Source organism: Weissella sp. LMG 11983, from assembly GCF_025908495.1.
Classification (GTDB): domain Bacteria; phylum Bacillota; class Bacilli; order Lactobacillales; family Lactobacillaceae; genus Weissella; species Weissella fermenti.
In genome coordinates, this window is record NZ_JAOZFD010000002.1 from 57672 (window position 1) to 173014 (window position 115343).

General features: G+C 44.2%; 107 protein-coding genes, 3 pseudogenes and 1 riboswitch (2 of these 111 cut by a window edge). Of the genes and pseudogenes, 101 read left to right on the plus strand and 9 right to left on the minus strand.

Translation table 11 applies throughout. From position 1 onward, the window contains the following. Position 1 carries a 1-nt sliver of an SIR2 family protein gene (locus OIT45_RS09820; RefSeq protein WP_199405056.1) on the plus strand. It extends 1088 nt beyond the left edge of the window, so only 1 of the gene's 1089 nt is visible here; its start codon lies beyond the left edge, outside the window; only part of the stop codon is in view: it crosses the left edge, with 1 base visible at position 1. A gap of 206 nt (positions 2-207) precedes the next feature. Here OIT45_RS09820 and OIT45_RS09825 read toward each other — a convergent pair whose 3' ends face one another. Both OIT45_RS09825 and OIT45_RS09830 read right to left on the minus strand, forming a co-directional pair. Continuing rightward, positions 208-1035, minus strand: a complete 828-nt coding sequence (locus tag OIT45_RS09825) for an IS3 family transposase (protein ID WP_264340046.1) — start codon at positions 1033-1035, stop codon at positions 208-210. A 2-nt stretch (positions 1036-1037) separates the two neighbouring features. Beyond that, entirely contained in the window at positions 1038-1298 is a 261-nt protein-coding gene (locus tag OIT45_RS09830; RefSeq protein ID WP_264329950.1) for a transposase, read from the minus strand. Positions 1299-1581: 283 nt separating this feature from the next. On the opposite strand from OIT45_RS09830, the gene tagD (OIT45_RS09835) reads away from it, so the two are divergent. The 46 genes from tagD (OIT45_RS09835) (at position 1582) to OIT45_RS10060 (ending at position 55214) form a co-directional block, all read left to right on the plus strand. Further along, positions 1582-2004, plus strand: a complete 423-nt coding sequence (tagD, locus tag OIT45_RS09835) for a glycerol-3-phosphate cytidylyltransferase (protein WP_199404277.1) — start codon at positions 1582-1584, stop codon at positions 2002-2004. After that, positions 2004-2402, plus strand: coding sequence for a LicD family protein (locus OIT45_RS09840; protein WP_199404276.1), 399 nt, complete (start codon positions 2004-2006; stop codon positions 2400-2402). The genes tagD (OIT45_RS09835) and OIT45_RS09840 overlap by 1 nt, the downstream gene beginning before the upstream one ends. Continuing rightward, positions 2402-2812 (plus strand): hypothetical protein, encoded by a 411-nt coding sequence (locus tag OIT45_RS09845; RefSeq protein WP_199404275.1) that lies wholly within the window; start codon positions 2402-2404, stop codon positions 2810-2812. The genes OIT45_RS09840 and OIT45_RS09845 overlap by 1 nt, the downstream gene beginning before the upstream one ends. After that, positions 2805-3902, plus strand: coding sequence for an ABC transporter ATP-binding protein (locus tag OIT45_RS09850; RefSeq protein WP_199404274.1), 1098 nt, complete (start codon positions 2805-2807; stop codon positions 3900-3902). The genes OIT45_RS09845 and OIT45_RS09850 overlap by 8 nt, the downstream gene beginning before the upstream one ends. A 1-nt stretch (position 3903) precedes the next feature. Then, the gene (locus tag OIT45_RS09855; protein ID WP_199404273.1) at positions 3904-4710 is read left to right on the plus strand and encodes an ABC transporter permease; all 807 of its coding nucleotides are present in this window, start codon (positions 3904-3906) and stop codon (positions 4708-4710) included. Positions 4711-4736: 26 nt separating this feature from the next. After that, entirely contained in the window at positions 4737-5444 is a 708-nt protein-coding gene (locus OIT45_RS09860) for a 2-C-methyl-D-erythritol 4-phosphate cytidylyltransferase (RefSeq protein ID WP_264330154.1), read from the plus strand. Further along, a complete protein-coding gene (locus OIT45_RS09865; protein ID WP_199404271.1) occupies positions 5437-6459 on the plus strand; it encodes a zinc-binding dehydrogenase in 1023 nt (340 codons plus the stop codon). Before OIT45_RS09860 ends, OIT45_RS09865 begins: the two co-directional genes overlap by 8 nt. Positions 6460-6490: 31 nt before the next feature. Beyond that, positions 6491-7624, plus strand: coding sequence for a CDP-glycerol glycerophosphotransferase family protein (locus tag OIT45_RS09870; RefSeq protein ID WP_264340047.1), 1134 nt, complete (start codon positions 6491-6493; stop codon positions 7622-7624). A gap of 19 nt (positions 7625-7643) precedes the next feature. Continuing rightward, complete coding sequence (locus OIT45_RS09875; RefSeq protein WP_199404269.1) at positions 7644-8285, plus strand: hypothetical protein; 642 nt, start codon at positions 7644-7646, stop codon at positions 8283-8285. Positions 8286-8295: 10 nt separating this feature from the next. Next, positions 8296-9660, plus strand: coding sequence for a hypothetical protein (locus OIT45_RS09880; RefSeq protein WP_199404268.1), 1365 nt, complete (start codon positions 8296-8298; stop codon positions 9658-9660). A gap of 250 nt (positions 9661-9910) precedes the next feature. Beyond that, positions 9911-10756, plus strand: coding sequence for a hypothetical protein (locus tag OIT45_RS09885; protein WP_199404267.1), 846 nt, complete (start codon positions 9911-9913; stop codon positions 10754-10756). 159 nt (positions 10757-10915) lie between these two features. Further along, on the plus strand, positions 10916-11581 hold the full coding sequence (locus tag OIT45_RS09890) for a hypothetical protein (protein WP_264340048.1): 666 nt from the start codon (positions 10916-10918) through the stop codon (positions 11579-11581). Continuing rightward, a complete protein-coding gene (locus OIT45_RS09895) occupies positions 11508-12446 on the plus strand; it encodes a hypothetical protein (protein ID WP_264340049.1) in 939 nt (312 codons plus the stop codon). Before OIT45_RS09890 ends, OIT45_RS09895 begins: the two co-directional genes overlap by 74 nt. 162 nt (positions 12447-12608) lie before the next feature. Beyond that, a complete protein-coding gene (gene map / locus OIT45_RS09900) occupies positions 12609-13391 on the plus strand; it encodes a type I methionyl aminopeptidase (RefSeq protein WP_135412120.1) in 783 nt (260 codons plus the stop codon). A 13-nt stretch (positions 13392-13404) separates the two neighbouring features. Next, the gene (locus tag OIT45_RS09905; protein WP_135412118.1) at positions 13405-14034 is read left to right on the plus strand and encodes a sugar transferase; all 630 of its coding nucleotides are present in this window, start codon (positions 13405-13407) and stop codon (positions 14032-14034) included. A gap of 218 nt (positions 14035-14252) precedes the next feature. After that, positions 14253-15902, plus strand: a complete 1650-nt coding sequence (locus tag OIT45_RS09910; RefSeq protein WP_199404265.1) for a GH25 family lysozyme — start codon at positions 14253-14255, stop codon at positions 15900-15902. Between the two features lie 40 nt (positions 15903-15942). Beyond that, entirely contained in the window at positions 15943-16419 is a 477-nt protein-coding gene (locus OIT45_RS09915) for a hypothetical protein (RefSeq protein ID WP_199404264.1), read from the plus strand. Between the two features lie 158 nt (positions 16420-16577). Next, a complete protein-coding gene (locus OIT45_RS09920) occupies positions 16578-17204 on the plus strand; it encodes a YveK family protein (protein WP_199404263.1) in 627 nt (208 codons plus the stop codon). Between the two features lie 24 nt (positions 17205-17228). Next, positions 17229-18611, plus strand: a complete 1383-nt coding sequence (locus tag OIT45_RS09925) for a hypothetical protein (protein WP_199404262.1) — start codon at positions 17229-17231, stop codon at positions 18609-18611. Then, positions 18611-19384: a DUF4422 domain-containing protein gene (locus OIT45_RS09930; protein WP_199404261.1), complete on the plus strand. Its 774-nt coding sequence runs from the start codon at positions 18611-18613 to the stop codon at positions 19382-19384. Before OIT45_RS09925 ends, OIT45_RS09930 begins: the two co-directional genes overlap by 1 nt. A gap of 132 nt (positions 19385-19516) precedes the next feature. Then, on the plus strand, positions 19517-20695 hold the full coding sequence (glf, locus tag OIT45_RS09935; protein ID WP_003610750.1) for a UDP-galactopyranose mutase: 1179 nt from the start codon (positions 19517-19519) through the stop codon (positions 20693-20695). 128 nt (positions 20696-20823) lie between these two features. Next, complete coding sequence (locus tag OIT45_RS09940; RefSeq protein WP_199404260.1) at positions 20824-21759, plus strand: glycosyltransferase family 2 protein; 936 nt, start codon at positions 20824-20826, stop codon at positions 21757-21759. A 1-nt stretch (position 21760) separates the two neighbouring features. Next, positions 21761-23551, plus strand: a complete 1791-nt coding sequence (locus OIT45_RS09945) for a hypothetical protein (protein ID WP_199404259.1) — start codon at positions 21761-21763, stop codon at positions 23549-23551. 156 nt (positions 23552-23707) lie between these two features. Further along, the gene (locus OIT45_RS09950; protein ID WP_199404258.1) at positions 23708-24607 is read left to right on the plus strand and encodes a glycosyltransferase family 2 protein; all 900 of its coding nucleotides are present in this window, start codon (positions 23708-23710) and stop codon (positions 24605-24607) included. Between the two features lie 7 nt (positions 24608-24614). Further along, on the plus strand, positions 24615-25646 hold the full coding sequence (locus OIT45_RS09955) for an acyltransferase (protein ID WP_199404257.1): 1032 nt from the start codon (positions 24615-24617) through the stop codon (positions 25644-25646). An 88-nt stretch (positions 25647-25734) separates the two neighbouring features. Then, entirely contained in the window at positions 25735-27639 is a 1905-nt protein-coding gene (locus tag OIT45_RS09960; protein WP_199404256.1) for an NlpC/P60 family protein, read from the plus strand. Positions 27640-27725: 86 nt separating this feature from the next. Beyond that, a complete protein-coding gene (locus tag OIT45_RS09965) occupies positions 27726-29186 on the plus strand; it encodes a flippase (protein WP_199404255.1) in 1461 nt (486 codons plus the stop codon). Positions 29187-29362: 176 nt separating this feature from the next. Beyond that, positions 29363-31300: an SGNH/GDSL hydrolase family protein gene (locus OIT45_RS09970; RefSeq protein ID WP_199404254.1), complete on the plus strand. Its 1938-nt coding sequence runs from the start codon at positions 29363-29365 to the stop codon at positions 31298-31300. Positions 31301-31429: 129 nt separating this feature from the next. Continuing rightward, on the plus strand, positions 31430-33163 hold the full coding sequence (locus OIT45_RS09975) for a hypothetical protein (RefSeq protein ID WP_199404253.1): 1734 nt from the start codon (positions 31430-31432) through the stop codon (positions 33161-33163). A gap of 151 nt (positions 33164-33314) precedes the next feature. Further along, positions 33315-35576 (plus strand): SGNH/GDSL hydrolase family protein, encoded by a 2262-nt coding sequence (locus OIT45_RS09980; protein WP_199404252.1) that lies wholly within the window; start codon positions 33315-33317, stop codon positions 35574-35576. Between the two features lie 186 nt (positions 35577-35762). Further along, positions 35763-36740 (plus strand): 1,4-beta-N-acetylmuramidase, encoded by a 978-nt coding sequence (locus tag OIT45_RS09985; RefSeq protein WP_199404251.1) that lies wholly within the window; start codon positions 35763-35765, stop codon positions 36738-36740. Positions 36741-36819: 79 nt separating this feature from the next. Then, positions 36820-38850: an LTA synthase family protein gene (locus tag OIT45_RS09990; RefSeq protein ID WP_264340050.1), complete on the plus strand. Its 2031-nt coding sequence runs from the start codon at positions 36820-36822 to the stop codon at positions 38848-38850. A 145-nt stretch (positions 38851-38995) separates the two neighbouring features. Further along, a complete protein-coding gene (locus tag OIT45_RS09995; RefSeq protein WP_199404249.1) occupies positions 38996-40921 on the plus strand; it encodes a DUF6020 family protein in 1926 nt (641 codons plus the stop codon). Then, positions 40908-42866 (plus strand): DUF6020 family protein, encoded by a 1959-nt coding sequence (locus OIT45_RS10000; protein ID WP_199404248.1) that lies wholly within the window; start codon positions 40908-40910, stop codon positions 42864-42866. The genes OIT45_RS09995 and OIT45_RS10000 overlap by 14 nt, the downstream gene beginning before the upstream one ends. A gap of 76 nt (positions 42867-42942) precedes the next feature. Next, complete coding sequence (locus OIT45_RS10005) at positions 42943-43890, plus strand: glycosyltransferase family 2 protein (protein WP_199404247.1); 948 nt, start codon at positions 42943-42945, stop codon at positions 43888-43890. Between the two features lie 104 nt (positions 43891-43994). Beyond that, a complete protein-coding gene (locus tag OIT45_RS10010) occupies positions 43995-45479 on the plus strand; it encodes a polysaccharide biosynthesis C-terminal domain-containing protein (RefSeq protein WP_199404246.1) in 1485 nt (494 codons plus the stop codon). Between the two features lie 143 nt (positions 45480-45622). Then, on the plus strand, positions 45623-46648 hold the full coding sequence (gene hrcA / locus OIT45_RS10015) for a heat-inducible transcriptional repressor HrcA (RefSeq protein ID WP_199404245.1): 1026 nt from the start codon (positions 45623-45625) through the stop codon (positions 46646-46648). A gap of 15 nt (positions 46649-46663) precedes the next feature. Beyond that, positions 46664-47224 (plus strand): nucleotide exchange factor GrpE, encoded by a 561-nt coding sequence (gene grpE, locus OIT45_RS10020; protein WP_003607737.1) that lies wholly within the window; start codon positions 46664-46666, stop codon positions 47222-47224. Positions 47225-47281: 57 nt separating this feature from the next. After that, a complete protein-coding gene (gene dnaK / locus OIT45_RS10025) occupies positions 47282-49111 on the plus strand; it encodes a molecular chaperone DnaK (protein WP_199404244.1) in 1830 nt (609 codons plus the stop codon). 114 nt (positions 49112-49225) lie between these two features. Next, the gene (locus OIT45_RS10030; protein ID WP_135412095.1) at positions 49226-50137 is read left to right on the plus strand and encodes a DnaJ C-terminal domain-containing protein; all 912 of its coding nucleotides are present in this window, start codon (positions 49226-49228) and stop codon (positions 50135-50137) included. A 90-nt stretch (positions 50138-50227) separates the two neighbouring features. Then, entirely contained in the window at positions 50228-50350 is a 123-nt protein-coding gene (locus OIT45_RS10035; RefSeq protein ID WP_264340051.1) for a hypothetical protein, read from the plus strand. Beyond that, entirely contained in the window at positions 50347-50502 is a 156-nt protein-coding gene (locus OIT45_RS10040) for a hypothetical protein (protein ID WP_264340052.1), read from the plus strand. The genes OIT45_RS10035 and OIT45_RS10040 overlap by 4 nt, the downstream gene beginning before the upstream one ends. A gap of 12 nt (positions 50503-50514) precedes the next feature. Beyond that, a complete protein-coding gene (locus OIT45_RS10045) occupies positions 50515-51261 on the plus strand; it encodes a hypothetical protein (protein WP_199404242.1) in 747 nt (248 codons plus the stop codon). Between the two features lie 125 nt (positions 51262-51386). Then, entirely contained in the window at positions 51387-52376 is a 990-nt protein-coding gene (gene rnz / locus OIT45_RS10050) for a ribonuclease Z (protein ID WP_199404241.1), read from the plus strand. 11 nt (positions 52377-52387) lie between these two features. Further along, positions 52388-54694: a single-stranded-DNA-specific exonuclease RecJ gene (gene recJ, locus OIT45_RS10055; protein ID WP_199404240.1), complete on the plus strand. Its 2307-nt coding sequence runs from the start codon at positions 52388-52390 to the stop codon at positions 54692-54694. Between the two features lie 4 nt (positions 54695-54698). Further along, entirely contained in the window at positions 54699-55214 is a 516-nt protein-coding gene (locus OIT45_RS10060; protein ID WP_199404239.1) for an adenine phosphoribosyltransferase, read from the plus strand. 46 nt (positions 55215-55260) lie between these two features. On the opposite strand, the gene lexA is transcribed toward OIT45_RS10060, so the two are convergent. Continuing rightward, the gene (gene lexA / locus OIT45_RS10065; protein WP_161690487.1) at positions 55261-55893 is read right to left on the minus strand and encodes a transcriptional repressor LexA; all 633 of its coding nucleotides are present in this window, start codon (positions 55891-55893) and stop codon (positions 55261-55263) included. A 134-nt stretch (positions 55894-56027) separates the two neighbouring features. On the opposite strand from lexA, the gene OIT45_RS10070 reads away from it, so the two are divergent. The 3 genes from OIT45_RS10070 to OIT45_RS12590 all read left to right on the plus strand — a co-directional run bounded on the left by OIT45_RS10070 (position 56028) and on the right by OIT45_RS12590 (position 57825). Further along, a complete protein-coding gene (locus OIT45_RS10070) occupies positions 56028-56282 on the plus strand; it encodes a DUF896 domain-containing protein (protein ID WP_135798007.1) in 255 nt (84 codons plus the stop codon). Between the two features lie 90 nt (positions 56283-56372). After that, a complete protein-coding gene (locus tag OIT45_RS10075; protein ID WP_135412082.1) occupies positions 56373-56600 on the plus strand; it encodes a YneF family protein in 228 nt (75 codons plus the stop codon). Positions 56601-56817: 217 nt separating this feature from the next. Beyond that, positions 56818-57825: an NlpC/P60 family protein gene (locus OIT45_RS12590; protein ID WP_135798006.1), complete on the plus strand. Its 1008-nt coding sequence runs from the start codon at positions 56818-56820 to the stop codon at positions 57823-57825. A gap of 103 nt (positions 57826-57928) precedes the next feature. Here OIT45_RS12590 and OIT45_RS10085 read toward each other — a convergent pair whose 3' ends face one another. After that, positions 57929-58573: a lysophospholipid acyltransferase family protein gene (locus tag OIT45_RS10085; RefSeq protein ID WP_135519710.1), complete on the minus strand. Its 645-nt coding sequence runs from the start codon at positions 58571-58573 to the stop codon at positions 57929-57931. A gap of 78 nt (positions 58574-58651) precedes the next feature. Here OIT45_RS10085 and OIT45_RS10090 point away from each other — a divergent pair, with 78 nt between their 5' ends. The 3 genes from OIT45_RS10090 to rpsB all read left to right on the plus strand — a co-directional run bounded on the left by OIT45_RS10090 (position 58652) and on the right by rpsB (position 60628). Continuing rightward, positions 58652-59413 carry a tRNA1(Val) (adenine(37)-N6)-methyltransferase gene (locus OIT45_RS10090; RefSeq protein ID WP_118703884.1) on the plus strand — a complete coding sequence of 254 codons (762 nt, stop codon included), beginning with the start codon at positions 58652-58654 and terminating at the stop codon, positions 59411-59413. Next, positions 59406-59696: a GIY-YIG nuclease family protein gene (locus OIT45_RS10095; RefSeq protein ID WP_135798003.1), complete on the plus strand. Its 291-nt coding sequence runs from the start codon at positions 59406-59408 to the stop codon at positions 59694-59696. Before OIT45_RS10090 ends, OIT45_RS10095 begins: the two co-directional genes overlap by 8 nt. A gap of 155 nt (positions 59697-59851) precedes the next feature. Beyond that, positions 59852-60628, plus strand: coding sequence for a 30S ribosomal protein S2 (gene rpsB / locus OIT45_RS10100; protein ID WP_003607713.1), 777 nt, complete (start codon positions 59852-59854; stop codon positions 60626-60628). Positions 60629-60709: 81 nt separating this feature from the next. On the opposite strand, the gene OIT45_RS10105 is transcribed toward rpsB, so the two are convergent. Together OIT45_RS10105 and OIT45_RS10110 are read right to left on the minus strand one after the other, a co-directional pair. Further along, on the minus strand, positions 60710-61612 hold the full coding sequence (locus OIT45_RS10105; RefSeq protein ID WP_264330023.1) for an IS3 family transposase: 903 nt from the start codon (positions 61610-61612) through the stop codon (positions 60710-60712). A 20-nt stretch (positions 61613-61632) separates the two neighbouring features. After that, positions 61633-62313 carry a transposase gene (locus tag OIT45_RS10110; protein ID WP_264340053.1) on the minus strand — a complete coding sequence of 227 codons (681 nt, stop codon included), beginning with the start codon at positions 62311-62313 and terminating at the stop codon, positions 61633-61635. 217 nt (positions 62314-62530) lie between these two features. On the opposite strand from OIT45_RS10110, the gene OIT45_RS10115 reads away from it, so the two are divergent. The 18 genes from OIT45_RS10115 (at position 62531) to OIT45_RS10200 (ending at position 81257) form a co-directional block, all read left to right on the plus strand. After that, a complete protein-coding gene (locus OIT45_RS10115) occupies positions 62531-63097 on the plus strand; it encodes a hypothetical protein (protein ID WP_199404843.1) in 567 nt (188 codons plus the stop codon). A 327-nt stretch (positions 63098-63424) separates the two neighbouring features. Then, positions 63425-64270, plus strand: coding sequence for a CHAP domain-containing protein (locus OIT45_RS10120; protein ID WP_199404842.1), 846 nt, complete (start codon positions 63425-63427; stop codon positions 64268-64270). A 181-nt stretch (positions 64271-64451) separates the two neighbouring features. Then, the gene (gene tsf, locus OIT45_RS10125; RefSeq protein ID WP_199404841.1) at positions 64452-65330 is read left to right on the plus strand and encodes a translation elongation factor Ts; all 879 of its coding nucleotides are present in this window, start codon (positions 64452-64454) and stop codon (positions 65328-65330) included. A gap of 23 nt (positions 65331-65353) precedes the next feature. Further along, positions 65354-66076, plus strand: a complete 723-nt coding sequence (gene pyrH / locus OIT45_RS10130) for a UMP kinase (protein WP_003607706.1) — start codon at positions 65354-65356, stop codon at positions 66074-66076. A gap of 1 nt (position 66077) precedes the next feature. Then, a complete protein-coding gene (gene frr / locus OIT45_RS10135; RefSeq protein ID WP_199404840.1) occupies positions 66078-66635 on the plus strand; it encodes a ribosome recycling factor in 558 nt (185 codons plus the stop codon). Between the two features lie 261 nt (positions 66636-66896). Beyond that, a complete protein-coding gene (locus OIT45_RS10140) occupies positions 66897-67661 on the plus strand; it encodes a hypothetical protein (RefSeq protein WP_264340054.1) in 765 nt (254 codons plus the stop codon). A gap of 20 nt (positions 67662-67681) precedes the next feature. Then, entirely contained in the window at positions 67682-69019 is a 1338-nt protein-coding gene (locus OIT45_RS10145) for an ATP-binding cassette domain-containing protein (RefSeq protein ID WP_199404838.1), read from the plus strand. Next, the gene (locus OIT45_RS10150; RefSeq protein WP_199404837.1) at positions 69019-69828 is read left to right on the plus strand and encodes an ABC transporter permease; all 810 of its coding nucleotides are present in this window, start codon (positions 69019-69021) and stop codon (positions 69826-69828) included. Before OIT45_RS10145 ends, OIT45_RS10150 begins: the two co-directional genes overlap by 1 nt. A 17-nt stretch (positions 69829-69845) precedes the next feature. Further along, complete coding sequence (locus OIT45_RS10155; RefSeq protein ID WP_199404836.1) at positions 69846-70973, plus strand: CDP-glycerol glycerophosphotransferase family protein; 1128 nt, start codon at positions 69846-69848, stop codon at positions 70971-70973. Positions 70974-70976: 3 nt separating this feature from the next. Continuing rightward, positions 70977-71801: a LicD family protein gene (locus tag OIT45_RS10160; RefSeq protein ID WP_199404835.1), complete on the plus strand. Its 825-nt coding sequence runs from the start codon at positions 70977-70979 to the stop codon at positions 71799-71801. A 10-nt stretch (positions 71802-71811) separates the two neighbouring features. Then, the gene (locus OIT45_RS10165; protein ID WP_264340055.1) at positions 71812-74331 is read left to right on the plus strand and encodes a CDP-glycerol glycerophosphotransferase family protein; all 2520 of its coding nucleotides are present in this window, start codon (positions 71812-71814) and stop codon (positions 74329-74331) included. A gap of 12 nt (positions 74332-74343) precedes the next feature. Next, positions 74344-74778, plus strand: coding sequence for a glycerol-3-phosphate cytidylyltransferase (gene tagD / locus OIT45_RS10170; protein ID WP_199404833.1), 435 nt, complete (start codon positions 74344-74346; stop codon positions 74776-74778). A gap of 10 nt (positions 74779-74788) precedes the next feature. Beyond that, positions 74789-77338: a CDP-glycerol glycerophosphotransferase family protein gene (locus OIT45_RS10175; RefSeq protein WP_264340056.1), complete on the plus strand. Its 2550-nt coding sequence runs from the start codon at positions 74789-74791 to the stop codon at positions 77336-77338. Then, positions 77322-77582, plus strand: coding sequence for a transposase (locus OIT45_RS10180; RefSeq protein WP_199404344.1), 261 nt, complete (start codon positions 77322-77324; stop codon positions 77580-77582). The genes OIT45_RS10175 and OIT45_RS10180 overlap by 17 nt, the downstream gene beginning before the upstream one ends. A 2-nt stretch (positions 77583-77584) precedes the next feature. Continuing rightward, a complete protein-coding gene (locus OIT45_RS10185; RefSeq protein ID WP_264329899.1) occupies positions 77585-78412 on the plus strand; it encodes an IS3 family transposase in 828 nt (275 codons plus the stop codon). Positions 78413-78717: 305 nt separating this feature from the next. Further along, positions 78718-79317: a CDP-glycerol glycerophosphotransferase family protein gene (locus OIT45_RS10190; RefSeq protein ID WP_264340109.1), complete on the plus strand. Its 600-nt coding sequence runs from the start codon at positions 78718-78720 to the stop codon at positions 79315-79317. Between the two features lie 39 nt (positions 79318-79356). Next, positions 79357-80829, plus strand: coding sequence for a glycosyltransferase family 2 protein (locus OIT45_RS10195; protein WP_264330390.1), 1473 nt, complete (start codon positions 79357-79359; stop codon positions 80827-80829). A gap of 2 nt (positions 80830-80831) precedes the next feature. Further along, complete coding sequence (locus tag OIT45_RS10200; RefSeq protein WP_199405042.1) at positions 80832-81257, plus strand: hypothetical protein; 426 nt, start codon at positions 80832-80834, stop codon at positions 81255-81257. Between the two features lie 13 nt (positions 81258-81270). Here the strand turns inward: OIT45_RS10200 and OIT45_RS10205 are convergent, their stop codons facing one another. Then, a complete protein-coding gene (locus OIT45_RS10205; RefSeq protein ID WP_264329956.1) occupies positions 81271-82263 on the minus strand; it encodes an IS30 family transposase in 993 nt (330 codons plus the stop codon). 118 nt (positions 82264-82381) lie between these two features. Continuing rightward, entirely contained in the window at positions 82382-83374 is a 993-nt protein-coding gene (locus OIT45_RS10210; RefSeq protein ID WP_264329956.1) for an IS30 family transposase, read from the minus strand. 110 nt (positions 83375-83484) lie between these two features. Here OIT45_RS10210 and OIT45_RS10215 point away from each other — a divergent pair, with 110 nt between their 5' ends. The 20 genes and pseudogenes from OIT45_RS10215 to OIT45_RS10310 all read left to right on the plus strand — a co-directional run bounded on the left by OIT45_RS10215 (position 83485) and on the right by OIT45_RS10310 (position 107592). Further along, entirely contained in the window at positions 83485-84684 is a 1200-nt protein-coding gene (locus OIT45_RS10215; protein ID WP_199404475.1) for an MFS transporter, read from the plus strand. A 14-nt stretch (positions 84685-84698) separates the two neighbouring features. Continuing rightward, positions 84699-85601: an ROK family protein gene (locus tag OIT45_RS10220; RefSeq protein WP_199404476.1), complete on the plus strand. Its 903-nt coding sequence runs from the start codon at positions 84699-84701 to the stop codon at positions 85599-85601. Between the two features lie 158 nt (positions 85602-85759). Further along, positions 85760-86977: an ammonium transporter gene (locus tag OIT45_RS10225; RefSeq protein WP_199404477.1), complete on the plus strand. Its 1218-nt coding sequence runs from the start codon at positions 85760-85762 to the stop codon at positions 86975-86977. A 536-nt stretch (positions 86978-87513) separates the two neighbouring features. Next, the gene (locus OIT45_RS10230) at positions 87514-89352 is read left to right on the plus strand and encodes a PTS mannitol transporter subunit IICB (RefSeq protein WP_199404478.1); all 1839 of its coding nucleotides are present in this window, start codon (positions 87514-87516) and stop codon (positions 89350-89352) included. After that, positions 89352-89768 (plus strand): annotated as a pseudogene (locus OIT45_RS10235) (PTS sugar transporter subunit IIA); the annotation flags it as partial. The gene OIT45_RS10230 and the pseudogene OIT45_RS10235, both read left to right, overlap by 1 nt. A gap of 6 nt (positions 89769-89774) precedes the next feature. Continuing rightward, positions 89775-90959 (plus strand): mannitol-1-phosphate 5-dehydrogenase, encoded by a 1185-nt coding sequence (locus tag OIT45_RS10240; RefSeq protein ID WP_242458281.1) that lies wholly within the window; start codon positions 89775-89777, stop codon positions 90957-90959. A 197-nt stretch (positions 90960-91156) separates the two neighbouring features. Further along, a complete protein-coding gene (glmS, locus tag OIT45_RS10245; protein ID WP_264330389.1) occupies positions 91157-92974 on the plus strand; it encodes a glutamine--fructose-6-phosphate transaminase (isomerizing) in 1818 nt (605 codons plus the stop codon). 174 nt (positions 92975-93148) lie between these two features. Beyond that, complete coding sequence (locus OIT45_RS10250; protein WP_199404481.1) at positions 93149-93445, plus strand: type II toxin-antitoxin system RelB/DinJ family antitoxin; 297 nt, start codon at positions 93149-93151, stop codon at positions 93443-93445. Positions 93446-93451: 6 nt separating this feature from the next. Further along, positions 93452-93784: a type II toxin-antitoxin system mRNA interferase toxin, RelE/StbE family gene (locus OIT45_RS10255; RefSeq protein ID WP_199404482.1), complete on the plus strand. Its 333-nt coding sequence runs from the start codon at positions 93452-93454 to the stop codon at positions 93782-93784. Between the two features lie 133 nt (positions 93785-93917). Beyond that, positions 93918-95057, plus strand: coding sequence for an acyltransferase (locus OIT45_RS10260; protein WP_199404483.1), 1140 nt, complete (start codon positions 93918-93920; stop codon positions 95055-95057). 107 nt (positions 95058-95164) lie between these two features. Beyond that, complete coding sequence (locus tag OIT45_RS10265; protein WP_199404484.1) at positions 95165-96385, plus strand: CCA tRNA nucleotidyltransferase; 1221 nt, start codon at positions 95165-95167, stop codon at positions 96383-96385. After that, entirely contained in the window at positions 96385-98274 is a 1890-nt protein-coding gene (locus OIT45_RS10270; RefSeq protein ID WP_264340057.1) for an ABC-F family ATP-binding cassette domain-containing protein, read from the plus strand. The genes OIT45_RS10265 and OIT45_RS10270 overlap by 1 nt, the downstream gene beginning before the upstream one ends. Before the next feature lie 6 nt (positions 98275-98280). After that, positions 98281-98778 carry a dihydrofolate reductase gene (locus OIT45_RS10275; protein ID WP_199404486.1) on the plus strand — a complete coding sequence of 166 codons (498 nt, stop codon included), beginning with the start codon at positions 98281-98283 and terminating at the stop codon, positions 98776-98778. Positions 98779-98877: 99 nt separating this feature from the next. Beyond that, entirely contained in the window at positions 98878-99078 is a 201-nt protein-coding gene (locus tag OIT45_RS10280) for a YjzD family protein (protein ID WP_003607687.1), read from the plus strand. 120 nt (positions 99079-99198) lie between these two features. Then, complete coding sequence (locus OIT45_RS10285) at positions 99199-102576, plus strand: DNA polymerase III subunit alpha (RefSeq protein WP_264340058.1); 3378 nt, start codon at positions 99199-99201, stop codon at positions 102574-102576. Positions 102577-102804: 228 nt separating this feature from the next. Then, on the plus strand, positions 102805-105039 hold the full coding sequence (locus OIT45_RS10290; RefSeq protein WP_199404488.1) for a RelA/SpoT family protein: 2235 nt from the start codon (positions 102805-102807) through the stop codon (positions 105037-105039). Beyond that, entirely contained in the window at positions 105039-105485 is a 447-nt protein-coding gene (gene dtd, locus OIT45_RS10295; RefSeq protein ID WP_199404489.1) for a D-aminoacyl-tRNA deacylase, read from the plus strand. Before OIT45_RS10290 ends, dtd begins: the two co-directional genes overlap by 1 nt. A gap of 146 nt (positions 105486-105631) precedes the next feature. After that, positions 105632-105802, plus strand: coding sequence for a type II toxin-antitoxin system RelB/DinJ family antitoxin (locus tag OIT45_RS10300; protein ID WP_003607683.1), 171 nt, complete (start codon positions 105632-105634; stop codon positions 105800-105802). 146 nt (positions 105803-105948) lie between these two features. Further along, positions 105949-106898, plus strand: a pseudogene (locus OIT45_RS10305) (cation:proton antiporter). Positions 106899-107196: 298 nt separating this feature from the next. Then, positions 107197-107592 (plus strand): type II toxin-antitoxin system HicB family antitoxin, encoded by a 396-nt coding sequence (locus OIT45_RS10310; protein ID WP_199404491.1) that lies wholly within the window; start codon positions 107197-107199, stop codon positions 107590-107592. 54 nt (positions 107593-107646) lie between these two features. Here OIT45_RS10310 and OIT45_RS10315 read toward each other — a convergent pair whose 3' ends face one another. Continuing rightward, positions 107647-108198 carry a hypothetical protein gene (locus tag OIT45_RS10315; RefSeq protein WP_056973298.1) on the minus strand — a complete coding sequence of 184 codons (552 nt, stop codon included), beginning with the start codon at positions 108196-108198 and terminating at the stop codon, positions 107647-107649. A gap of 239 nt (positions 108199-108437) precedes the next feature. Between OIT45_RS10315 and OIT45_RS10320 the strand changes: the two are divergent. From OIT45_RS10320 to OIT45_RS10365, 10 genes and pseudogenes are all read left to right on the plus strand, one after another. Continuing rightward, positions 108438-109312 (plus strand): annotated as a pseudogene (locus OIT45_RS10320) (S1 RNA-binding domain-containing protein). A 1-nt stretch (position 109313) separates the two neighbouring features. Next, positions 109314-110225 carry a site-specific tyrosine recombinase XerD gene (gene xerD, locus OIT45_RS10325; RefSeq protein WP_135797983.1) on the plus strand — a complete coding sequence of 304 codons (912 nt, stop codon included), beginning with the start codon at positions 109314-109316 and terminating at the stop codon, positions 110223-110225. A 19-nt stretch (positions 110226-110244) separates the two neighbouring features. After that, entirely contained in the window at positions 110245-110616 is a 372-nt protein-coding gene (locus OIT45_RS10330) for a reductase (protein WP_135797982.1), read from the plus strand. Further along, positions 110609-111403, plus strand: coding sequence for a segregation and condensation protein A (locus OIT45_RS10335; RefSeq protein WP_199404493.1), 795 nt, complete (start codon positions 110609-110611; stop codon positions 111401-111403). The genes OIT45_RS10330 and OIT45_RS10335 overlap by 8 nt, the downstream gene beginning before the upstream one ends. Beyond that, the gene (gene scpB / locus OIT45_RS10340) at positions 111393-112028 is read left to right on the plus strand and encodes an SMC-Scp complex subunit ScpB (RefSeq protein WP_135519665.1); all 636 of its coding nucleotides are present in this window, start codon (positions 111393-111395) and stop codon (positions 112026-112028) included. Before OIT45_RS10335 ends, scpB begins: the two co-directional genes overlap by 11 nt. A gap of 1 nt (position 112029) precedes the next feature. Then, positions 112030-112797 (plus strand): pseudouridine synthase, encoded by a 768-nt coding sequence (locus tag OIT45_RS10345; protein WP_135797979.1) that lies wholly within the window; start codon positions 112030-112032, stop codon positions 112795-112797. A 62-nt stretch (positions 112798-112859) separates the two neighbouring features. Next, a complete protein-coding gene (locus tag OIT45_RS10350) occupies positions 112860-113447 on the plus strand; it encodes a TMEM175 family protein (RefSeq protein ID WP_199404494.1) in 588 nt (195 codons plus the stop codon). Positions 113448-113560: 113 nt separating this feature from the next. Next, on the plus strand, positions 113561-114079 hold the full coding sequence (locus tag OIT45_RS10355; RefSeq protein ID WP_056973292.1) for a hypothetical protein: 519 nt from the start codon (positions 113561-113563) through the stop codon (positions 114077-114079). A 38-nt stretch (positions 114080-114117) separates the two neighbouring features. Then, a riboswitch (FMN riboswitch) is annotated at positions 114118-114257 on the plus strand. An 87-nt stretch (positions 114258-114344) separates the two neighbouring features. Next, positions 114345-114923, plus strand: coding sequence for an ECF transporter S component (locus tag OIT45_RS10360; RefSeq protein WP_199404495.1), 579 nt, complete (start codon positions 114345-114347; stop codon positions 114921-114923). A 148-nt stretch (positions 114924-115071) separates the two neighbouring features. Next, on the plus strand, positions 115072-115343 hold the 5' portion of the coding sequence (locus OIT45_RS10365) for a hypothetical protein (protein WP_264340060.1). The gene runs 157 nt beyond the window's last position; the window shows 272 of its 429 coding nt (coding positions 1-272); its start codon is at positions 115072-115074; the stop codon falls past the right edge of the window.

Below are 115343 nucleotides of genomic sequence, written 5' to 3' on the forward strand. Positions count from 1 at the left end.
ATGGGGTCCAGGGGTTTTGCCCCTGTGCCTGCCGGAGGCTATGGAGTTACGGTGGTCTAGTTTGGATTTTGTTGAATTTCACAAGTCTGAGGGTATAGCAAATAAGCACTTGTCAGAGTGATTTTTGGACTTCACAAAGTCAGTGCTTGTAAACGCCGGTGTATAGGCAAATTTGTATAATCGCGTTTATGTCATCTAGAAATTGGTCTAGGCGGCATCACGGAGTGATATACGATTGTTGTTATACCAGTTGACGTACCATCCAACAGCGGCTTGCACATCAGCGATACTCTCGAAATCCTGTTGGTAGATCAGCTCCCTCTTGAGTAACGAGTGAAAACTTTCGATGCGGGCATTATCGTAAGGGTGCCCTTTACGGGAGTAAGAGTGCCTAATACCTATGGACTCCAGTGTATTTTCAAACAATTCGCTGGTATACTGGCTTCCCATATCGCTATGCACATACAGTGGTTTTTCACCTCGTCTTAGCGCCTTAACGATTACTGAGGTTGCTAGTTGAGCTGTCATCGTATCTGCGATTCGATACGACAGCACCTTACGGTCTTCCGGATCATATGCACTAGCCATGTAAACCCATGTCTTATCGGTCAACTGGATATACGTAATGTCAGTTGTAATTACGCCACTTAGGTCATCCAGATTGATAATGAGATTTGGCATCTGATCTTTGTCATTGACTGTTGTAGGCTTGTTATATCGCTTTTGCATACGCGATTTCAAGCCAGCTTCACTCATCAATTGCCATACAAAGCGGTCGCTGATTGCTAGTTTGAATAAGTCGCGCATGGTTTTAGCAATTCGTCGATAACCATAAATGCCTTTATTGGCTGTGTAAATTGATTCGACGGCAATTCTCAATTTGTTGTGTTGTGTTTCTTGTGCGCTCGGCTCCCAATGGATCCAGTCAGAGTAAGTGGACATTGGAATTTTCAAAGCACTCAGAACGCGTGTGATGCGGTGCCCCTGTACCAAATTTTTGTGGATAATTGGTAAAACAACACTTCTACCGCGCAAAACTAATGTTTTGCCAGCAACACCGCCGCACGTTTTAAAATTTCGAGCTCTTCTTTCAAAATTGCGTTTTCCTTACGCAACTTCTTCAATTCATCAGCTGATATTGATTCGCCATTCACTTCTACAGGCGCATATTTTTTGACCCAATTCCGAATTAAATCGGCTGAAGGACCGTATTCCTTGGATAATTCATCGGGCCGACGGCCCGCTTTAACCATCTCCACGATGGACTTTTTAAAGTCCTCTTCATAACGTGTAACCATAAATAAAAATACTCCTATGATGATATTTTACCAAACTAGAAAAACTAGTCCGGAATCTCATCATAAGAGCATATCGAACCAAACAAAGATATACATTACTGCGTGAAGAAGTGTACCCAGCAGGGTGCACTTCTTTTTCGTTAATCACAAAATATTCACAAATAGCACCAAAACAGGCTGTCATCTTTAGTTAGAATAATCAAGTATAGAAACAGTACTGAGTAGGGTTTTGTATTCATTTGCTATTAGTAATAGCAGAAAAAGAGAAAGAGGTCGGTGTGACATGAAAAAAGTCATTACATATGGCACGTTTGATCTCCTGCATTATGGGCACATTAATTTGCTGCGCCGTGCACGTGAAATGGGTGATTACTTAATTGTGGGGCTATCTACAGATGAGTTTAATCGCGAAAAAGAGAAAACGAGTTATTTTCCATATTCCGAACGGAAAGCTTTGTTACAAGCAATTCGTTACGTGGATGAGGTTATCCCAGAAGTAAATTGGGCACAAAAGATTAACGATATCAAAGACAACGATGTGGTTACCTTTGTTATAGGTAACGACTGGGAAGGTAAGTTTGATTACCTGACTGAAAAAACAGGGGTTGAAGTTGTTTATCTAGAAAGGACCCCCGCCATATCAACAACGCAAATTAAGAAAGATTTACAAGAAGTTGATATGAAGAAGGTTAAAGTGAACGGGTAATGAACAAGCGAGCACTAACAATTGAATCAGTTCAACGAATTCAACACACAATGCTTGGTCAGCTAATGGCACAGTTAGCGGTTAAAAATGTGCCTGTGTATTTGTTGGGTGGCACATTGCTGGGTGCTGTACGGGAAGGTCAACAGCTTGGTTGGGATGACGATATGGACCTGGGTTTGATGCGGCAAGACTACGATCGATTTATAGATGAATTTGTGTCTTCAGATAATCAAGTTAGGCTAATGACTGAGTTTGATTACGACAGCTGGGTTCCGTACGCAAGGTTAGTGTACGTGCCTTCCGAGGCTGAATCTGCATACTACACCATTAATCATGGTGTATTCATCGATATATTCGGATTGATGCCATTGATACAGCAAAATTTTCAAGCCGATTGATGTTCGCAACTCAAAAAGGTTTGAACATCGTGCGCAACATAGCACGTTCAACAGGCGTTCTGCCGGATGATGCAAAGTTAAAAACTGTAAAACGGATTCTTTGGCCGGTACTCAAGCATACTGATGCGCATAAATGGGCGTTAGCACAAGCGAATTTGGCTAAGCGGGTGAGTGACGTTAACGGGACGCAGTTAGGCGTTATAAACGGTATGCATGGGAGAAAAGAGTTTTTCGCCCGTGAAAATTGGGAGATGTGGCAAATCGCTCAATTTGAAAACGCTGAGGTGGCAATCGTCGGCAATGTTGATCAGTACCTGACGCAAATTTTTGGAGATTGGCGTACCCCAGTGAAACAACTTGGGCAACACGCAACTTTCTTCGAATGGGATGGAGAAAAAGAGAATGGTTGAAACACGAAAGACAAAGGTCAGTGTTTCATATGTGACAAAGCAATATGAAACAGCACCTACAAAAATTGACAAAGCGAAGAGTGTATTCTTCAAAACAAATTTTCCGATGTTTTGGGCCGTTCGCGGTGTGAGCTTCGAAGCCTACGAGGGTGAAACAATTGCCGTTGTCGGAACTAACGGTTCTGGTAAGTCAACGTTAATGAAGATGGTGGCTGGGATTGTGCCACCGACTTCAGGAACTATCGATATCAATGGTGAAACGTCATTGATTGCAATTAATGCTGGACTGCGAGGAAATATTTCGGGCCGTCAAAATATCAGACTTAAAGGTTTGATGATGGGGATGACCGATGCTGAGATTAACGAAAAGATGGACGACATCATCGCGTTTTCAGAGCTTGGTAAGTTTATTGATCAGCCGGTTAAAACGTATTCATCAGGAATGAAATCGAAACTCGGATTTTCAATTTCAGTGCATACGAATCCAGATATTTTGATTGTTGATGAGGCCTTGTCAGTTGGGGACGCGACATTTAATCGGAAGTCATTGAATAAGATTAAGGATTTCCAAAAGCAAGGGAAAACGATTTTCTTCGTTTCTCACTCACTTGGTCAGGTTCGCGAAATGGCTGACCGAGTTTTGTGGATGCATTACGGTGAGCTTCGAATGTTTGGGGAGACGAAAGCTGTCATGGATGAATACGATAAGTTCGTCAATGAATTTAAAGGTATGAACGCCAAAGAACAAGCGGACTATCGTCGTGAAAAGCGTGCCGAGCAAGAAGAATTTTCACTTGACGACATTTACACGGGTGAACTTCGTGAGGCACGTAAGAGTGGCCGTGAACCAAGCGATGAGGAAGCGACAGCTATCTACAAATCTGTGCACACTAAGCAAAATGTCGCAGTGTGGTCAAAGTTTGACAAGTTCCTAATTGTATTTGTGATTTTAGCAATGCTGTTTGTTGCGGATAAAATCGCATTGAACCTTGGTATGCGTAATATCATGCAAAATCCAACATCCATGATTACGAATTGGGCGCCAGATAAGTTGCATGAATTAGACGAAAAGCATAAGGGGGCGAAGTAATATGAAAAGCCTGATTCAAGTCTTAAAAGAAATTTGGACAAACTTGCCTATTATTCGTCGCATAGCTGCGTTTAATGTTCAATCAAGATTTGCTGATAATTATCTCGGATCAGTATGGGATTATTTGGAGCCACTTTTGTATATTACGACATACTTCATTGTTTTTGGCCTTGGTATGTATAACGGTTCGGTTGAAGGCACGCCTTATATCTTATGGTTGCTTGTCGGAATTGTACCTTGGTATTTTATTCAAGGCTCATTCAATAAAGGTCTAACCAGTATCTCGTCACAACTGGGTTTGTTAACCAAGACAAAGTTTCCAGTGAGCGTGGCGCCTGTTATGCCTATGCTACAGGAACTACGTCGTTTCCTAGTAATGGCAACATTGACGATTCTGGTGTTGTTGGCTTTCGGAAGGGTACCTGCAGTCACATGGCTTGGCGTTATTTACAGCTTTGTCGCAATGTTCGCCACTGTATTGGCGCACAACTTGATTAACTCGACGTTGGCCGTCATGGTGCCGGATTATAAACAAGCGATGAATGCGTTGTTCCGCCTATTGTTTTTCACTTCGGGAGTCATCATTAACTTGGATGCGAAGGGATTGCCATTCGTCCTAGTAAAGATTATTAAGATGTTCCCGTTCTATTATGTGATTGAATCATTCCGCGACGCATTGCTCTATAACGTTTGGTTTTTTGAAAACTCATCGAATGTTGTTTTCTTCTGGTTGTTGACGTTCTTTATGTTGCTGGTTGGATCGATTGTACATTTGCGTTTCCGTGAACGCTTCGTCGATATGTTATAAGATAAGAGAATTTTTGGAGAGAAAATATGATTTTTGCGCAAGTTATGGCCGGTGGTACCGGTAAGCGTATGGGTAACACTGAACGCCCAAAACAATTTTTGAACTTGGCTGGTAAGCCAATTATTATTCACACGCTAGAGAAGTTCACGTTAACGTCTGACTTCGAAAAAATTATCGTGTCATCACATCCTAAGTGGGTGCAATACACAAAAGATTTGGTTGCCAAGTACATTTCGGACGAACGCGTCGTTGTGATTGAAGGCGGTGCTGAACGTAATGACACTGTAATGGCTGCAATCAACTACATTGAAGAAAATTACGGTGCAATAGACGAGCACACTTTGGTGATGCACGATGCAGTGCGTCCATTTATCACCGCTCGCATCATTGCAGACAATATTGCAGCGTCAGCGGACTTTAAGGCCGTTGATACGGTAGTTGGCGCAACCGATACGATTGTACGTGCCAACGACGGCGTTATTACTGACATTCCAGTCCGTGATGAGATGTACCAAGGGCAAACACCACAAACTGTAAATGTTGCAGCCTTCCGTGACTTCTACAACCAAATGTCAGAAGAGCAACGCATGTCATTGAGCGATTTAGCTAAGGTTATGTTGTTGGCTGGTTACGAAGTCGGCATTGTACAAGGTGAGGAAAGTAACATCAAGGTAACGCGTCCGTTCGATTTACGTGTTGCAGATATTCTCGCACGGGAGAGTATGGATGTTTAATAATGTGTATCGTTTGACGGGCATCAAGCAAATTGAACGTGTGACTTCACAAATCGACTTGTCTAAGGGTGCAGTCATTGTTCGACCACTAAATTTAGCGATTTGCCGTGCCGACGAACGATACTATCTTGGTCTTCGGGATGCTAAAGTTTTGGCTGAGCGTTTACCACTTGCTCTGATTCACGAAGCAGTTGGTGTGGTTGTTTGTGATCAAACTGGTACGTTTAAGACTGGCGCTTTGGTAGCTATGGTACCAACTCACGCTAAAGAAAAGCACGAGAAGGTAACAGAAAATTATCTGCGTTCTTCAACGTTTGCGTCTTCGACTGAAGACGGCTTTATGCGAGAATACGTCGATATCGAACCCGAACGTTTGGTAGAGATTCCAGCTCATATCAATCCTGAAATGGCTGCTTATTTTGAAGTTGTCTCAGTTGCCGTTCAAGCTGTGCGTCGTTTGCAAGGTAGCATGATGTCACAAGAAGGTACGATTGGCATCTGGGGTGACGGAAACGTTGCTTATATGACAGCTGTGGTAGCGCACGTGATGTTTCCAGACTGTAAGATTACGGTTTTTGGAAAGCACGCTGAAAAGTTGGATTACATCACGTTTGCTGATACTTATTTGATTAATGATGTGCCGGAAGATGTTGTTGTTAACCATGCAATTGAGGCGGTTGGTGGACGTGGCTCTGAAGATGCCATTAATCAAATTATCGACTTGATTCAACCATGCGGATCAGTTGTTTTGTCTGGCGTATCAGAGCACCCAGTAGCCATTAATACTCGTATGGTTTTGGAAAAGGGAATTGCGTTGGTTGGTACAACGCGTTCAACTGTTCAAGATTTTAAAGATGCCATTGAGTTGGTAGCTAATAATCCAGAGGCGCAAGAGCGTTTGGAACTGTTGGTCCAAAACGTACGCGATGTGCGTGAAGTATGCGACATTATCGAAGCATTTGATTCTGATTTGAACATGTCTTGGGGCAAGACAATTATGCGTTGGCATATCTAGAGAAAATAGTAGAGAAGAGTGAGGTTGTTTCATGCTAGTACAGAAAATTAAAAACAGGATCAAAAAATCGACTGCTTTTGGGTTGATGTACTACGTGATTGTTTTGTCGTGGATTAAGTTCTTACAAATTTTTGTACGACCTAATAAAAAACAAATTTTGTTCATTTCATATAGCGGTCGTCAGTACTCTGATTCGCCAAAGGAAGCATACTTGCAGCTTCGTAAGGATCCAGCGTTTGCGGATTACAAATTTGTCTGGTCGTTTAATAATCCGGATGACTTTGTTAATGCTGATGTTGATCATATCGTACGGGCGAACACGCCGTTGTACTTCTATCACCTATTGAAGTCAAAGTACTGGATTGCTAACTCAACGATTGACCGATTGATTCCGTTTTCACATCCGCGAAATGTATACATCCAATTTTGGCATGGCGTGCCCATGAAGAAACTGGGACTGGATGAAGCGGGGTTGTCACCGTTGGTTCGTAACTGGTATAAGAAAGTGCAATTTGATTACTTGTTCACTTATGGCAGCTATGACACTGAAAAGATGAAGCGCATTTTCCCACGGACGAAGAATTATTGTCAAGTGGGACAACTTCGTAAGCAAACGCTTGAACGTGAAGTAAAGCGAAAGAAAGAAAAGTTAAAACGCCAACTTGGCATCAAGGGCCATAAGCCAATCATGCTTTATGTACCGACTTTCCGTGGTTACGAAACAGTGCAACAAACAGGTTGTTCAGAAGAGTTTTTAGCGCAGCTGTCAGATAAGTTTACGGTGTTATATCGCGAACATTACTTCAATCATATGCGTCCGTCAGATGATTTCATTGTTGCAGATAAGTTGTCTCTTAATAAGCTGATGGCAGTGGCGGACTTTATGATTACTGATTATTCAAGTATGCTATTTGATTATGCGCCACTGCACCGTCCAATTTATCTTTTTCAACCGGACGTGAAGGAGTACAAGACTAAACGTGGCTTGTATATAAACTTTGAAGATCTTGATTTACCAGTTGCCCACTCAGAGGCGTCATTAGCCGATATGCTGGATGATTACGAAAATTATGATACTGAACGTGTAGTTCGTTTGGCAGACCGTTATAACCCACATGATTTAACGGTTTCACTAGCTAAGCTACACGAGATTTTAGCAAATTAAAAATGGGGAGCATTTAGTTATGGGGAAGCAGGAAAATACTTTGGGCGGCTTGGTCCGTCATCTATTGAAGAATGCCTGGTGGATTATCATCGTGGCACTAATTGGCGCCGGTGTGATGTTTATGGCTAATCGCCAGTCAGGGTCTTCGACAGAATGGTCCGCATCTCGTTTGATGTACATCGGACATGCAAATTACAATAAGTCACAAGATCCAGAATCATCATTGAAGTCAGATTTGAACGCAATTAAGACGTATATTGCGGTTCAACAAGATATGACGATTGCTGCAGATGCTGTACAGCGTCTGCACAAAGCAGGATTTAAAAAAGTGACGGTTGCTGAGGTACGTGAGAGCATTGTGTTGGAGCAAAAGAAGGGTACTTTGATTGTCCGTGTTCACGTTTTGAATGATGACGAAAAGGAAGCCATCGCAATTGCTAACAACTATGCAGATGCCTTTGCCGCTAATGGACCAAAGGTTGTCCCTGGTATGCCTACACCACGCTTGATGCGAGCAATTCAAGGAGCTGCGAATACTGATGGCGAGAAATTGTCTAACAAGAAAGCTGCCATTTACGGTGGTGCTGCTGGTTTGGGACTTGGTGTCATTCTAGCGATGTTTACAGGGATCGCTGGTAACATGCGCCGTCAACAAGCATAAAAGGTGGCGTATGGTTAACTGGTTATTACCTGTTGCAATGTTTCCAAAGACGTTTACGAATTTCTTCTTTGAAAACATGGCACAGATTGCTTTTCCGATATTCTTAATCTTTGTGTTGGTAAAGCTTTACTTACAACCAGCCTTAGTTAACGAATTAGTACCGGAACGACGTACGTTGCAAATCTGGGGTGCCATGGCTGGCATCCAATTTATTCTGTTTGGTTGGCAAGTTATTCGACACAATGAAAGCATCCACACATATGGATTGCTTCACGGGTGGATGGCCTTTGTTCAACTGTTGATTATTATCTGGGCTGCCTACGCAGTTCAAAAAGTGTTTATCCGTGATGGAATCGACGTTGAAAAGTTCATTCGATCATTGGTTGTGACACTAGCAGTTTACTTGGTGTTTGTGGTCGTACCACAGTTGTTGGTAACGCTACACTTGCCGTTTACAGGGTGGACAAACGCCTTGGCTGGTCTGTTTGAACGTCATTGGGCGGATCGTAGCTGGTACGACGATGGTAGTTACGTCGCTACGATTAACCGCGTGAATGGTTTTGAACCAGAAGCGCCGTTCTTGGTTATGTTGCTGGGGCTGGTCTTTTCACCTGTCTTGATTGGTATCGTTCACGAACCAATCTTGCGCCGCTTGCGAATTGGTCGCCAATTGCAGTACATGACGTGGTTTTTGATGGTGTTGCTCACATTTGTCTTTTTGAGTGTTCGGGCTTCAAGTGGGTATATGATGTTGGCGTTACTTGGATTCTTTACGGTGATTTCAGCACCACGTAAGCACCGCAAGATTTGGTTATCAATTATGGCAGCCGGTGTGGTTGCTGTAATTGCTGCTTATATGGTGGTGCCATTTGTTCACGACTTGTTGGATCGTTGGATTTTTAATAAATCGGGTACTGACAACCGTTTGGGTGGCACGATCGGCTTGGCAAAGACATTCTTGTCACATCCATTCTTAGGTGTTGGTTTCGGTAATGAAGGGTACTTCATTGAACAATACTTGCCAGAGTGGAGTAAGCACAACAGCGAGTACATCAATGTCTACAGCAAGATGGCCTATCCAGTTTTGAATGATATGTTGGGGTGGCTGGCGCGTTATGGTGCTGTGGTTGTTTTGTCAGGATTGTGGTTGCTAGGTGGTTTGGTAGTTCGTGCAGTGCGCGCTTACCAAAACATCTTGCAAGATGAGCGCCCTGTCGCGAGTTACTATCGTATTGCATTGCGATCATTCACGATTATGGTGCCGCTAACGTTGATTGTTTCATGCATTACGCAAATCAATGCATTTTCATGGCCAATGTTATTGATGTATTTCTTCTACTGGCGTGTGATTCACTTGGCGGAAGAGTCAAACTAAATATATTTATTGTTGAACGGGTAACATGAAGACAGTGTTATCCGTTTTTTCTTGTGATAACCAAATTGTAATCACAGATGTCATCTTAACTTAGCATTTGAATTGTCTAGGTAGCGAAGAAGGGGGAATTATTTTTTGAGACTGGAATTGAGTTGGTTTCAGTTTTTTTGTTTTTTTATTGCAAATTTGGATTATGACCTAAAATAATCAGATGATATGATAATTGTATTAAGTCGATAGGAGTATTTATATGTCTAAGAAATTTGCATCGCTAGCTGGGTTGGCAATGGCCTTCGGATTGCTTTTTGGACTGGGCAATCCAATAGCAGTTAATGCCGATCAAGGTACGACGCCGTACCAAACTTTGAGCACACACGATCGCTTGGTCAACGAAATCAGTTTAAGACACCAGAGCGGGTACTTGTATGATGGGTCATCTGAAAATGGTGGGTATCGTTGGTTTGAAAACGGAAACCCGTATACTGGATTCCGTTTTTACATGGGCACGTACTATTGGTTCGTTAACGGCGTTCGTCAAAATGCAGGCTGGCGTTATGCTTGGGGTTACACGTACTGGACTGATAATAGTGGTCGCGCCGTGCAAGGTGACTACTTGGTAAACGGCCGAGCATATTACTTTGGTAGCAACGGCACGTACTACATGCGTGGTGGTTCGAATGGTTATTTGAACCTCGGCCAAGGCTGGCGCTGGTATAACAATGGTTACACTTATACAGGCTTCCGTAACTACATGGGTGCCTACTATTACTTTACTGATGGTTGGCGTAAGGAAAATGCTTGGGTTTCTGAATGGGGTAATCGCTATTATGTTGGTAGCGATGGTCGATCGGTTCAAGGGTGGCAAAACATTGGTGGTGCAAACTATTACTTCGGTGACAATGGTACGTTCTATCAACGAGAGGCACCGGCTGCACCTACGAACAACCGTGGTCAAGGACTTATTAAGGGCTCACGCAACGGTATCTACCACGTACCTGGTGGCCGTTGGTATGATAAGACGACAGATGTTGTGCAATGGTTCGAAACGGAACAAGATGCACGTAACGCGGGTTACCGTCCATCGCGTAATGGTTAATTAACTTTCAGAAGCTGGAATCGATTTGATTCCAGCTTTTTTGTTTTTTATGGGGCAGAATTCCCCTTATTCCGTTGCACAGATTACTTACTTTTGCTACATTTAATAAATGTGTAATAAAGTTGACATGTTTCGTTACATGTCGGGGAAGGGTTATAAATGAGGTTTGTTGAGAAGGTAAAAGCCAACATCTTATGGATAGGGATAATTGTGTCGGTGGCGCTATTTGCGTTGTATGCCAGTCCGTTGAGTAAAGGAAATGTTTGGGTGGATACAAACGCCATGCTTGAAGTGGGACGTGCATGGACGCATGGCTATATGCCATACCGCGATGTTTTTGAGCAACGTGGACCGTTGATGTTTTTCTACTTCTTTGTGGCTAATTTGATTAGTGAACATGGTTATATCGGATTGTTCTTCGTCGAAGTTTTGAATTTAATTGGGATTTGGGTAGTGGTGACTAAGTTACTAAACAAAGTTGCAAATCCGATTATGAATAAAGCGTTGGCAACGTTCCTTGTTGCGACCTTTGTGCTAAGCCGAGCTTTTGAATACGGGGGATCACCTGAAGAGTTTGCAACGTTCTGGACGCTGCTGGGAATTTTGATGGCTTATCGGTTCCTAGATGAGGCACGAACACCGCAAATCATACGCTTGGGCGTTGGCTTCGGATTGGCCATCGCGGCAGTGTTCTTGATTAAGTACACATTGCTCGGTGCATTGATTGGTGTAACACTGGTCGTCGGATTGGTTGGGATTGCTCGCCGATTTCAAGAAACTGTTGCTGTTTGGTGGGACGGCGCTTGGTGTGTTCGCCATTATTAATGGGGCCGTGCTGACGATTTTGCACTTCTTAGGAGATGCAAGGGCGTTTATCAACGTCTATTTTGTTACTAACATGAAGGCTTACAGTGAAACTGTGACGCTCAGTCAGCGACTAGACTATTTCAAAGCAGCAGGTTCAGGACTTTGGGAGTCCTACGCAGTGTTACTTATTATCGCAGTTGTAGCGGTTCTTGCATTGATAGATCGTAAGAAGTTCGACCGATTGTCAACGATGGTTCTTGTAGCTTCTGCCGTGGCATTCATAATCACTTACGGTGTTGGTCGTTTTGATGATTATTCATTTTTGGTGATTGTTGCCTTGTTAATGTTATTGATTTTGCAAGGTGCAGGACTAGCGCTTGAGAAACGGTCAATTTCAATGCCTGCCGTTGCCTTGGTGACACTTTCTGTTGCTGTAGTGAATCCGTTTGTTGGCAAGGAACCATATATCTGGACCAAGCAGGTCAACGCTTCTAAGGTGCTTGGGGATTACATTAGTCATCAACCAGGTCACAAATCATTAATTTACGCAAATTTTATTGATGACGGTGTTGAACGCTATGCAAACGTTGACGTTGCTGGCAAGTTTAAATTCTTTGAGCAAACAAATATTCCCGGTAACAAGTTCCCTGATCAAGCCAACGGTTTGGCAGATGCCATTAATAATGCCAAGCCTGATTTTATTGCGTACAGTTTGAATTGGGGTGGGGCAAAGCCCGCAGATTTGAGTAGTCGCCGTGATATTTTGAGTCATATTTCACCTCAAGTTTTGCAGAACTATCGTTTAGTCAAGGTTGCTGCCTCATATGCACCGACTGAACAAAGTGGCGACCACATCCAAATGGCATTGCTTGAACGAAAATAATGAATGATGGTCACATTTAAAATGTGGCCTTTTTTTGATGAGTCATGGCGCATTTTTGAAAACACTGCAATAAAGCAAAAATTGCGCTATACTATCATTATGTGTAATTCTGAAGACATTCAGGATAAATTTGATATTTACGAATTAAAGAAGGAAATCAAGATGATTACTATTAAGTCAGATCGTGAAATTGAGGGTATGAAGGCGTCAGGTGCCATCATTGCCGGCATGCACAAGGGTTTGCGCGACATTATCAAGCCAGGTATTTCTACTTGGGAAATTGAAGAATTTGGTCGTAAGTACATTGAAGACCACGGCGCACGCGCTGCTCAAATCGGTTTTGAAGGCTTCGAATTTGCGACGACTGTTTCAGTTAACAATGAAGTTGCCCACGGGTTCCCTCGTAAGGGATTGATTTTGAAGGATGGCGACTTGGTTAAGGTTGATACGGTTGTTGATCTTGATGGTTACTATTCAGACTCAGCTTGGACATACGCCGTTGGTGAGGTGTCACCTGAAATCAAGCGTTTGATGGATGTGACGTTGAAGGCGTTGTACTTGGGAATCGACCAAGCGGTGGTTGGTAACCGTATTGGTGATATCGGTGCAGCTATCGATGCGTACGTTACTGACGAAAATGGTTTCGGAAACGTACGCGAGTACATCGGTCACGGTATCCAACCAACGATGCACGAGGAGCCAGCGGTACCAGCATACGGTGTTGCCGGTCACGGTTTGCGTTTGAAGCCTGGTATGACGATTACAATCGAGCCAATGGTTAACGTTGGTGGTTGGAAGGTTGACACGTCAGAAGAAGATGGTTGGACTGTAACGACTGAAGACGGTTCATGGTCAGCGCAATATGAGCACACGATTGCCATTACTAATGACGGACCAAAGATTTTGACGAGTCAAGACCCAGAATTCGATGCCAAGTACTTGTAATAAAGGAGCGCTTATGACGAAGCAAAGTAAGAGTTATTTATTCGCCAAGCGTTTTTTGGATATTTCAACTGCGTTGTTTGCATTGGTGATTTTCTCACCAATCTTTTTGGTTATTTCTTTGTTCTACTTGTTTGGCGATAACAAAGGACCAGTTTTCTATCAGCAACGTCGTATCGGGCAAAACCACGAGGAGTTTGGTATTTACAAGTTCCGTTCAATGGTGGTGAACGCTGAAGAGAAGCTATACGCTGATAAGGACTTATATGCTAAGTTCGTTGAGAATGGCTATAAGCTACCAACCGAAGAAGATCCACGTATCACCAAGTTTGGTGCGTTTATTCGTAAGACATCTTTGGACGAGTTACCACAGTTCATTAACATCTTGATTGGGAACATGAGTATTATCGGACCACGTCCAGTTGTTGAACGCGAGTTGGTGGAATACGGCGATCGCGTTGATGAATTTTTGTCAGTAAAGCCTGGCGCGATGGGCTTGTGGCAAGCAAGTGGTCGTAGTGATATTCAATACCCAGAGCGTGCCGACCTTGAAATTTCGTACGTCGAGCATGCTAACCTGTGGTTTGATTTTAAAATTTTGTTTATGACAGTACTCGCCATCTTCAAGGGTGACGGTGCAATGTAGTAAAATGACGACTTCGAGATTCGAGTCGTCATTTTGTGTTTAGTAGCGCGTTTCTATACGTTTTTTTGCAGATATAAAAAATTCAAACAATAAACCAATCTTGTTTAAAGTTTCGTAAGACGGTTAAGAGCTGTCTGTAACAAGAATGAAACTGATGTCGGTTAGTATTGACTTTGGACTTATAAAACGGGAGAGTCAGAACGATTAGGGAGGAAATTATGAACTTTAAGAAGGTTCTATTTGGGGCTGCAGCTGCGACAGTTGCCGTGAGTGGTGTATCTTTGGTGCCATTCTCATCTGCCTTTGCGGCGGATGGTATCCCAACGATTACAGCTGGTGATTCAACTGTCCCAGCGATGGACGTTGTCGACGTGGCATCATATCAAGGAAACTTGTCAGTCAGTGCCTACAACACAATGAAGAAGTATGGCGTTAAGGCTGTCATCGTCAAGGTGTCAGAAGGTACGAATTACGTAAACCCATACGCTTCAACGCAAATTAAGAATGCACAAGCTGCTGGTTTGGCCGTGGGTGTTTATCACTATTCACGTTTCTCAAACGCAAGCGGTGCGAAGTCAGAAGCTAACTACTTTGCCAAGCAAGTAGCGGCTTTGGGCTTGTCAAAGTCAACGTTGATGGTTGATGATTTGGAAGACTCGTCAACGAGTGGTAGTGGATCAACGACCAACGCCAATGCATTTAAGGATCAATTGTCAGCTAATGGCTACAACAATCAAATGTTGTACACGTATCCTTCATATATGAGCGCAACTGGTTTGAACGTTTCAAGTTACGGTAACGACCGTGTTTGGATGGCGTCATACCCATTTGCACCAAATAAGAACAACTTGTGGTACACAAATTATGGCGCATGGCAATGGAATTCAGCTACTAAGTTCCCAGGCGTGAACGGATTCTTTGACGTTTCAAAGGATTACTCAGGTAAGTTGTCAAGCAGTGCCATGACTGGTTACTTGCAAGACAAGGATGGTAACTGGTACTGGTTTGAAAACGGTGTGAAGTACACTGGTTTCCGTTTCTACATGGGAACGTACTACTACTTCAAGCAAGGTGTTCGCCAAGAAAACCAATGGGTTTCACAATGGGGTAACACGTACTACGTAGGTTCAGATGGACGTGCGTACGATGGTGTTCGCACGATCGATGGCAAGAAGTACTTCTTCGGAAACGACGGCACATTCAACTTACGTACGAACCAAATCGTGAAGGTTGATAACGTTGATTACCGTGCAGCCGCTGATGGTTCATTAACGCCTAACTCTGGTTACCACTATGACGGTTCTCAATACAACGGTGGTTACCGTTGGTACGAGAATGGTCAATTGTACACTGGCTTCCGCTACTATATGGGAACGTACTACTGGTTCATTGATGGTGTCCGTCAAAACGAAGGTTGGCGTCAAGCTTGGGGTCTAACTTACTGGACGGATAACCAAGGACGTGCCGTGCAAGGATTGCGTACGCTTGAAGGTAAGCAATACTACTTCGGAAACGACGGGACTTACAATATGCGTAAGAACCAAGTCGTGACGACTGGTAGTGAAGGTGGTGTTGACGTGAAGTACCGTGCCGGTGTTGACGGTACGTTGTCACCATACTCTGGTTACCAAAATGACGGTACCGGTTGGTACTGGTTCGAAAACGGTGCGAAGTTTACTGGTTTCCGTATGTACTACGGTGCTTACTACTTCTTCCAAAACGGTGTTCGTCAAGAGAACCAATGGGTTGAGCAATGGGGACACAAGTACTACGTTGGTGCTGACGGCCGTACGGTTCAAGGCTCAAACGTTAACATCAATGGCCAAACATATAACTTTGGTACTGACGGAACGTTCTACCTACGCTAAAATAAAGGCATAGGGGTTTGATACCATAGGAGGTTTCGACATGAAAAAGATTATTATCAGCATTATCGCTGTGTTAGTCGTAGTAGGTGGTGGGGTGACTGCCGCTGTTATGACGCACAAGAGCGCACCTGAGAAGGAGTCATCTTCATCAGTTGCAAAGAAGGAAACGTCGAGTGAATCTTCAAGTTCGTCTTCGTCATCATCTTCTTCATCAAGCTCAAGTGAGGTTGCACCTGAATCTTCTTCAGCACCAGCCGTTTCTGAAACGGCACCGGCTGAATCAAGTTCATCAGCGCAAGCACAAGCAGATGCTAACAGCGATTGGGCTAACCCAAACCGCACTGATGCTGGTGAAACTATCACTGCCAAGACAGTCACGCAAGCACGTGCTGAATTGAAAGAAAACGGTGTGGACGACACAACGTTGGGTGATGGGGACGTGCAACAATTGATTAAGATTGGTCAAGCACAAAATATGTCAGTTTACGAAGTGTATAAGCAAAGCTTTAATCAATAATGATTAAGAAAGGATTGCAGATTATTGCAATCCTTTTTCTATGGGATTTTAAGTTTGGGTTAATCTCGTAAAAACACGATATAGGCTGTAAATCCGGCCTTTATTACGGTATACTTGAAAACGGATTTAATTTTTAAATATGTATTGAGGTAGATATCATGGAAAATCAATTTACCGTAGGCGCATTGTTCAAGCACATGTTGCGCAATGCCTGGTGGATTATTGTCTTAGGAATTGTTGGTGGTGCAGCGATGTTCGTTTTGACGAACAAGGTTGCGACGACAACGTACGAGGCGACCCGTCAAATGTACATTGGCAAGAACAACACTGACGCAAAGGATCCTAACTCTCGTGTGATGGCGGATTCATGGTTGTTGCATTCATACGCGCAATTGGCAAAGGATGATGCAGTTGTTAATGCAGCCGTTGCAGACCTAAAGGCCGATGGCATCAAGATTAAGCCAGCAGCTTTGACTGATGCAGTTCGTGTTTCTCCTAAGAAGGACACGTTGTTGATGACTGTTCGCGCCGATGCTAACACAAGCAAGAAGGCTGTTAAGTACGTTAACGCTTATGCAAACGCCTTTAAGACGGTTGCACCTGAAAAGTTGTCAGCTATGCCAGAACCAGTGTTGTTCTCAGCGCCTAAGAAGGCTGTTGCTGTGACGACACCAGGTGGTTCATCAAAGAAGGCGTTGGTCTTCGGCGCTGCTGCTGGTTTGCTAATCGGTATTGTATTGGCATTCTTTACGGGAATCTATAAGAATATGAAGGCAACTGCCTAAGCGAGTATAGAAAGGGGTATGGTGATGGTTTCTTGGTTATTACCAATCGCACTATTACCAAAGACTTACACATACTATCTCTTTGATAGCTCTGCCCAATTGGCCTTGCCACTTTTCGGCTTGTTCATTTTGGTGAAGCTATATCTGCAACCAACTCAGTTGGAGACAGTTTTGCCAAAGAAAAGCACTCTACGTATTTGGGGTGCTTTTATTGTAGTTCAGCTCGCATTGATGGGCTGGGAGTATTTAAAGATAGGTGAGTCTGTACAGGTTTACGGCCTGATTCACGGTTTAGTCGCCTTTATGACGATGTTGCTGGTAATCTGGGTGGCGTACACGATTCAAAAGATGTCATTGCAAAACTTTGATGATGCCGTTAAGTTCGCTAAGTCAGGTTTGATTGCCTTAGTTGTTTACTTGGTTTTGATTGTTTTGCCACAGATGTTGGTCATGGGTGGGTTCCATCAGTTGGACTTCTACGTCAATGGCTTAGCAAAGCTGTTCGAACGTCACTGGCAAGATCGTGACTTTTATGACGATGGGTCATATGTGACGACTTTGCACCGTTTGAACGGCTTTGAGCCAGAAGCATCATTCTTGGCTTTGCTGTTGGGGATGGGCTTCTCACCAGCATTAATTATGCTGGTGCAAGAGCCAATCAAGAACTTCCGCAACAAGCGGTGGCTTTACTGGCTTGGATGGGGCTTAATCGCCTTCATCTTAGTCGTGATGATGTTGGCCAAGACAACAACTGGTTTCTTGTTGATTGGGTTGCTTGGATTAATCTTTTTAGTTTCAGCACCAAAGACCCAAAAGATTTGGTTTGGTTCAGCAGCCGTTGCCTTTTTGGTACTGGTCGCTTTGGCTTATCAATTTGTACCGCCGGTAACCCACCAATTGAACACGTGGTTGTTCGAAAAGAGTGGGACGGACAATCGTCTCGGCGGAACAATCGGTTTGCTGCAAGCTTGGTTGCACCACCCAATTTTGGGTGTTGGTTTTGGTTTTGAAAGCCACTACATTAATGAGTTCTTGCCAAAGTGGTCTAAGGATAATTTGGAATATATTTACGTTTATAAGAAGACGGCGTACCCAATTTTGAATGATATGCTGGGTTGGTTGACCCGTTTTGGGTTGGTGTTTGTCTTGATGGCATTCTGGCTATTAGCTGGTTTGCTAAAGCGTGCGGCATTCGTATTGAAGCGCTTGGGATCAGGTGCTGATTTTAAGACGATGTTTTATCGTGTCACGGTGAAGTCATTCTTCGTTGCTGTGTTCTTGGTAATCGTTGTGGCTTCTATTACACCAGCCAATGCAACAGGATGGCCAATGATGCTAATGGGATTCTTCTATTGGCGTGTTATCCACATGGCAGAAGATGATTTGAATAATGGAGTACTACAGTAATGAAGATTTTGATTGCGGCCCACAAGCCATATCAAATGCCAACATCAGAGATTTATTTACCAGTAATGGTGGGTGCCGCCTTGCATGACAAGGTAATTGATGGATACACGCCTGACAACACTGGTCAAAATATGTCTGATAAGAATGGTTTTTACAATGAGTTGACAGCCTTGTATTGGGCTAAGTACAACTTGCAAGATGAGGATATCCTTGGGTTGGCTCACTACCGTCGTTATTTAGGACGTAAGGCGAGTCACGATTTGGCTGATATCTTGTCTGAAGATGATATTCGTAAGGGGTTGGCAGAGGTTGATATTTTGTTGCCAAAGCCACGTAACTACTTTATCGAAACGCAAGAAAAGCACTACTTGAATGCTCACATTAACGAGCCTTATTATGCAATGCGTGAAGTGTTGGAAGAGTTCTATCCAGACTATGTACCAGCATTCGATGCGTTGGGTAAGTCAACGAAGGCGCACTTGTTTAACATGAGTGTGATGCGTCAAGATAAGTTCCAGGCATACACGGATTTCTTGTTTGATGTATTGGGTAAGGTTGATGAACGCATCGACGTTGCCAAGTACGAAGGGCAAGATCGCCGTTCACTAGGTTTCTTGGCTGAACGTTTGATGGACACTTGGGTTAACACACAAAGCTTGCGTGTTAAGGAGTACCCAGTGGTGACAACTGAAAAGACAAACTGGTTGGATAAGGGAACTCAATTCTTGAAGCGTAAGTTTATCAAGAATGGCGAACGTAAGGTTCACTTCTAAACCGAATGAAACACCGCAGATTTTTTCGAATCTGCGGTGTTTTGTGCGCTACAGCCAACTTTTTAACCCATTGACGGGCAGTTTATGGTAAAGTAATTAGGAAGATTTATATTCTGAAAGGAATCATCAAAAATGACTTTGAATGATAAGAACTACGACTACCTAATCGTCGGTGCTGGACCTTTTGGTTCAATTTTTGCCTACGAGGCGGCCAAGCGTGGTAAGCGCTCATTGATTATTGAAAAGCGTCCACACATTGCTGGAAACATGTACACACACACGGAGCACGGAATTACGGTTCACGACTTCGGTGCACACATCTTCCACACTGATAACAAGGAAGTTTGGGACTACATCCGTCAATTCGCTGAGTTTAACGGATACCAAAACCAAGTTGTGGCAAACTACAAGGGTACGTTGTACAACTTGCCATTCAACATGAACACGTTCTACGAGATGTGGGGAACTAAGACTCCTGCAGAAGCTAAGGCTAAGATCGAAGAGCAAAAGAACGCTGCTTTGGCTGACTTGGGTGACCGTGAGCCACGTAACTTGGAAGAGCAAGCTATCTCATTGATCGGTACTGATATCTACGAGAAGTTGATCAAGGGTTACACTGAAAAGCAATGGGGACGTAAGGCAACTGAATTGCCAGCGTTCATCATCAAGCGTTTGCCAGTTCGTTTCATCTACGACAACAACTACTTTAACCACCGTTACCAAGGTATTCCAATTGGTGGATACACGCAAATCTTTGAGAAGATGTTGGACAACGATTTGATTGACGTTCGTTTGAACTCAGACTTCTTCGAGCACAAGGATGAGTACATTGCCGAATTCCCACGCATCTTGTACACGGGAATGATCGACCAATTCTTCGACTACAAGTTCGGTGAGTTGGAGTACCGTTCATTGCGCTTCGAGCACGAAGTTATCGAATCAGACAACTACCAAGGTAACTCAGTTATCAACTACACGGATGCTGAGACACCATACACGCGTGTTATGGAGTGGAAGCACTTCGATGGTTTGTCAGACGATGGTGTGACAATCATTACGAAGGAATACCCACAAACTTGGGATCGTTCAAAGGAAGCTTACTACCCAGTTAACGACGAGAAGAACACAAACTTGTACAAGGAATACGCTAAGGAAGCGCGCCAACACAAGGATCAATTCATCTTTGGTGGTCGTTTGGGACAATACCGTTACTTTGACATGGACCAAGTCTTCAACGCAGCATTGAACGAAGTGCGTAAGGAATTCAAGATTCCATCAAGCTTCAACTTTGCTCACGACGAAGAACACTAATTTAAATTAATAATTACTGACTGTTTCATTCCGTCTGGGATGAAACAGTTTTTTGTTATCAGCTTGAAACCAACATAGCAAACTGTGTATACTAGAAATAACGTGAAAAGATTTAGTTGGGGATAAAAATGTCAGAAACATTATCAATTATTGTGCCAGTGTTCAATGAACAAGAAACAGTACCGCTATTTTATAAAGCGGTCAATGAAGTTCGTGAAACGCAACTGGCTGATTACACATTCGAATACTGGTTTATTGATGATGGATCAAACGATAACACAGTAGCTGAAATTCAAAAGTTGGCAGACAACGATGACAATGTCCATTTCGTGGCGTTCTCACGTAATTTCGGTAAAGAAGCTGGTTTGTATGCTGGGCTTGAACATGCTACAGGTGACTACGTGGCTGTAATGGACGTGGATTTGCAAGATCCGCCAGCATTATTGCCTGAAATGCTACAGGGTGTTGCTTCGGGAGAGTGGGACGTGGTTGGTACGCGTCGCAAGACTCGTGATGGTGAGCCACCAATTCGAACGTTCTTTAGTGAATTATTCTATAAATTGATTAATCACATTTCTGATAACCACATTGTTGAAGGTGCGCGTGATTATCGTGTCATGTCCCGACAAGTGGTGGATGCGATTATGTCGATGTCTGAGTACAACCGTTTTTCAAAGGGTATCTTTACGTGGGTTGGTTTCCGCCAAAAGTACATTGCCTTTGAAAACACTGAACGTGTTGCGGGTAACACATCATGGTCATTCTGGAAGTTGGTTAAGTACTCAATCGAAGGAATTGTGGCGTTCTCACAATTCCCATTGATGTTGGTATCTGTACTTGGCTTGATTGCATTCATCATCGCTGTGATTGGTGCGATTTTTGTAGTTGTCCGCACACTCATGGTGCCAGGGTCATCTGCTTTTGGTTGGCCATCAATGATTGTCATCATGCTTGGTATGGGCGGGGTACAACTTCTTAGCCTCGGTATTGTTGGTCGTTACATCTCAAGTATTTACTTGGAAGTTAAGAAGCGTCCAATTTATGTTGCAAAGCAGGTGAAGTAGCGTGAAGACACGATTTAGTATCTTGCGTAATGAGCGAAACGCTAATTTGTTTATAATTGGCGTTTTTTTATTTGTTGCAATCTTTTTAACCTGGCCACTGTATATAAATGATCGTATGATTCTTGGCGTTGATGCTTTTTTCCATATTCACCGTGTGTATGAAACGGCGATGCAAATTAAGCATGGCGATTTGTCGTACTTCATGTCAATATTTGGGTTCGGTCAGACAGGACGAATCGTTAATATGGCTTACGGCCCCGTATTTGCCTACTTAGCGGGAGCGATGCTACTGATTGTTGGTAATTGGTTTAAGTGGCAATTTGTAACGAATGTCGTGATTGCATTTGCCTCATTAACGGTTAGTTATTTTTCGTTGAAAGCAACGTCAGTAAGTAAACTTTGGTCCGTTGTTGGCGCTATCTTAATCTATACATTGATGCCAGCACTTAGTTGGTGGCATGATCAAGCGTTTATGGGTGTGGGAGTAATTCTTCTCCCGATTGCGATGTCACTTGGCATTCGTATGCTGCAGTCTGAAACGCCCGGTATTAAGCCAATTGCAACAGGAGTTTTGGTCGCACTTGGCATTCAAATCCATATGTTGTCAACCTTGTTCATGGTGTTGATTTTGGCATTTTATGCTGTGCCAGCTTTTATAAAGACAGCGAAGAAGTGGCTATTTCTAAGAAAAGGTGTGCTATCAATTATTATCGCCCTAATTGGGTCGGCTAATGTTTGGTGGCCGTTGCTCAGCGTGTCTGCACACAATCAGTTGTTGCGTCCATTTATTGAAGGAAACGCCGGTAGCGACATCACATCATTGGCCGTGACTGTTGATGGTAGTCGTAATATGTCAGTAGTGCTGGCAATCATTTTTGTGTCTAGTTTGGCGCTGCTACTTCGAAAGTTGATGTACAAAACTGGACCGGATTTTGTAACGACATGGACGCTGGTTGCGGGAGTTGGCTTGATGTTAATGTCTTTCCAAATCTTGCCCTGGCAGACAATTTTAAGTAATCCGCATAACCCAATTTCGTTATTCCAATTTCCAATGAGGTTTGCGATGCCAGCAACAGTTCTGTTAATTTTCGGTATTGCACGTGTGACACAACGTATTACTTTGGTGAACGTAGATCTTGTTCGGTTTGTTGGTGTCGTCGTTTCACTATTTATGGTGTTTAACGTTTATGGTTACGCTGCACAGACAGCACGAAATGCCAAGGATAAGGATTTATTTGTGACGCAACCATACGCAACACCAGCGTTTGTGACACCAGATTTAACCTTAGATAAGCTGGCTAATGACGAACACACGAGCGATCTATCACTATTAGTGGCTGATGCAGCACAAAATTATCCAGACTATCTGCCTATAAGTGAGCAGAATCAACAAAACTTAAGTGCGAATGATTGGTTCCATGGAAATGGCTATGAAGTCCAGTACCTAGAAACTTATGTGACAAGCCAAGCTTTGCATAATTTAACGAAACAAGTTGACGGACAAAAGCTTATCTTGGAATGGCGAGGCGATAAGTCAAGCACGGTTATCTTGCCGGTTGCCAAATATGCAGAGTCTCAGATTGTTGTGAATGGTAAGACGCTTGCTGATAAGGCGCGTGTGACTAAACTAGGTGCACCGATTATTCGACAACAGTCTGGTAATAATAGGGCCGTAATTACTTTTAAGGCGCCAAAAAGCGTCATTGCTACTTACGTCGTGACGGTGATCTTTTGGATAGGATTGTTAACTTATCTACTGGTAATTAAGGTCCGTAAAACAAAAGCATTATAGGGTTTAATTACCACCGTGTTTAATGGTATTATTAAACACGGTGGTTTTTTAGACCCTTAACGAGTTTTAGTCCTCGTTACCTGAAAAGATATTGAACGAAAAACAAAAAGAAGAGATTGCTTGAATTCACTGTAATTCAAATAGGAGGAACTTAACATGTCAGTTAGTGCTGTCGTCGTTACATATAATCGTTTGCCAATGTTGAAGGAAGTTATTGGCGCTTTGCAAGCTTCCGAAACACCTGTTGATCACATCATCATCGTTGATAACAAGTCAAACGAAGACACGAAGGAATACTTGACGAGCTTGGGTGACCAAATTGAATATGTCCGCTTGGAAGAAAATCTTGGTGGAGCCGGTGGATTCAACCGCGGTGTCCGTTACTTCATGGAAAACACGACTGATGATTACGTTTGGTTGATGGATGATGACACTGTGCCACATGCTGACACGTTGACTGAGTTAACGGCATACGCTGCTGCAAACCCTAAGTTTGGTTTCTTGTCATCAGACGTGCGCTGGACTGATGGTCACCGTGCTTTGATGAATCAACCGGCACCAATGAACCGTTTGCGTGTTATCCCCGAGGATGCCACGGAACCAGAACAATTGCGTAATGCAACGTTCGTGTCATTGTTGATGAGCCGTGAAGTAGTCGACAAGATTGGTTTGCCAATCACGGACTTCTTCATCTGGGGCGATGACATTGAGTACACAGAACGTGCTGGACGTGTTTACCCTGGTTACTTTATTCCAAAGGCTAAGGTAACACACAAGATGGCCACAAACGTTGGATCAAACATCTTGAACGACACGAAGGACCGTACGCCACGTTACTACTACTCATACCGTAACAAGGTTTACTATGGTCGCAAGCGTGATTTCGTGGGCCACATGAAGTCAAATGCACGTATCACGATGGAATGGCTTAAGTTGGCTGTTACACCTGGTGTTGAAGACCGCTCAGCTAAGCTAAAGATTTTGGCAAAGGGTGTTAAGGATGGTCGTAAGTTCAACCCAGTAGTTGAACACGCAACGAACGCCAAGGAGGCCTAGTCTGCCAATGAAGCGTCGGTATTATTTTATGGATGTGCTGAACATCATCGCTACGATGGCCGTGATTTTTCTGCACACATCTGAATTTGCTTTTAATTATGAGCCAACACTTCGCTGGGGTGTTGCGGTTGTTATTCAAATCGCATTCATTTGGGCCGTACCGATTTTCTTTATGATTTCAGGCGCTAACTTGCTGAATTATCGAGAGCGATATGACACGAAGACGTTCTTTAAAAAGCGTTTAGGGAAGGTCTTGGTACCTTTCTTAGCTTGGTCTTTGATCTGGTATATCTTTAATCATTTCTATTTTTTGAATCATGATTGGGGTATCCGTAACTTTTTTGATTTGTTGATGCATGGTCAAATTCAAGCAGTGTTCTGGTTCTTTTACTTTATTATTCCGTTCTACTTCGCAGTGCCGTTTTTGTCATTGATTACGACGCGCGAGAATAAGAAGACGGTATTGTACGTAATCGCTTGGTTTGTTTTGGGCGTTGGTATCGTGGGTTACACGCATTCGTTGCGTGCAACGCCGCTTGATTCCTTCTTCTCAAATATGCCATTAATTATGTCGACGGGAATTGGCTTCTTCTTTGCCGGTTGGTATTTGCAACAATTTCCACCAGCAAAGTCACAAAAGAAGTGGTATGCACTTGGTAGTGTGCTAGCATTCTTGTTTATGCTAGGGTTGACCGTATATATGTCACACCAAGCCGGTAAGACGATTAACGCAGTCTACAGCATCTTCAGTATTGGGGGCTTCTTTTTGCCACTCGGTATCTGGGTATATGTTCGCGATGCGTTAGAAGATTGGGAACCATCACCAAAGATGGCGACCTGGCTAAAGCGCCTGTCGGGTGCATCGCTCGGTGTCTATGTTATCCACGAGTTTATTATTTACATCGCGGAAAACACATACCACCTACAAGCGGGATCATGGTGGCACATGATTGTGTTCCCGTGGTTTGTCTGGGTATTGTCAATCGTAATTACGTTGGCATTGCAAAAGATTCCAGTGATTAACCGCTTGATGCCTTAAAATTTTCACATATTAACTGATAATTTTTAATACTCGGTGCGTATTCTGATACGTATCGAGTATTTTTTTAATTTTCAGGGAGTAGAACATGCGTAAAAAGATGTACAAGGTCGGCAAGCACTGGGTTGCTGCCGCAGTAGCGATTGCCGGGATTGGGTTAGCTGGTGGCGCATCCGTATCAGCTGATCAAGCTGTTTCAACGGAAACGACACTTGTTAACAAGCCGACAACAGACCCGGTAACACCGGAGGTGCCAAGCCAACCAGTTGAAGAGGAAAAGGATGTCGCCCCAACGACACCAAATGATGAAGCGGAAACGCCAACGTCAGTGCCAACGCAACCAGTTGTGCCAACGGCGCCGGCTGAACCAGAAAACCCAACAACACCAGAGAATCCAACAGTGCCTTCAACGCCAGAAATTGCTGATGGTGTGAACAAGGAAGACGGTTTGTACTATCAAGACGGCAAGGTATTGACGGGAATCGCCAAAGCAGATGGCAAGATGTATGAGGCTGGTAAGTTGCTGTCAGGTATTTCTTCAGTCGATAAGAAGATGTACAAGAATGGTGTCTTGTTCAACGGTACGCTGGACGGATTACTCTACGTTGACGGTGTGAAGTTTAGTGGCACAAAGAATGGTGTTCTATACGAAAACGGTGCCAAGTACAACGGCACAAAGAATGGCATCTTGTACGTGAACGGTGTGAAGTTCAATGGTACGAAGGATGGCGTTTTGTACGAAAACGGTGCCAAGTATAATGGCACAAAGAACGGCGTCTTGTACGTGAACGGTGTGAAGTTTAGTGGCACAAAGGATGGTGTCTTGTACGTGAATGGTGCTAAGTTTAACGGTACGAAGAACGGCAAGGTGTACAAGAACGGTGTTTTGCTAACAGGGAAGCACTCTGATGGTAAGTTCTACCAAAACGGGGTGGTCTTGACGGGCTATAACGGCAACACATACTACGTGAATGGTGTTGCAGCCAACGGTTACATGGCTGACAACACGAAGACAAAGTACTTGTTCAAGGACGGTGTGAAGCAAGTTGGTCGTCAAAAGATTGATGGTACGTACTACTTCTTTGACTTCAACACAAAGCAAATGGTGAAGCACAATTACGTGCAAGCCCAAGATGGTAACTGGTACATGTTCGGTGAAGACGGTAAGATTGTTTCTGATGTTTATCACTGGGCCGGTACGTATTACTACTTCGATCACAGCACGTTTAAGAAGCACACAAACTCATATGATTTGGCTCGCTGGGGTGACTGGTACATGTTTGGTGGTGACGGTCGCATCTTGACTGACGTGGTGAAGTGGGCTGGATCATACTACTACTTCGACCATAATACCTATACAAAGCACACGAACTCATATGACTTGGCGCGTTGGGGCGACTGGTATATGTTTGATGGCTCAGGACGTGTGATTTCAGGATACAAGTACTGGTACGGTCAGTTGTACTACTTCCACGGTGGCACGTTCACCAAGGCAGTTAACCAACACGTTTATGAAAACGGTAACCGTTACTGGGCAAATGGTTCAGGACACGTGACAGTCGACTGGACAATAGATAACGCCATCAACATTGGTTCAACGTTGGTTGGTCACTCGCCATATGTTTGGGGTGGCGGGCGTAACGACTGGTCAATTGCGCGTCGCGAGTTCGATTGCTCATCATTCGTGCACTGGTCATATGCCAACGCAGGGTTAACGTTGGAACCGGTTGGTTACACAACGACTTACTCACAAGTAAACCGTGGCCGTGGCGTTAACTGGGGTAACTTGCGTCGTGGTGACTTGATTTTCTTCGGTAGTTTGGGCCACGTGGGTCTATACCTTGGTGGCGGCTACTTCTTGCATGATTCGCCAAACTCACCAACTGGTGGGGTTGGCGTGTCACACTTGAATGATATCGTTAACCAACATGATGCACGTTATTCATGGGCGTCAATCGCTGACACATGGGCAACACGCCGTGTGCAAGGCTAGGCGGGTATTGGAATAGCATACTCAAAACACTTCTTCCGTGCTAAACTGGAAGAAGTGTTTTTAATTATGTAAATTAGGTGAATAACATGCAAATTGTTAAAAATTATTTGTACAACGTAGGGTATCAGTTGTTGACGGTGATTGCGCCGTTGCTTACGATGACCTACCTAGCGCACGTTTTGGGTACGCAAGGTGTTGGTATCCAAGCTTGGACAAATTCCGTTGTGACGTACTTCTTGTTGCTAGCAACGCTGGGAATTACCCTGTACGGTCAACGTGAAATTGCGTATGTTCGTGATGATGTCGCTGAACGAGACAAGCGTTTCTGGGAAATCCAAATCCTACATATCATTGTCGGAGTCATTGCATTAATCATTTACTTCGTGTTCATCTTTGGCATGTCACAAGTGATGACTAACGAATTCCATAAGTATTATCCACAATTGATTCTACAAGGATGGGTGATTGTCTCAGGTATCTTGGATATTTCATGGTACTTCATGGGACTTGAAGACTTTAAGAAGACGGTTGTCCGTAATTCTTTGGTTAAAATTGCCATGGTGATTTTGATTTTCGTTTTGGTTAAGTCAAGCCACGACGTTAACAAGTACATCTTGCTGTTGGCATTAACGCAAGTGATTGGAAACATCACAATGTGGTTCTACTTGCCTGGTAAGGTAAAGATACCAAAGTGGTCTGACATGCAAATCATGCGCCACTTGGGACCAACGGTGGCGATGTTCATTCCAACGATTGCCACACAAATTTATTTGCAACTGAACAAGACGATGTTACCAATGTTGGCTCACGGTTCAGCTGACTTGTCAGGTTTCTATGACAATGCTGATAAGATTGTTAAGGTGTCATTGGCTTTGGTTACGGCGATGGGGACGGTGATGTTGCCGCGTGTCGCGAACCAATTTGCGAATGGTGATCATAAGGGTGTTAACAAGGCAATCTACAGTTCAATGGATTTTGTGACGGCTTTGGCGGTGCCCTTGATGTTCGGTATGGCCGCTGTGTCACAAAAGTTGATTTTGTGGTTCTTGGGTCAACCGTTTGCGCCAACTGGTGTGACGATTGCATTCTTGTCACCAATCATCTTGTTCATTGCATGGAGCAATGTGATTGGCACACAATATTTGATGCCGGTTAACCGCGTACGTGATTACACGGTGTCTGTAACATTGGGTGCGGTTGTTAATATTGTGCTGAACTTCGGGTTCATTCCGTTGTGGGGCTTGTATGGTGCAGCCTATGCGACGGCTTTGTCAGAGTTAATCGTAACGGTTTACCAAATTTGGGTTGTACGTAAAGATTTGGACATGCACCAATTATTTGGTGGTGTCTGGAAGTATTTCATTGCCGGTGCAGCCATGTTCATCGTCGTATGGCCGATTCAATTGGCGATGCCAGCAACGGCCTTGTGGTCAATGATTGAAATTGCCATCGGTGGTATTATCTATGCAGTCTTAATCGTGGTGTTGAAGACGAACTTCGCTGGTATCATTATTGATTTCGTGAAGGGGAAGCTTCACCGCGCGTAACAGCAACGTCATATAAATAGATTATGTTTCAGGCATGTTAGCGTTTTGCTAACATGCCTTTTCAGTTCATTTTCGTTTTGTAAGCAACTAAGAATATTCACATATTGATAGAAAATTGGTTAAAACCGCCCCGTATTCTGATACATATCGAATTTTTAGGGAGGTATTTTCTAGTCATGGGAGATACACGCAAACAGCTACTGATGGCTGTTTTGGTATTGAGTGCTGGTGGTGCGTTCATGACGACACACCAACCAGTGTCAGCTGACACGATTTTGCACACAACGGAATCACTAGCAACCACCCAGTCGATTGAGGGGATTGCAACTGTAACCCCTTCAGCTGGGGTGGCACCAGTAATTACGGATACATCAGATACAAAGACGAAATTTGCTAACCATAACTTGTGGGCCTTGGGAGACTCACTTGCTGTTGGGTATAACGGTGCTGGCGATTCTGATTCTTGGTCAGAAAACTTGCACTATAACATGAAGTATCAGACGTTGCATAACGAACATGCACATTCTGGTTCTCAAATTGCCGGTCCAAAGCCATCTGGTGAGCCAATTCACTTTTCAAAGACGGTTTCCGATGTGATTGGCAATGCTGCTTTCACATCAGATTCACAGCCGGTGGTCATGATTGAGTTGGGTGTCAATGATTTGAACTACAGCTCAAACAATTTGAAGTATGTGCAGGAACGTTTGTCGCAAAGCATTCGCACGTTGCGTCAAGCCAACCCAAACGTGGTTATTTACGGTATTTTGCCATTCGCCAATTATTTGGGTGGCGACTTCAACACGATTCACGGTGGTGGCTACAGTTTTAACCAACTAACAGATGCGTTGACGGAAGTTTATGCAAGCTTCAAGATTCCGGTTTTGGATTGGGTAGATTATGATATTGATCGTTCACCTAATGCCTTGGGTGACAAGACGGTGCACCCAACTGGTGAAACATACGCGCACATGTCAGAAATCGTTGCTGATTTCATGGACAAACACGCGAACGTTTTGACGCCGGGAACGGAGAAGGATACAGGTAAGTATTTCTACTCAAATGGTTGGCAATGGAACGACAAGGGCGAAACACAATATGGACTTGGTAAGGGTTCAAATGGTGTGACGCAACTTGCAGCTGGTGCACAAAAGATTGCTGGTACCTATTACTGGTTTGACCCTAAGTCAGGGGCGATGGCTACGCGTGCGGGTGAAGTTTCAAATGCCGGCAAGAGCTACTACACGGGTACTGATGGTAAGTTGATTCAAGGTTTGATTATGGTTAACGGCCAAGTCAATTACTACGGTAACAACGGGACGTACTACAAGCGTCAAAATGACCAAACAGGTTACTTGCAACCGTTGAATGGTGGTTGGTACTGGTTCGAAAAGGGTCAATTGTACACCGGCTTCCGTAGTTACATGGGGGCTTACTACTTCTTTATTAACGGTGTTCGTCAAGAGAACAAGTGGGTCTCAGAATGGGGTAACAAGTACTATGTTGGCGCTGACGGTCGGTCAGTCCAAGGATCAGCAGTCTTCATTGATGGCGTACCATACGACTTTGGTACAAATGGTACGTTCCACCTTCGTGGTGCGGCATCTGGTTACTTAAACAGCCCAAGCGGTTGGCGCTGGTATGAGAATGGTAAGCTCTACACGGGCTTCCGCAACTACATGGGTGCCTTCTACTACTTCAACAAGGGTGTCCGCCAGGAGAACAAGTGGGTCTCAGAATGGGGTAACACATATTACGTTGGTGGGGATGGCCGCTCAGTACAAGGACACGCTTACATGATCAACGGCGTTGCGTACGACTTTGGTAATAACGGCACGTTCCACAAGCGCGGTCGTACATCTGGTTATGTGTACGATGGCTCAAAGAAGAACGGTGGTTACCGTTGGTACGAAGATGGTAAGCTGTTTACCGGCTTCCGTTACTACATGGGCACGTACTACTGGTTTGTTGATGGGGTCCGTCAAAACCAAGGTTGGCGCACCGCCTGGGGATACAAGTACTGGACTGACAAGGAAGGACGCGCAGTACAAGGTTGGCAAACAATCGACGGTACACGTTACTACTTTGGTGAAGACGGGACTTACTTCCTGCGTTAATAAAAATTTTAAAGGGGTGATGAGTGGTTCTCATCGCTCCTTTTTTGATTAGACATTTACTATACAATCACGATATGATAGAAGTACTGATTATATTTGAGTAGGGCTTATGAGGATGGTTGAGATAAAATGAAAAAAACGATATCGTATGTCGTCATCGGCGTGGTTCTAGCCGTGGTTGTTGGGATGGTAGTGAAGCCGATGTTTGATCCGTTGATGTGGTTGAACGTGGATATGTTTTACCACCTAGCCCGCGTGCACCAGTTGGATTACTGGTTTAATGGGCAAGGATTATTTCCACAGAACTTTAATAGCTTTGGTGGTATCGGAATTGCCGTGAATATATTTTACCCTTGGCAGGTGTTGGGGATATTTGCAGCATTGACGGCAAGTGTGAGTGGCATCTTGTCACAATTGCAATGGATATTAGCGCTGATGACATTTGCGACAAGTGTCTTGGCGTTTGTTGCCGCTAAGTGGGCCGGACTAAAGAAGTTGCCAGCCTTGTTATTTGCGTTGTTGTACACTTTCCAAGTGCACGTGGCGTTGGAAATGCTAACTAGTGGTTCTTTCTCAACGGCTGCTGGGACGATGTTTATCCCATTTGCATTCTTCGGATTGTACCGTGTGTTAGCGAAACAAGACTTTAGCTGGTCGCCAGTCCTGATGATGGCGGTTGGTGGTGTTGGTATGGCATATGCACACTTGATGACGTTCTTGATTGTGCACCTTATTATGATTATCGCATTCGCTGTGGTGCTGCTTATTTCACCACAACGCCGCCATGTGTTTATGGCTGGTCTGCGCTATGCAGTATTGTTAGTGCCGGGGGCTTTGGCGGTGCTTGGTCCGATTGTGTATCTACAAATGTCGAACATCTTGAAGTCACCGGCCAGTTCTATCTTGGCGCAACGTACGTACAACATTTCTGACTTCGTGTTAAAGCAACCGGGTTTTGAATCAGGATTGATGTTAGTGCCGTTGTTATTGTTGCTATTCTTGTTCCGTCGTTTCTACCAAGATAAGTTAGCCTATGTTCTGGTTGTCGTCGGTGTGGGGATGCTCCTGATGTCAACAAATATTTTCCCATGGGACATTTTGCAAAATACGCCGATTGCCGTTATTCAAATGCCAGCGCGTTTGCTTTTGCCATCGTTGGCCTTGCTTGAAGTGATTGTCTTTATGAACGAAAGTGAAGATAAAATATCAACAGGGATTATTCTTGCTTTGACAGCGTTGGCGGTGTTTAATGGGGCGAAGGCGGTTGATAATTTTGCGAGCGCCACGAAGAAGTTACCAGAGTTGACAACAACGCAAATTGCCCAATTTGGGACCGGTGTTAGTGATGGTTATGGTGTACCGGAAACGTTCGCCGTGACTGATCAAAATACCCGTGATGATCGTTTCTGGTTAATGATGAACTATTCAGACTATATGCCAAAAGCAGCTTTGACAAATCAGGCAGATAACTTGTCATTTATCGGTAATGATCAAAATGGCTTGCGCTTGCTGGCACATGAGCTACAATTCACATCAGGGGCGGTTGTTAAGCCAACCAAGGTTAACATAACGCCACAAACGATGAGCTTAACGGTTCCAGCGGTGTCTGATAAGGGGCAAGTTAAGTTGCCAGTTTTGGGATACAACAAATTGCCGTTGGTGATTAAGGTTGATGAAAAGATAGTACCAGCCCGTATCGTCGCTGGACAATGGGCAATTAATGCCAAGGCATTGCAAGGTCAGACGCACACGGTCAAGATTTCACAACAGACGCCAATCTGGCTCGTAATTATGAGTGTCATTTCATTAGCTTGGCCAGTGGTGATTATTGCAATAATCATTTCACGAAAAGTTAAAAAATAAAGACAAATAAAACGCGTGTTTGCCCATATAACGGGGCTGACACGCGTTTTATTATGATTTGGTAACGAAAAATACTTACTATTGCAAGGAGCTTGACGAATGGGTTCTATTTGGTAGTCTAAAAGTAAGAAAAAGGGGAGGCCATTATGAGATGGGAAAAGTAGGTAAGCAACTTTTGGTTGCAGGAGTTGTATTGGGTGCAAGCTCAGTGATGACGTTAATGAGTGGTAGCGTCTCTGCGGATACGGTGGTACCGGCGCAAGAGAGCTTGGCAACAACGCAAGCACTTGAAGGAGTTAAGCCAACGGTAGCAAATGCTGACAAAAAGGCACCTGAAAAGGACACATCAGATACCAAGCAAGCGTTTGCTGACCGCAACTTGTGGACACTGGGTGATTCACTTTCAGTCGGTTATAACGGTAGCACGGTGGTTGATTCTTGGTCAGTTAATTTGCACAAGAACATGGACTTCAAGACGTTGTACAACAACCACGCACACTCAGGTTCACAAATATCAGGAACGACACAATCAAATGATCCAATTCACTTCACACGCACTGTCTCAGAAGTGACGGCGGACCCAAACTTTAAGAACGAAACAAACCCAGTTGCGATTATCGAGCTTGGTGTTAATGATCTTAATTACAGTGCCAACAACCTTGGTTTCGTGCAACAACGTTTGGTAGACAACATTCGCGCTTTGCGTGCAGCTAACCCAAACATTGTGATTTATGGTGTCTTGCCATTTGCTGACTATCTAAACGGTGGTTTTGATACAAAGCACAGTGGTGGCTACAGCTACAATGACTTGGTTAAGGCGTTGACTGACGTTTACACTGGTTTTGGGATTCCAGTCTTGAACTGGGACAACTATAAGATTGACCGTTCACCAGCAGCGTTGGGGGACAAGACGGTTCACCCAACTGCTGAAACGTACCAAAAGATGTCAGCGATTGTTGCGCAATTCTTGGAAGAGAACGCGCACGTTTTGACAGACGGTTCTGAGCACGAAACAACGGCAAGCTATGATGCGAGTCATGAAGGTTGGCAATACTTTGATAATGGGGATGCCCAATACGTGACGAAGGGTGCCGATGGTAAGTTGACACTGGCGTCAGGACTAACCAAGATTAACGGTGTCGCTTACTGGTTTGATCCACAAACGCACAACTTGGTTAAGCAAGCGGGTGAAGTTACGCAAGATGGTAAGACTTACTATGTTGGTAACGATGGACGCTTGCAACAAAACTATGTCATTGTTAATGGCCAAGCCAACTACTACGGTAACAACAACACGTACTACAAGCGTTACAGCGATAAGTCAGGTTACCTACAAATGGGTGATGGTAGCTGGAACTGGATTGAGAACGGTCAACCATACACTGGGTTCCGTAGCTACTATGGCGCCTACTACTACTTTGTAAATGGTGTTCGCCAAGAAAATCAATGGGTCTCACAATGGGGCAAGAAGTACTATGTTGGTGCCGATGGACGTTCTGTTCAAGGTAAGGATTACAAGATTAACGGGGTCGCTTACGACTTTGGTAACGACAATACCTTCTACCTACGTGGTGGCGCATCAGGTTATCTCAACACAACTGCTGGCTGGCGCTGGCTAGAAAACGGTGAATTGTACACGGGATTCCGTATGTACTACGGCGCTTACTACTACTTCATTAACGGTGTTCGTCAAGAAAATAAGTGGGTTAAGGAGTGGGGTAACACCTACTACGTTGGCGCTGACGGTCGATCAGTTCAAGGGGATGCCTACATCATTGACGGTGTTGCCTACAACTTTGGTACGAATGGTACGTTTAACCTCCGCGGTACAGCGAGCGGTTACTTGTACGACGGCTCAAAGTACAATGGTGGTTACCGCTGGTACGAAGATGGTGACCTTTACACTGGCTTCCGTTTCTACACAGGCACATACTACTGGTTTGTAGACGGTGTTCGCCAAAATGAGGGATGGCGTAGCGCTTGGGGTTACAAGTACTACACAGACCAAACTGGTCGTGCCCTTCAAGGATGGCAAACGATTAACGGTCAACGCTACTACTTCGGAAATGATGGTACCTACTACTTGCGCAACGCTGATGGTTCAAAGTTTACTGGTGATCTAAGCGATTACAGCAGCAACACATCAAGCGCTAAGAGTGGTTACTTGTACGACGGCTCACAATACAACGGTGGTTACCGCTGGTATGAGAACGGCCAATTGTACACAGGATTCCGCTTCTACATGGGCACGTACTACTGGTTCGTTGACGGTGTTCGTCAAAACCAAGGATGGCGTCAAGCTTGGGGTTACAAGTACTACACAGACGAAACTGGTCGTGCGGTACAAGGATGGCAAACAATTGATGGCCAACGTTACTTCTTCGGAAATGACGGAACGTATTACTTGCGATAATAAATAGATTGATTAAGCAGTAACTTTTGCAGAGTTACTGCTTTTTTGTTACGAAAAAGAAATGATTGATAACAAATTGCGACATAATCACTAACGGACTGTTATTTTCGCTAGGTAAAATTTTTAAAAGCTAAAGATTTAAATTTATGTTTAAAAATAGAGACCGAAAAACGGGAGAAATGAAAAGTGATTAGTAAACGAGTAAAGTTATCATTAACAGCGATGGCGGCGACAGCGGGTTTGGTTGCTTTGAACAGTAACATGCTTGAAACTAAAGCTTCTGCCGATACACTTGAGTCAATTCAATCACAACAAAAGACAGGTTACTTGAACGACGGTACAGGATGGTACTGGTTCCAAGGTGGTCAAAAGTATACGGGATTCCGTAACTACATGGGGGCATACTACTACTTTGTAAATGGTGTGCGTCAAGAAAATAGCTGGGAAACAGAATGGGGACTGACATATTACGTTGGTAACGATGGTCGCTCAGTACAGGGTCACTACTCAATTGGCGGTGTTGCATATAACTTCGGTGACAACGGCACGTTCTACATGCGTGGTCGCTCAAACGGCTATGTATTTGATCAAGCGGCCGGCCAATGGTTGTGGATGGAAAACGGTTCACGTTTCACAGGATTCCGCTTCTACATGGGTGCCTACTACTGGTTCCAAAATGGTGTTCGTCAAGATAACCAATGGGAATATGCTTGGGGTAACACATACTGGGTTGGCGGCGACGGCCGTGCTGCCCAAGGTTTGGTAAACATCGGTGGTAAGCAGTACTACTTCGGTAATGACGGTACGTTTAACATGCGTAAGAACACGCAATTCTCATTGAATGGGGCAACGTATTCAGCTGATGGCAATGGTGTTGTAACGCGTACGGGTTCTGCTTCAGTGCAAGACCAAATGAATAACTTTGCCCAATCATGGTATGGTTGGGATCACAATCAACAATACTACTTGAACTTGTTGATTAGTTACGAATCAGGTTGGAACCAATACGCCCAAAACGGTCAATACTTCGGCTTCTTCCAAACAACGGGTATTACAGATACGTCTGTTGAAGGACAAGCACGTGTTGGATTGGCTTACATTGCTAACCGATACGGTAACCCACAAAACGCTTGGGGTCACATCCGTTCATACGGTTGGTACTAATTTTAAGAAACAACAGTAGCGGGGGATTTTTGCAGGGATTCCCGCTATTATTTTATAGAGAAAATGGTGATTAGATTTGTTGACGAAGATTAATCAAATAACGCTTAAACCAGGAGTGGTCAAGGCGCTTATTATTACAGCGGTCAGCCTATTGCTTGGGTTAGTAACGACCTTTGCGTTTCAGGTTGCGGCCGTCAACCAAGGCTGGGGCATGACCGGCCAAACTGGTGACGGTGCGAAGGCTGCACGTGGGATTGTTTGGTGGATTCTGGGTCACCGTGGCATTCTTTATTTGAGCGCCTTATGGTTGGCCGGTTTCTTTGCGATGCTACTGACAATGTTCAACCGCTGGTATACGGCGATTTTGATTTACGTGGGATTGTCAGTTAGTTTAACATTGGCTTTGTATCAAAAAATGATGCTCCGTAATGAGGCGATTTTACCAAGTGACGTTTCTGAACTAGCTTCGGCGCACTCGCTGCTGAAGATGCTTGACGCGGGTATGCTACACACGATTGTTGTGGCCGTTATTGGTTTTGTGGTGGTGTTTGTCCTGCTGGTTATGAGCGACTGGCTTATCCATCATGGTGCGTGGCGCAATCAGCCCAATCAACCGTTTGCTAAGCGTTTCCGCAAGGTACTAAATATTGTGGTAGCGCCTGTTTATCACCGTCGCTGGCCACGAATTGTGACTGTCGTGGTGATGGCAGTCTTGATGAGTTTGCCAGTGGTAATGCCAACGAAGGCTTTGGATACGATTTACGGCGCGTTGGATAATCAACCCCAAGATTTTGCCAGTTCGGCTGATGCGGCGATGAACGGACCAATGCTTGTATTCTTGAAGAATGCCAATGTGAACACGGTTTACATGGATGAACCGGATGGCTATTCAGAAGCCAAGATGGCTGCAATCGAAAAGAAGTATACGACCGTTGCTAAGGACATTAATGCAACGCGTCAAAATTCATCGTTCAAGGGGCAAACGGTTATTTATCTCTTGAGTGAATCATTAATGGATCCTGAACGTATTCCTTCAATTAAGACAAACCAAACAGTTGTGCCAAACTTGAAGGAAATCATGTCACAAACCGCAAGTGGCTTGATGGTATCTTCTGGTTTTGGTGGTGGGACAGCCAATATGGAGTACATGTCACTCACTGGTATGCCAGTGGCGGGGTATAACAAGAAGATTGATACGCCGTACACGCAGATGATTTCACACGTGAAAGCAGCGCCATCCATTTTGAGTTACTTTGATTCAACGGCTTCAATTCACCCTTTCAACGGTACATTCTATAACCGTAAGGGGGCGTACAAAAAGTTGGGAATGCAAGCGTTCTACAACACGGATAGTGATTTATCAGGCGGGTTGCCATTTGGTCACCATTTGCCGGGTGGCGGGTACATCAGTGATGAAGCGGCATTTCTTGATTTGGAATACTACATCAAGAAGGCTGATGATAAGGATAGTCAATTTGTACAATTATTGACGATGCAAAATCACTTGCCATACCCCGAGAACTCGTTGGAATTGCCTGACGAGGATAAAATCACAGCCGATGTTCCTGATAAGGAAGCCAAGGGGCAAGTCGAAACGTATTTGGAAGGTATTCATCAAACCGACAAGCAATTACCGCTTTTGCTAGAAAAGTTGAATGAGACGTCTCGACCAATCACGTTGCTGTTCTACGGTGATCATTGGCCTGGTATTTTCACATTTGTGAACCAACAAAAGAACCCCGTGTTGTCACACACGGCTGAGTACTTTATTTGGCAAAACGATGCTGCTAAGGAAAAGAATGGCACGGGTGACGTGTCACACCCTTATGCCTCACCAAGTGATTTCTCAAGCATGATGCTTCAAATGAGCAACATGAAGGTGACGCCATACTTTGCATTGCAAACTGAAATTGCTGATAAGGTACCAGCTGTGGCAAACTTTAAGCGTTTGAATGACGGTAAGTTGGCCTTTGTTGATGCTGAGGGTAAAGAAATTTCAGAGTCAAAGTTGAGCAAGAAGCAACGCGATTTGTTGGCCGATTTGCGCTATGTGCAATATGACTTGTCACAAGGGGACGGTTACCTTACGACAAGCAACTTTTTCAAGTAAGCAAAACTAATAAGGAGCAATATGCAGCGGTTGCATATTGCTTTTTTATTAGGCGCGATTTGTACCGTCTGACGGGCAAAGTCAGGTGGGCAGCTAAGTAGATTTCTGGTATGCTTTTAGGTAGGACTTTTAGGATGGCATATAGATGATAAATAAGATAAAAGAGTATTGGCCAATCGTGGCTGGAGGATTAGCATTGTTGGCGACAACGGTCGTTTTTCCGGCTGGTTATGCGACGACGCAAATTGGTCAACGATTTGATGAGCCAAACGGCATGGGATTCTTTAATTTCCTGATGGTGTTTGGCGCGTTTGTTTTACAGAAAAAATTTGCAACCCGTGATCTTAATCGCTGGCAGCTAGGCGGCACTTGGTTAGCGAGTGCTTTTGTCGCTACGATTGTGGTTGTGACTAAAGCGCTGGTGGCGGATGAAACGCAAGTGAAGATGATGGGTGCAGGCTATCTAATTGGTACACCGGCAAATATGCTAATTACGTTATTGGCAATTGTCGGGTACACATTATTGTTTGTAGCATTTTTCCGTGGCTTAGCCGGGTTACTAACTAAAATCAATTTGCCGGCAAAGCATGTGGCGTATTGGCCAATCTTGCTCGCGATGGTTGTGTTTTGGTTGCTATGGACGGTGCCATATTTCCCAGGTGTCGTAACGTGGGACGGCTTCCGTCAGCTACTTGAAGTACAACACCAACGCATTCCCGCTTTGGATTTCACGTACTATCCAACGAACCATCATCCTTGGTTCTCGACGGTGATTTTTGGTGGCCTGTTTAGCTTGGGGCGTACGGTGTTTGGTAATGCAAATGGCGGTGTGATGATGATTGTCATTGCACAAATGATTATTGGAGCGCCAATTTATGCGTTGGCGACAAAGTACGCCTTTGATCGTGGTGGTCGTATCTTAGGTTGGTCAACGTTTGCGTTCTTTGCTGGTCCTGTCATCGCGGTGAACCAACAAGTGGTTGATAAGGGGACGTTTTATTTCACGTGGGTGATTGCGTTCTTCCTAGTCTTGTTATTGATAACTGAGAAAATCGTCCAACGTACTACACCAACTTGGTGGTTGTTCGTGGCGTATGCGGTGGCTGGCTTCTTGTTGGGGATGTTCCGCAAAGACGGTAGCTATGTTGTCATTTTAGCTAGCCTGATTTTGTTGGTTTTGAGTTTTATCAAGTTCCGCCGAGGTATAGTGCCAGTGGCGGTTGCAACGGCGGTTATTCTTGGTGGTAACGCTATTTGGAATAATGTCGCAATTCCGGCAATGCATGTTCAGCCTGGTTCAGCGGGTGAAGCCTTGACGATTCCGATGCGTCAAATGGCTTACGTAGTATTGACGGATGAGCAATCTATTTCAAAAACTGATTTAAAGAAGATTGACAAAATTATGCCAATCAAGAATTTGAAAGACCGCTATGATATTAATCAGGGCGATAATTTAAAGTCGACGTTCCCTGTGAATTCGTTCTTGCGTGGATCAGCTGAAATTGAATTCGTGAAGGAAGGTGTCTATAAGAAGGTGCCAACTCCTAAGATTGAAAAAGAAATTTCAGATTTCATGTGTGTTTGGCGCAAGATGTTGTTGCGACACCCAATTACCTTTGTGGAAGTGTACTTGCAAGCAAGTAGTCGCTACCTCAATCCATTCGAAGAGACGGATGATAAGTCAGACGGCTTGATGCTTGGTTGGGGTTACATGGATGACGCCTACATGATGCATCCGGATTGGTATAAGGACTATCACATGTACTTGCCTGAAAAGGTACGTGAGAACGACAATGCCGCAATGTGGATTTACATGCGTTTCCCATTGGTCGAAATGTTCATTCACACGGCAATGCCATTTTTGATGTTGATTTTCGGTGTTGTTGCGATGTGGCTATATAAGTCAAAGACGACCTGGTTGATCATGTTGCCGGGATTGGCGTTGTTTATGACCGCTACGTTGGCGCCAGTTAACGGTAATATGCGTTACGCAATGCCAGGATTGTTGATTATTCCGTTGTACATGAGTTTTATTGTTAACTACAAGCATCAACAAGATGCACAAAAGTGAAAGAAGTGAGATTGTGATTGCATACATCAAGAGAGGGGCGGCCTACGCACAATGGCTTGTGATGTTGGTTGCGCTAGAGATTATTTACCCGAGTGTGGTTAATGATAGGGAACTGCACCTGAGATTTGCAGTTGATAACGTCAAGATGATGGCCAGTTTGGCGATTGTTGCATTGGTATTCGTGGCTTATCGCAAAGCCAAGCACCAAACGCTGCGTTTCCCATGGTTAACTTGGGTATTGGCGTTTGGTTTGTCTTTGTTAGTGAATATACCTGCAGCGTTGGTTTCAAACGAAGCGCAAGCCAAGATGACTGGCGCAGCGTACCTAGACGGTTCGAGTTTGTTTGGCCAAGTCGCTGTTACACTGATTGCGATTGTTGGTTACACGTTGTTGTTTGCGCGTGCCTTTCAAGGTTTAGCCTATGTATTGCGCTTTAAAGAAGGCGAGACACGTGTTAATTACTGGTTAGTGCTCGTGACGTTGCTGGCATTTTGGGCTTTTTGGGTTCATTTCTACGTACCAGGTGTGATTACTTGGGATGGGTTCCGTCAATTTATGGAGTACCAACACCAAACGCTTAAGGCGTATAACTGGACGTACGTGCCAACTAATCACCACCCTTGGCTAGCAACGCTAATTGTTGGTTTCTTATTTGATTTGGGTCGTAGTTGGTTCGGCTCAGTGAACAACGCCGTCTTGTTTGTGGTGGTTGTTCAAATTTTGATCAACGCGCCAATTTTTGCTGCCGTGGCAACCTACGCATTTAAGCGCGGTGGAAAAGTACTTGGCTGGCTGGTTTACGGTTTCTTTGCGGGGCCAGTGGTTGGTTTGACGATGGTGATGATTGATAAGACAGTGCTTTACTACGGCTTCGTACTTGGCTTCTTCTTGATGTACGCTTTGGTCGCTGAAACGGTCTTCAAGCATGGTTTTGCAAAAGTGGCCTGGTGGCACTATGTGTTATACGCTGTGTTCGGTCTGATGATGTCGCTCTATCGTAAGGATGGTGCGTATGTTGTAGATTTGGCTAGTGTGTTGTTGATTGTCTTTGCGGCTATCAAGAATCGGAAGACCTTGTTGCCGATTGTCATTAGTTTCGTCGCTGTCTTCGGATTAACGTTTGCTTGGAATAATGTTTATTTGCCCGCTAAGGGTGTGATTCCTGGGTCGTCAGGGGAAGCGTTGACGATTCCGCTACGACAAGTGGCCCAACAAGTCATTGTGAATAAGAAGGATTTTACAAAGGCTGACTTGGCCAAGGTTGATAAAGTTATGCCATTGGCGACGATTGAGAAATACTACAATGTGCAACAAGCTGACAACTTGAAGACGACTTTCCCAGTGGATACGTTCATTCGAGATCGTGACGATTTAAAGAAGATTCAAACCGGCAAGTTGTCGATGAAAAATACAGCTAAGACGAAGCGCGAAATTAGCGATTTCATGGCCGTCTGGAAGAAGATGCTGTTAAAGCACCCTATTCAATATATTGAGATGTATGTGCAAGCTAATAGTTTGTACTTTAACTTGTTCCAAAACCATCCGGATGGTGGGGATGGTTTGATTTTGGGATGGGACTACATGGATCCTATCGATTACTTGCACCCTGATTGGTATGACGACTACACATTTATGACCACTAAAGCACAACGTGATTTTGGTTATGCGGCCTATACAATTTATGCCAACTTCCCATTGGTTAAGTTGGTAACGCACACAGCATTCGCGCTCTGGGCATTGTTGATTTTGTTGGCATTGGTCATTGTACGTGGTGGAGGTAGTCGTTGGTTGTTGATTTTGCCGGCCTTGGCAATGTTAGGAACAGCGACGTTGTCACCAGTTAACGGGTATTATCGTTACGCATTCCCAGCATTGTACGCGTTGCCAATTTTGATTGCTTTCTACAAGCCAGTATTTATGGTGCACAAGAAAGAAAACGATTAGCCGTTCTTGTGAAAGACGTTAAAATCAGGTACTATTAATTAGATTGATTAAAAGTAATAAAAGGTAGACACAAGATATGGATAAGCTAGCGGTATTGATTCCTGCCTATAACGAATCACAAACAATTGCAAAAGTTGTCACGGATGTAAAAGCAGCGACTGCGAACATTCCAGGGACTGTTGTCTATGTGTACGATAACAACTCAAAGGACAACACGGTTGAGTTGGCTGAACAAGCCGGCGCCGTTGTTCGCCATGAATATGCACAAGGTAAGGGTGCGGTTATTCGCCGTATGTTCCGCGAAATTGATGCGGAAGCTTACATCATGATTGATGCTGATGATACGTATCCAGTTGAGGCGATGCCAGAAATGTTTGAACGCGTAACAAAGCGTGGGGTCGACATGGTAGTTGGTGACCGTTTGTCTTCAACATACTTTGAAGAAAACAAGCGTCCATTCCACAACGTTGGAAACAGTTCTGTCCGTATGTTGATTAACACATTGTTTAAGACAGATATTAAGGACATTTTGACAGGGTACCGTGCTTTCAGTTTCCGCTTCGTGAAGACTTTCCCAGTTTTGTCACGTGGTTTTGAAATTGAGACAGAAATGTCAATCCACGCAACGGAAAAGAAGATGTTGGTCGAAAACCAAGTTATCGAATATCGCGACCGTCCAGAAGGATCAGAGTCTAAGCTGGATACGGTAGGTGATGGTATTCGTGTCTTGAAGGCAGTCGCTAACTTGTACCGCATTTACCACCCAATGGCATTCTTTGGTTGGATTGCCGGTATTTTGGCGGTAATCAGCTTGGCGTTCTTTGTTGGACGTGTTTGGTTGCCATTTGCAGCAACTGGTTTGGTCTTGAACATGCCAACCTTGGTTGTTTCGATGATTGTTTTGCTAATTGCCATCTTGGCTTTGTTTGCTGGAACGTTATTGAACGCTATCCAAGCGAACGAAAAGCGTAACTTCGAATTGGCATTAATTCGAACTGAAGAACGCTTTAACGATATTAAATAATAAAATGTGGGCATCTCTTGTGAGGTGCCTATTTTTTATGTCTATTCTTAATAGAAGTTTGTTATCATTAGAAACAGATATTAGAGTGCAGAAATGAGTTTCACATGCAATTATTAAAAGTTTATTTACAAGAAACAGGAATGCGGTTGCCGACTGAGCTGGTGCCGCTTTTCTTCTTAACCTACATTGCCCATATTTTACGACAACATGCTTTTGGTATTCAGGTTTGGACGTATGCGCTGGTGATGCTAACAATTGGCATCTTTTCAACCGCTATTCGTCTTTATGCGCAGACTGAATTGAATAAGATGCCGCCTGATAAAAAAGGGAATTCGCATTTCTTTTGGGGTGTTTGGTCAATTCAGGTCTTAACTTTCGCAGTCCTAGCATTATTGACCTATGGATTCGTGCAACTGTTTGATTTGCCGTACGAAGGGGCAATCAGATTGCAATTATTGTTCTATGTTGGGGCGATGTTAGATATTTCATGGTTGTTCAATGGGATTAATAAGACACGGATTGTTGTGCGTCGTGATGCGATTATCCAAATGGCTCGTTTTGTGCCGTTGATCATATTCGTTAAAAGTCCGGATGACTTGGCAGCGTTCATTTTATTGTTGGCGATTACGACGATTATTGGAAATGTGGTGATGTGGTTTAAGTTGCCACAGACCCTAGTGCGTGTCGATGTGGCGCGCATTCCAATTCGGCGGCATATGCGCTTGATGACGACGTTCTTCTTGGCGGCTATTTTGCCCCAATTGGCGTTGTACTTGAATAAAGTGTTGTTGTTTTGGCATGATGGCGTTGACGAGGTTGCATCTTATTATAGTGCTGAGTTGATGGTGAAAGTCGGGATCGCATTGGTACTTGGCATCGGAATTGCAATGATGGGCCGAGTGGTTGAACAACGACGTCAAGGAGATGCATCAGGCGTGCAGCAATCGTTCTATGATGCTGTGGAGAATAGTACGGCGTTGGCGATTATTATTGCGGTCGGTGTAGCAATTGTTGGGTCACAAACTGTGTATTGGTTCTTAGGAATTGACTACGAACAAGTGGGGGCAATTTTGCATGTGCTTGCGTTCGTAATTGTGGTCGCTTCATGGCGTTACAGTTTAGCGTTGCAACAATTGGCAGCTGAACGTGGTTTCCGCAATTTATCGATGCCAGTTCAAATTGCGACTGGTCTCAATGTGGTGTTGAGCTTAGCTTTGATTCCGTGGTTAGGTGTGATGGCCGCTGCGTGGATTGCGCTCGTGAGTGAAATTGTGGTGTTGGTGTTGCAATTGCTCTCATTGCGCCACGTTATTCATTTATGGCGTTTGGTAGCAGTCGTCTGGCGTTACATTGTAGCTGGCGTTGTAACAGCGGTTGTGTTGATTGCGATGGTGCGTGCTGGTGTACCTGCTTATCCAAAGTATTCAGCATTAGAAGCGGCGGTTGGATTAGTTGTATATGCATTGGTGGTTGTTTCGTTCGATACACCGGTTGCGAAGGCGACTAACCAAGTCTTGCTATTCTCTGGTAAAAGAATGTTTGAATCAACGATTGAATTTATTCGCATTGTGCTAAGAATTAAAAAATAGAAATGTAAGCGTCGCAAGGGATTGCGACGCTTTTTAGCACTCTGAAATTTAGAGTGCTAAAAATGTTGACAAGGGTGTATGAGACGTGTATTATAATAATCGTTAGCACGAAGTACTTGAGAGTGCTAAGAGAGGTGAAGCGTATGTTAACAGAACGGCAGCGGTTAATTTTAGCCGCAATAATTCAAGATTACGCAAAAACCGGTAAAGCTGTTGGATCAAAAACGTTGCTTGAAGAATTAGGGTTGGCAGTAAGTTCAGCCACGGTTCGTAATGAGATGGCCTCATTGGAAGAGCAAGGTTTGTTGCAAAAGGAACATACATCGTCGGGGCGGGTGCCTTCACAACGTGGTTATCGTTACTATGTAGATAAGATTATGCGTAGTGAACATATGACCCAGGTTGCTCAACAATCCCTTGAACGTGTTTTCAATCGTAATTTTCAGCAAATTGACGATTTGATGCAGACGATGGTGACTGAATTAGCAAATATAACAGGTTACACGGTGGTTGCATTGAAGCCGGAATCAGTTGACACGCGATTGTCTGGGTTCCGGCTGGTACCAGTCGACGGTCAACAAGTGATGGCGATAATCGTCACAAATGACGGTCAGGTTACGAGTCAGAGTTTTAGACTACCCGAGGGAATGGATGTACGTGGTCTGGATGACATGGTGCGCTACATTAATCAAACGTTGGTTAACCAACCGATTGTTGATGTGTTGCGAACATTGTCAGGAGATTTACCATTAAAGATGGAGCGAACAATTCGTACACCAGTTGCATTCTTGCAATTGTTCGGTGATGTTTTGGCTCGCTCAATTCGCGATAAAGTGTTTGTTGGTGGTCGACTAAATGTGTTGGACTACACGGATGACACGGAGCTGCAAGAAATCAAGCAATTATTGCAATTGCTTGATGCACCAAGTGCAATGCGCCAGGTAATGGGGAACGCAAACGATGGGGTGTTAATTCAAATTGGGGATGAAAACGGGAACAGCTTGTTGTCACCATACAGTTTGATTTCATCCACATACCGCGTGCCACAGCATGGTGTCGGTGCGCTGGCAGTGCTTGGACCGACGGCAATGCGCTACGCGGATGTTGTTAATTTGGTAGATGCCTACCGCAGTACATTATCAACACAGTTATTAGAATATTATCGTTAGAAAAGAGGTGTTAGCATGGCAGAGGATAAGCAAACTCCTGAAGAAGAAGTTGTAGAAGAAACGGTTGAGACACCGGATGTTGACACCGACGCAACGGCGGATGTAGATCCAATCGTTGCGCTAGAAACGAAGATTGCAGAAGCGGAAGAAAAAATCGCTGAAGCAGAAGACAAGTACTTGCGTGCTCACGCAGAAATGCAAAACATGCAAACACGTTATGCAAAGGAACAAGCGACGGCAGTGAAGTATGCTAGTCAAAACTTGGCAAAGTCAGTTTTGCCAGCGCTTGATAATTTGGAACGTGCTTTGCAAGTTGAAGCAGATGATGCAGCGGCACAACAAATCAAGACGGGAGTCGAGATGGTGTACAAGACGCTTGTATCTGCTTTGGAAGATAACGACATCAAGGCTGTTGGAGCCGAAGGTGAACCGTTTGACCCTAACTTCCACCAAGCAATTCAATCTGTACCGGCGGATGATGATCACCCGGCAGATACAATTGCTCAGGTTCTTCAAAAGGGTTATGTGTTGGCGGACCGTGTGATTCGTCCAGCAATGGTAGCTGTTTATAACTAAACAACTATTCATTTATTTATTAAAACAAAAAACTGATCAATAAGAGGTAAAGTAATTATGTCAAAGATCATTGGAATTGATTTGGGAACTACAAACTCAGCTGTTGCCGTTTTGGAAGGTGGACAACCAAAGGTTATCACTAACCCTAACGGTGGTCGCACGACACCATCAGCTGTTTCATTTAAGAACGGCGAAGTGCAAGTTGGTGACACGGCAAAGCGCCAAGCCATCACAAACCCAGACACGATTTTGTCAATCAAGTCACACATGGGTGATGCCAACTACAAGGTAACTGTAGACGGTAAGGACTACACACCACAAGAAATCTCAGCAATGATCTTGCAATACATCAAGAAGTACGCTGAAGACTACCTAGGTGAGACGGTTGATAAGGCCGTTATCACGGTTCCTGCATACTTTAACGATGCCCAACGTCAAGCTACGAAGGACGCCGGAAAGATTGCTGGATTGGAAGTTGAACGTATCATCAACGAGCCAACGGCTGCTGCTTTGGCATACGGTTTGGACAAGTTGGAGAACGATGAAAAGGTTCTTGTTTACGACTTGGGTGGTGGAACGTTTGACGTTTCTATCCTTGAGTTGGGTGACGGTGTCTTCGAAGTTTTGTCAACGAATGGTGACACGCACCTTGGTGGTGACGACTTCGACGAAAAGGTTATCGACTGGTTGGCCGAGAACTTTAAGAACGAGCACGGTGTTGATTTGAAGGCTGACAAGTTGGCCTTGCAACGTTTGAAGGATGCTGCAGAGACGGCAAAGAAGACGTTGTCATCAGCTAACGAAGCGCAAATCGACTTGCCATTTATCACGGCAACGAACGAAGGTCCTTTGCACATCCAAACGACTTTGACACGTGCCCAATTCAACCAATTGACGGCTGACTTGGTAAAGCGTGCTGAAGAGCCAGTTCGCAACGCTTTGAAGGATGCTGGATTGACGATGAACGACATCGACAAGGTTATCTTGAACGGTGGTTCAACGCGTATCCCTGCTGTACAAGAGTCTGTTAAGGCCTTGACTGGTAAGGAGCCAGATCACTCAATCAACCCTGACGAAGCCGTTGCTTTGGGTGCTGCCGTACAAGGTGGTGTTATCACTGGTGATGTTAAGGATGTTGTTTTGCTTGACGTTACGCCATTGTCATTGGGTATCGAAACGATGGGTGGTGTGTTCACGAAGTTGATCGACCGCAACACGACGATTCCTACGTCAAAGTCACAAGTGTTCTCAACGGCTGCTGATAACCAACCAGCTGTTGATATCCACGTTTTGCAAGGTGAGCGTTCAATGGCTGCCGACAACAAGACGTTGGGTCGCTTCCAATTGACTGACATTCCTGCTGCACCACGTGGTGTTCCACAAATCGAAGTTAAGTTTGACATCGACCGTAACGGTATCGTTTCTGTATCTGCTAAGGATTTGGGAACGAACAAGGAGCAAAAGATTACCATCCAAAGCTCAGGTTCATTGTCAGAAGAAGAAATTGAGCGTATGATGAATGACGCCAAGGCTAACGAAGAGGCCGACAAGAAGCGTAAGGAAGAAGTTGACTTGCGTAACGACGTTGACCAATTGATCTTCCAATCAGAAAAGACTTTGGAAGAAGTTGGCGACAAGTTGCCTGATACTGACAAGAAGCCAGTTGAAGACGCGGTTGCTGAGTTGAAGGCTGCTAAGGAAGCTGACAACTTGGACGACATGAAGACGAAGAAGGAAGCTTTGGAGAAGGTTGCCCAAGAATTGGCAGTTAAGTTGTATCAACAAGCTGCTCCTGAGCAAGGTGCACAAGCTGCTGACGGTGCTTCATCAAACGATGACAACACTGTTGACGGTGACTTCGAAGACGTTTCTGACGACAAGAAGTAATTTAGTAACTAAAAACACACTCTTAACTACCCCTATGGTTACTGAGTGACACGAAGCGAGGCCGCAATGCCTCGCTTTGTGATACATATTGAGAAAATTGGGAGGATTGGCCTCATGAACAACACAGAGTTCTACGAGCGTTTGGGCGTTGATAAGAGCGCTTCACAAGATGAGATTAAGAAGGCTTACCGTAAGCTATCAAAGAAGTATCACCCAGACATCAACCACGAGGAAGGTGCCGAGGCGAAGTACAAGGAAATTCAAGAAGCCTATGAGACACTAGGTGACGAACAAAAGCGTGCCATGTACGATCAATACGGTGCAACTGATGGTCAAGCGGGTGGCTTTGGTGGTCAAGGTGGTTTCGGTGGCTTTGGTGGTGGCCAATACGGCGACTTCTCAGACCTTGGTGACATCTTTAGCCAAATGTTTGGTGGCGGCTTCCAAGATCCTAACCGTCCTCGCAAGGGTCAAGATTTGCAATACCGCATGAACTTGACGTTTGAGGAAGCTGTTTTTGGTAAGGAAACGACGATTTCATACACGCGTTCAACGGAAAATGGTGGTCAAGAGAGCAAGGAATTGAAGGTTACGGTGCCAGCTGGTGTCGAGAACGGTCAACAAATGCGCTTGTCTGGTCAAGGTGAGGCCGGCTACAACGGTGGTCCTTACGGAGATTTGTTCGTGGTCTTCCGTGTCGCACCTTCAAAGGATGGCTTTGAGCGCGATGGTGGCACAATTTACTCACGTGTTGCGATTGATTATGCCACGGCTGTTCTTGGTGGTGAAATTGAGGTTAAGACAGTTAATGGTTTGAAGAAGTTGAAGATTCCAGCCGGAACGCCAACCGAGGCAAACTTCCGTCTTCGCGGTCAAGGAGCACCATTTATGCGTGGGGGTCAAGGTGATCACATTGTGACGATTTACGTTGATGTGCCTAAGAAGTTGAACAAGGACCAAAAGAAGGCCCTTGAAGCCTTCCAAGCCGCGATGAACGGCGAACACAAGAAGGGCTTCTTCGGATAATACTCCAGAATTTTAAGGGAAGATGGCAACCGTTTAAGGTTCGTCATCTTTTTTTATGGCAAAATAGGCTAATAGGAAAAGGTGATAAACATGTTGCTAGCAGATTTTAAATTGTCGACGGCTGGTATGCCGGTCGATCGGTTGTTGGCAGCTAGGGTTGATGGTGACGTCGTGCCGTTGCGATTGGTCGGGGTTGATGGTGATATCAGTTGATATTGGGTACCGATGTTGACCGGCAAGTGACGTTGTCGGATGTCATTGCCTTAGAAGATAATAATTTAAACCTGGTTGTGCGCGATGAGGCACAACAGTTGCACCCTGTTTTTGGCTACCGCGTGGTGGCGGAGCAATTGGTGTTGGGTTAATTGGAGAGAGACATGCAGAAACGTTTAGGGTGGCTGATTTTTGGCTTGTTGTTGGTCGTGGTTGGTAGTGTGACGGTGTTTTTTTATTACACCGGGCACATGCAAACGCGTGTAAATACAATTGCCGAAGAGAAGTTTACAAAACAATTTAAGTCGCCGACTGGTGATGGTGATAGTATGAGTGGCGCTGGTAATCAGCCAACAGCTACTGATCAAGCGTCATCAAACTTCGTGGGGACTGCGCAATTAACCGAGGTGGGTCAATATCGGTTGACCGCTGATGGGATTGAGCAGAAGCTGGTGAAGATGAAGACGTTGAACAAATACATGACCGATGGCGATTTCACGTATCATATTACTGGCGTGGCGCTGGTTCGAGAACGGGCGCGAGACAACCACGCCTTGCAAGTCGCCCGTCGTTTGTACAATGACCACGGATTGGCCTCTGAGTACTATACGCTGACGCTTTCGTACACGGTTGCAAATGATTCAGCGAATACTGTTGTGACACGTGGGGTGACGGCAGCCACGTATAAGAACGAAGTCGCGATGACGATGCTAACAGGCTTGGTAAATAGTGGCTTAGCAACGACTTCTGGCATTGCTTCCGGTGGGGCTTCATCAGCGATGATGACTGCTTTGGTGCCGAAAGAATATGGTAAAAAAGTGAGTCGTGTGGATTTGCAATTCTCAGCTTTGTTCGATTCTAACGGGATGCAGGTCACAAAGCCAACGCGTGTGATGGCTGTGACGTTCTAGTCGGAAACCGTTGGGTGATTGACTATAAAAGCCTTGCTAAAAATGGTAAACTAATAGTTAGCTGTAAACCGTCAGTTTGACGGTTTTTTATTTGGTAGAGATGAAAGATAAGGAGTTCCGAAGCCATGCAAATCGAGTTTTTAGGAACTGGTGCCGGCGTTCCAGCGCGTTTTCGTAATGTGACGAGTATCGCGCTACGCCTGCTTGAAGAAATTAATTCCGTTTGGTTGTTTGATGCCGGTGAGGGCACACAAATCCAGATGTTGAGTTCAACGATTCGACCTCGAAAGGTTGATAAGATTTTTGTGACGCATTTACACGGTGACCATATCTATGGATTGCCGGGATTGTTGTCATCACGCTCATTCCAAGGCGGTGAAGATGAATTGGTTATCTATGGACCTCATGGTATCAAACAATTCGTTGAAACAAGTTTGCGCGTTGCCCAAACGCACCTAACATATCCATTAAAGTTTGTGGAGTTGCCTAATGAAGGTGGCGAAGTGTTGCGCACAGACAAGTTTACAGTGACGGCTTTGCCTTTGGACCACAAAATTTTGTCATTTGGTTACCGCGTTGTGGAGCATGATCACGCCGGTGAGTTGTTGGTTGAGCGTTTACGTGAGATGAACGTGCCTGCTGGACCGCTTTATGGTGAATTGAAGCGTGGTAAGGACGTCACTTTGCCTGACGGACGCACGATTAAGAGTGCTGATGTGATTGGGCCAGCCAAAAAGGGCCGCACGGTGACGATTTTGGGTGATACGCGTAAAACGCCTAACTCAGTTGTTCTGGGTCGTGATGCCGATGTTTTGGTTCACGAATCAACTTACGGTAAGGGTGAAGGTAAGCAAGCCCGTAATCACTACCATTCAACAAGCATGCAGGCTGCTGATGTGGCGAAGGAAGCTGGTGCTGGACGTTTACTATTGACGCATATTTCAGCACGGTACGCTGGTAAGTCGGCCAACGAGCTCGCATACCAAGCGCGTACGACGTTTGAAAACACGCGAGTTGTGAATGACTTTGATGTCTTTGAAATTCCATTTGGGAAGCAAAGCAACAGCAAGCCGATTAAATTAACGCCAGTAGATGATGAAGAACTAGAAGGATAGGAGGCCAAACGATGATATCACCACGCTATCAATGGGATTTTCCAGCTGTAGCCAATGAAGGGGCTGCCAAAGAAATCGCTGAGACATTCGGTGTTTCAGATTTGGTCGCTAAAATCTTAGTTAATCGTGGTTATGACACTGTTGAAAGTGCCAATGCCTTTTTGCGTCCGGGGATGGATGCGCTGTATGATCCGTTTTTGTTGCACGACATGGATGTGGCAATCGAACGGATTATGACCGCTATCGACAACGGTGAAAAGATTGTCGTTTACGGTGATTACGACGTCGACGGCATTACCAGTACAGCGATTATGACGTGGGCTCTTGAGTTGATGGGAGCTGACGTGAGTTATTATGTACCGAACCGTTTTAACGATGGTTACGGGCCGAATATGGCACAATATCAACGCTTGGCTAGCGAAGGGATGCAGTTGTTGATTACGGTCGATAACGGTGTCTCTGGTCGCGAAGAAGTCAATTGGTTGATGGCCAATGGCGTTGATGTCATTGTGACCGATCACCACGAATTACCAGAACAATTGCCAGATGCAGTCGCCGTCGTGCACCCACGTCACCCGGCAGGTGATTACCCATTTGGTGGCCTTTCTGGTGCCGGCGTGGCCTTTAAGGTGGCATCAGCGTTACTAGAAGAACCAGCCGATGAAGTGATGGATTTAGCTGCGTTGGGTGCAGTTGCCGACGTTATGGAATTGGTAGATGAGAATCGTGCGATTGTGGCGATGGGCTTGGCCAACTTGAAAGAAGACCCACGCCCCGGTTTGGCGGCTTTGTTGGAAGTCGCTGGAACTGCCCAAGCGGATATTGATTCAATGACCATCGGATTTACGATTGGTCCTCGTTTGAATGCATTGGGACGTATGGCTGATGCAACAGACGGTGTGCGTCTATTGTTGTCAGATGATCCTGAGGAAGCTAGTGAGCTGGCTAAGCACATTGATAAATTGAACCGTGAGCGTCAAGACTTGGTGGCGTCAATTTCTGAAGAAGCACTTGCGCAAGCAGCCAAGCTAACAACTGATCCAGTGTTGGTGGTTGCCGGGAATGGTTGGCACGAAGGTGTGTTGGGAATTGTTGCTAGTAAGTTAGTTGAGGCGACAGGTAAGCCGGCCATTGTTTTGAACGACGAAGACGGTTCGATGAAGGGATCTGGTCGTTCGGTTGCTGCCTTTGATTTGTTTGCCGCCCTTGATGGCCACCGTGATTTGTTGACGGCGTTTGGTGGTCACGCCAGTGCAGCAGGTATGACGATTCCGACGGCCAACTTGCAAGCAGTACGTGATGTTTTGCGCGCAGAGGCGGCCAATCAACATTTGGCGGAAGCCGGTTTGCCAGAAATTCGAATCGCTGCGGAAGTGACAGCCAAGGACTTTAACCGTCAAAATTACGAGCAATTGCAGGTGCTGGCACCATTTGGTGAAGGAAATCCGGAACCGTTGTTCGCCGTTAATTTGGCAGGCGTACAGAACGTTAAGACAATGAGTGAAGGCAAGCACTTGCGTTTTACAGCCGAAACATCTGCCGGTACATTACCAGTAGTTGCGTTTGGTCGCGGGCCACTTGCTGATGATCTAGCGGGTCGTTTTGAGTCAATTCGCATTGTCGGGACGATGAGTGAAAATAGTTTCCGTGGGGATGTGTCATACCAAATGATGCTGACGGATATCGAAGCGAAAGGATCGTCATTGTTGGACTTGCGTACGACGCGTTTGACGACCCAAACGTTCGCTAACCCAGCCACATATATTTTCTTTAACAAGAAGCATTATGAACAGCTGGCGCCAACAATCAAAGCGCCGGCTGAAGCGTTGTATTGGGAAGATGCCTTCAACCGCACAAGTGTGGGTACAATGGCCTTCGTGGATATTCCTGATGATATGGCACAGCTGGGTGATTTATTGAAGTTTGTGCCGGCTGGTCGTTTGGCACCCATTTTTTATGCCAAGACACCGGCATATTTGCAAAAAGTCCCTTCAAAAGCAGATTTTGCGAAGGTGTATAAGTTTGCGCGTTCATTCCAAAATATCGCACTGAGAACGCAATATGATGCGGTTTTGGCGCACCTGGGGATGGAACGTTCGATGTTAACGTTGATATTACAGGTGTTTTTGGACGCAAAGTTTGTTACAATAGTTGATGGTGTTTTAAATGCCGTACCCGAGCCAGCGCCAATGGCGCTAGAGGAAACTGCTAGTTATCAGCAATTCCTGGCTCGTCGGCAACTTGAAGAGCAATTGATTTACAGTTCAACTTCTGAATTGGAATCATTACTCACGAACCTAAGTAAGCAGGAGAGCTAAGCAGATGTTGGATTTGCATGATTACGTTGCCTCAATCCCTAACTTCCCAGAAGAAGGGGTTACGTTCCGCGACATTACGCCTTTGTTGGCAGATGGTGCCGCGTATGCGGAAGCAACGCGTCAAATTACTGAATTCGCTAAGGAGCGTGGTGTTAACGTTATCGTTGGCCCAGAATCACGCGGATTTTTGGTTGGGGCACCGGTTGCCCACCAAATGGGAATTGGATTGGTTCCAGCCCGTAAGCCAGGCAAGTTGCCTCGCGAAGTTATTAGCCAAAGCTACAAGCTAGAATATGGTGAAGCAACTTTGGAACTGCACAAGGACGCTATCAAGCCTGGTGATAAGGTTTTGATTACGGACGATTTGTTGGCCACTGGTGGTACAATCGAAGCTACGATTAAGTTGGTTGAAGCCCTTGGTGGTGAAGTCGTTGGGTTGGCTTTCTTGATTGAGCTTAACGCTTTGCACGGTCGTGATCGTCTTAATGGTTACGAGTTGTTGGCATTGATGAATTACTAACAAAAATAGGACCATCTGTTCGATTTGAACGGATGGTCCTTATTTTTTAATAAATTGAATCGCGATACAAACCAACAACCTTACCTAGAATGGTGATGTCAGTTGTGATGACCGGTTCGTGGTTATCATTTTCTGGTTGTAGGCGATATTGTGATGCTTCACGGAAGAAACGCTTGATTTGCGTTTGGCCATTATCGGGCTTTGCCACAACAATGTCGCCGTTGTCTGCGTCATTTTGACGACGCACAATCATGTAGTCGCCATCTAGAATTCCGATATTAATCATCGCATTACCACGATTACGAATCATGAACAAATCACCTTCAAAACGAATCAAATCATCGGGTACAGGGAAGTAATCGACAATATGATTACTTAGATGTTCATCAGATGTAATCGGTTCGTTTTCATCCATGATGGGCATCATGGTCTTGTTTGGCTCGTGTAGACCAAGTGCCTTGATACCCTCTGGTGTCACGTCGATTGCACGTGGCTTATCGGGGTCTTTGTGAATGTAACCTTTCTTTTCCAAACGGCTTAAGTGACCGTGAACCGTTGAAGATGATGAAAGACCAACGCCTTCACCGATTTCACGAACGGTTGGCGGATACCCTTTTTCGAGTTGTTTTTCGTAAACAAAACGGAGGATCGCAATTTGATTACTTTCTTTTTCGGCCATGAGCTGAAGGACCTCCTAATTCGAATATATTACTATCTATTTTACTTTTAATTCGAGCGGAAATAAAGTGGGGGCAGGAATGATTGCGTTTTCGTGTTAAAATAGATGAAAAGCAGATAAAGGTGGTGAAAACCATGGCAGAAACAGAACGTATGATGGCTGTTCGTACCCGCATTAATGAATTGGCAGCCAAGGCGAAGACGCCTGAAGGATTGACTGACGACGAAATCGCAGAGCGAGCAGAATTGCGTACGGAGTTCTTGGATAATTTCAAGGCTGCTTTCCGTTCACAAGTTGAAATGTTGCAAGTTTTCGATGAAAACGGTAATGAAGTTACACCTGAAAAGGTTAAGAACATTCAACGTGACAAGGGATTGCGTGACAACTAGTGAATTTTTTGGGAACAAACCCAGGATAACCTAGTCAAACGGGCGTTTATTCGCTACAATAATATACGAATAACATAATGGAGTAATATGATGAGCACTAGTATTTGGATTTTGATTGTCATCCTTGCCGCAGTCTTGGGTGCAGTTGCAGGTTTCTTCTTGGCACGTCGCTCAATGCAAACGTACTTGAAGAACAACCCACCTATCTCAGAAGAGATGATGAAGTCAATGATGGCTTCAATGGGTCAAAAGCCTTCACAAAAGCGTTTGAACCAAATGATGGCTCAAATGAAGGCGCAATCTTCTTCAAAGAAGTAAGCTTATATTAAAGGACCGGACCGCGTGGTTCGGTCCTTTTTTACGTACTAGGCTTCGAAAGAAGTGCTGGAAATTCTATGTTTTTGAATTAAATGTGAAATCATTGTGTATTGTTTCACGTTGTAATAAATTAATAAAATATTAAGGTGCCTATTGTAATGAACGTGTCACATTCAATTGTTATTCTAATAACATCAACAACAGGGGTTATGTTTATATGACATTGTTTAAAACGAAAACTAAAAAGGCATTGGCGCTCATCGCAGCAGTCGTTGCCGGTTTCACGTTTGCGATGGGGATTGATGCTGGTCACTCAGCTTCAGCAGCCGGCCAAACGGGTTACATTCACGATGGTTCTCAATACAACGGGGGGTATCGTTGGTATGAGGACGGTCAGTTATTTACTGGCTTCCGATTCTACATGGGAACGTACTACTGGTTCGTAGATGGTGTTCGTCAAAACGCCGGATGGCGCGAAGCCTGGGGCTACAAGTACTACACTGATGACAGTGGACGTGCCGTACAAGGTAACGTCGTAATCGACGGAACTGCTTACAACTTTGGCGACAATGGTACGTATTACTTGCGTGGTAACGGATCAGGTTACTTGTTCGACGGATCACCAGCTAACGGTGGATACCGTTGGTACGAAAACGGAACTGTTTACACGGGATTCCGTTACTACACGGGAACGTACTACTGGTTCGTTAACGGTGTTCGCCAAAACGCTGGATGGCGTGAGGCATGGGGACACAAGTACTACACTGACGAACAAGGTCGCGCTGTTCAAGGAACTCGCGTAATCGATGGTAAGTCATACTTCTTCGGTAACGATGGTACGTACTACTTGCGTGACGATGATGCTGGTTCACGAATGATTGCGGAGGCTAACCACTGGCTTGGAATTCCTTACCTTTACGGTGGGGCAACGCAATACGGTGTTGACTGCTCAGGGTTCGTTTACTTGGTTCGCCAACACGCGCACTTGACTGATTTGGGTCGCACGACGAATGCACAAGCTGCATACTTGCGTTCACACGGTTCACAACCAAAGTCAGCCTCACAAGCACAACCAGGCGACTTGTTGTTCTGGGGTTCAGTTGGTGGTGAGTACCACGTTGGTATGTACATTGGTAACGGTCAAATGATCGACGCACCACAACCTGGTATGACAACTGGTGTTCACCAAGTTTGGGGACAACCATTGGCTTACCACACAATCTAATAACAAATGATTAACACGATCTGCTTCGACGGGTCGTGTTTTTTTGTTGCGTCGCGTGATGGCAAAAAGAAAACGCCGGTCAAAATTTGACCAGCGTTTTGTATTACTTTGATTCAATTTGTTCCGTCTTTGGCTTGGGGTCGATGTACACCCAAGTTGGGTCGATTGACTTGTCAATCTTATCGAAAGCATCAGTCAACGTATCGCCGAATTCGGCCATTGTTTCGTCGGTTAACTTAATCTTCTTGTCGACGTAGATTGGATCACCGAAGGCCATCTTCACGTTGTTACGCTTGAACAAGTCGCCAAACTTAACAGGTCCTTGGTAAACCATTGGCACAAGTGGGGCGCCTGACAACTTTGCAATCATCATCGCGCCGCCCTTCATTTCTTGTGAGTGGCGGCTTCCTGAAGGGAACATGATGACGCCAAGCTCAGTTTTCTTTAGGTTATTCACCGGAATCTTAATTGCTGATGGACCTGGATTTTCACGATCAACGGAAAAAGCATTGGCGTGAACCAAAATCCAGCGTAAAATAGGATTCTTGAAGAGTTCTTTCTTGGCCATGAAGCTAAACTTGTGTGGCCAAGCAGCAAGAGCGAAGAAAATTGGGTCCCACCAAGTGCGGTGTGGGCCAACTAAAATATAATTGCCTTGAGGTAGTTTGTCTTGACCTGTCAACGTGTAACGGCCGTTAATTAGCCATACCACTCCGGCAGCGACATAACGAATAAATGTATAGAACATTTGGTTAATCCTCCTAATAATAACGATTTATTATCCCACAGGTTAGGCAATCTTGGCAAACTAACAGGAGAAAACATCATGGACGTGAAATTATTACCCGACGAACGGGTCGACATGCTTTATAACGATGAAGTACATATTATTCAGAGCAAGGAAGTGTTTTCCTTCTCGTTAGATGCTGTTTTGTTGGCGAACTTTGCCCAACCCCGTAAAAACGGCCGGGGCTTGAATGTTGATTTGGGAGCTGGAAATGGAGCTGTGTCATTGTTTATGGCCCACAAAGTTGCCGGTCAAATCGTGGGCGTTGAAATTCAAGAGCGATTGGCTGATATGGCGACGCGTTCGGTTCAAATGAATGATTTGACAGATAAAATTACAATTATCAATAAAGATATGCGTGATATCTTTGATGATATTCGACCAGGTTCAGCGGATATGGTGGTATCAAATCCACCATACTTTACGGTCGATAATGAAAATACGGTGATGCACGAAGATGAGCACTATGCGATTGCGCGTCACGAAATTAAGGCCGATTTGGATTTGGTGACTTACACGGCCAAAAAGTTGTTGAAGAATAAAGCACACTTTTTCATGGTGCACCGTCCTGACCGTTTGTTTGAGATTCTTGAGTCATTGCAGAAAAATCATTTGGCACCTAAGCGGATTCAATTTGTGTATCCTAAGGCTGGTGAACCAGCTAATGTCTTGTTGATTGATGCCATTAAAGATGGTGCCTTAACTGGCGCCACCATTTTGCCACCAATCGTGACGCACAATGACGATGATACGTACACGAAGGCTGTTTGGGACATTTACGAAGGCAAGAGTAATGACTAAACCGTACTATATGTATGTATTGCTGACCGCTGATAACACCTTTTATGGCGGCTTTACGGATGATGTTGGGAAACGTTTCGCAACACACGAGGCGGGTAAAGGGGCGAAGTACACACGCCCAGCCAGTCGGCATCCATTGAAGCTGCTGTATGCAGAGGCTTTTGATAATAAGTCAGATGCGTTGAGAGCTGAGGCGGCTTTTAAGAAGTTGAAGCGTGTTGATAAGGTAGCGTTTTTGAAGGAACATGGTGTGACGGATTTTGAACCGGCAAAGCGGGATTAGTAGTTGACTACTTACCCAAAATCATGTATCATTTGTTCTTGGTCTTAGACCATAAAAAATTACTCACTAGTTCTCAATAGTTCTACGGTGTGCCCGCAAAGGGTCGCGGAATTACATGCGAGGCTAGGTGGAAAAACATTTGGAGGCAGATACTCATGGCAGTTATCTCAATGAAGCAATTGCTTGAAGCTGGTGTTCACTTCGGACACCAAACTCGTCGTTGGAACCCAAAGATGTCAGAATACATCTTTACGGAGCGTAACGGAATCTACATCATCGACTTGCAAAAGACGGTGAAGTTGGTTGACCAAGCTTACAACTACGTTCGCGACGCAGCTGCTAACGGTGCTACGGTTTTGTTCGTTGGTACTAAGAAGCAAGCTCAAGATGCAATTGCTGAAGAAGCAACTCGTGCAAACATGTACTTCGTAAACCACCGTTGGTTGGGTGGAACGTTGACTAACTGGTCAACGATCCAAAAGCGTGTTGCACGCTTGAAGGAATTGCGCGCAATGGCAGAAGATGGAACTTTCGATCGTTTGCCAAAGAAGGAAGTTGCTTTGTTGAACAAGCAACGCGAGAAGTTGGAGAAGTTCTTGGGTGGTATCGCAGATATGCCTAAGATTCCTGACTTGTTGTTCATCGTTGATCCTCACAAGGAACAATTGGCTGTGCAAGAAGCACACAAGTTGAACATTCCTATCGTGGCTATGGTTGACACGAACGCCGACCCTGACCAAATCGATGTGAAGATCCCATCAAACGACGACGCTATCCGTGCCGTTCGCTTGATCACTGCTAAGATGGCTGACGCTATCATCGAGGGTAACCAAGGTGAAGACGCAGTTTCTGCAGATGACTTCGCAGCTGAAGGTGCTGACAAGGCAGCTTCAATCGAAGAATTGACTGAAATCGTTGAAGGTAACAACTAATTCGATTTTAATCGGTTAAAAAGAGCACTTACTCTGTACTAGGCCCCGTCAAGTTGACGGTGGAAATAATATAAAATTTAACTAGGCGCTCGCACCGCCGTAAATGGCCATATTCCGGAATTCTTCCGGGGTATGGCCATTTATAGTTTCCGAACGTCGAATCAAGTTGAAGTAATCAATTCCTGCTTTGATTGCCTTAACTGCTTCCTTGAATGTGAAACTGTGTTGCTTATCCCACCATTCGACTTTGAAGTCATTCCAAAACTTCTCCATGATGGCGTTGTCGTATGGTGTTCCCGGGCGAGACATACTGCGATGAGCGTTGTGTCGCCTTAGATAGTTTTTGAAAGCACCAGAAGTATACGCTGCGCCACGATCTGAATGCACTAAAACATGTCGTGGATGCCCGCTAATTCGATATGCGCGCTGAAAAGTTTGGACAGCTGCAGCTGAAGTTTCTGTTTCGCTTACGTTAAATGAAAGAACGTACGTACCGTATAAATCAATCACGGCTGAAAGTTTAAGTGTGTGTTCTAGGTTTGCGCCGTAGCGCAATTCAGTCATATCAGTTGCCCACTTCTGATTAGGCGCTAAGGCAGTAAAGTCCTGATTCATCACGTTATCAGTGATGTACATTTCATTTGTCTTAATATGGTTGTGCTTCTTCTCTCGGATATCCGCACGGATACCGGCGATATGCATCAAACGACGAACGCGTTTGTGGTTGATACGTTGAGAAATTTCTTCATCAAGATTGATGTACATCGTCATTCGCTTTACCCCGAGGTTGTGCTTATGAGCTTCATCAAGGCCTCTGATTTTCTCCATCACGAGTTGGTTTAGTTGATCATTCGCCGTTTCAGACCGCCTAAGCCACTTATAATACGCTTGCTTAGATACTTCGGCGGCCTCGGCTAATTGATAAATAGGATATGCCGCTGGATTTTCCTCATGAAGTGCATGCATTGCTTCGTACAACAGCACGTTAGCGACCCGGTTTACAGTTACCTGCCTTTGCTTAAAATCTCTTGTAATTTTTTTGCTAGGTCTAACTTCATCTGTTGGGCCTTTAACTCAGCCTTTAGACGCTTATTCTCAAGAACGAGCTTATCCATTTCTGATAACTCGTCTGCTGTCTTCTTTCGACCACGGCCATCACGCAACGCTTCGAATCCACCAGCTTCAACCTTCAATACCCATGAGCGGACTTGTTGGTAGCTTACTTTAAACTCCTCTGAACTATGGGTGAAGTTGCGGTCGTGTTCGATTGCGTATGTTGCGATTTCAACTCGCTCTTCGAATGTTGTCTTGCGTGATGCCATGGTAACTCTCCTTGTACCTGCGCCTGAAGAACGCAGTTCTTGATTCCCATTATACTTTGAAACCCAATCAGATATTTGACTATCACTACGTAGTTTGAATCGTCGTGTCAATTCTCGTAATGTTCCTTCACCAGACAAGTAAGCTTGCACAACTTTACGCTTAAATTCCTTAGAATATTTTTGATTATCTGGTGATTCGCTAAGCCCCTCCATACCGAAATTAGCGTATAACCGCAACCAGTTATGCAATGCATTCAGCCCGACATTATTCGATAAAGCGAAGGCTCTCATAGATAAAGAAGACTTTTGATACAATTCAATCATCTTCAATTTCTCTTTAGGTGAATATTTTGATCTAGACATAGAAAAATCCCCTAGAAGTTGACGGAAGAAATTTATATTATTTCTTCCGTCAACCTCTAGGGGACTATAGCAACTCTCGGGTAAGTGCTCTTTTTGTGTTTTTAGCTGATGAAATTCAAAAATCTGTTCATGAAAAGTCTTATAAACATCATTGTTACATTGCTGTAACTTATGTTATGATTATGACAACAAATAAGATTATACGGGGGACAAATCGATGAAAGGCGTAAAGGCAATTGGCATTGTCGCACTAGTATTTTTGCTAGGGTTTGGTGGTGCGATGGCATGGAATGTTGCTGACGGTCGCGATACAACGACGCAGGAGGCTAAGCAAGCGAAGTCAAGCTCAAAGGTTGTAAAGTCATCATCAAGTAGTAAGTCGTCAAGTAGCTCATCTGTTTCATCAAGTAGTTCGTCAGTTACCGGCTCATCTGTTGTGTCTTCAGCACCGGTCGTCAGCGAAGCGACGTCACAAACTGAAGTTGCGTCTGTTGCCGTACAGCCTGCTGCAACATCTGTTACGGCTGAGTCTGTAGCACCAGCACCAGTGAGTGATTCTGAACGTGCAGTTAATGCGGTGGTTGCATACGCGCGTGACCACGGTTCACTTCGTCAGGGTGTGACGTTCTACATTACTTCAAACACGGGATCAGTTTATCAAATCGAATCACGTGAAGATAACCCAGTTGATCCACAAGTAACGAGCACTGCGGGGATGTATCACTATGATGCAACTACTAACCAAGTGACACAATTGGATGATGTGACGGGTGAATTCAAGTAGTTTTTGACGTGTTTTCAGAAAATTGTGTAACATTTTGTCACATTCAAGCGTGATAAGTAACGAAAATACCAAAAAATAAACCTTTAATTATGAACTGAATGTGAAATTGTGAATTAATTAAAATAGGCCGAAACCCTATGTAATTAGGGTTTCGGCCTATTTTAATTTGTGAACATTGTGTGAATTACAACTTGTTTTATCGCTGTTATACATGTGTTACGTGCACTCGATAAGATTATATCTGTTGTTAAGGCGACGACAAAATACGATTTAAGAAAAACAAGAGAAGAGACGCTTTACACGAGCGACAATCAAAGGGAGTTAATCATGCAAAACGCTAATTCACACAAGAAGATGTACAAGTCAGGTAAGAACTGGGTCGCAGCGACGGTTGTTGCAGCTGCAGTTGCAATCGTACCAATGGTTATGACGACGGCCGTTTCAGCCGACGAGTCAGCACAACCAACGTCATCATGGCGCGCAAAGACGGTTGATGATGTTAAGGTAGCCGTACAATCTGCCGGTGAGACTTACATTGTGCAAGAGGGTGACACATTGTCAACGATTGCATCAGCAACGGATTTGACGACTGAAGAAATTGCTGCCGCAAACGGTATCTCAGATGCAAACTTCATCTTGGTTAATCAAGAAATCAAGTTGACGCCAGGCGCAGTTGTTGCCTCAGAAGCAACGGTTGCACCAGCAGCCGCTGAAGAAGTTGCAGAATCAGTTGCGCCAGTTGCCGAAGTAGCACCAGCTGAAGAATCAGTTGTTGCACAAGCACCAGTTGCTGAAGCTGTTTCAGAAGCACCAGCATCACAAGCGCCTAGCTACAATACTGACACGACTGCAGTTGCCGGTAACTCATACTACGCTGGTCAATGCACGTGGTACGTAAAGAACACGTTGCCATGGGTTGGTAACTTCTGGGGAAACGCCAACCAATGGGCAGCCAGTGCAGCCGCTGCAGGTCGTTTGGTTGACTCAAACCCAACTGTCGGATCAGTTGCTGTCTTCATGCCAGGTGTAGCTGGTGCCTCATCATACGGACACGTTGCCGTTGTTACGGGTGTTAACGGTGGTATGGTGACGATTTCAGAAATGAACGCCCAAGGTGAATACGTTGTATCATCACGTACAATCTCACCAGCTGGTGTTTTGTTCATCCACTAATATTAAGAACTAATGGAGTTGTGTCTACTTGCAGACACAACTCTTTTTTCGTATTGTTAGTAGAAGATGTGACTGTACATCTTTAATTTTGAAAGTTCTATGTCGGTATACTAGATATAACCTAAGAAATCATGTATACTTTTATAGATAAAGATTTAGCATTTACAAGGAGACCATAACAATGGCTATTACTGCTTCACAAGTTAAGGAATTGCGTGAAAAGACTGGTGTCGGAATGATGGACGCCAAGAAGGCGTTGGTTGAGACTGACGGTGACATGGACAAGGCAATCGACGTATTGCGCGAAAAGGGAATGGCTAAGGCTGCTAAGAAGGCTGATGCCGTTGCTGCCGAGGGTATGACTTTCGTTGCCGTTAAGGACAACGCTGCTGCAATCATCGAATTGAACTCACAAACTGACTTCGTTGCTGGTAACGCTGAGTTTAACGACTTGTTGCACGCTGTTGCAAACGCAATCGTTGAATTCAAGCCAGCTGATGTAGAAGCTGCATTGGCTTTGCAAGTTTCTGAAGACGCTACGTTGAACGAAATGATCATCCGCACGACGCAAGTTACTGGTGAGAAGATCACTTTGCGTCGCTTCCAAATCGTTGAAAAGGGTGAAGGACAAGAGTTCGGAACTTACTCACACATGGGTGGACGTATCTCATCTGTAGTATTGTTGGACGGTGCTGATGCAGAGACTGCTAAGGACGTTGCTATGCACGTTGCAGCCATTGCACCACAATACGTTTCACGCGAAGAAGTTCCTGCTGATGTCTTGGCACACGAGAAGGAAGTTCAAATGAACTCAGAAGACTTGCAAGGCAAGCCTGACAACATCAAGGAAAAGATGGTTGAAGGTCGTTTGAACAAGTTCTTGGTTGACATCTCATTGGTTGACCAACCATTCGTTAAGGGTGACGGTAAGGAAACTGTTGCTAAGTTTGTTGAGTCAAAGGGTGGCAAGGTTGTTTCATTCGTTCGCTACGAAGTTGGTGAAGGTATGGAAAAGGCTAACGTTGACTTTGCTGCTGAAGTTGCCGCACAAATCGGTTAATCCGGAACTGAGGCTACTAAAAAATGGCAGACGTAAAGTACAAGCGCGTACTTTTGAAGTTGTCAGGTGAGGCTTTGGCTGGTGAACGCGGCTATGGAATTGATCCTGAAACTGTCAACAGTATTGCGGCAGAAATTAAGGACGTATACGACCTTGGCGTTGAAATTGCTATCGTTGTCGGCGGTGGTAACTTGTGGCGTGGAGAAGCTGGCGCAAAGCTAGGCATGGAACGTGCCCAAGCTGATTACGTTGGTATGTTGGGAACGACGATGAACGCCTTGGCATTGCAAGATGCTTTGGAGTCACACAATGTTCCTACACGTGTACAAACTGCTATCGAGATGCGACAAGTGGCTGAACCTTACGTACGTCGTAAGGCAGTTCGTCACTTGGAAAAGGGACGCGTTGTGATTTTTGGTGCCGGAACTGGTTCACCATACTTCTCAACTGATACAACGGCTGCTTTGCGTGCCGCTGAAATCAATGCCGAAGCTATCTTGATGGCTAAGAACGGTGTTGACGGTGTGTACAGCGATGACCCACGTAAGAATCCTGATGCAACGATGTACGAGACTTTGACTCACAAGGACATCATTGAGAAGGAACTTAAGGTCATGGACTCAACGGCCTCAACGTTGTCTATGGATAACGACATCAATTTGGTAATCTTTAACATGAACACGGCTGGTAATATCAAGCGTGTTGTATTGGGCGAGAATATCGGAACGACCGTGGAGGTAAAGTAACATGGCAAACCCAATTCTTGATTCAGCAAATGATCGTATGGGTAAGGCTGCTGACGTTTTGCGTCGTGAGCTAGGTAACATCCGTGCGGGTGTTGCAAACCCATCAATCTTGCGTAATGTTACGGCTGAGTACTATGGTGCAGAAACACCATTGAACCAATTGGCATCAATTACGGTGCCTGAAGCCCGCGTTTTGTTGATTACACCATTTGACAAGTCAATCTTGAAGGACATCGAGCAAGCTATTTTTGCTTCTGACCTAGGGTTGACACCAGCCAACGACGGATCTGTTATCCGTTTGGTAATTCCTGCTTTGACTGAGGAAACTCGTAAGTCATTGGCTAAGGAAGTTAAGGGTGAATCTGAAAAGGCTAAGGTTGCAGTTCGTAATGTTCGTCGTGACGCCATGGACGATGCCAAGAAGGCATTGAAGAACGGTGACATGTCAGAAGACGAAGCTCGTAAGCTTGAAGATGACATCCAAAAGGCAACTGACGCTGCGGTGAAGAACATCGACAGCATCGCTGCTGAAAAGGAAAAGGAATTGTTGACTATCTAATTAGGTTGTTAACATTCAATTAAAAAGACTGAAATTCGTAATGAGCGAATTTCAGTCTTTTTTTGTGCATTCAGGTCAATTCTTTATTTTTGTAATTCTGAAAAAAGTTAGTTAATTGTTAAAAATGTTAACGCTGTTAAGCTAATAATATGACGCCACTATGTAAAAATGCATGAAAATCATTTTTACAGGAATTAATTCATACAGAAAACGCAGATTGCTGTATGGAAAACTGATTGCAGAATGAGTGAGTATTTGACAATGAAATTTAATCTAAGGAAAACGGTGATATTTGGGGGAGCTGTGCTTTTGATTATGGGCAGTGTCGGAATTACGACGGCCTGGTCCCAAACCAATCAACCGCAAACAAAAAATAAAACAACAAAAGCCAACACGAGTACTGCCAAAAAACAAAAGTTAATGCGTTTTCAGACTACAACAATTGCATTAACTGATAAACAGGCAGGCATTACCATACAAAGTCAAAAGCACGTTTCAATCGTTATTCACGATACTTCGGGTGTCTTACAGGATGCAATATTAAATACTGATAATGCGAATTCGGTGCACTTAACCTTCATAAAAGGGGGCAAATACCTTGTTACAGCGACAAAGGGAAACGTTACAGAAAAGTATACGTTGTCTGTGACAGATCAGCGTAAGACGCCAAGCAGTAGCACTAGTGAAAGTGTGTCATCTGTAGCTGAGAGCATTGCACCAGCCGTTTCAACTTCAGTGGATGACGTCACTACGTCGAGTTCAGTGGTTGATTCGGGTGTGATTTATTCACAGGCCCCCAAGCAAAGTTACAGCGATTATGGTACGGAATATAACTATTATGCACAAAACGATGTGACAGATAGCACGGTCAACGAGGAAGTGCCATCTGATAATACAGTTGGCACTGGTAATCAAGACGGTGCTACAGATGACAATGGTAACTCTAACGGAAGCCAAACAACTTCAGATTCAACGGATATGTCAGAAGGTAATACCCGTTCTGAAACTAGTAGTAGCAATGAATAAAGATGTAATGAAGGTTGAAAATGACGCAAGAAGATAAAGTTGTGAAAGTTCGAGTTTCGAACGTAACAAAGCAGTACCAGATGGCGCCAACAAGAACGGATAAAGTGAAATCTTTGTTTTACAAAGATGATTATCCTGACTTTTGGGCGCTTCAAGGTGTTGATTTTGAGGCCTATGAGGGTGAAACGATTGCGATTGTCGGAACCAATGGTTCTGGAAAGTCAACATTGATGAAAATTATTTCGGGTATTGTCCCACCAACTACTGGAAAGGTGACTGTCAACGGTGAGGTATCGTTGATTGCAATTAATGCTGGGTTACGCGGGGGGATGACTGGACGTGACAACATTCGCTTGAAAGGGATGTTGATGGGGATGACTGATGCCGAGATTGACGAAAAAATGGCTGACATTATTGATTTTTCGGAGCTTGGCCCTTTCATTGATCAACAGGTTAAAAATTATTCATCAGGTATGAAATCGAAGTTGGGGTTCGCAATATCAGCGTATTCTGATCCTGATATTTTGATTATTGATGAAGCGTTGTCTGTCGGTGATGCAACATTTGCCAAGAAATCATTTCAAAAAATCAAGGATTTTAAAGCCGCGGGTAAAACAATTTTCTTTGTTAGTCACTCGATGGGGCAAGTTAAAGAAATGGCCGACCGTGTTATTTGGCTAGACTACGGTCAAGTTCGCAGTTTTGATAAAGCTGACAAAACATTAGCAGAGTACAAGGAATATACGGATAGTATCAAGAAGTTGTCTAATCAAGAGCAAACTGACCGTATGAAAAATATTCGACAGGCACAGCTAGATTTTTCATTGGATAAATATTTCAACGAGAAATTGAACGATGCTAATCAGCGAGGACTGGTCACCAGATCTGAACGAGAAAAGTTATATCGAACGACACACCACATTAACGGCGTGAAAAAGTTGAACTTTTTTGGGAAAGTTGGCTTAACTTTATTTGCATTTTTCCTATTATTTATGGCTGACAAAATTGTGTTGAACATGAGCTTTCATCGTGTGTTTGCTAATCCGACCCACTTGGTAACGAATTGGCGACCTAGTGTTGTAGCTAAGCTCAATCGGACGCACGGACGTAGCACTGATACGCCAAAGCCAAAGACGGAAGTTGAGAAACATAACGATAATAAGACATCAAATAATGTTGCGACGGCTAGCAAAGAAGTTGCGGTTAATCGTTATCAGGTAAAGGATGGGGATACGTTGGATCAAATTGCAAAGGAATTCCATACATCAGTTGCGGCGATTTCAACCGCAAATAACCTAAATGGGAACTTCATCGCCCCTGGTCAATACCTAGATATTCCAGCAGGAGGGCTTAAGTAATGCATTCGTTAGTTAAACTGCTAAGAGAAATTTTCCAAAACATTGGATTGATCCGACGAATTGCAAATTTCAATCTGAAGTCGCAGTTTTCTGAAAATTATCTTGGTGTTATTTGGAATTACCTAGACCCAATTATCTACATCAGTACTTATTTTGTGATTTTTGGATTGGGACTGTATTCCGGAACTGTTGCCGGTCAACCGTACTTAGTTTGGCTACTGGCCGGTATTATTCCTTGGTATTACATTCAAGGATCATTTAATAAAGGATTAAACAGTGTTTCCTCACAATTGAATTTGTTAACTAAAACGAAATTTCCAATTAGTGTCGCGCCGGTTGTACCGATGGTGCAAGAATTCCGTCGTTACATCGTTCTTACCGGACTATTCATTTTGATATTAGCAGTTGGTTTTCACGATTTTCCAAATGTTTATTGGCTGCAACTTGTCTACGCCTTTGCTGCAATGGTTGCGACGGTGTTGGCTCACAATTTTATTAATTCAACGATTGCTGTCATCTTACCGGATTATAAGCGAGCGGTTTCAGCGGTGTTCAGGCTATTATTCTTCACTTCAGGGGTGATTATGAACATTGATGCAAAGGGATTGCCTTTTGTTATTTCACAAACATTGAAACTATTTCCGTTTTACTACGTCATCCAATCGTTCCGAGATGCCATGGTTTTTCATGTTTGGTTTTGGACGAAGCCTTCATACATGATTTTTTTCTGGGGTCTAACGTTATTTATGTTGCTACTTGGAGCCGTGTTGCATATGAAATTTAGAGATCAGTTTATCGACAAAATTTAACCGTTAGGAGGGGTGAAGTGCAGCAGCTAAAAGACAAAATTAAGCGTTCTAATGCAATTGGCAGTCTGTATCTTTTCGGTATGTCAGCCCTTATTTTTGTATTGAAACTAGTGGTAAAGCCGAAATCAAAACGCATCTTATTTACGTCATATAGCGGGCGGCAAGTGTCTGATTCGCCGAAGGAGCTTTTCTTATCGCTGATGGAGGATGCACGTTTTGATGATTATGAACTAGTTTTTGCACTGAATAACCCCGAAGAATGGCCTGACGTACCAGACGAGCAAAAAATCGCAATGAATTCACCAGTATATTTTTGGCATTTACTTCGATCGAAGTATTGGGTAGCGAATAGCAGTATTGAACGATTAGTACCTTTTCAACATCCAGACCATGTTTATATTCAATTTTGGCACGGTATCCCCATGAAACATCTAGGTGTTGATGAAGAGCATTTATCTTTCCTTGTTGATAACTGGTATAAAAACGCCGAGATTGATTATTTAATCACGTCGGGTGAATTTGATACTGAGGTGATGAAGCGAATTTTTCCAAGGGCGAAACAGGTTGAGGAAATCGGTAGTTTGCGAGCAGCCATTAGTGAACGCCGAGCAAACGAGGATTTAGTTAAGTTTAAGAAGAAACTCGGGATTCCCGCGGATTCTAAGAAAAAAGTTTTGCTGTATGTACCGACGTTTCGAGAATATCAGCCGGAGATGGCGACGAATTTCTCATACGCTTTTATTAAAGCGTTATCAGCGGAATATGAAGTTGTCTATCGTGGGCATTACTTTACGAATGGTGCGAATATCAGTGGCTTGCACAACGTGTCTAAGTTATCACTTTATAAATTGTTCTTAGTGACTGATATTTTAGTGACTGACTACTCGAGCGTGTTGTTCGACTTTGCAATTTTTAATAAGCCGATTTATTTATTTCAACCCGATATTCTTGAATACCGAGAAAAGCGTGGGTTGTATTTAACGGGACGTGATTTAAAAATACCAACAGCTTACTCAGAAGCCATGTTGTGGAACATGTTAAAGCGTGATTACGATTACAGTAAGGTTGAACGAATTCGTCACGACTATAACAATCACGATGTGCATGCTGCTGTAGAAAGAATCAAGCAAATTATTTTGGAGTAATTGATGAGTAATACCAAAGAGTTAACCATTTCAGAGGTGCAACATGTCATGTGGCAAATGGTGACAGAAGCAATTGAATTCATGGAAACAAATCATCTGCATTATGTATTAACAGGTGGTAGCGCATTGGGTGCAGTGCGTCACCAAGGGTTTATTCCTTGGGATGACGATGTTGATATTGCACTACCAAGAGATGAGTACGAATGGTTTATTCGAGAGTTTACTTCAGAAGCACCTACCTTTAAATTACGTAATCTGTCTACGACATCGGAATGGTTTTATGCCTACTCACGAATTGTCGACACAGAGACACAGTCTGAAGGCAGGTGGGCACAAATGAATACGGGCGTCTTTATTGACATCTTTCCGCTTGATGCGGTACCCCAAAACGGCATGATGCGACGCCTTGTATTCAGCGCAATGAAAGGATTGGATGTACTCCGCAATAGTACCCGCCGAGTTGCGTTTCGAACAGATGAAAAACATAAATGGGTTAAGCAACTCTTAACGGGGCTGACTAAACGAGTTGGCACCGCGACATTTGCGACCATGCAACAGCAATTAGCGCTAAGTGTTAACCGGCGATATGCGAATAAAACTAACCTGTTAGATTTGTTTGTTATATCAGGTCTTAACGGGGCGCGTGAATTAATGACAGTTGATGCGGTTCGAACAGCAGATGTCGCGACGTTTAACGGTCTTGCGGTTCGAGTGCCGCAAGATGTAAATAACTATCTCACTGAGTTATACGGTGATGATTATATGCAGTTGCCAGTCTATGCGAAACGCAAGACGCATGCGACTTACAAAAAAAGGTTTAACAAGTAGGGTGAGGCTTATGAAGAAGTTAAAAAAACACTTGAAATATGTCTCCAGTGGCGTGGGACGGACCGCCGTTTACTATGCGGCAAATTACGATCGTGTCGCCGTTGACGAGAATATGGTTGTTTATGAGTCACGAGACGGACAATCAGCGACTGATTCGCCAAGAGCGATTTTTGAATACCTGTATAAGTCAGCAGATTATCAACATTTGACGCACATTTGGATTGCTGACAAAAAGGTCATTACGACTGTAAAACAGGATTTGCCTAAGTCTAAAAACGTGATTGTTGTGGAACGTAACACCATTAATTACGCAAAGATATTATTAAAGGCTAAGTACTTGGTTAACAATTCAACGTTCAATTACTTTTTCTTGAAGAAAAGCAACCAGGTGTATGTCAATACATGGCACGGTACGCCAATTAAAAATATGGGGTTCGACATCCCAGGACCAGCTGCGCAGAACAAGAATGTCTTGCGCAACTTCTTAATGGCCGATTATTTAATTGCCCAGAATGACACGATGGTTGAGATGTATGCCAAACAGTATAAGTTAGACGGCCTATACCAAGGTGAAATATTGAAGGTTGGTTTGCCGCGAACAGATATGATGTTTAAAAATTCGCAAATGGTGCGTGATGAACTTGCGAAGAATGGGCAAACGCTTGATACAAAAAGACCAAACATCTTGTATGCACCTACTTGGAAGGGAACAAAAGTCGCGAAACCGCTGGATGAAATAGATGAGCTATATCATGTTGTGCAGGCAATGAGACAACAACTGCCGACTACGCAGGTTTGGTTGAAAGTGCATCCGTACGTATATAAATCGGCAAAGCAAGATCAACGTTTAACGAAAATTCTTCTACCTGATAATTTGGATGCGAATTTTCTAATGGCGGCAATGGACGTGCTGATAACGGATTATTCAAGTATTTTCATTGATTTTATCGCGACGGGTAGGCCGACTTACTTCTTACGGTTGAATAATACTGATTATGAAGGCGAACGTGGCTTGAATAAAATGGCCCAAGCTCTGGATATCCCAATTGCTAATACTGTGGCTGATTTGGTTACGTTAATCAAACAAAACACGACGTATGATAATGACTTGTTGCATCGTAAGTTGACACCGTATGATGATGGATCAGTAACTGAAAAGCTGATTTCATATTTGCTCAAGAAAGAGATGCCCTTTGCCGAAGACCAGATTATTACCTTAAACCATCAGAAGACGAAAATTCTCATGATGGCAGGCGGTATGAGAAATAACGGTATTACAACAAGTGCAATAAATTTCTCCAAGACATTGGATTACAGCAAGTTTGACTTGACGATTTTAATGCCCGACGGACGTAAAAAAGATGCTTTGGCCAATATGGCGCTGTTTGATCAGCACGCACGTTTAATGTATGCCGTTGGCAGGTCGAGCTTGTCGCTAAAAGAGGGTGTTAAAAATTGGCTGTTGACGATGTTTTCAAAAGATAAGATCCGCAACAGCTGGGTGCCGGAGCGCGCCTATCAGCGAGATGCCCTACGACTAACCGCTGGTCAACATTTTGATTATGCGATTGATTACTCTGGCTATTCATTTAGAAATGGTCGTTGGATATTCAAAGCCAAGGCCGATAAAAAATATTTGTTACTCCACAATGATATGTGGGAGTCGATTCATGCATGGGTGCGCGGTAAACAGCCACATATTCGTACAACTGGTTTATACCTCAAGTTTTTTAATCGCTACGACCGAGTGTTCACAGTATCGGAGTACACGAGACAGATTAATCAACAAAAGTTGGCAAATTATGTTGGGACCAATCAGTGGGGGGTTCTGCACAACGCTGTCTCAGTCAAAAAGGCCATTGCAGAACAAGTGGAACCCAATTTTTCAGGAAAGTGGCTTGAGACAAACGAGTTCGAACGACAATTGGCATTGCTGATGTCAGACACATCAAAGATTTATAATGGCGTTGCCGTTTTTGATGTTGAACCTAGCCATATAGCAAAACCATTATTCGGAACGTATCGATTATCGACAATGGGACGACTCGTTCCTGAAAAAAATCAATTAGCGTTAATTCAAGCGGTGGCAGCCCTTAATGAAAAATCAACACTTCAGATACATTTAGATATTATTGGGGATGGTGTACTGGCGGATGTTTTGTATTCTTACGTTGCAAACCATCAATTAGAAAGCCAAATAACATTTTGGGGATATCAGACACATTCTGAGACGATTGTGTCACAAACTGATCTGTTTGTTTTGCCGTCGTTGTTTGAAGGTCAACCAATGGTGCTGTTGGAGACGCTCGGCATGGGTATACCTGTATTAGCCACAAATATCATTTCAAATGCAGATGTTTTGAAGGATGGTGACTTAGGGACACTCACGAATGGGGTAACGCCTGAGCAACTAGCAACGGGCATAACAAAAGCGTTGTATCAAAATCAACAGAATAATAGTGGACAAAGTTTTAATCTGGCGGGGTACAACGCCGGTGTTAAACGAGAGATAGAGAGTATTTTTAGTTAGGAGATAGAAATTATGGAGTGTGTTATTACTTACGGAACGTTTGATCTTTTGCACAAGGGGCACATTAACTTGTTGCGCCGCGCTCGTCAAATGGGGGATTACTTGATTGTTGTATTGTCATCAGATGAATTTAACTGGGACATGAAGCACAAGAAGACATACTATACTTACCAGGAACGCAAGCAAATGCTTGATGCGATTCGTTATGTCGACTTGGTGATTCCAGAAAATAACTGGGAACAAAAGGTAGATGACATTAACCGCTTTAAGGTTGATAAGTTTGTGATGGGGGATGATTGGGCTGGTCAATTTGATTATCTGGCAGACGAAACAGATGCGGAAGTTATCTACCTACCACGAACGCCAGATATTTCTACGACGAAGATTAAGTCAGATTTGAATGAATCAAATCTGGTGACCGAGCACGAATCAACTATCACAAAGTAGGAGTGGCTGAATGATTTCTGAATTCAAGTTTACCCCGAAGGGACATTTAAATTTCGTCGACGAAAATGAGGGTGATATCACTGGTGACACGGTTGTGACATTTGAGTCTGGTGCGGCCGTGGAAAATCCAGGTCGTAAATTTTTAAAAGTACCGGACTATCTTTTTGGCGAACAGATCGTTACTTTCCAAGATTTGACTGGCCAGCAAGTACGCAGCGATGAATCAGTAAATGATGTTTTTTATACGTTTCAAAATGATGTGAAACTCAGTTACGCAATTTTTGGCGAAACAGGTGCGCGGATTGGTAACTTTCATCGTGCGCAACGTGTTGTTGGCGCTGCCATTGAAGATGTTCAGCTGTTTGAATCCAACAATCGCTTGGCGATTCGATTGCCATTTACGTTGGATTTGCCGGTGTTTTTTGAAGTTGTGTGCGGGGATGAACATCGTTTTGTGAACTTTAAAAGTGTTGCACCTGATACTGCAGAATTAATTTTGGACGGTATTGACTTAAGTTTTATTGATCGAATCTTATTGATTGATGCGCAATTCAATAAGGAATATGAGTACCTTGTTTACAGTCGTGATGATGCTGCGATGGTTAGCGAATCCTTTTATCCTGCGACGATTGTAGAGGATGTGCTTAACTTCGAGAATTTTTCAACTGGAATTGGTCAGTTAGGTAAGTTACATGTAGGGATTATAAACGGCAACGTTAATATGAAGATGTTGCATGATTTGGGTAACGAAGAAGACCAGCTGCTTGAAATTTTCCATATTGAAGATAATCAAATCCGCAAAATTCGCTATACAGTCGCTGCTGAGACAATGAATACACCGTCATATTCACTTTTCAAGCACATGATTATTGTGAATGGTCAACGTGAACTCTTAGACCCGATCAAAGAGGCCGTTAAAGACGTAGAGCAGTTACCGGTCGATATCGTTGCATTGAATGGTGATAATTTTACGCTTGAGTTCAAGCAAGAAATTGCAACACTACAAATATTCGTTAGTGGTAACCACGCCAAGGGCCCATATCGAGAACTGCCATATACCTTTTTAGACGGTCAACGGTTAGTTAAGGTTGATTTGCAGGGTATTTTTGATGATTTGGGTGTTGAAAACAAACAGCAAATCAAAAATATGTTTATTAATATTAGTTTTGTCGGTGAACGACAAGCAAATATGTATGCACTGGCGGTTGCAGGCGACAACGCGATATTCAATCACCATGCGTTTCAACAACGATTCTCGTTGCCAGGCGGAGTTGGTAAATATGAACAAGTCATGCAATTGTACCGTAAGCCAGATGGTGGCTTAAGTTTGTTAAAGGGACCTTTGCATAACCTTGTGAAAGAAACATACGGTTTTGATACCCGTGTATCGAACATCACAATTAATAAGCAACATGGTTACGATTTGCAAATTGCATTGGAAGGGCGATACATTACCCCTGACCAAGTGAAGGCGGTTCGTTTGGTCAGCCGAAATGTGCTTAATCCACTTGAGAACGACTATGAAGTTTCGGTAACACAGGAAGATAATCACTTAGTTGTCCATACCCGCATTGATACGATTCATGAATACGTCCCTTATTATTGGGATGTTTTCCTGGTTATTGCTGATTTAGAATCTGGTTATCAAGGGACTTTGGAGGTTAAGAAGCTTTCAGCAGATGTGAAAGACAAAATCGATGTTGATGTCTTTGACAAAGAAGTCCAAGTTGATGATGACCATATTTTGTATCCGTATTTGACAGCAAATGGTTCGATTGCGTTCACCTATCGTCTTTTAGAAAATTACGAGAACCAGGTGAATTTCGATCGTGAAAAGCGCGCTCACCGAATTTACAACAGATTTAAGCGCTACTTCGACAAGAAAAACATTTGGATTGTGTTTGAGAAAAATAGTTTTGGGGCCCACGACAATGCGTTCCATTTTTTCAAGTACATGTATGAGAATGAAAAGCATCCCAATACGTACTACGTTATTCGCAAGGATTTACCCGAGTATAAGAACTTAGCCGGCATGCAGGATCGCGTGTTGGAGTTTATGAGTTTGAAGTACTTTATCTATATGTTTGCAGCACGGGTGTTTATTTCATCTGATACTAAGTTCCATTCATATAATCTTCAACGACGCGACTCACTACTTGCGAAGTCAATGATGAGCAAGAAAAACGTCTTTTTGCAACATGGGATGAATGGTATTAAAAAGGTGCCGGTCTTCCACAAAAAACGTGGCTTGTTGGATTTGATTATTGCACCGAGTGATTTCGAACGTAAGGAAATTAATATTAAAGAGTGGCGGTATTCGGGTGACGAAGTCGTTGCGACAGGGTACGCCCGCTGGGATTCGTATGTTGATAAGACGGCAGAATTGCCATATCATCAAGTCTTCATGATGCCAACTTGGCGTAAATGGATGGAAGGAATGACCCAAGAACAATTTTTGGAGACGCCGTTCTACTGCTCTTATGATGAGATTCCGGATAGTTTTTCTAGTTTGGTAAAATATCATCATAGGAGTATTTTTATTTATGGTTACACGTTATGAAGAGGACTTTAAAAAGTCCATCGTGGAGATGGTTAAAGCGGGCCGTCGGCCCGATGAATTATCCAAGGAATACGGTCCTTCAGCCGATTCAATTCGGAATTGGGTCAAAAAATATGCGCCTGTAGAAGTGAATGGCGAATCAATATCAGCTGATGAATTGAAGAAGTTGCGTAAGGAAAACGCAATTTTGAAAGAAGAGCTCGAAATTTTAAAACGTGCGGCGGTGTTGCTGGCAAAACATTAGTTTTGCGCGGTAGAAGTGTTGTTTTACCAATTATCCACAAAAATTTGGTACAGGGGCACCGCATCACACGCGTTCTGAGTGCTTTGAAAATTCCAATGTCCACTTACTCTGACTGGATCCATTGGGAGCCGAGCGCACAAGAAATACAACACAACAAATTGAGAATTGCCGTCGAATCAATTTACACAGCCAATAAAGGCATTTATGGTTATCGACGAATTGCTAAAACCATGCGCGACTTATTCAAACTAGCAATCAGCGACCGCTTTGTATGGCAATTGATGAGTGAAGCTGGCTTGAAATCGCGTATGCAAAAGCGATATAACAAGCCTACAACAGTCAATGACAAAGATCAGATGCCAAATCTCATTATCAATCTGGATGACCTAAGTGGCGTAATTACAACTGACATTACGTATATCCAGTTGACCGATAAGACATGGGTTTACATGGCTAGTGCATATGATCCGGAAGACCGTAAGGTGCTGTCGTATCGAATCGCAGATACGATGACAGCTCAACTAGCAACCTCAGTAATCGTTAAGGCGCTAAGACGAGGTGAAAAACCACTGTATGTGCATAGCGATATGGGAAGCCAGTATACCAGCGAATTGTTTGAAAATACACTGGAGTCCATAGGTATTAGGCACTCTTACTCCCGTAAAGGGCACCCTTACGATAATGCCCGCATCGAAAGTTTTCACTCGTTACTCAAGAGGGAGCTGATCTACCAACAGGATTTCGAGAGTATCGCTGATGTGCAAGCCGCTGTTGGATGGTACGTCAACTGGTATAACAACAATCGTATATCACTCCGTGATGCCGCCTAGACCAATTTCTAGATGACATAAACGCGATTATACAAATTTGCCTATACACCGGCGTTTACAAGCACTGACTTTGTGAAGTCCAAAAATCACTCTGACAAGTGCTTATTTGCTATACCCTCAGACTTGTGAAATTCAACAAAATCCAAACTAGACCACCGTAACTCCATAGCCTCCGGCAGGCACAGGGGCAAAACCCCTGGACCCCATTAAAAAATGACCCAAAATCTGTACGAAATCAGGTCATTTTGAAAAATTTTCGTGGTACGAGCCCTAGCGGGCTCTAAAAAGAGGTCCGGAGTCTTGACATCAGAGCCTACCGTGAATACCAAGCGTTTCTAAGCTCCCCAGAACTAAAGGCGAAAATGATTGCCAATAATGCCCGTTTGGCTTTCTTCTTGCACCCTTATTTCAAGGACTATGTCGACCTGTTTGATATTGATGAGTCATTTACGGATAAGCATGGGTATTTGGATGTCGACATGGGTGAGGAAATCATGAAAAGTTCGATGATGATTTCTGACTATTCGAGTGTGGTTTGGGATATGTTTTATCTTGAAAAGCCAGTCATGTTCTATCAATTTGATCAGGCGGATTACCTTAAAAGTGAAGGGGCATACCTGGATTACGAAAAGGATTTGTTTGGGGATGTCGTATTTAATGCGTCAGACGCAATCGACACAATTATTAGTTATGCGGACAACGATTTCCAAGAAAAGCCAGCTTATGCGTCTATGCGTGACAAGTACATGAATTTTCATGATCACAATAATGCAGCGCGTATCTATAAGGCGATTCTCAAAAAGAAGAAGTTGCTTCAAATTGAAAATGATTGGACATTTAGTCGCAAGGTAGCTCGCAAATTGTGGAAGGTGAAGAAAGCAGCACGAAATAAGTTTCGAAAATAGCATGTTGTAATGAGCCAGAAGAAAGACTGGAGAATACGAATGAACAATAAAATTCCATGGGTTGCAGAACGACCAAATACAGTCCTTTTCGAGCAGCAGCGTAGTGAAATCAAGTTGTCTTTTATCGTGACGATTTATAACAAGGCGGCATTTTTGCCCAAAGTCTTACAGACTATTCAGCAACAAACGCTTGGCAAAGATCAGATTGAACTGATTGTGATTGATGATCAATCGACAGATAACGGTTTACAAATTGTCCAAGAAGCATTACCTGGATTTTCTAATTATCAAGTTATCCAGATGAATGAAAACACCGGTGGACCTGGCATCCCACGTAATATCGGGATTTCACGCGCAAATGGTGAATTTTTGACATTTGTTGATGCGGATGACTGGTTTTCATTGGATGGCTTTGAGACATTGGTTCAGTTACTTGAACTATCAGGGAATGATTATGCGATCGGTAAAACGATTACAAAACGTGATACTGATATTTCCGTGCCGGGTAAGTACGCGTCTATTCGGACACGTGTGAACGTGAAAGTAACTGATATTCCGTTGATTTATCGGTTCTTGGCACCACAAAGTCGTATCATGCGGACGACGTTTTTACGCGAAAATGGGTTGATTTTCCCGAATTTAAAATTTTCTGAGGACACGTTATTCTTTATGAATGTGTTGCGTCATGCAAAGACAATCTCAACATCGGATAAGACTGTGACTTATTTGAATCGTTTGGGTGAGAATAACGACTCATTGACTAAGAACACAGACTTTTTAGAAAAGATGCAGACTAAAATCTTGGCCTTACATTATGTGTTGTCTTTGGAACTGGACTACGTGACAAAAAAGCAAATTCTGTCACGAATTATTAGTCTCGATTTTATTGAGCGAACAATGCTGCGAAAGAGTTTTTTGGACCCGAAAAATCAAGCAGAGCGTATTCAGATAATGGGTGAAGTATTCGCTGCCGAGCCAGAATTTGGTGTTCCGCTATCTGAAATTATTCCTGACCGTGTTTCATATCTAGCATATACCTATTTGAAATATCGGGATTTAGAGTCCGCAGTAAAACTGGTCGAGTGGCATTTTTCTGAAGAGAAACTGGAAAAGTTCAATCCCGAAACGGGTCAGTATGAATGGCAGACGCCAGCAGGTATGTCAAATATCCCAGTGCCGATGAAAGCAATCGTTAACCATGTTTTGAGTGATGATTCCAAAGTAGTTTTGTCGGTTACTGCCTTTGGTGAATATGATCAAGTCACTGGAATTGAATTACGGTCAAAGGTTGTAGATGAAAAATTCGTAGTGGTACCGCCGGCATACAAGCAAGGACATTTATCTACGTATATTATCAATCAGAGCGATATTGCAGCGTCTTTTGCGGAAGACACTAAACTGACAATGACACTTGTATATGATGATTTCAGACGTGTCCGATTGGATCCGAACACAATTGTCGGGGATACGGCTTATTTCACAGTGAATAATCGACTAGGTTATAGGATTTAAAGATGACATTTATTCAAGATGGTTTAGAAGTCACGCTAGAACCCAGCGTGACGTTGCCTGGTTATACGATTAGCGTTAAGGAGGAGACGAAAATTCCCTCCCCACTAAGTAATCCATTCTTCAAAGGACTGAACATCTTGCAACTGCCAAAGATGATGAAGGGCCTACGACAGAACGCGGATTTACAGACGATGCTTTTACCTGTTGCCGTGCCGACTGACGTAACGGCAGAACTGGCCGCTAACCAAGTGGCTGTCTTTGTACCAAGTCAACAACTAGCTGATGAACATCGGTTACATGTTTCAACCCAATACTTCGGTAGTGGCGTGGAGATTAAGCCAACATTTATTAATCTTGGCCTAAAAGATGTGAAGTTAGCCAGCGGCACTGTTCTAGGAACAGTCCTAATCCAAACCGTAGAAATTTAAGTAAGGTGAATTGTCAATTCAACCGGAACACTTGAGATAAATAATATTCTTTAGCCGATCTCCAGCCGAAAAGCTTTCGAGGTCGGCTATTAATTTGCTCAACCATTTGTTCAATGTATTCGTCTGAATAATCTTCGATTGCAGTCCCTTTAGGGACGTACTCACGGATTAGCCCATTTGTATTTTCGTTGGTCCCACGTTGCCATGGAGCGTGGGGATCAGGAAAGTAAAACTGGACATCGAATTTCTTTGTTATCTCATCTTGCGCACTGAATTCATTTCCGCGGTCTGGAGTTAAAGTCTGTATCTGACTAGTTGGAAGGGAATCTAGCATTGAACCTATGATTCTCATAACATCGACGGTTTTCTTTGATGCCGCTCGTTTTGAAAGTAATATTCTGGTCTTCCTATCAACCATTGTGACCAATACTTGACCGCCTTTACGGCCAATAACAGTGTCCAGTTCCCAATCTCCAATTCGAGAGCGACAACCTGCTTCTGCAGGTCGCTCGTCAATCGTATTTGGAATTCTAATCTTACCTCGACGCTCGACATGACCTTTAGTATGTCGAGTTTTTCCTCTATGCCGAAGCGCACGAGCAATGCCCCGAGCTTTGTGACTTTTCACCGGCTGGCCCAAGTTATCTCTATAAATCGCTCGGTAGATTGTATTTGCGCTAATAATCGTATGACCTTTTGATATCTTTAGTCGACCAGCTATCTGTTCAGGCGACCAATGTTTTTGATTGATTCCATATATAACTAGTTCTCGCAGTTCAGTGTTATCTAACTTTCGGTGTTTATGCGACTTCGTTCGAGCAAGCATGTGCTTTTGATCGGCATCCTCAGCTTCATAAGTTGAGCCAACACAGCGGGCAATCTCACGAGAGATTGTCGAAGCGCTTCTACCAATTTCTTTTGCAATGCTACGCATTGACAACCCTTCTCTGAGTAAAACTTCTATACGTCCGCGATCAAATGCGGTAAGCTGATGATAATGACTCATAATGTTTCCTCGCGTTCTGTATGTTCTAGACAAACTACATTTTACGCTGGTTCATTATGAGTCAGTTTTTATTTAGCTTAGTGTTGCACTTGAATTGTAAATTCAAGAAGGTGAATTGTCAATTCAACCGGAACACTTGAGATAAATAATATTCTTTAGCCGATCTCCAGCCGAAAAGCTTTCGAGGTCGGCTATTAATTTGCTCAACCATTTGTTCAATGTATTCGTCTGAATAATCTTCGATTGCAGTCCCTTTAGGGACGTACTCACGGATTAGCCCATTTGTATTTTCGTTGGTCCCACGTTGCCATGGAGCGTGGGGATCAGGAAAGTAAAACTGGACATCGAATTTCTTTGTTATCTCATCTTGCGCACTGAATTCATTTCCGCGGTCTGGAGTTAAAGTCTGTATCTGACTAGTTGGAAGGGAATCTAGCATTGAACCTATGATTCTCATAACATCGACGGTTTTCTTTGATGCCGCTCGTTTTGAAAGTAATATTCTGGTCTTCCTATCAACCATTGTGACCAATACTTGACCGCCTTTACGGCCAATAACAGTGTCCAGTTCCCAATCTCCAATTCGAGAGCGACAACCTGCTTCTGCAGGTCGCTCGTCAATCGTATTTGGAATTCTAATCTTACCTCGACGCTCGACATGACCTTTAGTATGTCGAGTTTTTCCTCTATGCCGAAGCGCACGAGCAATGCCCCGAGCTTTGTGACTTTTCACCGGCTGGCCCAAGTTATCTCTATAAATCGCTCGGTAGATTGTATTTGCGCTAATAATCGTATGACCTTTTGATATCTTTAGTCGACCAGCTATCTGTTCAGGCGACCAATGTTTTTGATTGATTCCATATATAACTAGTTCTCGCAGTTCAGTGTTATCTAACTTTCGGTGTTTATGCGACTTCGTTCGAGCAAGCATGTGCTTTTGATCGGCATCCTCAGCTTCATAAGTTGAGCCAACACAGCGGGCAATCTCACGAGAGATTGTCGAAGCGCTTCTACCAATTTCTTTTGCAATGCTACGCATTGACAACCCTTCTCTGAGTAAAACTTCTATACGTCCGCGATCAAATGCGGTAAGCTGATGATAATGACTCATAATGTTTCCTCGCGTTCTGTATGTTCTAGACAAACTACATTTTACGCTGGTTCATTATGAGTCAGTTTTTATTTAGCTTAGTGTTGCACTTGAATTGTAAATTCAAGGTTATGAATAAGCATGGATGGCTGTTTAAGGCCTCGCTTTTATCGATTGCAACGTTAACTAATGCTGCGGCCGCTGTACAAGTGACCGTACCCATGATTATGAAAGACTTGCCAACGCAGTCACAATCATCAATTGAGCTGTTAATGTCAGTGACTAGTTTCGGAATTATGTTGTTTGTTTTGTTGTCAAATTTTGTGACGCGTATTATCGGTAATAAGAAGACGGTTGTTCTGGGGGTGCTCATTGCAGTGGTGGCCGGAATTGTGCCAATGTTTTCTGAAAATTACACAGTGCTATTGGTATCGCGTTTCATGTTTGGTGCCGGTGTGGGGTGGTTTAATTCATTGGCAATCTCATTGATTTCGATTTATTACGAAGGCAAAGAACGTGACACATTAATCGGGTTCGAAAACGCAACGGCCGCGGCCGCAACGACTATCCTAACATGGTTGGTTGGGTACTTAATGTCATTCGGTTGGCACATGACTTTTGGTGTCTACGCACTTGGATTTATTCCACTGATTATGTTTGGCTTGTTTGTTTCTGATAAGACGCCAACCGTAAGCGGTGATAGTAATCAAGGGGAAGTTTTAGGTAAGGCGCGTATTAATCGTACTATGGTTGGTTACGGTGCCTTCATGTTTATTCTCTTTGTAACGTACTTTGGTATGACGGTTAAAATCGCACCGTTATTTGAACAATTAGGCTATGGTACTGGTGCGCAAGCTAGTCTTATTTCAGGTATCAGCGCAGCGACAGGATTTGTTGCTGGTTTGATTTTCGGAAAAATTAAGCAATGGTTTGGTCGATACACGGTTGGTCTGGGGGCACTAGCTGGTGGTGTAATGGTATTACTCTTGAGCATGAGTCAAAATTTGATTTGGTCAGGTGTGTTGATTTCTTTGTACGGATTGGCCTTTGGAATGGCAGTGCCAGGTGTGTACTCAGCTGTAGCAGCTCGTACTGATGAAGCGTCGCAAACATTGGGCTCAACTGTTTTGTTAGTTGCTGTTAACATGGGTGTCTTCTTAAGCCCTTACGTATTCCAACTGGTTTCAACGGTGGCTGGTAGGTCAACTGCCGCCTTTAGTATGACAGTTGATGCTGTTATCGTGTTGGCACTAGCCGTGATTACACTTGTCGTTACTGGGGTAAAACGACCAGCTAAGGTTGATGAACAGGTGAATGTACCAGTAAAGTAGGGAGAGTTAATAGCATGACAAAAGATTATTTAGCAATTGATGTTGGTGGAACGCGTTTAAAAGTTGGTCTGATTGATCGGTCTGGTAACATCATTGAAAAGTTCAGTGAGCGTACTAACACAGCTGGTTTAGAGGCATTTTTGGGACAATTACGAGATGTTATCGCACGTTATGATGGCAAAATTCGAGGTGTTGGATTCAGCCTGCCGGGGAAGTTAGCGCACCCTGATGACACAATTAAGGGCGGCGGTTCATTAACGTTTATGGATGGCGTTAACTTGCGTGACAAGTTAGCTTTGGATATTCCAATTGCCGTCGAAAATGATGGAAAAGCGGCGGCCCTGGCTGAATTGTGGTTAGGGCAACTAAAAGATGTACAAGATGGTATGGCGATTGTTTTGGGGACTGGAGTTGGTGGTGGACTAGTCCTAAACGGTAATTTAGTTTATGGCACCCACTTTCAAGCCGGTGAATTGAGTTTCATTTTCAATCAACTTGAAAAGGGGATGGATACGTCGATTGGATTGAACGGATCGGCGGTCGAAATGATTAAACGTATCGGGACCGAGCTTAAGTTGCCAGAGATTGATGACGGACTAGCAGTATTTGAACACATTAATGCTGGTAATCCAGTAGCGGTTGATATTTTTGATGCCTATGCGGCTGAAATTGCCTTGTTGATTCAAAATATCCAAGCAATTGTTGATGTCCAACGCATTGTTATTGGTGGTGGTATTTCTGCTCAGCCGATTGTAGCGGAACGCATTCGTGATCACTATACGACTTTCTTCAAAGGAAATGAAGTTGTGGCCGGAACCTTGACGCCGGTTGAAATTGTGGCCGGTCAATTTGCTAACGATGCTAATTTGTTTGGTGCCATCTACCACTTGTTGATGGAACTCAACCAAGAAGTTTAATATAAGTTTTTAAATGGTCGTACCAGCTGTGGTGCGACCATTTTTTGGCCTATACCACAATATGTAAGCATTCCTGACAATGTTTGTTCCGATATTCAAAACGACGCCTATACTAATCGTAAAGTTAAAGAACAATTAGAAAGATTGAGGGTGACAACATGAGCGGATCAGATATAGCATGGGTTTTAATGAGTTCAGCGTTAGTTTGGCTGATGGTGCCCGGCCTTGCGTTGTTTTATGGTGGATTTTCAGACGTTAGATCAACAGTTAACACACTGGCCATGGTATTGATTGCTATTGCCATTGGGGGAGTGTTGTGGTTCACAGTCGGCTATTCATTGACGTTTAGTGGTAACGGGCCAATTATTGGCGATTTGAAGCATGCCTTCTTGAATGGTGTCTCAATGACGCAAAGCACACGTGGTCTGTCAATTCCAGATGGTGCATTTGCCTTGTTCCAGGGAATGTTTCCAATGATTACAATGGCTATTATTGCAGGAGCCGTTGTTGGTCGTATGAACTTCAAAGCGTTCGTAATGTTCTTGGTTGGCTGGATGATGTTAGTATACGTACCATTGGCTCACATGGTATGGGGTGGCGGTTTGCTAGCACAGATGGGTGCGATTGACTTTGCCGGTGGCGATGTGGTGCACATTTCATCAGGTGTTTCCGGCTTGGTGTTGGCATTATTGATTGGTAAGCGTCAGCACGTTACGCAATTGACTGCGCACAACATGCTCTCAATTGTTATCGGTGGTGGTTTGTTGTGGTTCGGTTGGTTTGGATTCAACTCCGGATCAGCTCTAGCAGCTAACGGTGTAGCGATTCTGGCATTCTTGAACACAAGCATTGCTGCCGCGACTGCGATGCTAACTTGGGTGATGTTCGATTTGTTAGTCTTTAAGCAGGTTAAGGTATCAGGTGCTGTATCCGGTGGTATTGCTGGGTTGGTGGCAATCACACCAGGCGCTGGTTTTATCGAACCGGTTGGAGCCGCCATTACTGGTGGTGTGGTGGCGTTGATTGTTTACGTTGCAACAACGGTTATTAAGTACCGAATGGGCTATGATGATACGTTAGATGCCTTTGGACTACACGGTGTTGGGGGAGTTGCCGGTGGTTTGTTTACAGGAATTTTTGCAACAAAGGCCTTGTCAGGACAAACTGGTTTGTTGGCTGGTGGCTGGCATTTGTTCGGCATTCAGATTGCGGCAATGGTGGTGACAATCATCTTATCAGTTATGATGACTTGGGTAATTGCTAAAGCAGTTGCCTTTGTAACGCCATTGCGTGTTGACGAAAAGGCTGAAGCAGCTGGCCTTGATTTGTGGCAACACGGTGAGTCGGTTGTGACGCAAATCCAAACGACGCGCTAATGACTGTTGACATTGTTCGATATTAGGAGTAAATTAATATTACAGATTTGTAAAGGTTTCCTTTACAATGATAAAGAACAAAAGGGGGTAACAGTATGTTTGGAATGAATGTATTGAATAAGAAAATTGATCGCGCCGTCCGTGAGTACCAGAAGCTGGATCCGGACTATCGCCCCGCCAAGAAGAAGTCTAAGAAGCGTTAATTGTTAGAATTAATTGCGCCGGTTCACATTTGTGAACCGGCGTTTTTTTGTTGTCAAACAAATATTAAAAACATTCATTCGAGTTGGTTTACCGAAAGAATTAAGTTACGAAGTGTGCAAAATCAGACTTAACAATCGGGGATGGAATGATAAATCTAACGGTTAATCAGTTAACGACACAGTTCGAATGTATTTTGGGACTATGTGTAATTATGAGCACTTAAAATCAGATTGAAAAACGTATTGTTCCTGTAAATAGGTGTGCATATACTATCAGTGAAAATGTAAGCGCTTTCTTTTTCAAATTGAATCATGTGATTGGGAGATTGAATTATGACAGGAAATATTGGTATAAAAGCCAGAGTGCAACGGATAGGATCGAGTTTGTCTGGTATGGTCATGCCTAATATTGGGGCTTTTATTGCGTGGGGGTTGATAACAGCTCTGTTCATTCCGACAGGTTGGCTGCCAAATGAGGAGTTTAATAAATTAGTATCCCCAATGCTAACCTACGTGTTGCCACTTATCATCGGCTTCACAGGTGGATCGATGGTTTACGACGGTCACCGTGGCGGTGTCGTGGGGGCGATTGCCACGATTGGTGTGATTGTCGGATCAAACATCCCAATGTTTCTGGGAGCGATGATTGTCGGTCCACTTGGGGGCTGGGTAATTCGGAAGTGGGATAATATCGTACAACCTAAGATTCGCCAAGGATTTGAAATGCTAGTTAATAACTTCTCGGCTGGTATTTTGGGTGGTCTATTGGCTTTGATTGGTGTTGTTGCTATTGGCCCACTGGTTGCTGGATTATCGACGGTTTTGCAGACGGGTGTTGACTGGATTGTTAATGCAAATCTTTTGCCCTTGGCGAATGTGTTTATTGAGCCGGCTAAAATTCTATTTTTGAATAATGCTATTAATCAAGGTATTTTAACACCGCTTGGCATTCAACAAGCGGCTGAAGCTGGTAAGTCAATTCTTTTCTTACTTGAGCCAAATCCTGGGCCAGGGTTGGGATTATTATTGGCATTCATGTTCTTTGGTAAGGGGGCAGCGAAATCTTCAGCGCCAGGAGCGATTATTATCCAATTTTTGGGTGGGATTCACGAAATTTACTTCCCTTATGTCCTAAGTAAGCCGGCACTGTTCCTGGCTGTCATTGGTGGTGGTGTATCTGGTACCGCAACGTTCCAATTGCTGCATGTTGGATTGAAGGCCACCCCATCGCCTGGGTCGATTTTCGCCATTTTGCTTATGACGCCCAAGGGAATTGGTAACTTTGTTGGCGTAATTACTGGTGTGCTAGTCGCAACGGTTGTGTCATTCGTGATTGCGGCAGCGATTTTGCATCGTGCTAAAGATGATGTTGATATCGAACAAGCTAAGGCTGAAACACAAACCATGAAGTCAGAGGCCAAGGGTGTTCGACCATCTATCACGACTGGCGAAGATGCCGTAACTGGCGTGGACTACAACGGTGCAACGTCAACTGATAATTTGTCAGACGATAATCTAAGCCAGATTAAGCAGGTTATTTTTGCTTGTGAAGCTGGTATGGGGTCATCAGCAATGGGGGCGTCGCTTCTTCGTGACCGCGCCAAAAAGGCGGGGGTTGATATTCCAATTACAAATTTGGCAATCAGGAATCTGAAGGCTGATGAGAACACCTTGGTTGTGACGCAAAACGAGTTGGCGGACATGGCTAGTCAAAAGGCGCCAACAGCAAAGCGTGTTGCTGTTGATAACTTCTTAACATCGCCTAAGTACGATGAAATCATCATGAACTTGAAGTCAGTTCAAATCGGTCGCGTTGATCAAGGCAACCAAGAGGCACCTAAGCCAGAACCATCAAGTGACTTGACGCAAATTTCGTGGGTAGATGTTAAGCACATTGATTTCATTCACCATGATCAACAACGTGGGTCAGGAACCATTGCGGCAACTGAATTGTCGGCACGTCTGGAAGCAGCTGGTAGCAATATTAGTGCGGATAATGTACCAATCGGCCAAGTGACTGACGATAAGTCGGAATTGGTCATTGTTACAGATGATGCCGCAAGTAATCTTATAAACCGTTACTTGCATGTTCAAATTTTGAAGGTGCCATCTATTACGTCAGAAGACTTGTGGCAAGCGGTAGTCGAACAAATTGAGAAGGGGGTAGCGTAATGCGTGGATTATCAAAGGAATTAATTTTGTTGAATCAAGATGTTGCAACAAAAGAGGCGGCCATTCGAGTTGCTGGTCAATTATTGGTGAATGCTGGGGCAGTAGAACCTGAGTATGTGGATTCGATGATTGAACGAGACGCGGATGTGTCTGTTTATATGGGGAACTTTGTGGCTATTCCACACGGTACGCCAGCTGGCATGCAATATATCAATAAAACCGCGATTTCGATTGCCCAATTTCCAATGGGGGTGAACTTTGCAGCCCCAGGCGAACCAGAAAAGATTGTGACGTTAGCGTTTGGTATCGCTGGATTGAATGGCGAACATCTTGATTTGTTAAGTAACATTGCGGTCTTTGCCAGCGATTTGGATAATATCGCTAAATTATCTGATGCCACGGATGTTTCTGAAGTATTAGAGCTGTTAGGAAGCGGCGAAGGACGGCAGGCGGTTCACTTTGGTGCCGGAAATATCGGCCGTGGATTTATTGGTGAAACATTACATGAGAGTGGCTTTGATGTCACGTTCGTCGATGTGAATAGTCAAATTATTGATGCGCTAAATGAACGTGGTGAATATGACATTACGCTAGCAGCCGAAGGAGATCCAATTGTCCACGTTAATCATGTTCGCGGAATTAATAATCAACAAAATCCTGAAGATGTCGTTGCAGCGATTAAAGATGCAGAACTAGTAACGACTGCCATCGGACCGAATATTTTGCCTTACATCGCACCTCTTATTGCCGACGGTATTACAGTACGTCGCCAAGCGAGAGTGCAAACACCTTTGGATATCATCGCTGCTGAGAATATGGTTGGTGGCTCACAAAAATTACGTGAGTATGTTTTTGAGCATCTTGATCAAGCAACAAAGCAATATGCGGATGCCTATGTCGGTTTCCCTAACTCCGCGGTCGACCGTATTGTGCCGCAACAATCACACGACGACCCATTAGCCGTTACCGTTGAAAGTTTTAAAGAGTGGGTCATTGATCAAACTGAAGTTCATAACACTGACTTCAGGCTTAAGGATGTGCACTATGTTGACGACCTAACGCCTTACATTGAACGTAAACTTTTTTCTGTGAACACAGGCCATGCAACCACGGCTTATACTGGGGCGACAAGAGGATATGAGACGATACAGGATGCATTACGAGACCGTCACGTTAAAGTTCGCTTAGAAAAAGTGTTAGCTGAAATTCGTGGTTTGTTGGTTGATAAGTGGAACTTCAATGAGACTGATTTGGAGGATTACCATAGGGTGTTGGTTGATCGCTTCGCTAATCCACGGTTGAGTGATTCAATTGAGCGTGTTGGGCGTACACCAATTCGTAAATTGGGCTATGATGAACGCTTTATTAGACCGATTCGAGAATTAAAGGAACGGGATTTGGAATACGATGAGTTGCTAAAAGTCGTTGGTACTATCTTTAGATTTGAATCACCCGATGATAAGGAATGCGTCGAGATTCAAGAACGTATGACGACAGATAATTTGCACGACTTAGTTGTCGAGTATACGGGTCTTTCGGATGAGTCACTGATTGAACAAATCGTTGACCGTGTCATCTTGACGGGTCAAATTCTAACGGCGTCATAAATTTATAAAGCGTTTTACGTTTCGCTAAATTTTGTATAGCGACACCTATACCAATTTATACCAATTAATTCACAATGGTTTGATTATTGGTTGACTGTGCTTTTGTTTATGCAATAATAGTCTTTGTATTAAAACGCAATGAAAACTCTAAGTGGTATACCACTTGGTTTATAAAAGTGCATTAGGGGGAAATATTTATGTTTTGCGGAATTGTTGGATTTACTGGTTTGAATTACCAATCAGCACCGATCTTGTTGAAGGGATTGGAAAAGCTTGAATACCGTGGTTACGATTTAGCTGGTATCTTTGTAGCTGACCAAGCTTTGGGGACTGACCAATTGGTTAAGGAAAAGGGGCGTGTTGCGCAACTTGAAGCCTTGGTTGATACGAAGAACGTGACGGGGACGAGTGGTATCGCGCACACTCGTTGGGCGACTCACGGTGTTCCATCAATTAACAACGCCCACCCACACCTATCTGCAGACGGACGTTTCTACTTGGTTCACAACGGGGTTATCGAAAACTACCTTGAGTTGAAGCAAGAGTACTTGTCAGATGTGACATTCCACTCAGATACTGATACTGAAGTAGCTGTGCAATTGATTGGTAAGTTTGTTGATGACGGCATGACAACGTTTGATGCTTTGAAGAAGTTGATCAGTTTGTTGGATGTTAACTCAGCGTACGGATTCTTGTTGATGGACCGTAACGAACCAGAGCGTATGTATGTTGCAAAGCAAAAGTCACCTTTGCTAATTGGGGTTGGTGAAGACTTTAACGTTGTAACGTCAGACGCGGTTGCAATGTTGGATCAAACGCACGACTTTATTGAATTGCACGATGGCGAAATTGCCATCATCGATCCTGATAATGTTCGTTTGTTCGATACAGATGGTGTTGAAACGTCACGTGAGCCATTCCACTTGGACATTGATGCATCAGAAACGGATAAGGGAACTTACCCATTCTACATGTTGAAGGAAATTGACGAGCAACCAATCGTTATTCGTCATTTGATTGAAAAGTACTTGGATAGCGAGGGTGGTGTACACGTCGGTCAAGCCATCTTGGATGATATTAAGGCTGCCGATCGTCTCTACATTGTCGCGGCTGGTACGTCATACCACGCTGGCTTGGTTGGACAGCGCTTGTTCGAGCAATGGGCAGGTATTCCAACGGAAGTTCACTTGTCATCTGAATTTGCCTACGAGCAACCATTGTTGTCAGAGAAGCCATTCTTTATCTTCTTGACGCAATCAGGTGAGACAGCTGACTCACGTGAAGTTTTGCAAAACGTTAACGAACAAGGCTTTAAGTCATTGACGTTGACAAACGTTGAAAAGTCAACGTTGTGGCGTGAAGCAACGTACGCTTTGCCATTGTTGGCAGGGCCTGAAATTGCCGTTGCTTCAACGAAGGCTTACGTTGCCCAAGTTGGTTTGCAAGCTATCTTGGCATACGCAGTTGCTGACCGTGAAGCACTTGGCTTCAACTTGGAGCAAGACTTGTCAAAGATTGCCGTTGGTATCCAAGGAATCGTCGATGACAAGGAAACGTTGCAACGCGTTGCCAACGAGATGTTGGTTGAGTCACGCAATGCATTCTTTATCGGTCGTGGGGTTGATTCAACGGTTTCATTGGAAGCTGCGTTGAAGTTGAAGGAAATCTCATACGTACAAGCTGAAGGATTCGCTGCTGGTGAGTTGAAGCACGGTACGTTGGCTTTGATTGAAGAAGGAACGCCTGTGGTTGCGTTGATTACGCAATCAAAGACGGCGGGCTTGGTTCGTGGGAACTTGGCTGAAACACAAGCACGTGGTTCACGCGCTTACACAATTGTGACTGAGAACTTGGCTAAGGAAGGTGATGATTACATCTTGCCAAACGTCAACGAATTGTTGTCACCATTGCTATCAGTTGTGCCAACACAATTGTTGGCCTACTACACATCATTGGGTCGTGGCCTGGACGTGGACCGTCCACGTAACTTGGCTAAGTCAGTGACTGTGCAATAAGAAAAACAAATAACACCGTTGTAATCGAGTCTGTGAGCTCGGTTACAACGGTGTTTTTGATTGAAATATGTCATGATGAGTTTTTTAAACGCTGCGCAACTATAATCCCGTAGTATACAAAAGCATGCGTTCATCTGGCTTTTGTAGTACCATATTGTAAAGGAGGTGATTGTTATGGCAGCAAATGCACCGAAAAGTGAAGTTGTACAAGCACGATTAGAAAAAGACGTTAAAGAGCAAGGAAATCGGATCCTGCAGGATTTGGGGCTGGATGCTTCCACTGCAATTAACATGTTTTATCATCAAATCATTTTGCAGGGAGGTTTGCCTTTCTCTGTAAAGCTATCTGAGAAGGTTGATGACGAAATTCGACGCCGAATTATCAAGGCTGAAGCACAGGAATTCGGACTGATACCAGATGACAGTGAAGAAATCACGAGCGGGGAAGATTTAAACAAGTACTGGGGATAATTGAATATGTATCGAGTACGGCTGACGGATGAGTTCAAGCGCGACATGAAGAAGCTTCCTTGCTTAATTAAGGGAAAAGGACTTGTGCTGCGAGAGGTCAAGCAAGAAATCAAAGAGACGATTGATTTGTTAATCAATGAGGGGGTTCTGCCAGAGGAGTACAATGATCATACTCTCGAACGACGACCATGGAGCGGTATTAATGAATACCATGTGTTTAACGATGTTTTAATTTTGTATGTTCGTGTTGATTCACATCGTTCGATTCGGATGATTGGCATTCGAACACACGAAACGCTAGCAGCGGGGTTGTCGGTATTAGATTGCACCGATATGTAATCGTAAATTATTTTGTATAAACTGAATAATCATAGAGCTGGGAAAGAATTTTTCCAGCTTTTTTTGTATGCTCAAGTCTGGTTTAAGTCGCGTTCACTAACATAGCAGGCAAAGTGATATTGAGGAGGCCTTTATGCCAAGTGAGAATGCAGAGAAACCAAGAAAATATCTCTATGAGGTTGATTTGTTGCGCGTGTTGTTTATTTTCAGCGTGATTGCAACGCACGTGACGACAAAAATTAATGAAGCAATCCCGAATGATACGTTTGCTTCGCAGTATTTATTTGCAACGCACATGACGCTACACTTTAGCCGATTGGGCTTTATGTTTGTTTCTGGACTGGTCATCTTTTTGAACTATTACGCTAAGAAATTGGATATTTGGCGTTTCTGGCGGAAACGATTCTTCGGGATTATCTGGGCGTATTTACTTTGGATTCTGATTTATACGAGTATTCAAGCTGCTGTTCAAAATGCGACGGCTAACGAATTCTGGCAAACCTTAACGAAGAACTGGTTGTATGGGGATGACTTCTACATGTACTACGTCATTGTGACGTTACAATTCTATCTAGTTTTTCCTGCTTTGCGATGGTTGTTTAAGCAATTTAATCATGAGCGATTACTTGCAGTTTCCCTGATTTTGCAACTGATTACGTTGACGCTTATCAAATACGTTATTCCAAACGTAGATACGTCACACTGGCTATGGTGGTTTAGGGAGTACGGTTACAATTTCTTCACGTACCAATTCTATTTTGTGTTGGGTGGCTACGTAGCTGTGCACTATCAGCAAGTGATGTCAAAGCTAATGATGTACCGCCGTCAATTAACAGTGGCTGTTGGGGTATTAGGAGCCACGACGATTGCTGTGTTTGGTATTAACCGCAGCGTACTTGACCGCACGATTGATCAAGCACAAAACGTACATCAACCATTTGTGTTATTCTACGCCGTGGTCGTTATTGCTTGGGCGATGACAATCGGTATGAGCTATGCGCAAGCGCGTGAAAGCAATCGCTTGCCGAAATGGATGGTAAACGCTGTGTCATTCGGTTCAAAAATTTCGTTTGGCATGTATCTGAGTCAAACTGTCATTTTGACTATTCTAAGTGCGTTACTCTCACGTCTGTCGGTGGATTCATGGATGCTTCTAGCAACAGTACCGGTGAGTTTGTTAGTTGTCTTCGGGCTCACATACTTGCTATCTGGTGTGCTGTATCGCACGCCGAAGCTTGGCGTTTTAGCAGGTAAGTCGCCATGGCGTTCATAAATGAATGTTCATTCTTTTAAAAAGCGGGTTGCTTTGATTTAATGCCGTACGAACGGCCATTTCCTGGTATACTTAAGGGACGAGTAAGTCCAAGGAGGACGTTTGAAATGAAGTTAGAAAACATGCCCGCTGAATTCGTGGCGGCGCTACCAATTCTTGAAACAATCGAAGCAGCCGGTTATGAAGCGTACTTCGTCGGTGGATCAGTGCGCGACACGTTGTTGGGCAAGCCAATCCACGATGTTGATATTGCGACTTCAGCATATCCCGAAGAAGTAAAGGCTTTGTTTGATCGCACAGTTGATACTGGCATTGAACATGGCACGGTGATGATTTTGGATCACGGCCAAGGCTATGAGACGACGACGTTCCGAACGGAATCAACGTACACGGATTTCCGTCGTCCTGACGAAGTAACCTTCGTCCGTTCGCTAGAAGAAGACTTGAAGCGTCGTGATTTCACGGTGAATGCCTTTGCGTTGACGAAGGATGGCGAAATTATCGATATGTTTGACGGCTTGTCAGACATGGACAATCACATCTTACGTGCGGTTGGCGAAGCAGAAGAACGTTTCCACGAAGATGCGTTGCGCATGATGCGTGCAGTTCGCTTTGCAGCGCAATTGGACTTCAAGATTGAAGAGAAGACGCTACAAGCTGTTAAGGATAACGCCCACTTGTTGGCTAACATTGCCATCGAGCGTACGAATGTTGAATTTACGAAATTACTTCAAGGTAAGGCAGCCCGTTATGGTTTGCTAGAAATGATTGCCACGACATTGAACAAGTACATGCCAGGTCTTGAAACGGTCGACATTGATTTGATTGGCTACGCAGACTTGTTGGCTGATCAACAACCAGCAAACGATGAAGAAGCTTGGACATTGTTGGCCTTTGAACTTGGTTTGACGCCTGAAGATGCAGGTTTGTTCTTGAAGAAGTGGAAGCACTCAAACGATATGGTGAAGACCATCAAGGCATCTATCAAGTTGTTGAACAAGTTGCGCTTGGGCGACGTTGAAGCTTGGGACTTGTACGAGACCTGGGCAGCAATAGACAACGCGCTGCGTGTTGCAACCTTGAGTGAGCTAGTGGTTGATGTGCCAAAGCTTGAAAGTCGCTATGCTGACTTGAAGATTAAGACAAAGAACGAATTGGCCTTTAACGGTGGTGATTTGACTAAAGGCATGGGCCTTAAGCCAGGACCATTGTTTGGTAAGATTTTGGCAACCCTTGAACGTAAGGTTGTTGCAGGTGATTTGGCGAACAACCACGCTGTGTTGCAAGCTGAAGCACAAAAGATGGTAGAGAAAGAGACGAATAAGTAATGAAGCAACTACGCGCGACTGATTTGAAGAGTGTTTATGGTGAAAAAACACTACTTGACCAAGTATCTTTCCTGATTGAAACGGGCGACCGTGTCGGGATTGTTGGTGTGAATGGAACTGGTAAGACGACTTTGTTGAATGCCATTTCTGGTTTGAACCCCGCTGATAGTGGGTCAATCGACACACCAAACGACTACACGATTGGTTATTTGCAACAAGAGCCACCACTAGATGGCGATAAGAAGGTGATGGAAGCCATCTTCGCTGGTGCCCAACCAGTGTTCCAATTGATTCGTGATTACGAGGCAGCTTTGGAAGCTTATTCAGCTAACCCAACTGACGAGAAATTGTTGAACCGCTACACGAAGTTGGAGCAACAAATGACGCAAGAAGATGCTTGGGTCGCTGAGTCTGAAGTGAAGACGATTTTGACCCAATTGCACTTGCCTAACTTGGATTTGCCTGTGTCAGCTTTGTCTGGTGGTCAACGCAAGCGTGTTGGACTGGCTCAAGTGTTGATTCAAGCGCCTGATTTGTTGCTTTTGGACGAGCCAACCAACCACTTGGACTTTGATTTAATTGAGTGGTTGGAAAAGTACTTGTCTGATTACAAGGGTGCTGTGATGACGGTAACCCACGATCGTTACTTCTTGGATATCGTCACGAACCGCATTTTTGAAATGTCATTTGGTAAGTTGTACGAATACATCGGTAACTACGAGAAGTATGTGACGTCAAAGGCCGAACGTGTTGAGGCTGAAGCAGTTGCTGAACACAAGTCTGCCCAACTCTACAAGAAGGAATTGGCTTGGATGCGTACGGGTGCGAAGGCCCGTTCTACAAAGCAAAAGGCCCGTGAAAATGCCTTTGCTGACTTGGCAGCGCAACAAGGTACCCGTCAAGTTGAAGGTGATGTTGAAGTTAACATGGGTCAACAACGCTTGGGTAAGAAAGTTATCAACATTGAACATGCTAGCTTGGCCTTTGATGGCCGTGTGATTTTGGATGACTTCAATGAATTGATTCAAGCCAACCAACGCATTGGTATTACTGGTCCAAACGGAACTGGAAAGTCAACGTTGTTGAACGCGATTGCGGGGGTACAACAACTCGATTCTGGTGTGATTGAAATCGGTGAGACGGTTAAGATGGCTTACTACACGCAAGTCACAGAACCAATCCCCAAGGACAAGCGTATGTTGGCGTACCTGTCTGAAGTTGCTGAAGAAGTGACTGACCGTGATGGTAACGTTGTCTCTGCTGCTGAACTTTTGGAGCAATTCTTGTTCCCAAGCTTCATGCACGGAACGTTGATTCGCCAACTTTCAGGTGGTGAGAAGCGTCGTTTGTACTTGTTGAAGTTGTTGATTCAACAACCAAACGTGTTGCTTTTGGATGAGCCAACCAATGATTTGGATATTGGTACGTTGACGGTTTTGGAAGATTACTTGCGTTCATTCGCTGGTACGGTTATTACCGTTTCCCACGATCGTTACTTCTTGGATAAGGTTGCTGATCAACTGATCATCTTCCGTGGTGCTGGGCAAATTACTCGTTACCGTGGGATGTTCAGTGATTACTTGGCGGAATTTGGGGCACCAACGACGGATGCGCCAAAGCCTGCCAAGCCAGCTGCTGAAAAGAAGCCGGTTGCTGAGACGCCAAAGAAAAAGAAGTTGACATGGGCCGAACAAAAAGAATGGGACACAATTGAAGACGACATTGCTGAACTTGAGGGGAAGATTAGCCAAATCGAGGCCGACATGGTCGAAAATGGCGCTGATTTTGGTAAGTTAAGCGAGTTGCAAGCAGAATTAGATGAAACAAACCAAGCGCTCGAAGATAAGATGATGCGCTGGGAAGAGCTATCAGAACGCGTAGAGGGGTAAGCGATAATGGCTGAAAAGATTTTGATCTGGGCACAAACTAACAATGGGACAATTGCGTTGAATGGGTCGATTCCATGGCGTCAAAAGGCCGACATGAAGTTCTTTAAGGAACAAACGATTCACCAAGTGGCGTTGATGGGACGTAACACCATGCTAAGTTTCGGTGGACGCGCGTTGCCAGAGCGCATTAATATGGTGTTGACGCATGACGAGACTTTGTCAGTGCCAGCTGGTTTTGACAAAGTCTACAGCATGGATGAAGCAGAGCGCATTGCTGATGAAAACGACATGAAGCTTGCGGTTATCGGCGGTAAGGCGATTTATGACAGTTACTTGCCAGTAGCCGACATTTTGTACGTTACTTATTTGGATACTGATTTTATGGGTGACGTTTTGATGGCACCGGTTGATAAGACGATTTGGCTTGGTGAGGAAATTGCTTCTGGTCCAGCTAATGACGACAATCAATACGATTGGCGTATTGTGAAGTACACACGTCGCTAATTTTGTCGCAGTAGCAATTAACATGTGACTTTTTTAAAAAATAGGCGTAAACTGTTCAGGTAAAATCATTTTGGCCGAAAGAGGCTAAGAGGTAGAAAAATGAAGTACGTCGTAACTTTCTTCTGGACGTTCATCTTGGGTGAGATTATCGGTTACATCGGTAGTGCCCTTGAAGGAACTTCATACAACGCAACTACTACGTCATTGTTTGCGATGGTGATTGGTGTAATCGGTACGGTTGCATTTTCAGCTATCTCAAAGTCTGCTGCTCCTAAGGATGCGGCCAAGGCGGAAGATTAATAGTTGCACACACGACTCTAAAAGACCATCCGTTCTGCGGGTGGTCTTTTTTTAAGGTTATCGCTATAATGAAATTAAGTTAAAACGAATTTGAACGATGACGTTCAGGAAGGGGCAGATATGGTACCACTACAAACAAAAACAGCATTCAGTTTGTTGCAAAGTCCCATGATGCCAAGTCAGCTTGTAGCTTCTGCGAAAGCCAAGGGATACACGGCTGTTGCAATGACGGACAATGACGTCTTGTATGGCATGGACAATTTTTACCGTGCTGCCAAGTCAGCTGATATCAAGCCGATTTTAGGATTAACAATTACGATTCAAGGATTGGCGACTTCACAACATTATCCGATTGTGTTGCTGGTTGAGAATCAAACCGGTTATCACAACCTGCTGGCTATCAGTAGCTTGTTGAAGACGACGTCGGATGTTGTGACGTTCGATATGTTGACGATTTATTTGGCTGGATTATATATTGTGTTACCGAGCGTTGGCGAGTTGCCTGTTATTTTGGGCGCCGAACCAGACCGTGCAATGGATATGGTGCAAAGTATCAGTGCGGTAAGCGATGCGAACCATGTCTTTTTGGGTGTATCAACGGGGATGCGTGACGAATTGATCGCACAATTACGCCAATTGTCAGAGAACACTGGTGCCCGTTTGCTAGCGTTGACGGAAGTTGACTATGCTGACCCACAGGATCAATTTGCGGCGCAAGTGATTCGTAAGATTGGCCAAGGTGAAGTCATTGCGAATGTCGCACAGGCCCAACGCGAACCCGCTACGGCTTATTTAGAATCTGCGGATGATTGGACGGCTGAATTCATGGCACGTGGTTTGGGGGATGCAGTCGCGAATACCGATTGGATTGCTGAGCACAGTGAATTTGAATTGGTGAAGTCAAAGGTAACGTTGCCACCGTTTGAAACGCCGAATGGGCAAACGTCAGCCGACTACTTACGGGAATTGGCGACAACCGGGTTAAAGAATTGTTTGCATGGTTTGTCAGTTGATGAAACGGTCTATCAAGAACGTTTAGCGCACGAATTGGATGTCATTGTTGAATTAGGATTTGCGGATTACTTCCTGATTGTCTGGGACGTGCTTAATTTTGCACATAAAAGCGCGATCCGAACTGGTCCGGGACGTGGGTCAGCCGCAGGTTCGCTAGTTGCGTATACGTTGTGGATTACAGATGTTGATCCAATTGCGTACGATTTGCTGTTTGAGCGTTTCTTGAATCCAGAACGTGCGCAAATGCCTGATATTGATATTGATATTCCTGACAATCGTCGTGAAGAAGTGCTGTCATATTTGCACGAGAAGTACGGTCATGAACGGGTGGCCCAAATTATTACGTTTTCAACGATGGCGCAACGTGCGGTTATTCGTGACGTGGCGCGTGTGTTTGGTTTGAATCCAACGCAAATTGATGCGCTATCTAAGTCGATGCCACGTGATGCTGCCAATCTTGAGGCGGCGTACGAATCATCACAGCCTTTCCGCAATGCACTGATTGATTTGCCAGTTGATGGCGAATTGTTGTATCAAACAGCCCGTAAGCTAGAAGGGCTACCTCGTAATTCATCATTGCACGCGGCTGGTGTCGTCCTTTCAGCCGATCCACTAGTGCAAACAATGCCGGTTCAATTGGGAGAAGATGGTCGTTTGGTAACGCAATTACCAAAGGGACCCGTTGAAGCGCTTGGGTTGTTGAAGATGGATTTCTTGGCGCTTTCCAATTTGAACATTTTGGATATCGCGTTGCGTGAAATTCAGAAAACAGAAGATGGTGCGAACTTTAACATTGCCAACATTAACCTAAATGATGACGCGACACTGCGATTGTTCCGCCACGGCATGACGAATGGTGTGTTCCAATTTGAATCAGCGGGTATGAAGAACATTTTGCGCCAGTTGCAACCAGATAGCTTTGAAGATATCGTGGCAGCCAATGCACTGTTCCGTCCAGGTCCAATGCAAAACATTCCGCATTTTGTGGCTCGCAAGCATGGGCAAGAGAAACAAGATGTACCAGATCAAAGTATGGCGGATATCCTAGCGCCAACCTATGGCGTTATCGTCTATCAAGAGCAGGTTATGCGTGTCGCGCAACAATTCGCTGGCTTCTCACTAGGTGGTGCCGATTTGCTACGTCGTGCGATGTCGAAAAAGGACGGTGCTAAGATTGCCGCGATGAAGACGGACTTTATTGCTGGGGCGGTAGCGAACGGTCATGACGAAAAGGTCGCCGAACAAGTATTTGGTTACATTGAAACGTTTGCCCAGTACGGGTTTAACCGTTCGCACGCAGTGGCCTATTCAAAGCTGGCCTTCCAATTAGCTTACATCAAGGCGCATTACCCAGCGGCATTTTATAAGGCTGTTTTGAATGATGCTATCGCCGACAAGAAAAAGGTTGGCGCGTATATTGCTGAAGCCAAGGCATCCGGCGTTAAGTTGCTGGGACCAAGTATCAATCACTCATGGCAAGGTTACTCAATGAATAAACAGGGCGAACTCCAGATGGGATTGGCCTCGATTGCCGGGATGCGTCGTGATTTCCGTGAATCAATCCTGAAGGAGCGCCAAGAAAACGGGGCTTACAAGGATTTGGGTAACCTGATTGGGCGACTAGAGAGTAAGTATCGCAAGGTTGAACAACTTGAGCCACTCGTTTATGCTGGCGCACTTGATGAATTTGGTTTTAATCGCAAGTCAATCCTAGCGTCGTTACAAGGTTTCATTGATGCGATTGGATTGGCGGGTGAGTCAATGTCATTGTTTGCTTCATTGACGCCAAAGGTTCGTGAAATTGAAGACTTTACACCGGCTGAGAAGCTAGGGTATGAGCGTGACTACTTGGGCGTTTACCTCAGTGGACACCCGATCGAGCCATACTTAGCGGCGATTCCGGACAACAGCCATACCGATATTTCGTCACTGGCAGTTGTGATGAATCAGGCAACGGTGGTGATTTATGTTGAGAACGTTAAAAAGATTCGCACCAAGAAGGGCGATCAAATGGCGTTTGTTGATGGTATGGACTTGTCGGGTTCGATTTCAATTACGTTATTCCCACAACTCTTCCAACGCGTTGCGCCATTGCTAGTGCCGGAAAAGGTACTAGTAGTTACAGGTAAGGTTGAGCAACAACGTGGTCGTGATGATATTCAGATTGTCGCAAATACGATTGTTGAAGCTAGTCAGTTTATCAAGCGTTTTGAGAATCAAACCGAGCAAGTGACGGCAACTGAACCAGGTACTGGACGTTGGTATTTGCGTATCACAGCAGCTGCCCAAGCGGCCGGTGCGCTTGATGCACTGAATGCCGTTGTGATGTCCCACCACGGTAATAATCCAGTATTGGCGGTATACGAAGCTGATGGTAAGAAGTTGGCGTTGGGTCAACGTAATTGGTTATCGGCTGGGGATGCCACGATGAAGGCGCTACAAGAAGTTTTGGGTGCAAATAATGTTGTATTCCAAGCAGACTAAATGAATGTTTTTAATGAAGCGAGTTCTGAATTATGAGAACTCGCTTTTTGTTTTTCTCAGATACACTGCAAGAAGAATAAATGACTTATGCTTGTAATACGAATAACTATTAAAAATGGGTGTGAATGCGTTACAATAAACAATAACTATCCGGATGGATATATCACGAATGACACGCTGCGGGTTCGAATCCCCATCGGCGGTTGTTTGGAAACAGAGGATAAATTTATGGCAGAAGCAAAAGTGTTGACCGCACAAGAAGTGCATGACCTCGTTGCTGGGTACATGAACGAGGATCATGTTAAAAAAGTTGATAAAGCATACGACTTTGCTTACAACTTGCACAAGGAACAAAAGCGTAAGTCAGGTGAACCTTACATTATTCACCCGATTCAAGTCGCTGGCATCTTGGCTGACTTACATATGGATCCAGATACAGTCGTGGCAGGTTATCTGCATGATGTCGTCGAGGATACTGAAGCAACGTTAGAAGATGTTGAACGTGAATTTGGTCATGACGTGGCGGTAATCGTTGACGGCGTTTCAAAGTTGTCAAAGATTGAATACAAGTCGTCACGTGAGCAACTGGCAGAAAATCACCGTAAGTTGTTGTTAGCGATGTCACACGATATTCGTGTCATCATCGTTAAGCTGGCTGACCGTTTGCACAACATGCGTACGTTGAGCGCATTGCGTGAAGAAAAGCAAAAGCGCATTGCGTCAGAAACGTTGGAAATCTACGCACCATTGGCTGATCGTCTGGGAATTATGACGATTAAGTGGGAACTAGAAGATATGTCTTTGCGCTATCTTGAGCCAGAGGCATACCACGACATCGCTAAGTCAATGCAATTGCGTCGCCAAGAACGTTTGGAAATCGTTGACCAAGCAGTTAGCGATATTGAGCAAGCGATTACGGAATTGCATTTGCAACACGCCGAAGTATATGGTCGTCCAAAGCACATCTATTCAATCTACCGCAAGATGGTGGACAAGAAGAAGAAGTTCGACGAAATCTATGACTTGTTGGCTATTCGTGTCTTGGTAGATACAATTCCTGAAACTTACGCCGTATTGGGTGCGATCCACGCCCGTTGGACACCGATGCCAGGTCGTTTCAAGGATTATATTGCGCTACCAAAGGCAAATGGTTACCAATCATTGCACACGTCGGTCATTGGACCAGGTGGTCGTCCACTTGAAGTACAAATTCGTACGTACCAAATGCACGAGGTCGCCGAATTTGGTGTGGCTGCACACTGGGCTTACAAGGAAGGTAACTTCGCTGGGGCTGATGTACAGAATGCGGACCAGCAGAAGTTGAACGTGATCCAAGGAATCTTGGAATTACAAGAAGATGCGCGTGATGCTGATGACTTTATGGAATCGGTTAAGGGTGACTTGTTCACGGACCGCGTGTTTGCCTTCACACCAAAGGGAGATGTGATTGAATTGGCAAAGGGTGCTGGTCCATTGGATATGGCGTACAGCATTCACACCAACGTTGGTAATCACACAACGGGGGCTAAGGTTAATGACCGTATGGTACCGTTGGACTACCCAATTAAGACGGGGGATATTGTTGAAATTGTGACGTCACAAAACGCCAAGCCAAATCGTGATTGGATGAATTTGGTGTCAACGCGTCGTGCTCGTAACAAGATTAAGCAATATTTCCGCAAGCTGGATAAGGACGAAAACATCGAAGCGGGCAAGAAGATGGTTGCCGATTGGCTAGCTGAGGAAGGCTTTGATGTTGAAGAGTTGATGCAAGCTGACAACGAGGCAAAGGCAGCTGAAAAGTTGCACTTCCTAAGTGTTGATGACATGTATGCATCGCTCGGATTTGGTGATTTGAAGCCGCAAGGTGTGGCAAACAAGTTCACAGAAGAAAAGCGTGCCGAGCTTGAAGAAGCCCGTCAAGCAGCCGAGCAAAAGGCCATTTTGGAAGAACACCAAACGATTGAAAACGAAAGCAAGAAGTCGAAGGAGAAGCCACAACACGGTGAAGATCGTATTGTAATTCAAGGTGTCGACAACTTGTTGGTTCGCTTGGGCCGTTGTTGTACACCGGTACCCGGTGATGAAGTTATCGGGTATGTAACCAAGGGTCGTGGTGTATCAGTGCACCGTTTGGGATGCCCGAACTTGCGTGCGGCTGAAACGGAAGGTCAACGTTTGGTTGATGTTGCCTGGGAAAAGCCAGAAGGTGATACGAAGAATGAGTATGACGCTGACTTGGCTGTGGCAGCAACTAACCGCAACAAGTTGTTGAACGACGTTATTCGTACAGTGAATAACACAACGAAGTCATTGAACTTTGTGAACGGTCGTATTGATCACAATAACAACGTTAATATTTCATTGAGCGTTGGCGTTCGTAACTTGGAACAATTGGAACACATCATGGATTCGATTAAGAATGTCAAGGATGTCTACGAAGTAAAGCGAGCATTTAAGTAATGAGAGTTGTCTTACAACGAGTATCATCAGCTAGTGTAACGGTCGAAGGTCAAGAGCTGGGTGCAATCAAGCAAGGGTACATGTTGCTAGTTGCCATTCAAGATACGGATACGGAGGCTGAGTTGGATTACTTGGTTCGTAAGATTACTGGTTTAAGGGTCTTTGAAGATGAAGCTGGTAAGATGAACTTAGGTATTCAAGATGTTGGCGGATCAATTCTGTCAATTTCTCAATTCACGCTTTATGCCGATACGCGTCGTGGTAATCGACCAAGTTTTACGGATGCAGGTGCACCCGCATACGCTGAAAAGATGTATGACCAATTTAATACAAAATTGGCAGCGACGGGCTTGAAGGTTGCCACGGGTGAGTTTGGCGCTGATATGAAAGTCAGCTTGGTCAATGACGGACCAGTTACAATTATCTTTGATACCGATAATAAATAATATGAATTTTGACGTGGTCAAACAAAAGTCATAGTTTCGCCCTACAATTCCCTAGTAATATGCAATGATATTGATAGTATTGTCTGTTGCGCGTGTGCTACAATACACATATACAAATTAAGACAATTGCGAAGGGAAGTATCGTTATGGCAGAGAAGCTGATTCAATTGCGCGTCGAGGACAATGTCAAGGACAAGGCAGATGAGATTTTCAAGTCACAAGGTTTGACAACTCAAACAGCCATCAAGATTTTCTTGACGCAAGTTGCGAACACTGGTGAGTCACCATTTAGCAACTTGTTCTCACGCAATCAATAATTTGTAGAAGTGAATAGAGATTTCGGTTGGGCGTATGCTTCAAGTTTCCTGGGTGGGTAACCAGGGGAATTTGAAGTGTGCGCTTTTTTGTTTTTGTTAGGCTTATATAAAGTAAGTTGCAGGAGGTAGAGATGGAATTTTTGATGATGTTGGGATTGCTTGTTGTGACGCTGGGATTCGGTTGGATTGCCGGCAAGTTAGGATTTGCAAAAGTTGTGGGTCAACTAATCGCCGGTGTGGTTGTGGGACCAGCACTGCTTGGGTTGGTTGAGCCATCGCATTTGATGCACGTTGTCTCAGAATTTGGGGTAATGTTGCTGATGGTAAATGCCGGTTTGGAAACTGATGCGCGTCAATTATTGCAAAATTTCAAGGCATCTAATTTGGTTGCTTTGATGGGAGTTGTCGCGCCGTTAGCGGTATTCCCGGTTGTTGCCTTGCTGTTTGGTTACGAGTGGCAAATTGCGTTGTTCTGGGGTGTCGTGTTCGCCGCTACGTCAATTTCAATTACCATTTCAGTTTTGGGTGAACAAGGAAAGCTTGGAACTGTCATGGGAGCTGTTGTACTGGGGGCAGCCGTACTAGACGATATCTTGGCTTTGCTATTGGTGACGGCTTATGCGGACTTTATCGGTGGATCAGGACTGGGATTAAACACGGTTATGCCAATTATTGCGTTTGCAATTGGTGTGTTGCTCCGTCAGTTGCCAAAGTCAGATAAGTTGTTGCATACGACGGAATTGTTTGGTGAATGGACGGTATTCCCAATCTTCTTTGGATCGATTGGATTGAACGTCGTCTTTCATAATTTGGCTGAAACGTGGTGGATTATGATTTTGCTAACGGCCTTGGCGGTGGCAACAAAGTACTATGGTGCCGGATTGGTGCGCGTATGGCGCGACTGGACAAGTACACCAGTAATGCAATTGGCGCGGGGATGGTCTCACGTGGTGAAATGGCGTTGGTTATTGCCCAAATCGGTGCAACTGGCCACATTTTGTCGAACCAAGTGTTTGGTGAAATGGTAATCGTAATCATTGCCTCAACAATCATTGCGCCGCTGATGATGCGTCCGTTGATTGCAAAAGTTAAATAAAATTGGAAAAAATTAGCTTATCTGTCTCTTTCTTGTCGAAGCGTAAAAAAACACTGTATTGCATACGTGTTTTTTACGTATTAAAATGAAGAGGCAGGTAAGCTTTTTTCTATGAAACGACGAGAAGTAGAGAGACGTTTTTTTGAATGCAGGATGGCATCTATTGCGACATGGGGCCAACCATGATGTTTGGATTTCGCCAAGCGGCGTACGAGAATGGTTACCGCGACATCCACAAATTAAGGATGTGTTAGCGATTAGTTTGTTCAAGAAACATGGGATTTAGGAGGTGGCTTCGATGAAGGATACAGTGGTTTATCCGATTATTGTGCACACACAGACCGATGATGATTACTATTTTGTAGAAATTCCAGCGGTTAATGGTATGACACAAGGAAAGTCAGTAGCGGATGCAATCGAGATGGCGCAAGAATACGTTGGAGAAATGGCGGTTGAGTTAGCTCACGATGGTCAAGATTTGCCAGACTCTGTCTATACGTTGCCGGCAGCAACTGAAGATGAAGTTGTAACGTTGGTAGATGTGAATGTCAAAGAGTACATCGCGTTAAGCGATAATCGCCCCGTTAAAAAGACACTAACGATTCCATATGCAATTGATCGCATGGGACGCGAGGCGGGGATTAACTTTTCCCAAACACTGGCTGAAGCGATTCAAGAAAAATTACAGAATTAAAAAACAGGACCTGAGAACTCGTTGTGAGTCATCAGGTCCTGTTTAGTTTATATCTTACAATGGGTCAACGTCGTAACGCTTCGTACGCAATTCTTGCTTTTGTGCCTTAGTTGGCTTGAACAAGAAGTCGAAGTAAGCTGCGCGCCAGTCATCGAAAGAAATGGCCAATTCAGCAATATCTTCAGGAATGTCGGCACGTGGGATACGGTCGATGTCTGGGTGCTCAGCAACATAGCTTTCCATCCAGTCAGCAATCTTAGCGTGACCTTCGTTTTCCTTTTCAACGTTGAACCAGTTGGTTGGCTCGTAGTGAATCAAGTCATCTTCGACGTCGAACAATTCCATCGTTCCGTGAACACGGAATGGACGAATCAACTTGACGTCTGGGTTGAACTTCCAAACGAAGTTACCTGGCGCAGTTTCTTCAACGTCTTCAAGTTGCACGACAGCACCAGCCATGTTTGATGGCAAACCAGCTTGCTTCAATGCGTATGATGTAACGACCAAGTCGCCACGGTGATCAGTTCCAAATGGGTAAACCACACCAATCTTTGATCCGACCAAGATGTCGATCAAGACTTGTGGCTCCATACCAACAGCCTTCATAGGATGTATCTCACTTTCAAAAAATAATGATGTCTACTTATTCTATCAAAACTCTGGGAAAATGTCAGAAATGAATTCGAATTAGTTTACATATAACGCCTAACTTCTGGTAAACTGTAATAGACAGAAAATGGGTTTACTGACGGCATGTCAGTTGAACAACGGCTTTGCCAGCGCTGTGGCATCGGACTACCTTAGGTTGATGCAGCTGATGCAAAGAGATATATGGAGAAAATAATATGACACACAAAATTGGAGAAATCATCTCAGCCAAGGTGACGGATGAGAACGACAAGTATTACTACGCACAAATTGACGGTTTGACATACGAAATCGACAAGAGTGAATTGCAAAAGCCATTGAAGATTGGTGGCGTTGTAACTGGATTTGCATACGAGAACGAAAAGCACAACTTGCAAATTACGAAGAAGATTCCTGACGTTCGTCTTGGCCACTATGCATGGGGTGAAGTAACGGATATTCGTCGTGACCTTGGTGTTTTCGTGAATATCGGTTTGCCAAACAAGGATGTGGTTGTGTCACTTGATGAGTTGCCAACAATTAAGGAATTGTGGCACAACGCGGTGACAAGTTGATGATTACGTTGCGCATTGATAAGAAGGATCGTTTGTGGGGTGAATTGGCCTCAGCTGACATCCTACAAGCTGTGCGCATTCCAGCCAAGCCTGATATGAAGAACAAGCAAGTGAAGGCGACAGTTTACCGTTTGAAGATGGTTGGAACGTTGGTTATCACACCAGATTACAACTTCGGATTCATTCACCCGGATGAGCGTCAACGCGAACCACGTCTTGGTGAAGAAGTTGATGCACGTGTTATCGGTGTCCGTGAAGATGGTGTGTTGAACTTGTCATTGCGTCCACGTGCTCACGAGGCAATTTCAGATGATGCAGCGATGTTGTTGGCATTGTTGCAACGTTCATCAACGCACAGCTTGCCATTTACTGATAAGTCAGATCCAAAGCAAATTAAGAAGTACTTTGGTATGTCAAAGTCACAATTCAAGCGTGCAGTCGGAAACTTGTACAAGCAACGTAAGATTACGCAAAATGAGAACGGGTTGTTCTTGGTAGAAGAAAGCGACGGCGAATAAGATGTTACATCAGGTAGGTCCATATGAAGATAATATGGTTGACTACCTGCACTATCTGACGGTGGAGCGGGGGTTGTCGGCCAATACGCGGGCATCCTATCAGCAAGACCTGCGTCATTTCTTTACGTATTTGATTGAAAAAGAAAAGTCGATGCCGTTGGCGAATATCGACCGTTTCACGATTATGGCCTTTCTCGGTGAGTTAGAGAAAAACGGCAAGTCACGTAACACGGTCATTCACATGGTGTCCACGTTGCGAAAGTTTTTCCAATTTGCGACCAGCAATAACTGGGTGGCTATCGATCCAATGACACAAGTCGATCCGCCTAAAAAAGCGCAACATCTGCCAGCTGTTTTAACGCTGACTGAAGTCGAAGCTTTGTTGGCGGTACCTGACCCCAACACGCCGTTGGGTTTGCGCAATCGCACAATGCTCGAAGTGATGTATGCGACAGGCTTGCGTGTGAGCGAGTTGGTTAATTTGCGTCTGGATAATTTGCACTTGGAGCTTGGCTTGATTCAGACACTTGGAAAAGGTGACAAAGAACGCATCATTCCGATTGGGGATGTTGCATCGCACTGGTTGCAACGATATTTAACGGATGGACGACCATTCCTTGGCAAACAACAGGATGAACAGGTGATTTTCCTAAATGATCACGGACATCAATTGACACGCCAAGGTGTCTGGAAGTTGATAAAGGGTTGGGTCAAGGCAGCGGGCATTACCAAAGATGTCTCGCCACACACGTTGCGTCATTCGTTTGCGACGCACATTTTGGAAAATGGCGCGGATTTACGTATTGTGCAAGAATTACTCGGTCATGCCGACATTTCAACGACTCAGATATACACACACATTTCGAATAAGCGTTTGACTGAAGTTTATGGCAAAAGTCATCCGCGTGCTTAACTAAGAAAGGAGGCCGTACATGTTAGTTGTGGTTCGTAAAGATCAACCGAAAATTGCGATGGGACTTTTGTCTTATTTGCCACGTTTGCATGATGTGGCTTCTGTGCAACGCGAAATCGAATGGTATCAAGCCAGTGATGCACGTGAAATTTTGCTTTGGCAGTCACCAGAAACGCAACACTATGTTGCTGTATTGGGTGTAGAGGCAGTGTTTGATTCAATTGTATTGCGCTTGGTAGTGTTTGGACCGGAAGTGCCAGGTACATCACGTATCGCTGTTGGTTCAGAAATATATGAAGCGATGAAGCTACGATACCCAGATAAAACGATTGTTGGCACGATTAGCACGCAACCAATCTTGACGGAATGGCGGAAGTATTTGCATGGCTGAAGATTTAACGTATCGCTTGAATGACTTCGAAGGGCCGCTGGACTTGCTCCTGCACCTTATCAAAGTTAATGAAATGGATATTATGGATATTCCAATTGTTGAGATTACGGCTCAGTACTTGGCGTTTTTGCATCAAGCGGAAGAACGAAACTTGGATATCGCTGGCGAATTCTTGGTAATGGCGGCTACTTTGATGTCAATCAAGGCGTCATATTTAATTCCGAAAAACGAAGAATTGACATATGATGAAGAATTAGCCGAATTTGTGTATGAAGAAGATCCACGTGAGGCATTGATGGCCCAACTATTGGAGTATCAACGTTATCAACAAGCAGCCGATGACCTGCGTGAACGTGAAGAAGGACGTCAATTGCAGTTCTCACGTGCGCCGATGGCGATTCCAGACGATATTGACGTGGCGCCATTGCCAGAAGGCTTAGGGTTGTTTGATTTGCAACTGGCTTTTAACCAAATGGTCGCTAACCGCACGAAGAAACAAGTTCGTCCACGCACAATGCGCGGTGAAACGTGGTCAATTAGTGCCCAAATGAAAACAATTGTGGCACGGATGACACCGGGTGAAACGATTGAATTTGAAACCTTCTTTGGGGAACATGATAGTCGCGATAAGATGGTCACAACCTTCCTAGCTATGCTAGAGTTGGTGCGTCACCAACATTTGCGTGTTGCCCAAGAAGATGAATATGGTGCCATTTACCTGACTTTAGGTGATGTGCCATATGATGAAACTGCAGATGAGGGAGTCGATTTTGACGATGAAGACTAGCTTACAACAAATTGAAGGTTTGCTTTTTGTGGCTGGGGATGAAGGCATCACGGTTGCAGAAATGGCCGATGCGACTGGTTTCGCAAAGCCTGCCGTCATTGGCTTGTTAGAAGATCTTGCCGCCAAATATGAGAGCGATGAGAATAGTGCGCTCGACGTTTTGAAGACTGACGACCAGTACCAATTGGTCACTAAGTCGGAACTTGCTGAGACAATTCACCGTTACTTTACGGCGCCACTGACGACAGCTTTGTCACAGGCGTCACTGGAAGTGTTGGCGATTATTGCATATAAGCAACCAATCACACGAGTTGAGATTGACGAAATTCGTGGTGTGCAATCACAAGCAACGATTCAAAAATTAGCACTACGTAATTTGGTAGAAGGACGCGGCCGTTCTAATGAACCAGGTCGCCCAATCCTATATGGGACAACCGCTTACTTCTTGAACTACTTTGGTTTGAGTGATTTGCAAGAGTTGCCACCATTAGTAACAGCCGAGGCTTTGGATGCCTTGCGTGCCCAAAAGGATGTGGCATTGCCTTTGATGCCAGGAGAAGAAGGTGGATCTGCATTTGATGTGGCCCTACCAGAGCTTGCTGAAACAGCAGAAAGAGAAGAATAACATGGCAGAACGATTGCAAAAAGTGATGGCTCAAGCGGGAGTTGCATCACGTCGTGCATCAGAACAATTAATTTTGGATGGTAAAGTAACAGTCAACGGTAAGACAATTCATGAATTGGGAACTAAGGTTGAGCCATCAGATAAGATTGAAGTGAGTGGCGAACCAATTGACTCACGTGAAAAGTTGGTTTACTTCTTGTTGAACAAGCCCCGTGGCGTTGTGACAACAAACAGTGACGATAAGGGCCGTGCAACGGTTATGGACATTGTCGATGAACCTGAGCGTGTCTACCCAGTTGGTCGTTTGGACTACGATACAACCGGTGTTTTGTTGTTGACGAACGATGGTGAGTTGGCCAACAAGTTGATGCACCCACGTTACCGTATCGACAAGGTTTATGTTGCTAAGGTGAAGGGGATTCCAACGAACGAAGAACTAGAGAAGCTTCGTCACGGTGTCACAGTTAAGACAAAGCAAAACGGTCGTTACACGACATTTAACGCTGCGCCTGCCCGTGCTGAAATCCAATCAACGAACACTAAGAACCACACGGCAATTGTGAAGTTGACGATTCACGAGGGTAAGTACCACCAAGTTAAGGAAATGATGAAGGCGGTTGGTCACGAAGTGTTGAAGTTGACTCGTGAGCGTTACGGCATGCTTGATTTGACTGGCCTAACACCAGGTGAGTACCGTCCTTTGCGTTATGAAGAAGTACAAGCGTTGAAGGCTGGAAAGCAATACCGCAAGTCAGCAGGACGCTGGTAAGCTATAATAGAGGCGTCTGGGGCTTCCTGGAGGCCTCTTTTTTGCGGATAAAGGGGAAGGTTATGAGTAAAAGTCGATTAGAAGCGTTTAGTGATGGGATTTTTGCAATCATCATCACGATTATGGTGTTGGATTTGAAAATTCCGTCAATCGGTACTTGGGCGGGAATTGGCAATGCTGCGTGGTTAAGTACATTTTTGGCTTACTTGGTAAGTTTTATTATTACAGCTAGTTTTTGGGTTAGCCACCACTTGATTATTAGTAATATCGAAAAAGTGGATAGTGGCGTCTTGTGGACCAATGCATTGACGTTTTTGCCAATGTCTTTGGTGCCAATTACAACGGCTTGGTTTGGTGAGTTCCCAACCCGGGTAGCGCCGAGTGTGACTTACGGGATTGTGTATGTCATGTCCGTGATTGCTTTGTACAACTTGAGTCATGTCATCGCGAAGCATCTGGACAATCCAGCACAACAAAAAAGAATGTGGCGCGTCAATCGTAGTCGCCTTTGGTTAATCGGCATTGGGCTGATTGGAACGTGCTTGGCCTTTGTCTGGCCACCAATTACCGGTGGTATGGTCTTTGTTATTTCGGGCGGTTGGCTATTTTTACGTAATGTCATCCACGTTCGAGCTATTCAGGACATGTAACCGCTCGACTTTTGTTACAATTACAGTAAGATGAAGAACTGTGGAGAGGTAATGTGCCTTTCACAGAAACGTTTCACAATGATTGTGATGAAATTTGAATGGGGGGATGCAAGATGGCAACACCAGATACACGTTCTGGCCGTAATTATATGAAAACCGGCCCTGGCATGTACGCCTTTGCAAAGGAACACAAAGTCGCCGGCTGGCCTTGGCTATTGAAGCCAATGGGATGGCTTGGCCGTAAGCATTTTAAGAACATTGAGAATTCACTTGCTGATGACGAAACAGTAGTCGTCGCTTTCTTAACGAAAATGGCCGGTTTAACAGATGCAGGTGAACCAACAGGTCGCTTCAAGTGGTATGCATTTGCTCTTGGTGATTCTGGAACTTTGTATTTCGCACATTGGCGTCCATTCCATTTGGATTCTTTGCGTATGACGCTTGATCAAGTGAACACGATTAATCCAGACACTGGTATTATTCGTGGTCGTTTGCAAATCCAAACGTTGCAGGGAACCCAAGATTTGACGTTGAAGTGGTTTGCGCCACAAATTCGCCGTATTTATGATTTGCTGAATAATGAGAAGCACGCTTACGATAAGCTGCGTCACAAGGTTGACTTGGATGGTTGACCATTAGTTAGTCGCGTGCTAACCTTAAATCTACAATTGAATATCTTCAGGGCAGGGTGAAATTCCCGACCGGCGGTAACTACGTTTTGTAGAAGTCCGCGACCCACGTCAGGTTTGGTGTGGCTGACACGGTGTAAATCCGTGACCGACAGTAAAGTCTGGTATGCAGAAGAAAAAATAGATTGACTGGTCACAGCCGGTTTCTTTATGTCGCCCTGGCATGAAGGAACCGGCTGTTTTTACGACCAGGTGGAGGTTTGCTGTTATGAATAAGACGCGTCGTTTGACCGTTATTGCCTTGTTAGCTGCGATATCATTTGTTTTGATGATTTTCCCGCAGTTCCCATTGATTCCAGGTGCATCTTTTTTGAAAATTGATTTTTCATTTGTACCAGTTTTGCTGGGTGCATTGATGCTTGATTTGAAGAGTGGTTATGCCATTTTGCTGTTGCGTTCATTATTGAAGTTGTTGTTGAACAATGAAGGTGTGAATGACTACATTGGCTTGCCAATGAATATTATTGCAATGGCTGTGTTATTAACGGTTATTATGATTATCGTGAAGCGCCAAGATATTTCAGCGAAGCGCTACGTTGTTGGTGCCGTGCTGGGAACGCTTGGATTGACGTTGGCGATGGTGATTTTGAACTACGTTTATGCGGTGCCACTGTATGCGATGTTTGCTAATTTCGATATTGCAAAGACAATTGGCCTCGGGACATACCTATTGTGGATGGTTATTCCGTTCAATCTGATTGAAGGCGCTATTTTGACAGCTGTCTCAGGCTTGGTATATTTGGGATTGCGTCAAATTATTAACACGACCCGCTCACAACTTAACTAAATAAGTCCTATTCTGCTTGCACCGTTTTAGTTTCTTCATTACACTTGGAAGAAATACATGAGAGGTGGTCAAGCAGTTGACAAATGATTTCTTGATCACCCTGTTTTCGGCGTCTGAACCTCGTCGTCACAGGGTGATTTTTGGTTTATTGAAGCGTCAGGTAACAGTGTCAACGGAATATTGGGGTTTGCGCTATGGATTGTTGCAAATTTCAGGTTTGATGCCTCGCCTAGATAAGGACACATTTGATGCCCGCATTGCCGCATTGCAACAAGCAGGATTGCTGGCTGAGGCTGGAGAAGGTCAACTTGTTTTGACGCCAGCCGGTCAAGAAGCACAAGCTGAGTATGCTACAAACCACTACATGCCAGAGCATTTGAGTACGTTATTGAAGGTTGATGTATTGACCTTCATGCAAGC

Coding starts and splice junctions, on each gene's coding strand:
- OIT45_RS09830 (WP_264329950.1), bottom strand. CDS start 1,298: ATGGTTACACGTTATGAAGAGGACTTTAAAAAGTCCATCGTGGAGATG.
- tagD (WP_199404277.1), top strand. CDS start 1,582: ATGAAAAAAGTCATTACATATGGCACGTTTGATCTCCTGCATTATGGG.
- OIT45_RS09840 (WP_199404276.1), top strand. CDS start 2,004: ATGAACAAGCGAGCACTAACAATTGAATCAGTTCAACGAATTCAACAC.
- OIT45_RS09845 (WP_199404275.1), top strand. CDS start 2,402: ATGTTCGCAACTCAAAAAGGTTTGAACATCGTGCGCAACATAGCACGT.
- OIT45_RS09850 (WP_199404274.1), top strand. CDS start 2,805: ATGGTTGAAACACGAAAGACAAAGGTCAGTGTTTCATATGTGACAAAG.
- OIT45_RS09855 (WP_199404273.1), top strand. CDS start 3,904: ATGAAAAGCCTGATTCAAGTCTTAAAAGAAATTTGGACAAACTTGCCT.
- OIT45_RS09860 (WP_264330154.1), top strand. CDS start 4,737: ATGATTTTTGCGCAAGTTATGGCCGGTGGTACCGGTAAGCGTATGGGT.
- OIT45_RS09865 (WP_199404271.1), top strand. CDS start 5,437: ATGTTTAATAATGTGTATCGTTTGACGGGCATCAAGCAAATTGAACGT.
- OIT45_RS09870 (WP_264340047.1), top strand. CDS start 6,491: ATGCTAGTACAGAAAATTAAAAACAGGATCAAAAAATCGACTGCTTTT.
- OIT45_RS09875 (WP_199404269.1), top strand. CDS start 7,644: ATGGGGAAGCAGGAAAATACTTTGGGCGGCTTGGTCCGTCATCTATTG.
- OIT45_RS09880 (WP_199404268.1), top strand. CDS start 8,296: ATGGTTAACTGGTTATTACCTGTTGCAATGTTTCCAAAGACGTTTACG.
- OIT45_RS09885 (WP_199404267.1), top strand. CDS start 9,911: ATGTCTAAGAAATTTGCATCGCTAGCTGGGTTGGCAATGGCCTTCGGA.
- OIT45_RS09890 (WP_264340048.1), top strand. CDS start 10,916: ATGAGGTTTGTTGAGAAGGTAAAAGCCAACATCTTATGGATAGGGATA.
- map (WP_135412120.1), top strand. CDS start 12,609: ATGATTACTATTAAGTCAGATCGTGAAATTGAGGGTATGAAGGCGTCA.
- OIT45_RS09905 (WP_135412118.1), top strand. CDS start 13,405: ATGACGAAGCAAAGTAAGAGTTATTTATTCGCCAAGCGTTTTTTGGAT.
- OIT45_RS09910 (WP_199404265.1), top strand. CDS start 14,253: ATGAACTTTAAGAAGGTTCTATTTGGGGCTGCAGCTGCGACAGTTGCC.
- OIT45_RS09915 (WP_199404264.1), top strand. CDS start 15,943: ATGAAAAAGATTATTATCAGCATTATCGCTGTGTTAGTCGTAGTAGGT.
- OIT45_RS09920 (WP_199404263.1), top strand. CDS start 16,578: ATGGAAAATCAATTTACCGTAGGCGCATTGTTCAAGCACATGTTGCGC.
- OIT45_RS09925 (WP_199404262.1), top strand. CDS start 17,229: ATGGTTTCTTGGTTATTACCAATCGCACTATTACCAAAGACTTACACA.
- OIT45_RS09930 (WP_199404261.1), top strand. CDS start 18,611: ATGAAGATTTTGATTGCGGCCCACAAGCCATATCAAATGCCAACATCA.
- glf (WP_003610750.1), top strand. CDS start 19,517: ATGACTTTGAATGATAAGAACTACGACTACCTAATCGTCGGTGCTGGA.
- OIT45_RS09940 (WP_199404260.1), top strand. CDS start 20,824: ATGTCAGAAACATTATCAATTATTGTGCCAGTGTTCAATGAACAAGAA.
- OIT45_RS09950 (WP_199404258.1), top strand. CDS start 23,708: ATGTCAGTTAGTGCTGTCGTCGTTACATATAATCGTTTGCCAATGTTG.
- OIT45_RS09955 (WP_199404257.1), top strand. CDS start 24,615: ATGAAGCGTCGGTATTATTTTATGGATGTGCTGAACATCATCGCTACG.
- OIT45_RS09960 (WP_199404256.1), top strand. CDS start 25,735: ATGCGTAAAAAGATGTACAAGGTCGGCAAGCACTGGGTTGCTGCCGCA.
- OIT45_RS09965 (WP_199404255.1), top strand. CDS start 27,726: ATGCAAATTGTTAAAAATTATTTGTACAACGTAGGGTATCAGTTGTTG.
- OIT45_RS09970 (WP_199404254.1), top strand. CDS start 29,363: ATGGGAGATACACGCAAACAGCTACTGATGGCTGTTTTGGTATTGAGT.
- OIT45_RS09975 (WP_199404253.1), top strand. CDS start 31,430: ATGAAAAAAACGATATCGTATGTCGTCATCGGCGTGGTTCTAGCCGTG.
- OIT45_RS09980 (WP_199404252.1), top strand. CDS start 33,315: ATGGGAAAAGTAGGTAAGCAACTTTTGGTTGCAGGAGTTGTATTGGGT.
- OIT45_RS09995 (WP_199404249.1), top strand. CDS start 38,996: ATGATAAATAAGATAAAAGAGTATTGGCCAATCGTGGCTGGAGGATTA.
- OIT45_RS10000 (WP_199404248.1), top strand. CDS start 40,908: ATGCACAAAAGTGAAAGAAGTGAGATTGTGATTGCATACATCAAGAGA.
- OIT45_RS10005 (WP_199404247.1), top strand. CDS start 42,943: ATGGATAAGCTAGCGGTATTGATTCCTGCCTATAACGAATCACAAACA.
- OIT45_RS10010 (WP_199404246.1), top strand. CDS start 43,995: ATGCAATTATTAAAAGTTTATTTACAAGAAACAGGAATGCGGTTGCCG.
- hrcA (WP_199404245.1), top strand. CDS start 45,623: ATGTTAACAGAACGGCAGCGGTTAATTTTAGCCGCAATAATTCAAGAT.
- grpE (WP_003607737.1), top strand. CDS start 46,664: ATGGCAGAGGATAAGCAAACTCCTGAAGAAGAAGTTGTAGAAGAAACG.
- dnaK (WP_199404244.1), top strand. CDS start 47,282: ATGTCAAAGATCATTGGAATTGATTTGGGAACTACAAACTCAGCTGTT.
- OIT45_RS10030 (WP_135412095.1), top strand. CDS start 49,226: ATGAACAACACAGAGTTCTACGAGCGTTTGGGCGTTGATAAGAGCGCT.
- OIT45_RS10035 (WP_264340051.1), top strand. CDS start 50,228: ATGTTGCTAGCAGATTTTAAATTGTCGACGGCTGGTATGCCGGTCGAT.
- OIT45_RS10045 (WP_199404242.1), top strand. CDS start 50,515: ATGCAGAAACGTTTAGGGTGGCTGATTTTTGGCTTGTTGTTGGTCGTG.
- rnz (WP_199404241.1), top strand. CDS start 51,387: ATGCAAATCGAGTTTTTAGGAACTGGTGCCGGCGTTCCAGCGCGTTTT.
- recJ (WP_199404240.1), top strand. CDS start 52,388: ATGATATCACCACGCTATCAATGGGATTTTCCAGCTGTAGCCAATGAA.
- OIT45_RS10060 (WP_199404239.1), top strand. CDS start 54,699: ATGTTGGATTTGCATGATTACGTTGCCTCAATCCCTAACTTCCCAGAA.
- lexA (WP_161690487.1), bottom strand. CDS start 55,893: ATGGCCGAAAAAGAAAGTAATCAAATTGCGATCCTCCGTTTTGTTTAC.
- OIT45_RS10070 (WP_135798007.1), top strand. CDS start 56,028: ATGGCAGAAACAGAACGTATGATGGCTGTTCGTACCCGCATTAATGAA.
- OIT45_RS10075 (WP_135412082.1), top strand. CDS start 56,373: ATGAGCACTAGTATTTGGATTTTGATTGTCATCCTTGCCGCAGTCTTG.
- OIT45_RS12590 (WP_135798006.1), top strand. CDS start 56,818: ATGACATTGTTTAAAACGAAAACTAAAAAGGCATTGGCGCTCATCGCA.
- OIT45_RS10085 (WP_135519710.1), bottom strand. CDS start 58,573: ATGTTCTATACATTTATTCGTTATGTCGCTGCCGGAGTGGTATGGCTA.
- OIT45_RS10090 (WP_118703884.1), top strand. CDS start 58,652: ATGGACGTGAAATTATTACCCGACGAACGGGTCGACATGCTTTATAAC.
- OIT45_RS10095 (WP_135798003.1), top strand. CDS start 59,406: ATGACTAAACCGTACTATATGTATGTATTGCTGACCGCTGATAACACC.
- rpsB (WP_003607713.1), top strand. CDS start 59,852: ATGGCAGTTATCTCAATGAAGCAATTGCTTGAAGCTGGTGTTCACTTC.
- OIT45_RS10110 (WP_264340053.1), bottom strand. CDS start 62,313: ATGTCTAGATCAAAATATTCACCTAAAGAGAAATTGAAGATGATTGAA.
- OIT45_RS10115 (WP_199404843.1), top strand. CDS start 62,531: ATGAAAGGCGTAAAGGCAATTGGCATTGTCGCACTAGTATTTTTGCTA.
- OIT45_RS10120 (WP_199404842.1), top strand. CDS start 63,425: ATGCAAAACGCTAATTCACACAAGAAGATGTACAAGTCAGGTAAGAAC.
- tsf (WP_199404841.1), top strand. CDS start 64,452: ATGGCTATTACTGCTTCACAAGTTAAGGAATTGCGTGAAAAGACTGGT.
- pyrH (WP_003607706.1), top strand. CDS start 65,354: ATGGCAGACGTAAAGTACAAGCGCGTACTTTTGAAGTTGTCAGGTGAG.
- frr (WP_199404840.1), top strand. CDS start 66,078: ATGGCAAACCCAATTCTTGATTCAGCAAATGATCGTATGGGTAAGGCT.
- OIT45_RS10140 (WP_264340054.1), top strand. CDS start 66,897: ATGAAATTTAATCTAAGGAAAACGGTGATATTTGGGGGAGCTGTGCTT.
- OIT45_RS10145 (WP_199404838.1), top strand. CDS start 67,682: ATGACGCAAGAAGATAAAGTTGTGAAAGTTCGAGTTTCGAACGTAACA.
- OIT45_RS10150 (WP_199404837.1), top strand. CDS start 69,019: ATGCATTCGTTAGTTAAACTGCTAAGAGAAATTTTCCAAAACATTGGA.
- OIT45_RS10160 (WP_199404835.1), top strand. CDS start 70,977: ATGAGTAATACCAAAGAGTTAACCATTTCAGAGGTGCAACATGTCATG.
- OIT45_RS10165 (WP_264340055.1), top strand. CDS start 71,812: ATGAAGAAGTTAAAAAAACACTTGAAATATGTCTCCAGTGGCGTGGGA.
- tagD (WP_199404833.1), top strand. CDS start 74,344: ATGGAGTGTGTTATTACTTACGGAACGTTTGATCTTTTGCACAAGGGG.
- OIT45_RS10175 (WP_264340056.1), top strand. CDS start 74,789: ATGATTTCTGAATTCAAGTTTACCCCGAAGGGACATTTAAATTTCGTC.
- OIT45_RS10180 (WP_199404344.1), top strand. CDS start 77,322: ATGGTTACACGTTATGAAGAGGACTTTAAAAAGTCCATCGTGGAGATG.
- OIT45_RS10195 (WP_264330390.1), top strand. CDS start 79,357: ATGAACAATAAAATTCCATGGGTTGCAGAACGACCAAATACAGTCCTT.
- OIT45_RS10200 (WP_199405042.1), top strand. CDS start 80,832: ATGACATTTATTCAAGATGGTTTAGAAGTCACGCTAGAACCCAGCGTG.
- OIT45_RS10205 (WP_264329956.1), bottom strand. CDS start 82,263: ATGAGTCATTATCATCAGCTTACCGCATTTGATCGCGGACGTATAGAA.
- OIT45_RS10210 (WP_264329956.1), bottom strand. CDS start 83,374: ATGAGTCATTATCATCAGCTTACCGCATTTGATCGCGGACGTATAGAA.
- OIT45_RS10215 (WP_199404475.1), top strand. CDS start 83,485: ATGAATAAGCATGGATGGCTGTTTAAGGCCTCGCTTTTATCGATTGCA.
- OIT45_RS10220 (WP_199404476.1), top strand. CDS start 84,699: ATGACAAAAGATTATTTAGCAATTGATGTTGGTGGAACGCGTTTAAAA.
- OIT45_RS10225 (WP_199404477.1), top strand. CDS start 85,760: ATGAGCGGATCAGATATAGCATGGGTTTTAATGAGTTCAGCGTTAGTT.
- OIT45_RS10230 (WP_199404478.1), top strand. CDS start 87,514: ATGACAGGAAATATTGGTATAAAAGCCAGAGTGCAACGGATAGGATCG.
- glmS (WP_264330389.1), top strand. CDS start 91,157: ATGTTTTGCGGAATTGTTGGATTTACTGGTTTGAATTACCAATCAGCA.
- OIT45_RS10250 (WP_199404481.1), top strand. CDS start 93,149: ATGGCAGCAAATGCACCGAAAAGTGAAGTTGTACAAGCACGATTAGAA.
- OIT45_RS10255 (WP_199404482.1), top strand. CDS start 93,452: ATGTATCGAGTACGGCTGACGGATGAGTTCAAGCGCGACATGAAGAAG.
- OIT45_RS10260 (WP_199404483.1), top strand. CDS start 93,918: ATGCCAAGTGAGAATGCAGAGAAACCAAGAAAATATCTCTATGAGGTT.
- OIT45_RS10265 (WP_199404484.1), top strand. CDS start 95,165: ATGAAGTTAGAAAACATGCCCGCTGAATTCGTGGCGGCGCTACCAATT.
- OIT45_RS10270 (WP_264340057.1), top strand. CDS start 96,385: ATGAAGCAACTACGCGCGACTGATTTGAAGAGTGTTTATGGTGAAAAA.
- OIT45_RS10275 (WP_199404486.1), top strand. CDS start 98,281: ATGGCTGAAAAGATTTTGATCTGGGCACAAACTAACAATGGGACAATT.
- OIT45_RS10280 (WP_003607687.1), top strand. CDS start 98,878: ATGAAGTACGTCGTAACTTTCTTCTGGACGTTCATCTTGGGTGAGATT.
- OIT45_RS10285 (WP_264340058.1), top strand. CDS start 99,199: ATGGTACCACTACAAACAAAAACAGCATTCAGTTTGTTGCAAAGTCCC.
- OIT45_RS10290 (WP_199404488.1), top strand. CDS start 102,805: ATGGCAGAAGCAAAAGTGTTGACCGCACAAGAAGTGCATGACCTCGTT.
- dtd (WP_199404489.1), top strand. CDS start 105,039: ATGAGAGTTGTCTTACAACGAGTATCATCAGCTAGTGTAACGGTCGAA.
- OIT45_RS10300 (WP_003607683.1), top strand. CDS start 105,632: ATGGCAGAGAAGCTGATTCAATTGCGCGTCGAGGACAATGTCAAGGAC.
- OIT45_RS10310 (WP_199404491.1), top strand. CDS start 107,197: ATGAAGGATACAGTGGTTTATCCGATTATTGTGCACACACAGACCGAT.
- OIT45_RS10315 (WP_056973298.1), bottom strand. CDS start 108,198: ATGAAGGCTGTTGGTATGGAGCCACAAGTCTTGATCGACATCTTGGTC.
- xerD (WP_135797983.1), top strand. CDS start 109,314: ATGTTACATCAGGTAGGTCCATATGAAGATAATATGGTTGACTACCTG.
- OIT45_RS10330 (WP_135797982.1), top strand. CDS start 110,245: ATGTTAGTTGTGGTTCGTAAAGATCAACCGAAAATTGCGATGGGACTT.
- OIT45_RS10335 (WP_199404493.1), top strand. CDS start 110,609: ATGGCTGAAGATTTAACGTATCGCTTGAATGACTTCGAAGGGCCGCTG.
- scpB (WP_135519665.1), top strand. CDS start 111,393: ATGAAGACTAGCTTACAACAAATTGAAGGTTTGCTTTTTGTGGCTGGG.
- OIT45_RS10345 (WP_135797979.1), top strand. CDS start 112,030: ATGGCAGAACGATTGCAAAAAGTGATGGCTCAAGCGGGAGTTGCATCA.
- OIT45_RS10350 (WP_199404494.1), top strand. CDS start 112,860: ATGAGTAAAAGTCGATTAGAAGCGTTTAGTGATGGGATTTTTGCAATC.
- OIT45_RS10355 (WP_056973292.1), top strand. CDS start 113,561: ATGGCAACACCAGATACACGTTCTGGCCGTAATTATATGAAAACCGGC.
- OIT45_RS10360 (WP_199404495.1), top strand. CDS start 114,345: ATGAATAAGACGCGTCGTTTGACCGTTATTGCCTTGTTAGCTGCGATA.